At 38.2% G+C, this 115,343-nt stretch carries 111 protein-coding genes and 1 pseudogene (2 of these 112 cut by a window edge); 50 read left to right on the forward strand and 62 right to left on the reverse strand.

From position 1 onward, the window contains the following. The 8 genes from QQK09_RS12235 to QQK09_RS12270 form a co-directional block, all read right to left on the reverse strand. A protein-coding gene (locus tag QQK09_RS12235; protein WP_284204434.1) for an ABC transporter permease subunit crosses the window boundary here: on the reverse strand, window positions 1-521 show its beginning. The gene continues 1,705 nt to the left of window position 1, outside the view; the window shows 521 of its 2,226 coding nt (coding positions 1-521); its start codon is at window positions 519-521; its stop codon lies off the left edge, out of view. A gap of 93 nt (window positions 522-614) precedes the next feature. Continuing rightward, a complete protein-coding gene (locus QQK09_RS12240; protein ID WP_284204435.1) occupies window positions 615-1,547 on the reverse strand; it encodes a dihydroorotate oxidase in 933 nt (310 codons plus the stop codon). Between the two features lie 122 nt (window positions 1,548-1,669). Then, window positions 1,670-2,851 carry an aminotransferase-like domain-containing protein gene (locus QQK09_RS12245; protein WP_284204436.1) on the reverse strand — a complete coding sequence of 394 codons (1,182 nt, stop codon included), beginning with the start codon at window positions 2,849-2,851 and terminating at the stop codon, window positions 1,670-1,672. Window positions 2,852-2,987: 136 nt separating this feature from the next. Next, a complete protein-coding gene (gene rplT, locus QQK09_RS12250) occupies window positions 2,988-3,344 on the reverse strand; it encodes a 50S ribosomal protein L20 (protein WP_101108964.1) in 357 nt (118 codons plus the stop codon). A 17-nt stretch (window positions 3,345-3,361) separates the two neighbouring features. Continuing rightward, entirely contained in the window at window positions 3,362-3,559 is a 198-nt protein-coding gene (rpmI, locus tag QQK09_RS12255) for a 50S ribosomal protein L35 (protein ID WP_284204437.1), read from the reverse strand. Window positions 3,560-3,629: 70 nt separating this feature from the next. Beyond that, entirely contained in the window at window positions 3,630-4,172 is a 543-nt protein-coding gene (infC, locus tag QQK09_RS12260) for a translation initiation factor IF-3 (RefSeq protein ID WP_431312594.1), read from the reverse strand. Window positions 4,173-4,192: 20 nt separating this feature from the next. Further along, window positions 4,193-6,100: a threonine--tRNA ligase gene (gene thrS / locus QQK09_RS12265; RefSeq protein WP_284204438.1), complete on the reverse strand. Its 1,908-nt coding sequence runs from the start codon at window positions 6,098-6,100 to the stop codon at window positions 4,193-4,195. 225 nt (window positions 6,101-6,325) lie between these two features. Next, window positions 6,326-6,595, reverse strand: a complete 270-nt coding sequence (locus QQK09_RS12270) for a YebG family protein (protein WP_284204439.1) — start codon at window positions 6,593-6,595, stop codon at window positions 6,326-6,328. Window positions 6,596-6,730: 135 nt separating this feature from the next. Here QQK09_RS12270 and QQK09_RS12275 point away from each other — a divergent pair, with 135 nt between their 5' ends. The 4 genes from QQK09_RS12275 to rsmF all read left to right on the forward strand — a co-directional run bounded on the left by QQK09_RS12275 (window position 6,731) and on the right by rsmF (window position 12,199). Beyond that, the gene (locus tag QQK09_RS12275; RefSeq protein ID WP_284204440.1) at window positions 6,731-7,324 is read left to right on the forward strand and encodes a paraquat-inducible protein A; all 594 of its coding nucleotides are present in this window, start codon (window positions 6,731-6,733) and stop codon (window positions 7,322-7,324) included. Continuing rightward, entirely contained in the window at window positions 7,321-7,980 is a 660-nt protein-coding gene (locus QQK09_RS12280) for a paraquat-inducible protein A (protein ID WP_284204441.1), read from the forward strand. Before QQK09_RS12275 ends, QQK09_RS12280 begins: the two co-directional genes overlap by 4 nt. 4 nt (window positions 7,981-7,984) lie before the next feature. After that, window positions 7,985-10,654 (forward strand): PqiB family protein, encoded by a 2,670-nt coding sequence (locus tag QQK09_RS12285; protein ID WP_284204442.1) that lies wholly within the window; start codon window positions 7,985-7,987, stop codon window positions 10,652-10,654. A gap of 87 nt (window positions 10,655-10,741) precedes the next feature. Continuing rightward, a complete protein-coding gene (rsmF, locus tag QQK09_RS12290; RefSeq protein WP_284204443.1) occupies window positions 10,742-12,199 on the forward strand; it encodes a 16S rRNA (cytosine(1407)-C(5))-methyltransferase RsmF in 1,458 nt (485 codons plus the stop codon). A 256-nt stretch (window positions 12,200-12,455) separates the two neighbouring features. On the opposite strand, the gene cysS is transcribed toward rsmF, so the two are convergent. Beyond that, complete coding sequence (gene cysS, locus QQK09_RS12295) at window positions 12,456-13,844, reverse strand: cysteine--tRNA ligase (protein ID WP_284204444.1); 1,389 nt, start codon at window positions 13,842-13,844, stop codon at window positions 12,456-12,458. Between the two features lie 127 nt (window positions 13,845-13,971). Here cysS and QQK09_RS12300 point away from each other — a divergent pair, with 127 nt between their 5' ends. Then, window positions 13,972-14,466 (forward strand): peptidylprolyl isomerase, encoded by a 495-nt coding sequence (locus tag QQK09_RS12300; RefSeq protein WP_284204445.1) that lies wholly within the window; start codon window positions 13,972-13,974, stop codon window positions 14,464-14,466. Further along, window positions 14,466-15,197, forward strand: a complete 732-nt coding sequence (locus QQK09_RS12305; RefSeq protein WP_284204446.1) for a UDP-2,3-diacylglucosamine diphosphatase — start codon at window positions 14,466-14,468, stop codon at window positions 15,195-15,197. Before QQK09_RS12300 ends, QQK09_RS12305 begins: the two co-directional genes overlap by 1 nt. A 359-nt stretch (window positions 15,198-15,556) precedes the next feature. Here the strand turns inward: QQK09_RS12305 and prc are convergent, their stop codons facing one another. Further along, the gene (gene prc / locus QQK09_RS12310) at window positions 15,557-17,551 is read right to left on the reverse strand and encodes a carboxy terminal-processing peptidase (RefSeq protein WP_284204447.1); all 1,995 of its coding nucleotides are present in this window, start codon (window positions 17,549-17,551) and stop codon (window positions 15,557-15,559) included. A 37-nt stretch (window positions 17,552-17,588) separates the two neighbouring features. Then, window positions 17,589-18,224 (reverse strand): RNA chaperone ProQ, encoded by a 636-nt coding sequence (gene proQ / locus QQK09_RS12315; protein ID WP_284204448.1) that lies wholly within the window; start codon window positions 18,222-18,224, stop codon window positions 17,589-17,591. A gap of 292 nt (window positions 18,225-18,516) precedes the next feature. On the opposite strand from proQ, the gene trhP reads away from it, so the two are divergent. The 9 genes from trhP to QQK09_RS12360 all read left to right on the forward strand — a co-directional run bounded on the left by trhP (window position 18,517) and on the right by QQK09_RS12360 (window position 28,798). Beyond that, on the forward strand, window positions 18,517-19,860 hold the full coding sequence (trhP, locus tag QQK09_RS12320) for a prephenate-dependent tRNA uridine(34) hydroxylase TrhP (RefSeq protein ID WP_284204815.1): 1,344 nt from the start codon (window positions 18,517-18,519) through the stop codon (window positions 19,858-19,860). Next, window positions 19,860-20,108: a YfhL family 4Fe-4S dicluster ferredoxin gene (locus QQK09_RS12325; RefSeq protein ID WP_284204449.1), complete on the forward strand. Its 249-nt coding sequence runs from the start codon at window positions 19,860-19,862 to the stop codon at window positions 20,106-20,108. Before trhP ends, QQK09_RS12325 begins: the two co-directional genes overlap by 1 nt. A gap of 8 nt (window positions 20,109-20,116) precedes the next feature. After that, complete coding sequence (locus QQK09_RS12330; protein ID WP_284204450.1) at window positions 20,117-21,493, forward strand: MATE family efflux transporter; 1,377 nt, start codon at window positions 20,117-20,119, stop codon at window positions 21,491-21,493. 71 nt (window positions 21,494-21,564) lie between these two features. Next, window positions 21,565-23,187: an ABC transporter substrate-binding protein gene (locus QQK09_RS12335; protein WP_284204451.1), complete on the forward strand. Its 1,623-nt coding sequence runs from the start codon at window positions 21,565-21,567 to the stop codon at window positions 23,185-23,187. Window position 23,188: 1 nt separating this feature from the next. Further along, window positions 23,189-24,151: an ABC transporter permease subunit gene (locus QQK09_RS12340; protein ID WP_284204452.1), complete on the forward strand. Its 963-nt coding sequence runs from the start codon at window positions 23,189-23,191 to the stop codon at window positions 24,149-24,151. Next, entirely contained in the window at window positions 24,138-25,028 is an 891-nt protein-coding gene (locus QQK09_RS12345) for an ABC transporter permease subunit (RefSeq protein ID WP_284204453.1), read from the forward strand. The genes QQK09_RS12340 and QQK09_RS12345 overlap by 14 nt, the downstream gene beginning before the upstream one ends. After that, entirely contained in the window at window positions 25,028-26,026 is a 999-nt protein-coding gene (locus tag QQK09_RS12350) for an oligopeptide/dipeptide ABC transporter ATP-binding protein (protein WP_284204454.1), read from the forward strand. The genes QQK09_RS12345 and QQK09_RS12350 overlap by 1 nt, the downstream gene beginning before the upstream one ends. Beyond that, entirely contained in the window at window positions 26,027-26,806 is a 780-nt protein-coding gene (locus QQK09_RS12355) for an ATP-binding cassette domain-containing protein (protein WP_284204455.1), read from the forward strand. Window positions 26,807-26,953: 147 nt separating this feature from the next. Further along, entirely contained in the window at window positions 26,954-28,798 is a 1,845-nt protein-coding gene (locus tag QQK09_RS12360; RefSeq protein WP_284204456.1) for an EAL domain-containing protein, read from the forward strand. Window positions 28,799-28,864: 66 nt separating this feature from the next. On the opposite strand, the gene ttcA is transcribed toward QQK09_RS12360, so the two are convergent. Further along, window positions 28,865-29,761: a tRNA 2-thiocytidine(32) synthetase TtcA gene (gene ttcA / locus QQK09_RS12365; protein ID WP_284204457.1), complete on the reverse strand. Its 897-nt coding sequence runs from the start codon at window positions 29,759-29,761 to the stop codon at window positions 28,865-28,867. Between the two features lie 459 nt (window positions 29,762-30,220). On the opposite strand from ttcA, the gene tpiA reads away from it, so the two are divergent. After that, window positions 30,221-30,973 (forward strand): triose-phosphate isomerase, encoded by a 753-nt coding sequence (gene tpiA / locus QQK09_RS12370; RefSeq protein WP_284204458.1) that lies wholly within the window; start codon window positions 30,221-30,223, stop codon window positions 30,971-30,973. A gap of 144 nt (window positions 30,974-31,117) precedes the next feature. Here tpiA and QQK09_RS12375 read toward each other — a convergent pair whose 3' ends face one another. Beyond that, window positions 31,118-31,999, reverse strand: a complete 882-nt coding sequence (locus QQK09_RS12375; RefSeq protein WP_284204459.1) for a hypothetical protein — start codon at window positions 31,997-31,999, stop codon at window positions 31,118-31,120. Between the two features lie 220 nt (window positions 32,000-32,219). On the opposite strand from QQK09_RS12375, the gene QQK09_RS12380 reads away from it, so the two are divergent. Both QQK09_RS12380 and QQK09_RS12385 read left to right on the forward strand, forming a co-directional pair. After that, complete coding sequence (locus QQK09_RS12380) at window positions 32,220-32,879, forward strand: Bax inhibitor-1/YccA family protein (protein ID WP_284204460.1); 660 nt, start codon at window positions 32,220-32,222, stop codon at window positions 32,877-32,879. Between the two features lie 98 nt (window positions 32,880-32,977). Further along, entirely contained in the window at window positions 32,978-33,577 is a 600-nt protein-coding gene (locus QQK09_RS12385; protein WP_284204461.1) for a GDSL-type esterase/lipase family protein, read from the forward strand. A gap of 41 nt (window positions 33,578-33,618) precedes the next feature. Here QQK09_RS12385 and lolE read toward each other — a convergent pair whose 3' ends face one another. Genes lolE through QQK09_RS12400 form a run of 3 tightly spaced genes read right to left on the reverse strand, consistent with a single transcriptional unit; the run spans window position 33,619 to window position 36,786 of the window. Continuing rightward, window positions 33,619-34,863 (reverse strand): lipoprotein-releasing ABC transporter permease subunit LolE, encoded by a 1,245-nt coding sequence (lolE, locus tag QQK09_RS12390; RefSeq protein WP_284204462.1) that lies wholly within the window; start codon window positions 34,861-34,863, stop codon window positions 33,619-33,621. Continuing rightward, the gene (gene lolD / locus QQK09_RS12395; RefSeq protein ID WP_284204463.1) at window positions 34,863-35,558 is read right to left on the reverse strand and encodes a lipoprotein-releasing ABC transporter ATP-binding protein LolD; all 696 of its coding nucleotides are present in this window, start codon (window positions 35,556-35,558) and stop codon (window positions 34,863-34,865) included. Before lolD ends, lolE begins: the two co-directional genes overlap by 1 nt. Before the next feature lies 1 nt (window position 35,559). Further along, a complete protein-coding gene (locus QQK09_RS12400; protein ID WP_284204464.1) occupies window positions 35,560-36,786 on the reverse strand; it encodes a lipoprotein-releasing ABC transporter permease subunit in 1,227 nt (408 codons plus the stop codon). A gap of 97 nt (window positions 36,787-36,883) precedes the next feature. On the opposite strand from QQK09_RS12400, the gene QQK09_RS12405 reads away from it, so the two are divergent. The 3 genes from QQK09_RS12405 to QQK09_RS12415 are packed head-to-tail and all read left to right on the forward strand — an operon-like array spanning window position 36,884 to window position 41,866. Continuing rightward, window positions 36,884-37,441, forward strand: a complete 558-nt coding sequence (locus QQK09_RS12405) for a PilZ domain-containing protein (protein ID WP_284204465.1) — start codon at window positions 36,884-36,886, stop codon at window positions 37,439-37,441. A 23-nt stretch (window positions 37,442-37,464) separates the two neighbouring features. Beyond that, complete coding sequence (gene mfd / locus QQK09_RS12410) at window positions 37,465-40,959, forward strand: transcription-repair coupling factor (protein WP_284204466.1); 3,495 nt, start codon at window positions 37,465-37,467, stop codon at window positions 40,957-40,959. 4 nt (window positions 40,960-40,963) lie between these two features. After that, window positions 40,964-41,866, forward strand: a complete 903-nt coding sequence (locus tag QQK09_RS12415; protein ID WP_284204467.1) for a peptidoglycan binding protein CsiV — start codon at window positions 40,964-40,966, stop codon at window positions 41,864-41,866. A 63-nt stretch (window positions 41,867-41,929) separates the two neighbouring features. Here the strand turns inward: QQK09_RS12415 and QQK09_RS12420 are convergent, their stop codons facing one another. Together QQK09_RS12420 and QQK09_RS12425 are read right to left on the reverse strand one after the other, a co-directional pair. Next, window positions 41,930-42,907, reverse strand: coding sequence for a glycosyl transferase family protein (locus tag QQK09_RS12420; protein WP_284204468.1), 978 nt, complete (start codon window positions 42,905-42,907; stop codon window positions 41,930-41,932). Then, window positions 42,897-43,544: an HAD-IIIA family hydrolase gene (locus tag QQK09_RS12425; protein WP_284204469.1), complete on the reverse strand. Its 648-nt coding sequence runs from the start codon at window positions 43,542-43,544 to the stop codon at window positions 42,897-42,899. The genes QQK09_RS12420 and QQK09_RS12425 overlap by 11 nt, the downstream gene beginning before the upstream one ends. A gap of 869 nt (window positions 43,545-44,413) precedes the next feature. On the opposite strand from QQK09_RS12425, the gene QQK09_RS12430 reads away from it, so the two are divergent. Beyond that, on the forward strand, window positions 44,414-45,421 hold the full coding sequence (locus QQK09_RS12430; RefSeq protein WP_284204470.1) for a porin: 1,008 nt from the start codon (window positions 44,414-44,416) through the stop codon (window positions 45,419-45,421). A gap of 376 nt (window positions 45,422-45,797) precedes the next feature. On the opposite strand, the gene rluC is transcribed toward QQK09_RS12430, so the two are convergent. Beyond that, a complete protein-coding gene (rluC, locus tag QQK09_RS12435) occupies window positions 45,798-46,736 on the reverse strand; it encodes a 23S rRNA pseudouridine(955/2504/2580) synthase RluC (protein ID WP_284204471.1) in 939 nt (312 codons plus the stop codon). A 349-nt stretch (window positions 46,737-47,085) separates the two neighbouring features. Between rluC and rne the strand changes: the two genes are divergently transcribed. The 4 genes from rne to QQK09_RS12455 all read left to right on the forward strand — a co-directional run bounded on the left by rne (window position 47,086) and on the right by QQK09_RS12455 (window position 53,473). Then, the gene (gene rne / locus QQK09_RS12440; protein WP_284204472.1) at window positions 47,086-50,190 is read left to right on the forward strand and encodes a ribonuclease E; all 3,105 of its coding nucleotides are present in this window, start codon (window positions 47,086-47,088) and stop codon (window positions 50,188-50,190) included. Between the two features lie 130 nt (window positions 50,191-50,320). Beyond that, window positions 50,321-51,268, forward strand: a complete 948-nt coding sequence (trxB, locus tag QQK09_RS12445) for a thioredoxin-disulfide reductase (RefSeq protein WP_284204473.1) — start codon at window positions 50,321-50,323, stop codon at window positions 51,266-51,268. A 215-nt stretch (window positions 51,269-51,483) separates the two neighbouring features. Then, window positions 51,484-52,110 (forward strand): MarC family protein, encoded by a 627-nt coding sequence (locus tag QQK09_RS12450; RefSeq protein ID WP_284204474.1) that lies wholly within the window; start codon window positions 51,484-51,486, stop codon window positions 52,108-52,110. Between the two features lie 1,162 nt (window positions 52,111-53,272). Then, complete coding sequence (locus QQK09_RS12455; RefSeq protein WP_284204475.1) at window positions 53,273-53,473, forward strand: hypothetical protein; 201 nt, start codon at window positions 53,273-53,275, stop codon at window positions 53,471-53,473. A gap of 363 nt (window positions 53,474-53,836) precedes the next feature. On the opposite strand, the gene QQK09_RS12460 is transcribed toward QQK09_RS12455, so the two are convergent. The 3 genes from QQK09_RS12460 to QQK09_RS12470 all read right to left on the reverse strand — a co-directional run bounded on the left by QQK09_RS12460 (window position 53,837) and on the right by QQK09_RS12470 (window position 57,670). Then, the gene (locus QQK09_RS12460) at window positions 53,837-55,741 is read right to left on the reverse strand and encodes a TRAP transporter permease (RefSeq protein ID WP_284204476.1); all 1,905 of its coding nucleotides are present in this window, start codon (window positions 55,739-55,741) and stop codon (window positions 53,837-53,839) included. Between the two features lie 21 nt (window positions 55,742-55,762). Beyond that, window positions 55,763-56,689, reverse strand: coding sequence for a TAXI family TRAP transporter solute-binding subunit (locus QQK09_RS12465; protein WP_284204477.1), 927 nt, complete (start codon window positions 56,687-56,689; stop codon window positions 55,763-55,765). 354 nt (window positions 56,690-57,043) lie between these two features. Further along, window positions 57,044-57,670, reverse strand: a complete 627-nt coding sequence (locus tag QQK09_RS12470) for a LysE family translocator (protein ID WP_284204478.1) — start codon at window positions 57,668-57,670, stop codon at window positions 57,044-57,046. A 391-nt stretch (window positions 57,671-58,061) separates the two neighbouring features. Between QQK09_RS12470 and QQK09_RS12475 the strand changes: the two genes are divergently transcribed. From QQK09_RS12475 to QQK09_RS12510, 8 genes are all read left to right on the forward strand, one after another. Beyond that, entirely contained in the window at window positions 58,062-59,813 is a 1,752-nt protein-coding gene (locus tag QQK09_RS12475; RefSeq protein WP_284204479.1) for a methyl-accepting chemotaxis protein, read from the forward strand. Between the two features lie 449 nt (window positions 59,814-60,262). Further along, on the forward strand, window positions 60,263-61,030 hold the full coding sequence (locus QQK09_RS12480) for a DUF3800 domain-containing protein (protein WP_284204480.1): 768 nt from the start codon (window positions 60,263-60,265) through the stop codon (window positions 61,028-61,030). Between the two features lie 106 nt (window positions 61,031-61,136). Beyond that, window positions 61,137-61,616, forward strand: coding sequence for a GNAT family N-acetyltransferase (locus tag QQK09_RS12485; RefSeq protein ID WP_284204481.1), 480 nt, complete (start codon window positions 61,137-61,139; stop codon window positions 61,614-61,616). A gap of 108 nt (window positions 61,617-61,724) precedes the next feature. Next, window positions 61,725-62,159 carry a GNAT family N-acetyltransferase gene (locus QQK09_RS12490; protein ID WP_284204482.1) on the forward strand — a complete coding sequence of 145 codons (435 nt, stop codon included), beginning with the start codon at window positions 61,725-61,727 and terminating at the stop codon, window positions 62,157-62,159. Between the two features lie 60 nt (window positions 62,160-62,219). Continuing rightward, window positions 62,220-62,612 (forward strand): SMU1112c/YaeR family gloxylase I-like metalloprotein, encoded by a 393-nt coding sequence (gloA2, locus tag QQK09_RS12495; protein WP_284204483.1) that lies wholly within the window; start codon window positions 62,220-62,222, stop codon window positions 62,610-62,612. A 24-nt stretch (window positions 62,613-62,636) separates the two neighbouring features. Continuing rightward, entirely contained in the window at window positions 62,637-63,194 is a 558-nt protein-coding gene (locus QQK09_RS12500) for a nucleotidyltransferase family protein (RefSeq protein WP_284204484.1), read from the forward strand. Between the two features lie 64 nt (window positions 63,195-63,258). After that, window positions 63,259-63,861 carry a class I SAM-dependent methyltransferase gene (locus tag QQK09_RS12505; RefSeq protein WP_284204485.1) on the forward strand — a complete coding sequence of 201 codons (603 nt, stop codon included), beginning with the start codon at window positions 63,259-63,261 and terminating at the stop codon, window positions 63,859-63,861. 34 nt (window positions 63,862-63,895) lie between these two features. Then, window positions 63,896-64,357 (forward strand): GNAT family N-acetyltransferase, encoded by a 462-nt coding sequence (locus tag QQK09_RS12510; protein WP_284204486.1) that lies wholly within the window; start codon window positions 63,896-63,898, stop codon window positions 64,355-64,357. A gap of 23 nt (window positions 64,358-64,380) precedes the next feature. On the opposite strand, the gene QQK09_RS12515 is transcribed toward QQK09_RS12510, so the two are convergent. The 6 genes from QQK09_RS12515 to QQK09_RS12540 all read right to left on the reverse strand — a co-directional run bounded on the left by QQK09_RS12515 (window position 64,381) and on the right by QQK09_RS12540 (window position 69,881). After that, a complete protein-coding gene (locus QQK09_RS12515) occupies window positions 64,381-64,692 on the reverse strand; it encodes a putative signal transducing protein (RefSeq protein ID WP_284204487.1) in 312 nt (103 codons plus the stop codon). Window positions 64,693-64,727: 35 nt separating this feature from the next. Further along, the gene (locus QQK09_RS12520; protein ID WP_284204488.1) at window positions 64,728-64,925 is read right to left on the reverse strand and encodes a CPXCG motif-containing cysteine-rich protein; all 198 of its coding nucleotides are present in this window, start codon (window positions 64,923-64,925) and stop codon (window positions 64,728-64,730) included. 94 nt (window positions 64,926-65,019) lie between these two features. Then, window positions 65,020-65,400, reverse strand: coding sequence for a hypothetical protein (locus tag QQK09_RS12525; RefSeq protein WP_284204489.1), 381 nt, complete (start codon window positions 65,398-65,400; stop codon window positions 65,020-65,022). A 465-nt stretch (window positions 65,401-65,865) separates the two neighbouring features. Next, window positions 65,866-67,320: a peptide MFS transporter gene (locus QQK09_RS12530; protein ID WP_284204490.1), complete on the reverse strand. Its 1,455-nt coding sequence runs from the start codon at window positions 67,318-67,320 to the stop codon at window positions 65,866-65,868. Window positions 67,321-67,867: 547 nt separating this feature from the next. Further along, window positions 67,868-68,431 carry a sugar O-acetyltransferase gene (locus QQK09_RS12535; protein WP_284204816.1) on the reverse strand — a complete coding sequence of 188 codons (564 nt, stop codon included), beginning with the start codon at window positions 68,429-68,431 and terminating at the stop codon, window positions 67,868-67,870. Window positions 68,432-68,726: 295 nt separating this feature from the next. Next, window positions 68,727-69,881 carry an iron-containing alcohol dehydrogenase gene (locus tag QQK09_RS12540; protein ID WP_284204491.1) on the reverse strand — a complete coding sequence of 385 codons (1,155 nt, stop codon included), beginning with the start codon at window positions 69,879-69,881 and terminating at the stop codon, window positions 68,727-68,729. 146 nt (window positions 69,882-70,027) lie between these two features. Here QQK09_RS12540 and QQK09_RS12545 point away from each other — a divergent pair, with 146 nt between their 5' ends. Then, entirely contained in the window at window positions 70,028-70,903 is an 876-nt protein-coding gene (locus tag QQK09_RS12545) for a LysR family transcriptional regulator (RefSeq protein ID WP_284204492.1), read from the forward strand. Window positions 70,904-70,976: 73 nt separating this feature from the next. Here the strand turns inward: QQK09_RS12545 and QQK09_RS12550 are convergent, their stop codons facing one another. From QQK09_RS12550 to QQK09_RS12585, 8 genes are all read right to left on the reverse strand, one after another. Next, on the reverse strand, window positions 70,977-71,459 hold the full coding sequence (locus QQK09_RS12550; protein ID WP_284204493.1) for a GNAT family N-acetyltransferase: 483 nt from the start codon (window positions 71,457-71,459) through the stop codon (window positions 70,977-70,979). Beyond that, the gene (locus QQK09_RS12555; RefSeq protein ID WP_284204494.1) at window positions 71,456-72,499 is read right to left on the reverse strand and encodes an aminotransferase class I/II-fold pyridoxal phosphate-dependent enzyme; all 1,044 of its coding nucleotides are present in this window, start codon (window positions 72,497-72,499) and stop codon (window positions 71,456-71,458) included. The genes QQK09_RS12550 and QQK09_RS12555 overlap by 4 nt, the downstream gene beginning before the upstream one ends. A gap of 8 nt (window positions 72,500-72,507) precedes the next feature. Beyond that, a complete protein-coding gene (cbiB, locus tag QQK09_RS12560; protein ID WP_284204495.1) occupies window positions 72,508-73,443 on the reverse strand; it encodes an adenosylcobinamide-phosphate synthase CbiB in 936 nt (311 codons plus the stop codon). After that, window positions 73,440-74,024 (reverse strand): histidine phosphatase family protein, encoded by a 585-nt coding sequence (locus QQK09_RS12565; protein WP_284204496.1) that lies wholly within the window; start codon window positions 74,022-74,024, stop codon window positions 73,440-73,442. Before QQK09_RS12565 ends, cbiB begins: the two co-directional genes overlap by 4 nt. A 132-nt stretch (window positions 74,025-74,156) precedes the next feature. Beyond that, window positions 74,157-74,810: a 5,6-dimethylbenzimidazole synthase gene (gene bluB / locus QQK09_RS12570; RefSeq protein ID WP_284204497.1), complete on the reverse strand. Its 654-nt coding sequence runs from the start codon at window positions 74,808-74,810 to the stop codon at window positions 74,157-74,159. Between the two features lie 23 nt (window positions 74,811-74,833). Then, window positions 74,834-75,586, reverse strand: a complete 753-nt coding sequence (locus tag QQK09_RS12575; protein ID WP_284204498.1) for a precorrin-6A/cobalt-precorrin-6A reductase — start codon at window positions 75,584-75,586, stop codon at window positions 74,834-74,836. 624 nt (window positions 75,587-76,210) lie between these two features. Further along, a complete protein-coding gene (locus tag QQK09_RS12580; protein WP_284204499.1) occupies window positions 76,211-77,230 on the reverse strand; it encodes a Preprotein translocase subunit SecY in 1,020 nt (339 codons plus the stop codon). A 274-nt stretch (window positions 77,231-77,504) separates the two neighbouring features. Continuing rightward, a complete protein-coding gene (locus QQK09_RS12585; protein ID WP_284204500.1) occupies window positions 77,505-79,439 on the reverse strand; it encodes a DNA topoisomerase III in 1,935 nt (644 codons plus the stop codon). A 161-nt stretch (window positions 79,440-79,600) separates the two neighbouring features. On the opposite strand from QQK09_RS12585, the gene QQK09_RS12590 reads away from it, so the two are divergent. Together QQK09_RS12590 and QQK09_RS12595 are read left to right on the forward strand one after the other, a co-directional pair. Further along, entirely contained in the window at window positions 79,601-80,578 is a 978-nt protein-coding gene (locus QQK09_RS12590) for a Solitary outer membrane autotransporter beta-barrel domain (protein WP_284204501.1), read from the forward strand. A 281-nt stretch (window positions 80,579-80,859) separates the two neighbouring features. After that, window positions 80,860-81,312 (forward strand): hypothetical protein, encoded by a 453-nt coding sequence (locus tag QQK09_RS12595; protein ID WP_284204502.1) that lies wholly within the window; start codon window positions 80,860-80,862, stop codon window positions 81,310-81,312. 20 nt (window positions 81,313-81,332) lie between these two features. Here QQK09_RS12595 and QQK09_RS12600 read toward each other — a convergent pair whose 3' ends face one another. From QQK09_RS12600 to QQK09_RS12605, 3 genes and pseudogenes are all read right to left on the reverse strand, one after another. Next, window positions 81,333-81,902 carry a DnaJ C-terminal domain-containing protein gene (locus QQK09_RS12600; RefSeq protein WP_431312595.1) on the reverse strand — a complete coding sequence of 190 codons (570 nt, stop codon included), beginning with the start codon at window positions 81,900-81,902 and terminating at the stop codon, window positions 81,333-81,335. A 45-nt stretch (window positions 81,903-81,947) separates the two neighbouring features. After that, a pseudogene (locus QQK09_RS19385) lies at window positions 81,948-82,199 on the reverse strand (DnaJ domain-containing protein); the annotation flags it as partial. A gap of 6 nt (window positions 82,200-82,205) precedes the next feature. Continuing rightward, the gene (locus QQK09_RS12605; protein ID WP_284204504.1) at window positions 82,206-82,688 is read right to left on the reverse strand and encodes a YajQ family cyclic di-GMP-binding protein; all 483 of its coding nucleotides are present in this window, start codon (window positions 82,686-82,688) and stop codon (window positions 82,206-82,208) included. A 115-nt stretch (window positions 82,689-82,803) separates the two neighbouring features. Here QQK09_RS12605 and QQK09_RS12610 point away from each other — a divergent pair, with 115 nt between their 5' ends. Then, window positions 82,804-83,700 carry a ketopantoate reductase family protein gene (locus tag QQK09_RS12610; RefSeq protein ID WP_284204505.1) on the forward strand — a complete coding sequence of 299 codons (897 nt, stop codon included), beginning with the start codon at window positions 82,804-82,806 and terminating at the stop codon, window positions 83,698-83,700. Here QQK09_RS12610 and QQK09_RS12615 read toward each other — a convergent pair. The 6 genes from QQK09_RS12615 to yejK form a co-directional block, all read right to left on the reverse strand. Continuing rightward, window positions 83,666-84,655 (reverse strand): LPP20 family lipoprotein, encoded by a 990-nt coding sequence (locus tag QQK09_RS12615; RefSeq protein WP_284204506.1) that lies wholly within the window; start codon window positions 84,653-84,655, stop codon window positions 83,666-83,668. The two genes, QQK09_RS12610 and QQK09_RS12615, sit on opposite strands and share 35 nt — an antisense overlap. Window positions 84,656-84,688: 33 nt before the next feature. Further along, window positions 84,689-85,933 (reverse strand): COG3014 family protein, encoded by a 1,245-nt coding sequence (locus QQK09_RS12620; protein ID WP_284204507.1) that lies wholly within the window; start codon window positions 85,931-85,933, stop codon window positions 84,689-84,691. A gap of 107 nt (window positions 85,934-86,040) precedes the next feature. Next, the gene (locus QQK09_RS12625) at window positions 86,041-86,640 is read right to left on the reverse strand and encodes a penicillin-binding protein activator LpoB (protein WP_284204508.1); all 600 of its coding nucleotides are present in this window, start codon (window positions 86,638-86,640) and stop codon (window positions 86,041-86,043) included. 22 nt (window positions 86,641-86,662) lie between these two features. Beyond that, window positions 86,663-87,013, reverse strand: coding sequence for an HIT domain-containing protein (locus tag QQK09_RS12630; protein ID WP_284204509.1), 351 nt, complete (start codon window positions 87,011-87,013; stop codon window positions 86,663-86,665). Between the two features lie 91 nt (window positions 87,014-87,104). Beyond that, entirely contained in the window at window positions 87,105-87,971 is an 867-nt protein-coding gene (locus QQK09_RS12635) for a 6-carboxytetrahydropterin synthase (protein ID WP_284204510.1), read from the reverse strand. Between the two features lie 24 nt (window positions 87,972-87,995). Beyond that, window positions 87,996-89,057 carry a nucleoid-associated protein YejK gene (gene yejK, locus QQK09_RS12640; protein ID WP_284204511.1) on the reverse strand — a complete coding sequence of 354 codons (1,062 nt, stop codon included), beginning with the start codon at window positions 89,055-89,057 and terminating at the stop codon, window positions 87,996-87,998. Between the two features lie 155 nt (window positions 89,058-89,212). Between yejK and QQK09_RS12645 the strand changes: the two genes are divergently transcribed. The 5 genes from QQK09_RS12645 (at window position 89,213) to QQK09_RS12665 (ending at window position 94,504) form a co-directional block, all read left to right on the forward strand. Next, window positions 89,213-89,437: a YejL family protein gene (locus QQK09_RS12645; protein WP_284204512.1), complete on the forward strand. Its 225-nt coding sequence runs from the start codon at window positions 89,213-89,215 to the stop codon at window positions 89,435-89,437. Between the two features lie 5 nt (window positions 89,438-89,442). Beyond that, entirely contained in the window at window positions 89,443-91,242 is a 1,800-nt protein-coding gene (locus QQK09_RS12650; protein WP_284204513.1) for a DUF3413 domain-containing protein, read from the forward strand. A 179-nt stretch (window positions 91,243-91,421) separates the two neighbouring features. Then, the gene (locus QQK09_RS12655) at window positions 91,422-91,631 is read left to right on the forward strand and encodes a hypothetical protein (RefSeq protein WP_284204514.1); all 210 of its coding nucleotides are present in this window, start codon (window positions 91,422-91,424) and stop codon (window positions 91,629-91,631) included. Between the two features lie 452 nt (window positions 91,632-92,083). After that, window positions 92,084-93,022: a glucosaminidase domain-containing protein gene (locus QQK09_RS12660; protein ID WP_284204515.1), complete on the forward strand. Its 939-nt coding sequence runs from the start codon at window positions 92,084-92,086 to the stop codon at window positions 93,020-93,022. 822 nt (window positions 93,023-93,844) lie between these two features. Next, entirely contained in the window at window positions 93,845-94,504 is a 660-nt protein-coding gene (locus QQK09_RS12665; protein WP_284204516.1) for a glutathione S-transferase, read from the forward strand. A 22-nt stretch (window positions 94,505-94,526) separates the two neighbouring features. Here the strand turns inward: QQK09_RS12665 and QQK09_RS12670 are convergent, their stop codons facing one another. Then, the gene (locus QQK09_RS12670; protein WP_284204517.1) at window positions 94,527-95,399 is read right to left on the reverse strand and encodes a LysR family transcriptional regulator; all 873 of its coding nucleotides are present in this window, start codon (window positions 95,397-95,399) and stop codon (window positions 94,527-94,529) included. Window positions 95,400-95,511: 112 nt separating this feature from the next. Between QQK09_RS12670 and trxA the strand changes: the two genes are divergently transcribed. Beyond that, window positions 95,512-95,835, forward strand: coding sequence for a thioredoxin (gene trxA / locus QQK09_RS12675; RefSeq protein WP_431312596.1), 324 nt, complete (start codon window positions 95,512-95,514; stop codon window positions 95,833-95,835). Between the two features lie 158 nt (window positions 95,836-95,993). After that, window positions 95,994-96,941, forward strand: a complete 948-nt coding sequence (locus QQK09_RS12680) for a YeiH family protein (protein WP_284204519.1) — start codon at window positions 95,994-95,996, stop codon at window positions 96,939-96,941. A gap of 30 nt (window positions 96,942-96,971) precedes the next feature. On the opposite strand, the gene QQK09_RS12685 is transcribed toward QQK09_RS12680, so the two are convergent. After that, the gene (locus tag QQK09_RS12685) at window positions 96,972-97,124 is read right to left on the reverse strand and encodes a hypothetical protein (protein ID WP_284204520.1); all 153 of its coding nucleotides are present in this window, start codon (window positions 97,122-97,124) and stop codon (window positions 96,972-96,974) included. Between the two features lie 215 nt (window positions 97,125-97,339). Between QQK09_RS12685 and QQK09_RS12690 the strand changes: the two genes are divergently transcribed. Then, window positions 97,340-98,329, forward strand: coding sequence for a 2-hydroxyacid dehydrogenase (locus QQK09_RS12690; RefSeq protein WP_284204521.1), 990 nt, complete (start codon window positions 97,340-97,342; stop codon window positions 98,327-98,329). Window positions 98,330-98,382: 53 nt separating this feature from the next. Here QQK09_RS12690 and QQK09_RS12695 read toward each other — a convergent pair whose 3' ends face one another. Together QQK09_RS12695 and QQK09_RS12700 are read right to left on the reverse strand one after the other, a co-directional pair. After that, window positions 98,383-99,210 carry a Cof-type HAD-IIB family hydrolase gene (locus tag QQK09_RS12695; protein WP_284204522.1) on the reverse strand — a complete coding sequence of 276 codons (828 nt, stop codon included), beginning with the start codon at window positions 99,208-99,210 and terminating at the stop codon, window positions 98,383-98,385. Between the two features lie 207 nt (window positions 99,211-99,417). After that, window positions 99,418-100,689: an NRAMP family divalent metal transporter gene (locus QQK09_RS12700; RefSeq protein WP_284204523.1), complete on the reverse strand. Its 1,272-nt coding sequence runs from the start codon at window positions 100,687-100,689 to the stop codon at window positions 99,418-99,420. Window positions 100,690-100,991: 302 nt separating this feature from the next. Between QQK09_RS12700 and mrcB the strand changes: the two genes are divergently transcribed. Both mrcB and QQK09_RS12710 read left to right on the forward strand, forming a co-directional pair. Further along, entirely contained in the window at window positions 100,992-103,271 is a 2,280-nt protein-coding gene (gene mrcB, locus QQK09_RS12705; protein ID WP_284204524.1) for a penicillin-binding protein 1B, read from the forward strand. A gap of 36 nt (window positions 103,272-103,307) precedes the next feature. Next, entirely contained in the window at window positions 103,308-103,757 is a 450-nt protein-coding gene (locus QQK09_RS12710; protein WP_284204525.1) for a tetratricopeptide repeat protein, read from the forward strand. Between the two features lie 68 nt (window positions 103,758-103,825). Here QQK09_RS12710 and yegD read toward each other — a convergent pair whose 3' ends face one another. The 8 genes from yegD to QQK09_RS12750 form a co-directional block, all read right to left on the reverse strand. Then, window positions 103,826-105,139, reverse strand: coding sequence for a molecular chaperone (gene yegD, locus QQK09_RS12715; RefSeq protein WP_284204526.1), 1,314 nt, complete (start codon window positions 105,137-105,139; stop codon window positions 103,826-103,828). A gap of 372 nt (window positions 105,140-105,511) precedes the next feature. Beyond that, on the reverse strand, window positions 105,512-105,832 hold the full coding sequence (locus tag QQK09_RS12720; protein WP_284204527.1) for a hypothetical protein: 321 nt from the start codon (window positions 105,830-105,832) through the stop codon (window positions 105,512-105,514). Window positions 105,833-105,970: 138 nt separating this feature from the next. Next, a complete protein-coding gene (locus tag QQK09_RS12725; RefSeq protein ID WP_284204528.1) occupies window positions 105,971-106,360 on the reverse strand; it encodes a hypothetical protein in 390 nt (129 codons plus the stop codon). A 68-nt stretch (window positions 106,361-106,428) separates the two neighbouring features. Then, window positions 106,429-106,989: a hypothetical protein gene (locus QQK09_RS12730; protein WP_284204529.1), complete on the reverse strand. Its 561-nt coding sequence runs from the start codon at window positions 106,987-106,989 to the stop codon at window positions 106,429-106,431. 38 nt (window positions 106,990-107,027) lie between these two features. Continuing rightward, window positions 107,028-107,618 (reverse strand): 3'-5' exonuclease, encoded by a 591-nt coding sequence (locus QQK09_RS12735; RefSeq protein WP_284204530.1) that lies wholly within the window; start codon window positions 107,616-107,618, stop codon window positions 107,028-107,030. A gap of 20 nt (window positions 107,619-107,638) precedes the next feature. Next, window positions 107,639-108,442, reverse strand: a complete 804-nt coding sequence (locus QQK09_RS12740; RefSeq protein WP_284204531.1) for a sulfite exporter TauE/SafE family protein — start codon at window positions 108,440-108,442, stop codon at window positions 107,639-107,641. 512 nt (window positions 108,443-108,954) lie between these two features. Further along, window positions 108,955-109,398, reverse strand: a complete 444-nt coding sequence (locus QQK09_RS12745) for a GNAT family N-acetyltransferase (RefSeq protein WP_284204532.1) — start codon at window positions 109,396-109,398, stop codon at window positions 108,955-108,957. Between the two features lie 11 nt (window positions 109,399-109,409). Further along, a complete protein-coding gene (locus QQK09_RS12750; protein ID WP_284204533.1) occupies window positions 109,410-109,649 on the reverse strand; it encodes a CDGSH iron-sulfur domain-containing protein in 240 nt (79 codons plus the stop codon). A 378-nt stretch (window positions 109,650-110,027) separates the two neighbouring features. On the opposite strand from QQK09_RS12750, the gene QQK09_RS12755 reads away from it, so the two are divergent. After that, window positions 110,028-110,480, forward strand: a complete 453-nt coding sequence (locus QQK09_RS12755; RefSeq protein ID WP_284204534.1) for a DUF302 domain-containing protein — start codon at window positions 110,028-110,030, stop codon at window positions 110,478-110,480. Window positions 110,481-110,522: 42 nt separating this feature from the next. Here QQK09_RS12755 and QQK09_RS12760 read toward each other — a convergent pair whose 3' ends face one another. Together QQK09_RS12760 and QQK09_RS12765 are read right to left on the reverse strand one after the other, a co-directional pair. Beyond that, entirely contained in the window at window positions 110,523-110,927 is a 405-nt protein-coding gene (locus tag QQK09_RS12760) for an NUDIX hydrolase (RefSeq protein WP_284204817.1), read from the reverse strand. Further along, a complete protein-coding gene (locus QQK09_RS12765; protein ID WP_284204535.1) occupies window positions 110,920-111,513 on the reverse strand; it encodes an HD domain-containing protein in 594 nt (197 codons plus the stop codon). The genes QQK09_RS12760 and QQK09_RS12765 overlap by 8 nt, the downstream gene beginning before the upstream one ends. 146 nt (window positions 111,514-111,659) lie before the next feature. Here QQK09_RS12765 and QQK09_RS12770 point away from each other — a divergent pair, with 146 nt between their 5' ends. Then, window positions 111,660-111,842, forward strand: coding sequence for a DUF6435 family protein (locus tag QQK09_RS12770; RefSeq protein WP_284204536.1), 183 nt, complete (start codon window positions 111,660-111,662; stop codon window positions 111,840-111,842). 89 nt (window positions 111,843-111,931) lie between these two features. Here QQK09_RS12770 and QQK09_RS12775 read toward each other — a convergent pair whose 3' ends face one another. The 3 genes from QQK09_RS12775 to QQK09_RS12785 all read right to left on the reverse strand — a co-directional run. Next, window positions 111,932-112,864: a GGDEF domain-containing protein gene (locus QQK09_RS12775; protein ID WP_284204537.1), complete on the reverse strand. Its 933-nt coding sequence runs from the start codon at window positions 112,862-112,864 to the stop codon at window positions 111,932-111,934. Then, window positions 112,861-113,934: a cobalamin B12-binding domain-containing protein gene (locus tag QQK09_RS12780; RefSeq protein ID WP_284204538.1), complete on the reverse strand. Its 1,074-nt coding sequence runs from the start codon at window positions 113,932-113,934 to the stop codon at window positions 112,861-112,863. The genes QQK09_RS12775 and QQK09_RS12780 overlap by 4 nt, the downstream gene beginning before the upstream one ends. Window positions 113,935-114,087: 153 nt before the next feature. Beyond that, on the reverse strand, window positions 114,088-115,343 hold the 3' portion of the coding sequence (locus tag QQK09_RS12785; protein ID WP_284204539.1) for a bacteriohemerythrin. It continues 1,372 nt past the right edge of the window; the window shows 1,256 of its 2,628 coding nt (coding positions 1,373-2,628); its start codon lies beyond the right edge, outside the window; it ends in the stop codon at window positions 114,088-114,090.

Here is a 115,343-nt window from a genome sequence, read left to right on the forward strand (position 1 = left end):
CCCTGTGGGTCAATATCAATCAACTGATCACCAAATGGATAACTAATACGAGGTGAAATAAGACGTTGATCATTGGGGTAACTGGTATCAAACTCCGGCTTGAAAATAATCGCTTGCCCTGTTTGATTGGTTAACAGGTGGGTATTATGTCGCGGAGAGGTTTGTGCAAAAGCAACGGGAGAAGACAGCATCTTTTTCTGCAGTAACATATCCCCAAGATCGTGCTCTCGTAATGAAATAAATGAGATAGTTCCCTGCTCATCAATCTGAAAGCTAATATCGTTTTGCTCATCAAGACCAAGTGCATAAATTTTTTCATTCTTCGTTTGGGTAAACTGCTTTTCGACCTCGATTGAAACCGGTGCAAAAATGGGTAAAACGACATAAAGAAGGTAGCCAAATATAAGCAGTAAGGTGACTAAAACAAGCGCACCTCCACTACTGATACTGTATTTCACCAGTTTATCTTTAATTACGCGCTTTTGGTTGGCGCGTAATTGGTTTGACAAATCACTTTGCATTAAAACTCTCCAGTATTATTGATGCTGGGCAGTATATTACGCTTTTGTGACAGTTATATTACAGTCATATCTTTAAATGATTTATCTGTTATTTTATAAAGGTTTTAATTTACCTTTAGCATCAATTAACTTGGTATAACCTTTTTGGGCCATGAATGCTTTTAATTCATTTTCGATACGTTCGAAACAAACAGCGCCCTCTTTTTCGAAGCAAGTCGCAATTTGTACTGCATCTGCACCAGCAAGCAGGTATTCAAAGGCATCAACACCATTTTTAATGCCACCCACACCAATAATTTGTACTGATTCAGGTAATAATTCACGAAAAGCTCGTACATTAGCAAGACCAATAGGTTTAATATAATCTCCACATAAACCACCAAAACCACCTTTAGGTTTAATGATTGGTGATTCAGTTTCTGGATCAATAATTAATGTATTACCAATAGAATTTACACAAGTAATAAATTTAACAGGGAATTTTTTTAAGATCTCAGCCATTGCGATAAAATGAGACATATCAAAATAAGGTGCTAATTTAATTCCGATAGGTTTATCACCTAAAACCGTTAAAGCGGCTAATGCAGTTTCAACCTGTTCAAAATCGTAAGCAACTTGTGCTTTACCAGGGATGTTTGGACAAGAGAAATTAACTTCTATTAAATCTACGTCACTGTTTTGAAATGCACTCACCATCTCGATATTATCTTCAATACTAAAACCAGATATACTGACAACAACCGCTTTACCTAATGCCTTTAATTGCGGCACCATTTCAAGATATGCTTTGTAACCTAAGTTTGGTAAGCCCATTGATTGAATTGAGCCTAGTGGTAAATCACTATAACGAGGCTCAGGGTTACCCTCTCTAAATGCCATCGTACAAGACTTAGTGACAATGGCACTAGATGCTGATTGTCCGATAACTTCAAGCTCTTCCCATGTGGTACATTTTGGGCCTGATGCGTTCATAAGGTAGCTGCTTAAGTTAACGCCAGCGATATTTGTTGATAAATCTACACTCATTTCACTCTCCGATGATTAATTTCGGCACAAGTGTATTACAGATCACATTTTCAAATTTGATTAGAAACAAAAAAGCCAATCAAATGATTGGCTTTTAATAACTTGTTGAAAAAATAGATTATTTATTTATCTAACAGGTCATGTAAAACTTTACCTAAACGTGTAATTCCCTCTTCGATCACCTCAGGGTCAACACTAGAAAAATTTAAACGTAGTGTATTCATCCCCCGTTTAGTCACATAAAATGGGTCGCCAGGTACAAACGCTACCTTTTGTTCAATCGCTTTATCAAACACATCCATTGCAGCTAATGAATCAGGTAATGTCACCCAAAGGAACATACCACCTTCAGGGTTTAAATAAGTTACTTGTTCAGGAAAACAGCGTTTAATTGCATTTTCCATCACTAATTTTTGTTTTCCGTAAACGTGAATAATCTTTTTAATGTGTGCTTGTAAATCATTATCAAGTAAAAAGCGGTGTAATACACGCTGACAGAAATAATTCGAGTGTAAGTCACCCGCCTGTTTAGCAATTACTAATTTTTCCATTAAGACTTTAGGCGCAACGATCCAACCTAATCGAAATGATGGCACAACAATTTTAGAGAATGAACCTAATAAAATAGTTTGCTCTGGTAATAATGATTTAAATGACGTTTTCTCCTCACCTGCAAATCGTAAATCACCGTAAGGGTTATCTTCAATCAGCAATGTGGTGGTTTCACGCAAGCAATCAGCAACAGCTTGACGGTTCTCATTAGTATATGAGATGCCCGATGGATTTTGAAAATTAGGGACGGTGTACATCAACTTGGCTTTGCTACCTATCAGCGCTTCTTTAAGTGCAGGGATATCCATCCCCTCTTGCCCGACAGCAACTGAGTTGAATTTAGCAAGGTAGACCTCAAATGCTTGAATTGCACCTAAATAACCAGGCTCTTCTATTAAGACTTCATCACCTTCATTGATTAATACCTTGCCTAATAGATCCAGTCCTTGCTGAGAGCCATTAGTAATAAGAATTTCATCAACCTGTACATCGATTCCTTTGCGTTTGTAGTCCGCAGCAATCATTTCACGTAACGGTAAATAACCTTCAGTGCCGGTATATTGTAAAATATCTTTTCCATCATCGTTAAAAATATCGTTGGTTGCTTTTTGCAGTGCTTCGACAGGAAATAGATCACGGTTGGGTAAACCGCCAGCAAAAGAGATAATTTGAGGATCAACCGCGACTTTTAAAATCTCACGAATAAAGGAAGGAGGCACGCTTGAGATACGATTTGAGAAAAGTTCATTCATATAAATTATCCATAATTACGATTATTAAAACTAGATTGTTATTTTTATGTTATTTACCCTGAAATAACAAGCGTTAAAGGCAAAAAAAAAGGAGACATAATGTCTCCTTTATAAATCTTTTACTAATCAGAAAAGATTAAGCAAGTGCTTTTTTAGCTACTTCAACTAAATGAGCAAATGTTGCTTTATCAAATACTGCGATATCAGCAAGGATCTTACGATCGATTTCAACAGAAGCCTTTTTCAGACCATTGATGAAACGGCTGTAAGATAGACCGCTAACACGAGATGCAGCGTTGATACGCGCAATCCAAAGTTGACGGAAAACACGTTTACGTTGACGACGGTCACGGTAAGCGTATTGGCCTGCTTTAGTTACTGCTTGTACTGCTACGCGATAAACACGTGAACGAGCACCGTAATAACCTTTAGCTTGTTTTAAGACTTTTTTATGACGTGCACGAGCTTGTACACCACGTTTTACTCTTGGCATTTTTTATTCCTTACTTCTTAAGCGAATGGTAACATTCTGTTAACACTAGGTACATCTACTTTTGCTACCATGCTTTGTGCACGTAGGTGACGCTTACGCTTAGTAGATTTCTTAGTAAGGATGTGACGTAAATGTGATTGTTTACGTTTAAAGCCGCCAGAAGCAGTCTTTTTAAAGCGCTTTGCAGCACCTTTGTTCGTTTTCATTTTAGGCATTGCGAACTCCGCATTGTTCTAAGTTAATATAAACCAGTAAGGCGAGCCGAAAAATCGACTACTTTATGCCTTAGCTAGCACGTTTAGGGCCAAGTACCATCACCATTTGTCGACCTTCCATTTTCGGGAAAGATTCAACATTAGATATCTCTGCTAAATCCGCTTTGATACGGTTTAGTAGATCTAGTCCAAGTGATTGGTGTGCCATTTCACGACCACGATAACGTAGTGTTACTTTAGCCTTGTTACCCTCGGTTAAAAAGCGAGTCAGGTTGCGTAGTTTTACCTGATAATCGCCTTCGTCAGTTCCAGGACGGAATTTTATTTCCTTCAGCTGGACTTGAACCTGTTTCTTCCGCTGTTCTTTTGCGGACTTGCTCTTTTCATAAAGAAACTTGCCATAATTCATGATGCGACAAACTGGTGGCTCCGCATTTGGACTAATCTCAACTAGGTCAAGAGTCTGTTCAAATGCCATGTTTTTAGCTTCTTCTAAAGAAACAACACCAACTGGCTTGCCTTCTGAGTCTGATAAACGAACGTCTGTTCCAGTGATCTCTTCATTCAAGCGATGTTTATTGCCCTGTTGTGGGGCTTTTCTTGCACCTTTTATAACAATTCTCCTATAAGTAGTTATTTACGTGTAACGATCTCTTCTTTAATTTGGCTTACAAAGTCATCGACGTTGAATTTACCAAGATCATCACCCTTACGTGTTCTAACAGCAACTTCATTTGCTTCTACTTCTTTATCACCAACGACAAGTAAGTAAGGAACACGTTTTAATGTATGCTCGCGGATTTTAAAGCCTATCTTCTCATTTCTCAAGTCCGAAATGACTCTAATTCCAGATTTTTTCAATTTTTTTACAACTTCTTCAACAAAATCCGACTGTTTATCAGTTATATTCATCACAACAACCTGTTGTGGTGATAACCATGTAGGATAAATGCCTGCGTACTCTTCAGTTAAAATACCGATAAAACGCTCTAACGAACCAAGAATAGCACGATGAATCATAACCGGTGTTTGGCGTGAATTATCTTCAGCAACATAAGTTGCGTCTAAACGACCTGGCATTGAGAAGTCGAGTTGTATTGTACCACATTGCCACGCACGACCTAGACAATCATACAAAGTAAATTCAATTTTAGGTCCATAAAAGGCACCTTCACCTGGTAAATACTCAAATTTGATATCGTTTTCATCTAAAGCGTTAGCAAGTGCTGCTTCTGACTTGTCCCAAGTTGCATCATCACCGACACGTTTTTCTGGACGTGTTGATAATTTAACCACGATATCTTCAAAACCAAAGGTTTTATAACATTCGAAGACCATGTTAATACATGAAGATACTTCAGCAAGGATCTGCTCTTCTGTACAGAAGATATGTGCATCATCTTGAGTAAAACCACGTACACGCATTAAACCATGTAAAGAGCCCGATGGTTCGTTACGATGGCATGAGCCAAACTCAGACAAACGTAATGGAAGATCACGGTATGATTTTAGACCTTGATTGAAGATCTGTACATGACCTGGACAGTTCATCGGTTTAATTGCGTAATCACGGTTTTCACTACAAGTACAGAACATGCCGTCTTTGTATTTATCCCAATGACCCGATTTCTCCCATAATGAGCGATCTAAAATCTGTGGCGCTTTAACTTCTTGGTAGTCATAAGCAACAGTTTGTTCACGAATGTAGTTTTCAAGCTCGCGGTAGATAGTCCAACCGTTTGCATGCCAGAAAACCATACCCGGTGCTTCTTCTTGCATGTGGTAAAGATCTAACTGCTTACCAATTTTACGATGATCACGTTTTGATGCTTCTTCTAAGCGCTTTAAATAAGCTTTAAGTTGTTTTTTATCAGCCCATGCTGTGCCGTAAATACGCTGTAACATTTTGTTATCAGAATCACCACGCCAGTATGCACCTGCTACTTTCATTAATTTAAAGTATTGGCTGAACTTCATCATTGGAACATGGGGTCCACGACACATATCAATATATTCTTCGTGGTGGTATAAACCAGGACGATCGTCTTTATCGATGCCTTCCAAGATTTCTAATTTATATGGTTCATCGCGTTCTTTGAATACCGCAATCGCTTCTTCAACGGAAACTTTCTTTTTGATAACAGAATAATTAGTTTTCACTAATTTATTCATCAGTTTTTCAATTTTAGCTAATTCTTCGTCATTGATCGTCACATCAACATCGATATCGTAATAGAATCCGTTATCAATGGTTGGACCAATCGCCATTTTAGCTTGAGGATAAAGCTGCTTTACAGCATGACCTAATAGATGCGCACATGAGTGACGTAATATTTCTAAACCTTCATCATCTTTTAAAGTGATGATTGAGATAGTTGCATCATTTTCAATCGGGTCACAAGCGTCGACAAGTTTTCCATCCACACGACCTGCAATACATGCTTTCGCAAGACCAGGACCGATATCGGCAGCAATTTCCATGATAGAAGTTGTATTTTCGAATTGACGTTGATTACCGTCGGGAAGTGTAATAATTGGCATCTTATTTTATCCTCACAGTGATGCTTCAAACCAAGAAGCATTTGTATATAGTTATTAATTAATCCATAAACAGGGAGCGCATTTTAAAGCAATCAAGTTCACTTTTAAAGTCTAATTAAATACTGGATATAAATTAATTTGTCACTGAGAATAAAGGTCCATTATAAAGGCACATATATATAAGCATTTATAATGTGTTTAATGGACCTTAATAGGGCAGGAGAACTACTCTGATTGATCTGTCGCTTGCTCTTTTAATTCAGCAAAGTCATTACCTTTAAACAAACCTTGCACAATATCTTTATTACTCGCTAAGTAGAGACCGAGCTCTTCGAGTTGTTGATCATCTAACGTTACTGAGCTTTCACTTAAAAATTCAGCGAGTTGATCCGCACTATCCAACATTTTATCGTACGCATCTGCTTCTTTTTTACTGGTAAAGGTCATTTTCTCAACACCCTTTCGTTCTACTATATATTTAATGATGACTGCCACGGTAGCCTCTTCTATATCTGGTTAATCATGTTTTTATATACAGTAAATGTTTTTTGTGTAAAAAGCAACGTTTGTTAGTATAATGAAGACCTATTAAGGATAATTATAAGTAGCCAATTTGCAGAACTTTACCGAATGAAAACAATCATCTGCCGACACTGTGACATGACATCAGAGATCCCAGATATAAAAACTGGACACACAGCTAAATGTATACGCTGCGAACGCGTGATCTATAATAATAGTGCCTGCCATCCTTCTGCTATGTTAGCGTTATGCTTATCGGCACTTATCATCAGTGTTCCTGCATTTAACCAACCATTAATCTCATTGCATCTATTAAGTATTACTGAAGATACCAACTTAATACAGGGTGCATTAATGATGATCGACATCGCCCCGATTGTCTCTTTTGTGGTGCTATTTTGTGCGGTCATTGCCCCAACAATGCTCATTATCAGTATCGCCATTAGTAGTGCTTGTTTAACTTTCCAGTATAAACCTTCGTTTTTACCCAAAATATTTAAGATAACACGGCACTTGATACACTGGTCTATGCTAGAGGTGTACATGGTTAGCCTGATGGTCGCGATGTTTAAGTTAATGAATTATGCAGACCTTTATATAGGCTTTGGCTTCTATTTCTTTATCGCCCTACTGCTATTAAATATGATGATCATCAGTAACTACAGTAATCATCAATACTGGGAAAAGTATAATAACCTATGAAAAAAGTGGCTATTCCAGGGGTATCAGGAAAAAAACAAGGCTTACATGTTTGTTCTACTTGTGGAAATTACAGTGAGCATCAAACGCATATTTCACTTTGTCCTATTTGTGATAATCAAATCTACCTGCGCAAAAAAAATAGTCTTCAAAAAACATGGGCACTATTAATTACAGCCATTATATTTATCATTCCGGCTAATGTTTATCCAATCACTTATCTATTGAAGAACAATATACTATACCCGGACACCATATTTAGTGGCATCATATCTCTCGTGGATAGCGATATGATAGGTATTGCAATTATTGTATTTGTTGCCTCAATATTGGTGCCCATTTTAAAAATCTTTGCACTCATTTTTATTCTGCTTGCAGTACAATTACGCTGGCGCTTATCAGCAACGAAACAATTATTAATTTTCACCTTTGTCGATTGGATTGGGCGATGGTCTATTCTAGATCTATTTGTTATTTCCATCATGGTCGCGGTATTTGATAAAGGGAACCTACTGTCTGTTTACCCTGGTATTGCAGCTACCTCATTCACCATCGTAGTAATAACAACTCTATTTGCAGCTCACAGTTTCGATACCCGTTTAATATGGGATGCACAAACTCTCACTGATACACAGAATAATAATATTCAGGAACGATAATATAATGACTGATGATCAAACTCAAAATCAAGCAACCATTGCCAAGAAAAGCTTAATTTCTCCTATTTGGTTTTTGCCTATTGTTGCAGCACTACTTGGACTTTGGATCTTATTCCAAAATATAACCCACGCCAATACGGTCATAAAAATTCATTTCGAAAATGCAGATAGTATCATCGTCGATAAAACACGGATTCGTTATAAAGGTGTCATTGTAGGCACGGTAAAGAAGATTGAATTAGACACCAGCAGTGGTGTTAATATCATTGCTGAAGTCGAGTCTCATGCAAAATTTATGTTACGTGAAAAAACACAATTTTGGTTAGTGTCGCCGAAAGCTTCACTTACTTCGATCACTGGTTTAGACACCCTTTTTTCTGGTAGTTATATCAACCTACACCCTGGTGATGGTGATGATGCGACAAATTTCAGTGCAGTGACTGAACAACCAATTACCATACCAGATAACTCCCTGTTGGTTAATTTACAGAGTGAAAATGCCGGTTCTATCCGTGTTGGGACACCTCTTTTTTATAAAAATATAGAAGTCGGTGAAGTCGTTAGAGTACGTTTAGATAAGAGTGATCAATTCGTTAATATTAAAGCGTTCATTAATAAGAAATATAGCCACCTAATAAAGCAAGATAGTAAGTTTTGGAATATTAGTGGTTTAAGAGCCAACGTATCCACGGCAGGGGTCGATTTTCAACTGGATAGCCTTACCTCTTTGATAGCAGGTGGTATTACATTCAATTCCCCCCATGATAGTAAAACATTAATAGATAATAAATCTTTTACCCTTTACGATAATATTGATGCTAGTAATGCAGGCATTACTGTTGAGCTAAGTTTAAACAACATCACCAACCTTCCGAAGGGGGCAGGTATTATTTTTAAAGGCCATGGTATTGGTCGCATTACTGATATTAGTTATTCTCCCGAACAACAAAAGTTCATTGCAACGGCTTCGATCAACCCACAGTTTAGCGATATGATGACCGATGGTGCACAATTTTGGCTAGAGAAAACAGCCCTTTCTTTTGCTAAAATTGAAAACCTCGGCAATATTATAACCGGCGACTTTATTGGCTTCTCACCAGCAGCAAAGTCCACAGAATCACGTTCACCGCAAAGCAGCTTTATTGTGCGCCAATCAAAAGCGCCTATCGCACCAGTATTATCTCTGCTTTTATTAGCAGATGATGCCTCTGGCCTCAGCGTAGGTAATCCAATCTCTTATCAAGGTTTACAAATTGGTCAAATAGCAGAACTTGATTTCTCTAAAAATGGACAATTTATAGAAGCGATAATAGAAATAGATCATCAGTACCAATATTTAATAAATAGTAGTAGTCAGTTTTATCTTCTCAGTGGTATCAACGTAAAAGCATCATTAAAGGGGGTAGAAGTACAATCATCGCCTTTACAGAATCTAATATCTGGTGGAATTGGTTTACATAATAAATTTCCTGTTAAGAAAACAGCGACACCCGTTGCCTTGAATGACAACATACGTTTTAGGTTATATCCCTCGAAGTCGATGGCAAAACTAGGAAAAAATGTATTTAGTAAACCAATGCATATATCACTACTGAGCGAGAAACTGCCTTCCGTCAGCGAAGGCTCTCCGGTCTATTATCAGAAATTTCCGATCGGTGAAGTGAGTGGTTTTGAAATAGATGATTCAGGCTTAATGCGCACCAAACTGGCGATTCAAGGTCAATATAAACACCTTATCCAGAAGCAAAGTGTATTTTGGAATATCAGTGGTTTTAAAGTCAACGCAGGCCTTTCTGGTGTGAATATTGAAGCAGATTCTCTATTGGCGATTGCAACTGGTGGTATTGCCGTTGATATAGCTCCAAAAGGTATCAATACGAAATTCAAAAATGGTGCCTACAAATTATTTACAAGCTACCAAGCAGCTACACAACCGACGAAAAAAATTACCATCACCTTCAACGAAGGTTATGAGTTACAAGTTGGTACTAAGTTACGTCTTAAAGGTTTAGTTGTTGGCGAAATAAACGAGCTCGTTTTAAACAGTAATAACCGAGTTGAAGCGATCATTGATATTGATCCGGCGTTTGTGAATAAGGTGACACGACAAGGTACTCGATTCTGGATAATTCGTAGTGACATTTCACTAGCTGGCGCAAAAAATCTATCAACTTTAGTTTCTGGGGTTTACCTGAATGTATTACCAGGTAAAGGAAAGTTAGCAACAAGCTTTAAAGGGGAAGGTAGTGCTCCCGTATTGGCTAATAAAAATGTGGGTCTACCGATCGCGCTATTAACGGATAACGGTGGGTCGACAGATATTGGTAGTCCCTTATATTATCGACAAATTCAGATTGGTGAAGTGATTGATAAACAGTTAACAGAGGATGCGTCAGGTGTTGAAATAACCCTTAATGTCTATCCACAATATTCACATCTTATTCGTGATAATTCTATCTTCTGGCCAGCTTCTGGTTTTAATTTAAATATTGGCATTACTGGCGCAAGCTTAAAATCCACGTCACTTGCTTCATTGATTAAAGGCGGAATCAATATGAGTACGGATGATTCGGTGGGACTCAAACCGGCTGCCAATGCATTTACACGTTTTGAACTTAAAAAAGAGTTTAATGAAAAATGGTTAACCTGGAAATTAGCGATTCCAAAACCTTAAGTTAAACCATTAGTCATGATATATTACGCACACTGCTACCATGACGTCTCATGGCTAGCTTAGTGTGCGTTTTTGTAAGGATTAACCGTGACTAACCAAGTAGAAAATAACAAACTACTGCCACAAGCTTTTATCGATAAAATGGCAAGCATTCTCCCAGAGCAACTCTCTTTACAAGATTTTGTAGATAGCTGCCACCAACCTTTACGACGCGCAATACGTGTTAATACCTTAAAGATATCTGTCGATGATTTTAAGCGTCGTGCCATAGAGCATAAATGGCAATTAACCCCTATTCCTTGGTGTGCAGAAGGATTTTGGATTTTTATTGAAGAAGAATTAACACCACTAGGCAACAGTTTTGAGCATTTAGCGGGACTGTGTTATATCCAAGAAGCAAGTTCAATGATGCCAGTTGCAGCATTGTTTCATTTTTTTGAAGCTGGTAGTGACAAATCATTGTTAGATGCCGCGGCTGCACCGGGCTCTAAAACCACACAAATAGCCGCTAAAATGGACAACAAAGGGCTGATTGTGGCCAATGAATTTTCCGCTAGCCGTATTAAAATGCTACACGCAAATATCCAACGCTGTGGTATTAAAAATGTAGCACTGACACATTTTGATGCGAAGATATTTGGTAATTGGTTACCCGATACCTTTGATGCCATTTTATTAGACGCGCCCTGCTCTGGTGAAGGTACAATCCGCAAAGATAAACTTGCGATGAAAAATTGGAATCAAGCTGCAATTGATGATATCGCTACTATGCAGCAAGGGTTAATCGAGAGTGCTTTTCATGCACTAAAAAAAGATGGCGTACTCATCTACTCAACCTGCACGCTTAGTCTGGAAGAAAACCAACAGGTATGCCATTCATTACAACAAGCATATCCTGACAGTATCGAATTCTTAAACCTTGATTCACTTTTTGAAGGTGCAGATAAAACCGTTACTGAAGAAGGTTTTTTACATATTTGGCCTCAGGTTTACGACAGTGAAGGTTTCTTTGTTGCCGCACTACGTAAAACAGAAAAGAGCAACCCAGAACGCGCTAAAAAAAGATTGGGCAAATTCCCTTTCATCCGCCCTACCCGCCAAAAAGAAGCAGAACTTTATAGTTACTTCGAAACACAATTTGGCATCACTGACATAGATGGCATGTTATATCTACGTGATAAAGAGTTTTGGTTATTCCCAGACAATATTAAACCAATTATTAATAAGATGCGTTTTTCTCGATTGGGTATAAAAATTGCAGAAGAATTTGGCAATGTTCGTAAAACAGGATTTAAAACTCAACACGAATTTATTATTGCTTTTGCAAATCAAGCCACTAAAAACATTGTTGAATTAGATTCACTACAAGCTAAAACTTATTATCAAGGTGTTGATGTTCGTGGTGTAGAAACAAAAGGGGTATCAGGTGAAGCGTTAGCAAGTTACCGTGGTCAGATTATCGGTATGGGTAAAGCCTTAAATAATCGCTTTAAAAACAATTTACCAAGAGAATTAATTCGCGATAAAAACTTGTTTGATAAGTAAATGAAATTATCTGCGCTTATTTTATTTACTTGGTTAACTGTGCTGATGTTATTGGAGTTGATGCTCACACTCTATTTGATGAAGTCTTCCCTAAACATAAACTTATTTGATCATCATTCATTAGGGTTATGGGGATGGTTTCAGCAGAATATAATCGTACTGTTTCAGTAATATATTGTTAGTGGGCTCTATTAAATAAACTCACTATTGCACCTCAAAAACAGATGCGATAGTGAATTTTTATAACTGATTAAATTTACTGCTTACGCCACGTTGTACCGTTTGCACCATCCTCTAAAACAATCTTTAGCGCAGCTAATTTATCACGAGCATCATCCGCACTTGGCCAATCTTTATTTGCACGCGCATCATTACGCTGCTTGATTAACGCTTCAATCATCGCAACTTCATCATCAGATTCATCACCTTGCATGAATTGATCAGCATCTTGGTATAACAAACCTAATACGTTCGCTAATGACACCAATAACTGCGCTAACTCTGCGGCTTGTTGCTTGTCTGTTGCTTTAACACGGTTTAGCTCTTTCGTTAGATCAAACAATACCGCTAATGCTTCTGGTGTATTAAAGTCATCATCCATTGCCGCACAGAATTTTTCATAGAACGGGCTATTTTTATCAAGCTCATTGCCAATCAATTCAACGTCTCGAATTGCAGTGTATAAACGTTCTAAACTTGCACGAGCTTGCTTTAAATTATCTTCTGAGTAGTTTAACTGGCTACGGTAGTGACCAGAGATCAAGAAGTAACGTACTGATTCGCTATCATAAACGTCTAATACATCTTTAATAGTAAAGAAGTTATTTAACGATTTAGACATTTTCACTTTATCAACTTGTACCATACCTGAGTGCATCCAAGTATTTACGTATTCACCATGGTGTGCACAACAAGATTGCGCAATCTCATTTTCATGATGTGGGAATGAAAGATCAGAACCACCGCCATGAATATCAAATACTTCACCTAAATGTTTATTGTTCATTGCTGAACATTCAATATGCCAACCTGGACGACCGTTGCCCCAAGGAGATACCCAATATGGTTCATCAACTTTAGCCATTTTCCACAACACAAAATCCATCGGATTATTCTTGCTTTGTTTTTCTTCTTCATCAACACGAGAGCCCGCTTGAAGCATCTCTAGATTTTGCCCACTTAATTGGCCGTATTCTTTAAAGCTTTCTACAGAGAAAAGTACATCACCATTGCTGGCTACATAAGCATGATTTTTGCTGATCAGTTTTTCAATCATCTCAATAACTTCAGGCATATGTTCGGTAACACGAGGCTCTAAATCAGGACGCAGCATATTTAAAGCATCAAAATCTTTATGCATCGCATCAGTAAAACGACTTGTTAACTGATCACAGGTCTCACCGTTCTCATTAGCTCGCTTGATAATTTTATCGTCAACATCAGTAATGTTACGAATAAAAGTAAGGTCGTATCCGCTAAAACGTAAGTAACGCGCAACAGTGTCGAAAGCAACAAAAGTACGTCCATGGCCAATATGGCAATAATCATAGATAGTAACACCACACACGTACATGCCGACTTTGCCAGCGATAAGGGGTTTAAATTGTTCTTTTTGTCTAGTTAGTGTGTTGTAAATCTTTAACATCTGTTTTCCATCTATGCGAAATAAAAAGGGTATTCTAACCTGCTCGAGTAACAAATTCACCCTTTGTATTTATTGAATTAAGTAGATCGGGTATGATAACGTTTTTTATTATAGACAGGATCTGATTATGATTACTTTACACACAAACTTCGGCGATATTAAGATTGAGTTAAACCATGAGAAAGCACCAAAAACGGCTGCTAACTTTATTAAATACGCTGAATCAGGTCATTACGATAATACTATCTTCCATCGTGTTATTGATGGTTTCATGGTTCAAGGTGGTGGTTTCGCTCCAGGTATGGAAGAGAAAGAGACTAACAAGCCAGTAAAAAATGAAGCAAACAATGGTCTTTCTAATAAGAAATACTCAATAGCAATGGCACGTACGATGGAACCGCATTCAGCATCTGCGCAATTCTTCATTAACGTTAACGACAATAAATTCTTAGACTTTAAATCAGAAACATCTGATGGTTGGGGTTACTGTGTGTTTGCTGAAGTTGTTGATGGTTTCCTTATCGTTGATAAGATTAAAGATGTTGCTACAGGTAACTTTGGTTTTGTACACCAAGATGTGCCACTTGAAGATGTTGTTATTAACAGCGTAACAGTTGCTTAATGATGAAAACGCTCTTTATTGCTGACCTACACCTAAGCGAACAACACCCTAAAATCACGCAGGCGTTATATACTTTTTTAGAAAAAAATAAAACAGATATCGATGCATTGTATATTTTAGGCGACTTGTTTGAAGTTTGGATCGGCGATGATGAGCATACGCCATTAATGGATGAAGTCGCTGAACAATTATCTCAGTATTCATCAATTAATGGTGTGCCAATTTATTATATTCACGGAAACCGTGATTTTATGATTGGCAAAAGATATGCAAAACAATCTTCCATGCAACTTTTACCTGAGCATTATGAACTTGACCTATACGGAACGAGTACGCTGTTAATGCATGGTGATACGCTATGTTTAGCGGATAAGAACTACCAAAAGATGCGTAAGGTAATTCATAACCCTGTTCTGCAATTTATTTTTAACCTTTTACCATTACACTTTCGTAAAAAAATTGGTTGGAAAATTAGAACGGCAAGCCAATCTAAGAAAGTTCATAAGAACAACAATATGATGGGCGTGACACAGAGTGAAGTTGAACGACTATTAGTAAAACACAATTGCACTACCCTCATTCACGGCCATACACACCAAGTTGCAAAACATCAATTTGATATTAACGGTCACTCACATCAACGTATTGATGTCGGCGATTGGTATCATAAATTTAGTTACCTTGAAGTAACTAAAGAGAGTGTTGAATTACATATAGAGAAGGTTGAGTGAGTGACAGTTAATAGTTTTTAGCTGTTAGTTATTAGTAAAATCAAAACCTTCCCCCCTACCATTCCTGCGCATCGCAGATTAAATCCCCCTTTCGGACAATTGTCGGTCTAAAGCCACGACCTACAAAGCAAGTATTGTAGTTACCACTCGGTCTATTTGGGTATTGCTTGTCGGTCTAAAGGTGCAACCAATGAGGTAAAGAGTGAGGGTTGGTGTTCACGCTAATCACGTAATCGAAGATTCACCACATTTACAGGCTCCAACTTCAGGCAATTCTCGCGTTAAAACTGACCTTTAATTCTATTTTTCAGCCATAAAAAAACCGACTAAGAGTCGGTTTTTTTAAAGCTAAGTTAATATTACATTTTTGAATAATCTAATGTAATTGCAGCAGCTTCTAACAAGAAAGCATCAATCGGTTCAAAATCATCTGGTAGATCATCAATCGATTCAACTTCAGGTAATCCTGCACGTTTTAAACGTTCATTACTGCGTACTAAAGCCTTTGCTTCTTTCTCTTTGCGTTGCTTAATACGTTCACTTTCAACTAATGTAATCGATGTTTCATCTTTTTCTTGTTGATACTCTTTGATATCAGCATCAAGATAAGTGAATTCGACTTCACTTTTTATCCGCTGTTGATGCGATTTAGTGAGTTTAATAACATCATCGTTGAGATCAGTAAATTGTTTGTATTGCGCAGATTTAATATTATCCCATGGCAATGCATTTTTTTCTAAACTTTCACCCGTCTCTTCATGCTCGATAGCGGTAGGGAAAAGAATGTCTGGAATAACACCTTTATGTTGGGTACTACCACCATCAATTCGGTAGAATTTTGCAATCGTATATTGAACAGATCCAATAACATCTGCATCTTCATCATAAAAACGAGAAATACGACGATGCTGTTGCACGGTACCTTTACCAAATGTTTGTTCACCAATAATAATCGCACGCCCATAATCTTGTAGAGCAGCTGCAAATATTTCCGATGCGGAAGCACTATAGCGATTAACAAGCACGGTTAACGGACCATCGTAACTAACGTTTTTATTAACATCAGATTGAACTTCAATTTTATTACGACTATCACGTACTTGTACAACAGGGCCTTCACCAATAAATAAACCCGTTGATAATGTCGCTTCAGAAAGTGAACCGCCACCATTATTACGCAGGTCAATAATAACCCCTTCAACATTTTGTTTTTTTAGCTTGGTAAGCTCTTGATCAATATCAGTACTGAGATTTACATAAAAGCTTGGGATCGTAATAACACCAATTTTTTTACCGTCAATCTCTTCAACAGAGGATTTTGCTTCCCTATCTTCAAGGTGTATTTTCTCTCTTACAATTTGAATAATACGATTTTCATCACCCGCTTTACCCGATTGGATTTGTAACTGAACGGTAGTGCCTTTCGGCCCTTTAATAAGGTCAACGATATCATCTAAACGCCATCCGATAATATCGACAATTTTTTCACCATCTTGACCAACACCGATGATTTTATCGTCTTTCGAAATCTGTTTTGAACGTTCAGCCGGGCCGCCGGGTACAAGGCTTCGTACAACAGTATAGTCATCTTCAAGCTGTAACACTGCTCCAATGCCTTCTAAGGATAGATTCATCTCCATCTTGAAACGTTTAGCATTGCGTGGTGATAAGTAGCTAGTATGGGGTTCAATAGTATGTGAATAAGCGTTCATGAATGATTGAAAAACATCTTCACTTTCAGTTTGTGTTAACTGTTTAATTGCACTGTTATAACGTTTTGTTAAACGTTCTTGAATATCAGGCCACGCTTTACCCGTTAATTTTAGCGATAAAGCATCAGATTTCACTTTCTGCTGCCAAATTTTATCTAGCTCTGAGGATGTGTTGGCCCACTCAGCGTCACTGCGATCAAATTGATAGCTTTCATCGACATCAAATTTAATTTCGGTCTCTAATAAAGAAATAGCATAAGCATAACGTTCATAACGACGAGTTAAATTTAATTGAAAGATATCATAAGCAGGCTGAACTCGACCCGTTTTTAAACTATCGTCTAAAGCGAACTGATAAACACTAAGTTTATCAATATCGCTTTGTAAAAAGATTTGTTTATTAAAATCTAACTGTTCGATATAACGTTCAAATATCTTTTTTGATAATCCATCATCAAGGGGAGTAAATTTATAATGTGAGCGACTATATAGGTCGCTCACTCTTTTCACCACTTTTGCATGTTGTTCTTGTTGCGCTAATTGCGGAATATCTTTGACATCGAGTGTTGCGGATGCAGAAAAAACAGCGCCAGCATAAAGCGTACTAACAATAATAAGGGAGTGGCGAAAAAATTTATTCATTAAAATACCTTTTATATGATTAAACGTTAAGTAATCGCTATACGATTAAATGTTTAGCTTTTACTTTTACAGTCATGCCAGAGTTTAACTGAACTTGTACATCATCTTTCATGATTTCTACAACGACACCAGAAACTGGTGATTTGCCCAATAAAACTTTAACATCTTGTTTAATTGATAATTCAGAATGTGTTGCTTCTTTATAGTTACTTAAATCTTCAACAACTTCTTTCTTAGGCGTAACTTTTTTATTGCGAGCAGGTACGTTTACTTTTTTAGGAGCACGTTTTGGCTTTTCTTCACTGTTATTAGCGGCTGCAGCTTTTTTCTTGTGAGCAAACGCTTTATCTTTGCTTTCTTTTAATGTTTTTAAAGCATGTTCTGCATGCTCTTCAGAGACTTCATCACCTTCTACACCATCAAGGTCAACACGCTTTATTGCTTGCTTTACGCAATGCAGGTAACGCCAGCTCAAAGTATATTGACGTAATGCGCCACGTAATTGTGTTTTGCTTACACGTGGCTCTTCAGCCAAACGAATTGCAAGCTCTTGAAACAAACCGATCTTTAAAGGTTTTGCTTCAGCACTACCTAAAGTGAAACATAAAGGGTATTGCTCAGTTAAAAAAGCAATGATCTGTTTGTTATTTGTAAATTTTTCTGTGTTTTCCATGTAACGCCTAAATGATTGATGCCAGTACGCTGGCGAAAAGTAATTTTTAATACCGAAATATTGCCACATTATAGTGATGCTCAGCCTAAATGTGAAACTTAATTTAACTTTCCCTGATTTTTTAATTAGTTAAGCTTTCAATATATACAATTCTTAGCATAAAGGTTAGTTGTTTCATGTTGATAACGATCACAACCCTTTCTCTTTGTTGTAAAAAAGCGTAAACTTTGCGACCTACAAGAGCCCTTGCAATACAGATTATTATTGCCCTGACTTGAACTCAGAAGAGAAAATTATGAAACCAGAACTACTTTCCCCTGCAGGTACCCTAAAAAACATGCGTTATGCATTTGCTTATGGTGCAGATGCCGTTTATGCCGGGCAGCCTCGTTACTCATTGCGCGTAAGAAATAATGAATTTAATTTAGAAAAATTAAAAATCGGCATTGATGAAGCGCATGCACAGGGAAAACAACTTTTTGTTGTGTGCAATATCCAACCACACAATTCTAAGCTAAAAACATTTATCCGTGATATGAAACCTGTTGTGGATCTCAAGCCTGATGCATTAATCATGTCTGATCCGGGTCTTATCATGATGGTACGTGAAGCGTTTCCTGAAATGATTATTCACTTAAGTGTTCAAGCAAATGCTGTTAACTGGGCAAGCGTTAAATTCTGGGAAGCACAAGGCATTAAACGTGTCATCTTATCTCGTGAGCTTTCTTTAGATGAGATTGAAGATATACGCCAACACTGTCCTGACATCGAAATTGAAGTATTTGTACATGGTGCGCTGTGTATGGCGTATTCTGGACGTTGTTTATTGTCTGGTTACATCAATAAGCGTGACCCTAACCAAGGTACTTGTACTAACTCATGTCGTTGGAAGTACGATGCACATGAAGCAAAAGAGAATGAAACAGGCGACATCGTAGCTATCCATAAGCCTGAACCTACTTTAGGAACAGGTCAAACTACAGATCAGATATTCCTATTACAGGAAGAAGGTCGTCCAGATGAATATATGCCTGCGTTTGAAGATGAGCACGGCACCTATATCATGAACTCTAAAGACTTACGTGCAATACAACATGTTGAACGTCTATTAGAAATAGGTGTTAATTCATTTAAAATCGAAGGTCGTACTAAGAGTTTCTACTATTGTGCACGTACCGCGCAGGTTTATCGTAAAGCGATGGATGATGCGATTGCTGGACGCCCTTTTGATCCTAAGCTGATGGGAACACTTGAGAATCTTGCACACCGTGGTTACACAGAGGGTTTCTTAAGCCGTCATACACATGATAAATACCAAAATTACGATTACGGTTACTCGATCAGCGATACACAGCAATTTGTGGGTGAAATGACTGGCCGTAATGAAAATGGTCTGGCTGAAGTAACCGTTAAAAATAAATTTTTAGTGGGTGATGCACTTGAGCTGATGACACCGCAAGGCAACATTAACTTTAAACTCGAACAGTTACAAAACCGCAAGGGTGAATTAGTCGACGTGGCGCCAGGTTCTGGTCATGTTTTATACATGCCAGTACCAAAAGAGATTGATTTAAGCCATGGTCTCTTAATGCGTAACTTGACCAATGGTGCAGATACACGTAATCCGCATAAATAATGGCATTATTAATTAAAGATAACTGCATCAACTGTGATATGTGCGATCCGGAATGCCCGAATGAAGCAATCAGTTTTGGTGCAGAAATATATGAAATTGATCCCAATCTTTGTACTGAATGTGTGGGTCACTATGACAAACCTACTTGTCAGGCTGTATGCCCTATCAATAACTGCATAATCGTTGATCCAGATAATGTAGAAACTGAACAGCAATTAATAGATAAATTTGCCACTATTCATGCTTAAGACTCGCGATGCAAACGCCTGCTAAATTTTTATCAGGTTCAATTCTTAAACATGTTATCTCCATGTCCACTACCAATGCGGTTGGTTTAATCGCTATTTTTATGGTGGACTTGGCAGATATATACTTCATCAGTTTATTACACGACACGACCTATACAGCTGCAATCGGATATGCCAGTGCAATTCTATTTTTTATCACGGCTATCGGAATTGGATTAACCATTGCAAATAGTGCAATTACATCGAAATATATTGGCCAACAACAACACTATGCTGGACGTCGATACATAAGCCACATATCCCTTTTCACAACGCTCTTTAGCGTATTAATTACATTTATTATCTGGTTATTAGCACCGCGATTATTATCCTATCTTGGTGCTGAAAATGAAGTGCTGACCGAAGCAACAAACTATTTGCGTATTATCATTCTGTCACTACCTATTCTTGCATTATCTATGCAGATGAGTGCAAGCCTACGCTGTTTTGGGCATGCTAAACATGCTATGTATGTCACCTTACTTGCTGCGATTGTAAATGCATTATTAGACCCTTTATTTATATTTGTAGTAGGTTTAGATCTACAAGGTGCAGCCATTGCTTCACTAATAGCTCGCATCATCGCATTCGGACTAAGCGTTTTTTATGTAGCTTTTAGATACAAATTGATAGCCTTTCCAACGTTGTCGGGCTTTCTAATGGACACAAAAATAATTATCAATGTAGCATTTCCCGCAATACTCACACAAATTGCAACCCCATTAGGCAACCTTTATGTCACTTATGAAGTAGCAAAATTTGGCACCGAATATATAGCAGGTTGGGCAATTATAGGACGCCTTATACCCGTTGCGTTTGCATTAATGTTTGCTGTTTCTGGCGCAATAGCCCCAATCATAGGACAAAATTATGGAGCAAATAATTTCAAACGCTTACGTCAAATACTCACCGAAAGCATAAAATTTATGACCACTTATTGTTTAGTCATCTCATTATTTTTATCGTTGGGGCAAGAAATTATCGTCAACATTTTTAATGCACAAAATGAAACGGCTCAAATTATCCGTATTTTTTGTCAACATATTTCTATCACTTTTATATTTACAGGTATTACCTTGGTCTGCATGGCATTTTTGAACAATCTTGGTTACGCTAAATATGCAACACTGCTCAATTTAGGAAAGGTAAGTTTTGGCACAGTGCCTTTTGTTAGCATTGGCGCGATTTATTTTTCCGCACCAGGTATTCTGTATGGTCAAGCATTAGGCACCATTGTATTTGCAGCTGTTGCACTAATGCTAATGTTTCATATTCTGAACATGATAGAAACTAACGAGAAAGCAGATAATAAACTAGAAAAGGCAGATCAATCTTCAACTAATTGATCAACTTCATTATTTTTTTCAACAAAACTTGTTCTAATACACAATCATACAAACGGAATACTCACTTTATAATGCGATTTTTACCTATATATTTCAGCTTAGCGTTTATATCCGCTTGCTATCAAACAGAATCGACAATCACGGATACTTTGCTTTATTGTAGTGATAAAGCACCGCACTCATTTAATCCACAAATTAGTCATGATGTAGCAACACTCGATGCAACCACACATCAGCTATATAACCGTTTGGTAAAAATTGACCCTATTAGCCAACGTTTTGTGAGTGATATTGCACTTCGATGGGAAGTGAACAGTAAAAAAACTGAATATACATTTTATCTACGTAGAGATGTTAACTTTCATCACAATGATTATTTCACGCCAAGCCGACAATTAAATGCAGAAGATGTTATTTTTAGTTTTGATAGAATGCTCGCTAAAGAACATCCTTTCCATTTAACCAACGTTGTGGCGGAGACCTATTTATATAACCACCCTTTCTCCAACTTAGTTGCTGATATTGTTAAGGTCGATGATTACACGATTCGATTTATGTTGAATAAGTCAGATGCGACATTACTTGCTAACCTTGCAGCTCATTACGCTGTAATTCATTCTAAGGAATATGCACAACTTTTATTGGAAAATGACAATAAAGCACAAATTGATTACCTCCCCATTGGTACTGGTCCTTATCAATTCAAACAAAATAGTACGAAACGTCTTATTCGCTTCCAAGCACATACAAAGCCGTGGGAAAAGCCATCAAATATCAAGCAATTGATCTTTGATGTCACACCAAACAGTACCAAACGTTATGCAAAACTACTTTCTGGTGAATGCGATATCATCACTAACCCAGCTCCGAGTCAGGTAAAACAAATAAGTAAAAATGAACTATTTTCGTTAAGCAGCCAGCCAACGGGAAATGTTGCATTAATTGCCTTTAATACGAAAAGTAAATCATTGCAGAATAGCGATGTTCGCCACGCCCTGAGCAGTGCAATTGATCGTCAAACAATACTCGATGCCGTTTATTTTGAAAATGCAACTGCCGCAAATAATTTATTACCAAGTAACTCATGGGCATATAATCCACGCGCGCCACTCGTCTATTACACACCGGAACACAGTAGAGAGAAATTACAGAATGGTGAATTTGATTTTTCACAAACGTTACGTATTGTGGCACCAATAAAGAGTTCAATTTTCAACCCCAACTTTTATAAAACAGCAGAGTTAATTCAATCCAACCTAGCCACAATTGGCGTCAACACTGAGATAATTCAATTACGCAATGAAGAGTTAAATGCTACCCTTATGGCTGGTGAGTACGATCTTTATTTAACCGGCATTAGCCCTTATATAAAAGATCCTGATAATCTATTTAGACCACTTTTCAGCTGTAGTTCGAATCAAATAGAAGGTAATACAGGACAATGGTGCGATACTAAAGTACAAGCTTTGCTCGATAATACATTATTAGAAACGAATTTCGTGCAACGAGTAAAAAACTATTATCAACTTCAGGAATATACACAAGATCAACTTATCTATCTTCCTATTGCTCACCTGTTGAGATTTGACGTGTTTAATAACAATATTTCTGGTTTACAGATGAACCCTTTAACCGGAATCGATCTTCATTCAGTAAATAAAGTTCCCCCTTTGACTAAGGAACAAATTAAATAATATGTTTAATTATCTGATTCGACGCTTATACCTACTCTGTATTACGTCAATTATTCTCACTATCATTGCATTTTCAATTCAACATCTGACGGTTGGAAATACGCTTGATAGTAATGTTTTTAGTCAATACCTTGATTACCTAATTTCAATATCTCAGGGTGAATTGGGTGTGTCAGCACTTGACAATCAACCCATACTTAAAACAGCATTAATCGCTTTTATCTCTACCTTAGAGCTGTGTTTCTTCGCCTTCATATTTGCCAGCATTATTGGTGTACCGTTAGGTATTTTAGCGGGGTTAGAGCGGAATAGAGGGATTGACTACAGTATTATGTCAATCGCTTTAATTGGCTTAGCATTGCCTGTTTTTTGGGTTGCGATTATCTTTACTATGCTACCTAATTTAACAGGTTGGGTAATGCCTATTGATGGTAATATTAGCGTTATTTACGAAGTGCCTATGGTCACTGGGATTATGCTAATTGATTCATTACTGGTTTCTGAACAATATCAATTGTCAGCATTTTATAATCATCTGGTGCACATTGTTTTGCCAGCGACAGTGTTAGCTATATTTCTTATTTCTGAGATTATTCGCTTAACACGTCATTCGATCACGATGATTATGCGCAGTAATTATATAAAAGCGGCACATACAAAAGGCTTCTCTCGGCCACAAATTGTTTATCGACATGTTTTAAAAAATGCAATCCCCCCTATTATTCATCAATTACGGTTACAAATAAGCACCATCATCTCTTTCGCAATGGCCATCGAGATTGTATTTTCATATCAAGGTGCAGGCATGTGGCTATTCGTAAGCATCCAGCAAGGAGATTACCTTGCACTCTCTACGGCGATACTAATTATTTCAGGGTTTATACTTATTTTGAGTATTATCGTTGACCTACTTTTAGTGCTTATCTCTCCAACTAAAAGGAAGGTTTTATATGCTGATCAATAATGAATTTAACGAAGAAAAAATTCAATCACCACAGCAGTATATTTGGTCCATATTTAAATCTAAAAACATAGCAGTGGTCTCTATGTGGGCAGTCGTTGCGTTGATATTAATAGCGATATTCTGTCAATATATAATGCCTTACCCGCCAGCACTTCAGCACCCTGATATGCTGCTATTACCGCCCTATTGGGTGGATGGTTCGAATCCTGCACATCTATTAGGCACTGATGACCTTGGCCGAGACACTTTTTCACGGCTATTAAAAGGGATTCAATTAACACTGACCGGTGCACTACTCATTACTGTTGCAATATCCTTGTTAGGACTCATTATTGGGTCTACTGCGGCTTTATTAAAAGGTGTCAAAGCTAGTATCGTGCATCATCTGCTTGATGCGTTATTAACCATTCCAACGCTATTAACGGCACTAATATTAATTGTGCTCTTTGGCATGAGCTTTGAGAATAGTTTACTTGCTGTCTCGCTGTCATTATTACCACAATTCATCCGTGGTATTTATAACTGCATTGAAACAGAGTTGAATAAACAATACGTTGTTGCTCTGCGTCTTGATGGTTCAACTAATTTAAGGTTACTAAGATACGGGATTTTACCTAATATTATTGAACCTATTGTTACCCTTTTAAATCGTATTTTTACAATGGCGGTATTAGAGATAACCACCCTTGGATTTCTTGGTTTTGGTGCGAATTTGGAAGAGATTGAGCTAGGAGCTTTGATTGCTAAAAATCTTGACCTTATCTATATCTCACCCTACCTAGTGCTTTTTCCTGGGCTCGCTATTTTTATGATTATCATTATTTTTAATATTTTTGCAGAAGGTATTCGCCATGCAGTTATTGAAGGAGAAGACTAATGGCACTGCTTGATGTCCGTAACCTCAGTATCGATATTTTAACCGCACAGGGCAAGATACGTGTTATTGATAAAGCGACACTTAATATTGTTGATGGTTCAATACACGGCCTTGTAGGTGAATCAGGATCAGGAAAAAGTTTAATCGCAAAAGCTATTTTGGGAGTGCACAACGAAAATTGGATTGTCACTGCAGACCGCATGTTTTTGGGTAATATCGATTTATTAAAATTATCTTCAAAAGAACGAAGAAAAGTAATGGGCAAAGAGATAGCCATTATTTTTCAAAATCCACGCTCTTACCTCGACCCCAGTAAAAAAATATTCGATCAAATGCGCGAAGTACTGCCGGAAGGGAAATCTAAAATACATTTTTTGAATAAAATCGTTTCTAAATCGACACATAAACAAATAATTAAAGAGTTATTACATAAAGTGGGTGTGCAGAATGATCAAGAAGTAGTTCGCAATTATCCACATGAATTATCTGAGGGTATCTGCCAAAAAGTAATGATAGCAATGGCAATTGCAAATAACCCGCGCTTATTAATTGCAGATGAACCAACAACTTCAATGGAAGCCGTCACTCAAGCACAAATTTTTAGATTGCTGTATAAATTAAATCAGCTGCATAACACCACGATTTTATTGTTGAGTAATAACTTTGGTAGCATTAGCAATTTATCCGATTATATTTCACTCATTTATTGTGGGCAAACGGTTGAGTCTGGAAGTTATAAGCAGGTTCTCAATAGCCCAATGCACCCTTATACACAGGCGATGATTAAGACCATTTTAAATTATGATGAAAACCTAGACCATAAAAGTCAACTATATACACTGCCAGGTAGTATCCCTCCCGCCAATCAGCTACCAATTGGTTGCCGATTGGGACCAAGATGCCCTAAAGCACAGAGAACCTGTGTAACAAACCCAACTGCAGTTAACTACAAAGGTCATGTTATTCGGTGCCACTTTCCAACATTAGATGAAAAATAGATGCAAACACTACTTAACATAAATAATCTTTGCAAAACATATCGCCGCAGTAACGGAATATTTTCTTCAACGTTACAATATGCTTATCGAGATGTTAACTTTTCTTTAGATAAGGGCAAGACAGTCTCTATTATTGGAGAAAGTGGTTCAGGTAAGAGTACATTAGTACAAACTATTGCGGGGCTACGCACACAAAGTAGCGGCGACATATATCTGCAAGGACAATCACTTCGAAACATCAGCGTTCAAGATCGTTGTAAATCAATTCGTATGTTATTCCATGCGCCAAGTGAATCACTCAACCCTAAAGCAACGATTGGTCGTATTTTAACTGCGCCATTAAAATTAAACAGTAATATGACAGCCATACAGCAACAGCAGCAAATTAAAAACACCCTAAGTCTTGTTGGTTTACTGCCCGATTATCTGTCATTTTATCCAAACATGCTCTCTAGCGTTCAACAACACCAAGTAGCACTTGCAAGAGCGATGATTCTTGATCCAGATATAATTATTGCAGATGAGATATTGGCAGGCCTCGATATTTCTTTACGTTTTAAGTTGATTAACCTACTTTTAAAGATACAGGAGCAAAAAGGGGTAAGTTTTATCGTAGTTGCCCACAATATGAGTCTAGTAAGACATATCAGTGATCATATCATTGTGATGAATGATGGTGAAATTGTAGAAAATGACATTACTGAAAATGTATATAATTCACCAAAATCTAGTAAAACAAAACATCTACTACAAAGCCATAAACCTGATTACAGAAAATAAGAAAGTTTGATCTAAAATGTTCTTATTATTTTTTAGTTTTTAAAAGTAATAAACAACATACAGTTAAAAGATATTTGTTATTACAAGTGTATTCATGTACAACTAGCAATATATAAAAAAAATATCACATCACGGAGTAGATTTTGTATGAACGAGTATAAAAAAAGTCTCTGGGTAAGTAATCTTATTGTGTTGCTATTCGCTATATTAGCAACCGTTATATGTAAATTAACGTTTAATGAGATGCTTATTCAGCAACAAACAGTAACCGCAACCAAAGTTAATGAACAGATCATTAACAGGCAATTAAATGGCGAATTACTAGCTCAACTTGTTGACTATAATGTATTTAATTATATAAAAATCAGCCCAAATAAATTAAGCAATCCGTTAATATTCGAAAATACAAACTTAAGTACTATTGATGCTTTATTAGGTGACATTAAGGCAACCGCTTTTCTGTCAAATAATGGATCAACTTTATTTGAATATAAAACCAAAAATAGTCAGCTACTCGCTTTGATGAAGCAGGTACTATTGGTTATTTACTTTACCTTGATTTTAATTTCACTATCAATAACCTTTCTTTATTATCGTTTGTTCAAAAAAATTGAAAAAACATTAATCAGTGAGATCTCAGAAGATAGTAATACTGTTGGTTCATTCACTAAGGTTTCTGAGCAGTTACACGAACAAAAAAAGCAATTTCATCGCGCATTGCAGAATCAAGAAAAACAGATTTTACAACTTGCACATCAAGTTAATATGGATAACTTAACCGGGCTCAATAATCGCCACGCATTTCGTAAAGCATTAACAGATATACTCAGCAGTGAAGAAAACCAACAACATGCTATTTTATCAATCATTCGTGCTAGTGAATTAAATACCATCAATTCACAACGTGGTTTTCAACATGGTGACGAATATATCGTCAGTATTGCAAATTTAATCAGCAAAGTAACAGAACGTCATTCAAGCTCATCACTTTACCGTATCAGTGGTTCTGATTTCGCCGTTATTACTCAGGATATGAGTATCAGTGACGCACAGATAATGGCTAAGAATTTAAAAGTTCAATTTGACCAATACCAAGCATTAAATAAACTCGATAGTGTCGCATATAATGGTATTTCATCTATCATATCAGGACAACTACCCGAGCAAGTGCTCGCTCGCACTGACCTAGCATTAGCAAAAGCACAAACTGAAGGCGTTAATAATTGGGCATTTGAACAATTGGATAGTGATGAAACTCAGTTTGGTCAGCAACATTGGCGCAATATTATCGAAGAAATTATTGCTAAAAGAGCACTGATGTTATTACATCAACCTATCCAAGCGATACACCGTAACATGAAAGGCTACCAAGAAATATTCACCCGTTTTATTGGTGAAAACAATAGTATGATCCCAACTGATACGGTTTTTGCTATGGCACAACGTGTCGACCTTAGTGTGAAACTTGAAAAACTAATACTTGAAACAGTAATCAGCCAATGTCGTCATAAAACCGATGGCAGTGTGCGTTGGGGTGTAAATATTACTAGTGCTGCGATTCAGAACAGTAGCTTTATTGTTTGGTTAGAACGCTTACTATTACGCGAATCTAATATTGCAGCTTCATTGATATTTGAGATGCAAGAGGTGGTACTTGATAGTAACCTCGTTGCAAGTAAACGCGTATTTGATATGTTAAAACGTACCGGTTCACGTTCAGCTATCTGTAATTTTGGTAAAGGTATTGGCTCATTTCGCTTATTTAAAGAATTGAAACCCGATTTCGTGAAGGTTGATGCGAGCTTAATTAGTAACATCGAAAGAGACAGCGCTAATCAGCAATTTGTACGCATGATTATTGATGTAGCACATCGAATGGATTGTCGTGTTATCGCGGAGGGGATTGAACACCTAGAGCAGAAGCAGATATTAGAAAATATGTACATTGATGGTGTACAAGGCTTCTTGATAGCACGCCCTAGCCCACTTTAAACTATTATTTAGTAAAACCCTTAAAACTTGAGCCCTGTTTATGACAGGGCTTTTTGTTTACTTATATTAATACACATTACTCACGTCAATATACATTGACTCATCAATGTTAGTCGATGAAACCACTGCTTCATCAAAAGCATATTGTGCCTTCTCCCCTTCACGATCCAGTGGTAGGTTTTCAAAATCAAATAAATTTTTATCTGCTAATTGACTAGGGCTAATATTTTGCATTGATTTAAAAACACTCATGACACGACCAGGTGTTTGGTTATCCCAATCAATTAACATCGCTTTAATATTTTGACGCTGTAAGTTTTCTTGTGAACCACATAGGTTACAAGGAATAATTGGAAACTGTTCATGATTAGCATACTCAATCAGATCCTTCTCTCGACAATATGCTAGTGGTCTGATCACAACATTTCGTCCATCGTCTGATCTTAGCTTTGGTGGCATCGCTTTTAAACGAGAACCATAAAACATATTTAGGAACATCGTTTCAACGATATCATCTAAATGATGGCCTAATGCAATTTTAGTGGCGTTAATCTTCTCTGCGAAGGAATACAATGTGCCACGACGTAAACGAGAACAAAGCCCACAAGTTGTTTTACCCTCTTCTATTTTCTCTGTTACCACTGAATACGTATCTTTATCAACGATGTAATAAGGTATACCTAATTTTTCAAAGTAGTCCGGCAATATATGCTCAGGGAATCCTGGTTGCTTTTGATCAAGGTTCACAGCAATAACTTCAAAATTGATCGGTGCTGATTTTCGTAATTGCAACAGAATATCTAACATGGCAAATGAGTCTTTTCCCCCACTAATACAAGCCATCACAACATCACCGTCTTCGATCATATTGTAATCAACAATCGCATTACCAACATTTTTCTTTAGTCGTTTTTGAAGTTTTCTAAATTCAACCGGGGTTTCAATCTTTTCTTTGTTATTCATGACTACTTCTCATTTTGAGCTAATGTTCTATTTGGCATTATAAAAGGGGAAGTATACTAATTTTAAGATCAGGTTGGAATATTTAGCGTGAGATAGTTACTGAGTTGGTTTTGTATTTTGTAACAGATAAATATAAATTTTAATCTCCAAAACAGCGCCTTGTCATTAAATAATACTATTATAAAAAACAGTAATTTATGCTTTTTTTTTCGTTTTTATGCAATTTAGATGTTAATTTATTATTCTAAATCAAAGTATCTTAAAAATAATAAAACACCAAAAATAACCAACCAAAGCCATTGATATTAAAGAACTTCATGCATTTTGCTTTAGATCATTTTATTGGCTCTTTTAACTTATTTCATGTGCGATATAACAAATAATGATAGTTTTCATTTGATAGTCATTTATAATCAATTCAGCTAACAACATTATTTAAATTAAACATGGAGAACATCAATGAGAACACCTCTTGTAATGGGTAACTGGAAATTAAACGGTACTAAAGAATCTGTTTCTACACTTATCAAAGGTCTTGAAGCGGCATCTGATGCTGCAACAAATGTAGAAGTAGCAGTATGTCCGCCAGCTATCTTTATTGAGCAAGTTGCAACATTAACTGAAAACAACAGCATTGAATTTGGTGCACAAGATGTAAGCACAAACGTTGAAGGTGCTTACACTGGCGAAACTTCTCCAGTAATGGTTAAAGAATTCGGTGCTAAATACAGCTTAGTGGGTCACTCTGAGCGTCGTCAGTACCATAACGAAACAGATGCTGTTGTAGCAGCTAAATTCGTTGCAATTCAAGCACACGGCTTAGTACCAGTTCTTTGTATTGGTGAAACTCTTGAAGAGCGTGAAACAAACGTTACAACAACCGTTGTTGAAACTCAGCTTAAAGCTGTTATCGACCTTGCTGGTATTGAAGCACTTGAAAACTGTGTAATTGCATACGAACCTGTATGGGCAATCGGCACTGGTAAAGTTGCAACTTCTGAGCAAGCTCAAGAAGTACATGCACATATCCGTAACTGGTTAAAAGCACAAAGTGAAGTAGTAGCAGAAAAAGTACAAATTCTTTACGGTGGTAGTGTTAAAGCTGCATCTGCTAAAGAGTTATTTGCACAACCTGATATCGACGGTGGTTTAGTTGGTGGTGCTGCACTTATTATTGAAGAATTTGTAGGTATCATTGAAGGCGCTAAATAAGCCTCCCCTACTCATACTATAAAAGGCGCATTAAGCGCCTTTTTTTATGTCTAAAATATGTAACCATGGTACAAATCATCTTGAATGATATTTTATTATTACTCTATTCGTAGTTAGAATATCAAATGTAACATCACCGCTCATTTATATTATGTTTTCCCAATTTTTCACTTTCGCATTGAAAAATCCAGAGTCTATATAGGCTTGGTTCACTACCCCTTGCTCTTTAAGTATTTTTATACCTTTATTTAATGCCTGAATAACATCTTTACCTCTTGCGTGCTGTTTCGATACAGCAAAATGACGCGTTCCTTTTAAACCCACTTTAATACCGGGTACAGGCACCAAATGTACACCATCAACAATAAATGACATGTCATCGGTTGGCTGAAATGGCGCTAACAAAAAATCTGCACGCCCTCTTGCAACCATCTTTACCATTGATGACCATTTGACTGTATTGATCAATGAACTCATTTCCATGCTATTTAAAGTTTGCCAATCCACTAACCAAGCTTTGCTGGAAACAGCTGTTAACCTCTGAATATCTGAAAGTGTCTTCGCTTGTAATGTGTTTTGATTTGTTGGGGTGGTATATATACCCGCTTCAAACATCCCATCCTCAATAATGGCATCCGATACATACGCAAAATCTGATTTGTTGAATGCATCATGCCAAATAGAATTGCCACTCATGACAACAGCACCGGAACGAACCTGCTTAATCATACGTGCATGTGAAGGTGAAACAGTTAGCTGAATTGGGTCTAACATGCCACCAAGGTATAAAGCTTGTTGCGTTAACAATACTTCAACTACATCTCTACGAGAGTACTGTCCACCAAAATCCTTTATTTTTAATGGATCGCGTCCATTCACAAATAAATCATAATCATCTTTAACATCAGCAGGAATAATAATGAGTAATTCATTACGCTCAGCCCCCTTTTCATGGTTTACAGTGTGTGCTGCAAATGATGATAAGGTAATGGAGATTAGCACAAGCAAGGTGCTTAATTTTTTCATTTATAATTCCATTTAAAATTTTAATAGCAATGAGAAATATACAAATTTATACAATAACTTATAAAAATTCACAACTCATACTAAGTAATGTAGGTAAGCTTAAATATTATCTTAAATGCCTTTTTGTTGCGAATAAAAACCCTACTAAAAAAGCCATTGTTTTTCCAGTTAAAGGGCGTATTATGTCAAAAGTAATATTACTTACTTTTTAGGAGATATAATGAATTCACCTTTTATACAAACTCAAACAGGTAGTGCTTCTGTTTCGATTAACAAAGTACTTAAAAACACTTATATTCTATTAGGCATGACACTGGCTTTCTCTGCATTGACAGCGACACTTGCTACAATGATGAATATTGGTGGCGGCATGTCACTTGTTTTAATGCTAGTTGGTTTTGGTCTTTTATTCGTTGTATCTAAAACAGCAGATACAGGCAAAGGTCTATTCTGGGTATTTATGTTCACTGGTGTGATGGGTGCATCACTCGGTAATATGCTTAACCATTATCTAGCAATGGAAAATGGTGCATCACTGATTATGCAGGCATTAGGCTCAACAGCCCTGATCTTCTTCGCACTATCAGCATACGCATTAACCTCTAAGAAAGACTTCTCATTTATGGGCGGTTTCTTAATGACAGGTATGATCGTTGTGCTTATCGCAATGGTTGCAAATATCTTCCTACAGATTCCAATCATGCAAGTGGTTATTAGCAGTGTTGTCGTTTTAATTATGTCGGGCTTTATTTTGTTTGATACAAGCCGCATCATCAATGGTGGTGAAACAAACTACATCCGTGCAACAGTCTCTCTATACATGAATCTATTTAACCTATTTATTCATCTATTAGCGCTATTAAACATTATCGATGACTAACATTGAATCAATAGCCTTTTAAAACGCACCTTGAGTGCGTTTTTTTTTATCTTTTTTCTTCCTAAATATTAATAAGCTTCCCCGGAGAAAAATAAAAAATGAAAATAGTACTGTTGTTCATGATCTGTGTCTCTCTACTCGCTTGCTCGGAATCCCCTATGTTAAAAAAACTCAATACAACACAACCTATACTTGCCTTTGGTGATAGCCTCACCTTTGGTTATGGCGCGTCACCTAATCAAAGCTACCCTGCAGTATTAAGTGAATTAAGCGGATTAACGGTTGTTAATGAAGGTATCAATGGGGAGCTTAGTAAAGAAGGGTTAAAACGCTTAGCAGGCTTACTCGATCAGCATCAACCACAAATGTTATTACTTTGTCATGGTGCAAACGATATGCTGCAAAAACGTAGTTTAGAAAAGATGCAAAGTAACCTTGAAGCGATGATAACCCTTGCTAATGAACGCGATATTACGGTGCTATTAATTGCAGTACCTAATACGAATCTACTGTTAACACCCTTAAAACAGTACCAGCAAGTCGCTGATAAAATGAGTGTGCCTGTTGATAATGAGCTGATGTCAGATATTCTCAGACAACCTGCCTTACATAGCGATATCATTCACCCTAATGCATTGGGTTATCAGAAAATGGCAGAAGGAATCTACCAAAATCTAATCACACTTGGGGCACTATGATTGTTCACAGTAGGATATTGGTTGATTTAAGGTTAATTACTTTAGTGAGAATATCCTAACTCCTGGGCGGGTTGTATTTTACTTGCTCGCCATGCAGGATATAACGTGGCTAAGACACTCATTAAGAATGCCAAAGAAGAAACCACTACGACCTGATCAACATTAAGCTCTGAGGGAAGAAAGTCAATAAAGTAGATATCACCAGACAAGATTTTATGGCCAATGACTGCCTCTAAGGTTTTTATTATTGCCGTTAGATTAAGCGCAATATAACTGCCTGCTATCGCGCCAATGACACTGCCAACCAAACCATTGAAAGCCCCCTGGACAATAAAAATAAAGCGCAAACTCCACGTTGACGCCCCCATTGTTTTCAAGATAGCGATATCACCACGTTTTTCATTAACCGCCATCACCAGTGTTGAAACGATATTAAAACAGGCGACTGCAACTACCAGTAATAAGATCACATACATTAATGATTTTACCATCTGAATATCTTGATATAGATAACCTTGGCTAGTGATCCAACTTTTAATGTACATGTAATCAGGGAGACTGTATCCGACCTCACGTGAAATTTTCTGGGCATCCAAAATATCATCAACTTTGAAAGCGATGGCGTTGGCACTACTCAGGCCGAGCATTTTTTGTGCATCATCAATATGAATAAAGCCTAATGTACTATCTACTTGCCCCCCCATCTCAAAGATACCCGCCAAGGTTAACGGTATAACTCTAGGTGGTTTCAATTTATTGCCACGGCTAGGCTGAGGTAATAGCAAAATTAACGACTGGCCAACAGTTAATCCAAGTTGTTTGGCAACATTTTTGCCAAGAATAATTTGCTGTTCACCTGCAGTTAACAGTTCCCATCCGCCCTGCTCAATATATTGCCCAATCTCAGTAACACGATCCTCTGTTTCAGGGGTAATCGCACGGATCTGCAACGCTTTCATTTTTGTATCTTTTTGTAATAGACCACTGAGGTTAATATAGGGGCTAGCACCTAACACATGGGGATTACTTTCAACGGTACGTAAACTTGATTCTAAATCGTTAAACGAACCATTAACCACTTCAAGTTCGACATGCGGGATAACCGAGAGCAATTGGTCACGCAACGCTTTCTCAAAGCCATTCATCGCGGATAACCCAACAATGAGCACCATTACACCCAACGATATGCCTAAAATAGAGGCAATAGAGATGAAAGAAACAAACTTATTTTTATGTTTTGCGCGACTATAACGAAGACCGACAAATAATGATAACGGACGAAACATTATTGTGCGTCCTGTAAAATGCCACTGACCATCAATAATTGCCTATCTAGTTTATTCGCTAAGTGTTGATCATGGGTGACCACAACAAACGCGGTACCAAGCTCGCTGTTTAAGGTCTTAATAAGCTGGTAGATACTCTCTGCACTCGTTGCATCTAGGTTACCGGTTGGTTCATCTGCGAGGACTAATTTAGGCTCATTAATTAATGCACGGGCAATAGCGACACGTTGACGTTCACCACCTGAAAGCTCGGAAGGTCGATGTTCGATACGATGTTCGAGACCAACCCGCTGTAACATTTGGGTTGCTTTTTGTTGCGCAGTTTTAATCTTAACACCTGCAATTAACAGTGGCATTGCCACATTTTCAAGTGCACTAAATTCTGATAATAAGTGGTGAAATTGATAAACAAAACCCAAATGTTGATTACGCCAGTTAGCCTGTTTTTTATCATTTAATAGATGGATATTTTTGTTTTGATAAGAGACTTCACCACAAGAGGGTTTATCCAACGCACCCAGCAGATGTAACAAGGTACTTTTACCTGAGCCAGAGCTCCCCACAATGGCTAATAACTCTCCTTCATGGACGGCTAGGTTAACGTTTTCTAAAACGCTATTACTGAGATTTCCATCTTGGTATGTTTTACCAAGATCAGAACAAGTAATTAATACAGATTGTTCATTTTTTTGCATACTATTCATACCTTAATGCCTCAACAGGACTCACTTTTCCGGCGCGATAAGCGGGATAGAGTGTGGCTAATAAACTTAATAACATCGCGCCAAACATAATCACTAAAATTTGTGTAGGTTCATGCAGTACAGGCAGTAACCTCGCACCACCTGAGGCATTTTCAAGTAAATGCAAACCTAAAAAACGTAACACTTCATTGATATAGGTACTTAATAACAGACCTAAGCCCGTACCAATTAATGCACCAATAATGCCGCTCCATGCACCTTGAATAATAAAAACAAGATTTAAGGTTTTACCGGTAATACCGAGGGTTTTTAAAATAGCGACTTCGGCACTTTTATCACTAACGACCATCACCGATGAAGAAAGAATATTAAAAGCAGCAACCGCAATAATGAGACAAAGCAGAAGCCAAATCATATTTTTTTCCATCTTAACTGCTGCAAATAACTCTCCATGAGTACTTCGCCAATCAGTAATCGTCTCCCCCTGTTGTAAATGTGGGGGTGTCCAACTCATCACATCAAAGGGATCATCAAATGAGAAACGCAACCCAGTGACTTGATCTTCATTAATGCGAATCAATCTAGCGGCATCTTTAGCATGCATTAACACTAAATATTTATCGACATCGGAGCCCACATCAAAGAATCCTTTTACGGTAAAATTACGTTGGCTAGGGAGTTGTCCAAGGGGAGTAAAACGGGTACCACGAGCAGAGATGATACGTACTTTATCACCCACACTGACACTTAAGTCGCGTGCAAGTGACCGGCCAATAATTATATTGTAAGAACGAGAGGTCAGATCTTCTAATCGTCCCGCATAAATGTGCGATTTCACCACCTCACTGGCATAGTATTCAGGATAAATTCCTTCAAAGGTAACCCCTTGCAAATGTTTAGCGCTTTGGATAATCGCCTCATTATTAATAACAGGCTCCACACTTTTGACATTTTCTATTTCAAGTAGCGGGACTCTTTTTTGTTGCCAATCATCAACGGTTTGAGTTTGATTACTTAATACTGCCTGCGGCACGGCACCTAAAATACGCGTTTTTAACTCGGATTCAAAACCATTCATGACCGATAAAACCGTGATCAGGGCTAAAACACCTAGGGTAATGCCACCCGTTGAAAATAGAGAGACAAAAGAGACAAATTTGTTATTTCGCTTAGACTTGGTATAACGCAAGCCGATGAAGAGACTTAAAGGGTAAAACATAACCGCCCTGTTTTTATTACATTTATTTTTATTAATTGGCATTCTAATGTATCTTTAGGGTGCAAGGAACCTTCAATATTAGGAATCAGGACAAATAATGACAAACAACCAATATTTTATCGTTGAGCACCCACTAAGCCTTAATGTCGAAACACTTAAAAACGATGAAAAAATACCTGATGAAAATGAGTTTGAAGTTGAAATTCCAGCGCCTTTTCGTATGGCAAGTGATCTGGCTAATATTGACTCACATAGCTTACAGCCTTTAAAGCTAAATAATGAAACCACTCAAGTTCTGTGGGGATACCTGCAAGCACAGAACCTTAAAATCAATACCCTATTAAGTTATGTATTAAGCCAACAAGATGATAAACAGTTTCATTATGTGAGCACTGCATTTAGTGCCGGGAAATGTTTATTTGACGCGAAAAATCAATGTTTCGAAATTGCTCAAAATGTGCGTTTGAAAATTTTCATTCCTGAAGAATCCGCTGCTATTTACTGTTATGCCCAGGTAACGAATATCGATAATAATATTATTGAACTCAATTACCAAATGATTCGCGAAGAGGACAGAGAGTTACTGATCCGCACCACGTTGCATATACAGTCAAAACAATTAAAAGCTCGCGCTCAACAACGCGCTTCTATTTAACCTCTCTGGTAAAAGATAATAAGATGAAAACAGCTCCATTGATAAATATACCCACGCTAAAAAGCGAGACTGATCGACTAACGTTTGCGAACCTTCAAGGGGGGAGCTTAGCGTTAACCATCAGTGAATGTGCTAAACAACAAAAGTCACCACTCATTTTAATTACCAGTGATACCCCCACGGCACTGAAATTACGTCAAGAGCTTAGCTATTTTGTTGATGATAAATTAGAGCTTATCAGTTTTCCTGACTGGGAAACCTTGCCCTATGACCACTTTTCTCCGCATCAGGACATTATATCAACCCGTATCGAAACCCTGTTTAAACTGCCTTCGATTAAAAAAGGGATTTTAATCGTCCCGATTAGTACCCTGTTATTACGATTAGCACCAAAGAGTTATTTAAAGCAACACACCCTGATCATTAAAAGTGGCCAAATTATTGAGCTACAGAATCTACGAGCAGACTTAGAAGAAGCCGGATACTACGCCGTAGAACAAGTGATGGATCATGGTGAGTTTTGTGCGCGAGGGTCAATTCTAGATATCTTCCCGATGGGTAGTGACACGCCATTTCGCATTGATTTCTTTGATGATGAAATCGATTCAATTCGCCCTTTTGATAGTGAAAGTCAGCGTTCATTAACACCGATTAACGAAATAAAACTGCTTCCCGCACATGAATTTTCAACCGATAGCGAAGCGATAAAACGCTTTAAAACTAAATTTGCTGATAAATTTACGTCACCACTCTCAACCAGTAAAGAATCAATTTTTAGCGAAATTACGCAGCATAATCTACCTGCGGGTATTGAGTATTATCTGCCACTATTTTTTGAACAAACAACGACACTTTTTGATTACCTGCCTAACAATGCAAAACTAGCGATTGTTGGTGATATCAATCAAGCAACGTTAGACTTTTGGCAAACACTTGAGAGCCGTTATGAAGATCGCAGCGTCGATCTTCTACGTCCACTATTAACACCAAACGAATTATACCTTCGTCATGAACAATGTTTTGAACAGATTAATCAATGGCCAAGATTTTATCTGCAATCGGCTCCCTTAAGTGCTGAAAAACCAGGACGGTTTAATTTCGATACCTCACTCGTTGAAGATATTCAAGTTGAACATAAAAAGAAAATTCCGTTAGCGGGTATCTCAACCTTCATTGAAAACTTTTCAGGAAAAATACTGTTCAGTGTTCAATCTTCTGGACGCAAAGAATCATTACTGGAGTTACTTGCGCCGCTCAAGCTATCGTTATCTGAATTTAAATGCGTAGACGATTTCCATAAAGCAAAATCTAAACTTGGTATCACCATTAGCCAAGTTGAAGACAGTTTTATTTTAAGTAACAGTGACGCAACGACAAACCTTGCGTTCATCACCGAAAATGAATTACTCGGTTTTAAAGTCACGCAAAGTCGCCGACGTGCGGGCAGCACAGATGAAAATTACAGTACCGATAATGCGGTGGCTAACCTTGCTGAATTAAAAGTTGGGCAACCAGTTGTACATATCGATTATGGTGTTGGCCGTTACCTAGGCTTACAAACAATTGAGACAGCAGGTAACTTAACTGAATTTGTTACCCTAGAATATTTACGTGGTGACAAACTGTATGTCCCTGTCAGCGCATTACACCTGATAAGTCGCTATAGTGGTCATGACGTAGATAATGCGCCACTTAATAAACTGGGTACAGAAACTTGGCAAAAAGCAAAAAAACGTGCTGCTGAAAAAGTACGTGATGTCGCCGCTGAATTACTCGAAGTCTATGCACAACGCGCAGCTAAAGTTGGTCACAGTTATAAGCTTGATAAGAACAATTATGCACTGTTTAAGAATGACTTTCCTTTTGAAGAAACATACGACCAAGCACTTTCAATCAACGCAGTAATAAGCGACATGTGCTCAACGCAACCAATGGACCGATTAGTCTGTGGTGACGTAGGTTTTGGTAAAACCGAAGTCGCAATGCGTGCCGCCTTTCTCGCCACCGATAATACTCGTCAAGTTGCATTACTAGTCCCAACCACATTACTTGCACAACAACATTATGAAAACTTTAAAGATAGATTTTCAAATTGGCCAGTGCGGATCGAGGTATTATCCCGTTTTAAAACCGCGAAAGAGCAAAAACAAATTTTAGCCGATACCGTATCTGGGAAAGTAGATATTTTAATTGGTACGCATAAACTACTCAGTAGTGATCTTAAGTTTTCAGATTTAGGCTTATTGGTTATCGATGAAGAGCATCGCTTTGGTGTCCGTCAAAAGGAAAAAATCAAAGCTCTACGCGCACAAATAGATATTTTAACCCTTACCGCAACGCCAATCCCGCGTACTTTGAATATGTCGATGAATGGTATGCGTGATCTATCCATTATTGCTACACCACCGGCAAAACGCCTTGCGGTTAAAACCTTTGTACAACAGAAAACAGATCAAATAGTGAGTGATGCAATCACTCGTGAAGTGATGCGTGGTGGGCAAGTCTATTTCTTACATAATAATGTTCAGACCATCGATAAAGCCGCTGAAGATATTCAAGCATTGCTACCACAGACTAAAGTTTCCGTTGCACATGGTCAGATGAATGAACACCAGTTAGAAAAAGTGATGAGCGACTTTTATCATCAACGTCAAAATGTATTGGTTTGTACCACTATTATTGAAACCGGTATCGATATTCCCAGTGCCAATACCATTATCATCAACCGAGCAGATCATTTAGGACTCGCACAGTTACACCAATTACGTGGACGTGTTGGTCGATCTCATCACCAAGCCTATGCTTATCTGCTTACGCCACCAAAAAAACTGATGACTAAAGACGCTCAAAAACGTCTGCAAGCGATTGAGTCACTCGATACCTTAGGCGCAGGTTTCACACTAGCAACGCACGATCTAGAAATTCGTGGTGCTGGTGAACTGTTAGGTGATGATCAGTCGGGACAAATTTCCACCGTTGGTTATAACCTCTATATGGAGATGTTAAATCAAGCTGTCACTGCATTACAAAACGGGCAAGAACCTAGCCTCGATCATCTACTTGCCAGTCAGGCAGATGTTGAACTGCGTATCCCAGCATTAATTCCTAGCGATTACATTCATGATGTTAACTTACGCTTATCACTGTATAAACGTATCGCGAATAGTAAAGACAGACATGCGCTAAAAGAGATTCAAGTAGAGCTGATTGACCGTTTTGGTTTATTGCCTGCAGCGGCAAAGAATTTAATACAAGTAACTGAAATAAAACAACTGTGTACACCACTAGGGATTAAACGCTTAGAAGCACATGCAAACGGTGGCAATCTACAATTTACGGAAAATACACCTGTTGACCCAATGTTCCTTGTTTCTTTACTGCAAAAACAGGGAAATACCTTTAAACTAGAGGGACCAACGAAACTAAAATTTAGTGCTAACTTAGAAGACTCTCGAGCGCGAATGAATTGGATCACGCAACTACTTAATAGCTTTAAAGATCATTTAATAAAAGGATAATACTTTGAATTACAAAACATTAGCGGTGCTACTTTTAACCGTGACTTCATTTTCAGCACACGCTGAACAACGTTGGTTTGAAGTTGAGCTGCTTTTATTTCAACGCAATGTGGATATGCAAGATATTACTGAGCATTTATCATCAAACGAAATTACTGTTGATACAAGTAACAGCATTAGCCTGTTAAAAACAAAAAAAGCGAACCTCTGTTCACAATCTGAGGTTTGTGTTTCAAAGTCGAACCCTGTGGTAATTCAAAAGTCACAGTTTGATTATGCAGGCAACAATTTTAAACGTGTTGGTAGCTCACATCTGCAACTTGTTGCACAACGTGAGCGTTTAGAAAAACACGCGGGATTTAAACCGCTATTGCACATGGCTTGGCAGATGCCAATGAAAAGTACGCGTTCCGCTAAACCAATTAATATTTTTGCAGGTGAAAATTTAGCATCAAAAATGCTAACACCAATTGCTGATGAAACAGCTATTACCACAGAAAATATTGAGACAGCTGACAATATTGCCGATGAAACGACACAGCTTATTGAGGTGAAATCATCTAAACACGCCGATGATATATGGGCGATTGATGGTAATTTCAAAATCTACCTAGATCATTATCTGTACATTGATAGTCAATTGATTATCAGTAAAGCAATGACATCTGAAACAGCAAAAACAGAACAGACTGTTGAATTGATTGATGATGAAAATGGCGTTCAAATTGCGAAAGAGATCGATGATAACGGGGCAATCCAGCAACATAATCAACAAACCATTATAAAAGAAAGTTTGTTTGACCAGAACCGACGATTACGCAGTGAAGAGATACATTATCTCGACCACCCGTTAATGGGTATCATTGTCCAGATCCGCAAACTTCCGGATGAAAAACCAACAAAATAAAGATAAAAAAAACGATGCATTGAGCATCGTTTTTTTATTTCGATAGATTACCTAACCACTTTATTAATGTTGGCGTGCCTGCCAATACTGCTCAGCAATTAATAAACACTCATCCTGTGTTTTTTGTGGTTCAAATTGCTTCAATATAACTGCAATGGTACATATCACAGCAGCATCACCATAACTATCTTGCACTTCACCACGCCATACTTTTAGCAAATAGCTAGCTGATACTTCTGTATGTGCACCACTTGCTTCACTTAAGTAGGTTGGCCACTCTTGTTCAATATAGGTTAATTCACCATCAACTAATCGTACTCCACAGATATCAGTACTAACACGCGGGTTTATCTCACTTTCACCACCTTCGCCTTTAAAAGCAATCATACTACTCTCAGCGGTTAATAATGCAGCTTTAGCATGTAATCTTTCATAGCTTTTATGGAAAACACCATGAATAGCAAAAGGCGCTTGCGTCGGATTTAAACTGCGTGCAACGGTATTGAGTGGCGTACGTAAGCCCACTTTTTCTCTTAGGTTTAACAGAGGAATCATTTCTGGGCAGTAACTTTCAAGAGGAAGATAACAGATGTTAAATTGATCTAAGTATTGTTTAGCTTCTTCGGGAGAATAGGCAATATTAATACCTAATTCAGAACAAGCACTTTCAACTTGATATTTAACCGCATCAACCGCGTTATAACCGTGTAATACAATACGTGTGCCCTGCTCGGCTAATACTTTTGCAGCTAACATTAACCAAGGTGGCTGACGTTTTTTACCTGCAAAACATGGCCAATCTAAATCAGCATCTAGGGATGCCCACTGCGGATCAATTCTTTCACGTAATGCCTGAATATAACCAGCGGCTTCCTCCGGCGTTTCACAACGCACACGCTGTAACATTAATAGCACCGCTAATTGTAACAGCTCCGCTTCTCCATTTAGATAGGAGGATAAGGCATCATAAGCTTCTTTTTGTGTTAAAGCACGACGTCCTTTTTCACCACGTCCTGTTAATTTAATATATTCACTGAACATATAATGCAAACTCCTTTGGAAGATCGTCAACAATGGCGATCGGATTAAATTGGTTTAAAACATCTTTACTGTGTACACCGTAAGACACACCTAAACAATCGATGTTAGCATTATTGGCCATCTCTAAATCGTAACTGGTATCACCAATCATTAATGCATCAGATGGATCAACACCAAGATCGTTTAAGATAAGGTTAAGCATTAACGGATCTGGCTTTGAGGCAGTTTCATCAGAACAATAGGTAACAGCAAAAAGATCCTTAACGGCAAATTTATCCAAAATTCGATTAAGACTCTCTCGTCCTTTACCTGTTGCTACTGCAAGTAGATACCCCTGTTTTTTGAGCTCGTTTAACCATAACTTAATGCCCGGATAAAAAGGGGTGTCATGCGAATCACGTTTTCGATATTGAAAATGATAAGCTTGTATCATTTCACTTTGTTGCTCTGATGTGGCTCCAGGAAAAAGTTGTACCATTATTTTATCTAAGCGTAAGCCTATAATATGGCGAATTTCATCTTCTGTGGGTTCTTTCAGCTGACAATCTATTGCTGCAGCTTGCATACAGGCTACGATTTTATCTATCGAATCCATCAAGGTTCCATCCCAATCAAATATGATCACTTTATAATTCATATATTTACTCGAGCTATTAACTATAATAACTCGCTACTCCTTTGTTGTGTTGGAATCAATAATGTAACAGTTTTTTACCGTACATTACTACCACTTTGCCGCTAAGGGTTTGTAGTAAATGCATTAACCATGCTGACTCATATTCTTTCGATTTGATTTTCTATTCCTAACCGCAGGATTTGTATTTAACCTATTTTTTTTAAGGATATCCAACTTGACTTTTATTGACGTACATCACAAATATAACTGTTAAATAACTTTTGTGAGAATAACGTCATCTAATGACGAACATCTTTACAACATAAAGTACATCGCTATTTAATTAAAAATTGTAAGTTATTTGTTTTTTGACAAACTTACCGTACTAGTCAAAAAAACACACCTGCAAAAGTGCATAATTATTTCAAACAGTTATAAAAACACATCACGAAAAATCAACACTTTATAAACAACACAGGATCAAGGTAAGAGATCAACTCCGCACGTGAGCAGGAAAGCCATATCACACCGTAAAAAACCACTCCATAAAGACAAACAAAAGTCATTCAAAGTGAATATAATTCATACAACCCGGCAAATACACCTTAGATATAAATGCACTTAAGATGCATAACAAACCACCAGAATTGTGACGCAGCTCAAGCCATGAAACAGCTGGTTTTTGTAGTAAACAGGACAAAAACTACAAAGATGACAAAATAAATGAGCCGTAATTGCTTAAAAAACAGACAGATAGGTCAACACCAAAAAGTTCAACTTTATATTGCATAAATGTGAATGCTGCGATAATGTTTGTTTCGTAAAGTGTAAATTCACTGTTACAAGGTGTTATGGAAAACTATTTATTTTATTAAAAAGGTATATGGAAAATGAAAAAAACTCTTCTAGCAATTGCGATCCCAGCTGCATTATTAGCAACTTCAGCTCAAGCCGTGGAACTTTATAAGACTGACGTAGCAAGTGTTGATTTTTACGGTCAGATGAGAACTGAAGTTAAAGTACTTACGGATAAAGATGTAACATTAGGTGCAGGTTCATCACGTTCAGGTGTTAAAGCATCTTATGCTGTGAATGATAGCGTCAATGTATTTGGTACTTTTGAGTTTGGTCTTTCTGGTAACGGTGGTTCATTAGAAAGTCGTCTACATTACGCAGGTGTTGAAGGTGACTTCGGTAAGCTTTCTTTCGGTAAGCAATGGACTGTATCAGATGATATATACGGTGCAGAGTACTCATACTTCTTTGGTGGTTCTGCTCTATTCTACTCGATCTTAAGTGGCGCTGAACATGATTCTCTTATTAAGTACAATTTTGAAACAGATGATTTTTGGATTGCTGCCAATGTAGGCTTAGCTGAAGATGATTCAAGCCAAGAATTATACGAAGCATTTATTGGTACCTCTGTAGGTGATTTAAACCTACACGCTGGTTACGGTTTAAATAAAGATAAAGTTGAAGACTCTGAAACTAAAGACTGGAAAAATGAGTACTTCCAAGTAACTGCTGAATATAGCGTTGGTGATGGTGTAATCGGTTTCACTTATTACAACGCAGAGTTAAGCTCTTTAAATAATGATAGTAAAGTTAAAGAGAATGGTTACTCTCTAGGTGGTATGTATAGCGTAAGTGATGCGATAGGGCTTTATGCCGGTCTAGAACTTACAGACCACGATGTAGACGCTTTAGATGATAGCACTAACTTTTTCATCGGCGCTGATTACCAAATTAATGACTGGTCTAAAGTCTATGCAGAATACGCATACTCTGACGGTCAGACTCTTGGTTTCAGCAATAAAGCATCAGGTAATGAAGTAGAATTAGCATCTTCTGCTGATAAAGACAGCAACTTCGCTGTAGGTTACCGCGTTTACTGGTAATCCCAGAAAACATTATAACTAATTTCTATACTCTCCATAGAGATTTATAATAGCGCGGTTGAACAGCGCTATTTAGTTATCAATCGTTATTCAAAAGAACGTTTTTACGTTCTTTTTTTATGCCTGTAACATTCTAATCACATTACCCCCACCCCACTCTTTCATCCGCATGAACATCACTTACAATATTGTTCACAGAATATAGTGTTCAACTGAATAGATTAAGAAAATGAGCGCAGAACAATAAGACTTAGAACGTCGGTTAAATAGTGCAGAAACGTTGATTATTTAATAGCAGATTTTGTAGAGATGAAGCCTCACGGAAAAAACCAACTTTATAATGGCTTTTTCACATGAGGGTAAAACTGATTGGAGGCTAGCTTTTCTGTAACTTTTCCAATAGATCAGATAACGGTTTGCACAAAGGAGCGCTAACGGTCATCTTCTCTTCTAATACAGGGTGGAAGAAGGTAATGTGTGCGGCATGTAAAAATAGGCGATTTAGACCTAACTTTTCCATTTCAGCACTAAACTCATTATCGCCATAGCGATCATCTCCTGCAATATTATGACCTTTACAGGCTGTATGCACACGAATTTGATGTGTACGCCCTGTCACAGGAGAGGCTTCAACCAAGGTTGCACCTTGATAACGCTGCATAATTTTAAAACGCGTTTCGGACGCTTTGCCATCTGCGCTTACTTTTACCACTGAATTTTGTGAATCTTTAAGCAATGGCTCTTTGACTGCACGGTCTTTTTTATCCCACTTGCCCTTTACTAAAGCGAGATATTGCTTATTCATGGTTTTATTACGAAGTTGTTCATGTAAAGCGCGAAGCATGCTGCGCTTTTTAGCGATTAATAGACATCCCGACGTCGCTTTATCAAGTCGATGTGCTAGTTCTAAAAATCGTGCATCCGGACGTAGGGCACGTAACCCTTCAATCGCACCAAAATCTAATCCACTTCCGCCATGTACCGCTAAGCCAGAAGGTTTATTTAGAATAAGTAATGCATCGTCCTCATAAACTATTCGTGATTCGAGTTGTGCAATCGAATTTAATTTAGGTGAAGGTAAGGCATTTTCTGCGGCCACTCGAACAGGTGGGATACGCACAATATCCCCCTCTTTGAGCTTATAATCAGGTTTGATACGTTTTTTATTTACACGTACTTCACCTTTACGCACGATCCTATAGACCATACTTTTAGGCACACCTTTTAAATGTAGACGAAGAAAATTATCGATTCGTTGCTGTGCATTTTCTTGAGTTACCTCAAGCATGCGTACTGAGTGATTTATCTGTTCCATTCGTTAAGTTTATCACGTGTTGCAACGATAATATGTAAAAATTTATATTGGCGTAACACGCTATTAATGAGAGAATTAACAAGTTAACGACTCGTTAAAATATAATTGCTTATAAAGCATACTAACTAGTAGTCGTTACATTAAAAACAATGAAAATAGAATGTTGCGCCCTTTTACTCATTAACTTATTTAGGCTTATTTGAGCTTACATTAATGAGAGCTGCTATCACTTTTTAATGCACCTCTGCATATTTCCAGTCGGGAGACTGCAAAACCAGACCCGAGGTCAAGTGAAGCAATTTATTGCCAACAACCAAAAAAACATAAAAATATTTATAAAGAGCTAATAATGAAAAGAATGTTAATTAATGCAACTCAAGCAGAAGAGTTGCGTGTTGCCCTCGTTGATGGACAACAACTGTACGATTTAGATATAGAAAGCCCAGGCCACGAACAGAAAAAAGCAAACATCTATAAAGGTAAAATAACCCGTGTTGAACCAAGCTTAGAAGCTGCATTTGTTGACTATGGTGCTGATCGCCATGGTTTCCTTCCACTAAAAGAGATTGCTCGCACTTATTTCCCTGCTGGTTACTCTTTTAAAGGTCGTCCTAATATTAAAGAGGTAATTAAAGAAGGCCAAGAAGTTATCGTTCAGATTGAAAAAGAAGAACGTGGTAATAAAGGTGCAGCTTTAACTACCTTTATAAGCCTTGCAGGTAGCTACTTAGTATTAATGCCAAACAACCCTCGTGCTGGCGGTATTTCACGTCGTATCGAAGGTGACGAACGTACACAATTAAAAGAAGCATTAAGCCACCTTAAATTACCAAACGGCATGGGCTTAATCGTTCGTACTGCGGGTGTTGGTAAAACATCTGAAGAGCTAGAGTGGGATCTAAATGTTTTAGTTAACCATTGGCAAGCAATTTCAGAAGCATCTGAATCGAAATCAGCACCGTTTTTAATTCACCGTGAAAGTAACGTTATTGTGCGTTCTATCCGTGATTACCTACGTCGCGATATTGGTGAGATCGTTATCGATCACCCAAAAACATTTGAACAAGCTAAAAGTCATATCGAAATGGTACGCCCAGACTATGTAAACCGTCTGAAATTATACCAAGGTGAAATCCCACTATTTACACATTACCAAGTAGAAAGCCAAATTGAATCAGCTTTCCAACGTGAAGTGCGTTTACCATCTGGTGGTTCAATTGTCATCGACCCGACTGAAGCATTAACTTCAATCGATATCAACTCGGCACGTGCAACACGTGGTGGCGATATTGAAGAAACAGCGTTTAATACTAACCTTGAAGCAGCAGAAGAGATTGCACGTCAATTACGTTTACGTGATTTAGGTGGATTAGTCGTTATCGATTTCATCGATATGACCCCTGCTCGCCATCAACGTGAAGTTGAAAACCGTATGCGTGAATCAGTACGCCAAGATAGAGCGCGTATCCAATTAGGTCGTATTTCTCGCTTTGGCTTGATGGAAATGTCACGTCAACGTATTCGTCCTTCTTTAGGTGAATCAGCATCACGTGTTTGTCCTCGCTGTCATGGTCAAGGTACTATTCGTGATAATGAATCGCTTGCACTCGCTATTCTTCGCCTGATTGAAGAAGAGGGTTTAAAAGAAAATACCGTTCAAATTCAAGCAACAGTGCCTGTTGCCGTTGCAGCATACCTACTTAATGAAAAACGTAGTGCAGTAGCGAAAATTGAAAAACGCCATACTTGTGAAGTATTCATTATTCCAAATGCAAATCTTTTAACACCGCATTTTGAAATCAAGCGTACACGTAAAGATGGTAAAGAAGACATCAACTACGACGCACTTGAAAAGCAACATACGGTATATGTACCAAATGTTGTTAAAGATGAATTCAAAAAAGAAGCTGATCCTGTATTAAGTGGTTTCTCTAGCCCGAAAGCAAACAAGGCTAAAGCTGCACCAGTAGCTAAAGAAGAAACTAAAGTGGTCGCAGCAGAAGTTAAACCTTCTTTCTTTAGCCGCATATTCTCAGCAATTGCTTCATTCTTTAATGATGAAGAAGAACAAAAAGTTGAAGAGAAAAAAGTTGAAGAGGTTAAAGAGCGCCCTCGTAATAACAATAACCGCAATCGTAACAATAATCGTAATCGCAATAATCGTAACCGTAATCAGAATAAAACTGATAACCGTAATGAAGAGCGCACGGATACCAATAACGACAGCCGTACTGAAACAGTAGAAAGCAAGAAGCCTGCTGAGCGTCGTCCACGTAATCCACGTAAAGATACGCCACGCCCAGTTAAGCAAGAACGTGAGCAAGCTGTTACAGAAAAAGAAGAAGTGATTGCAGTACGTCGTAAACGTAGAAACATGCGTAAAAAAGTACGTATTAATAACAAACCTGCTGCTGTTGAAAATACAGTTGAAGAAGTGACGACGGCTAAAAATGTACCTATCAAAGAAACTGCAGTACAAGAGAAGAAACCAACTCGACGTAAAGCAGCGCCTAAGAAAGTAAATAAACCAGCGAAAGTTGAAGTTGAAGCAAAAGAGACAGTAACTGCCACTGAAAATGAAGGCGCTTCTACAGAAGAGTATTCACCAGTTGCAATTCCTGGTCGTCGTTCACGCTACCTTCGTGGTAATGGACAGCGCAAAAATAAAGTAAACAACGAACAGAACGATGCTGAACAAGCTACTGATCCTGTTGCTAGTCGTTACCCAGAAGCAGAAAAAGCAGTCAATGAAACAGTTAATGTTACAGCGCCTGTTGCAAATGAAATCTCTAGCATCACAACAGAGAAAGATACGCATAAAGCAGCTGAGCAACTTCAAGAAACTGTAAATAACGAAAAGATCAAACAAGCTGAGCAGATTCTTCCTGAAGTAACAGCGACTGTTGAAGCAGCACCAGTTGTTGAAACAGCACCTGTTGTTGAAACAGCACCTGTTGTTGAACAAGCACCTGTTGTTGAACAAGCGCCTGTTGTTGAAACAGCACCTGTTGTTGAACAAGCGCCTGTTGTTGAACAAGCACCTGTTGTTGAACAAGCACCTGTTGTTGAAGTAACACCTGTTGCTGAACAAGCACCCGTTGTCGTTGAAGCCGCACCTGTTGAAACTGTAGCAATTGTGACAGAAACACCTGTTGTTGAAGTTACGCCAGCTGTTGAAGAAGCACCGGTGGTTATAGAAGCGCCAGTAGTTGAGCAAGCACCTGTTGCTAAAGCAACAACCGCTCAACCTTCATCAAATGTTGGTACAGTGACTAAAGCACGTGTTGCACGCTCTGCAATGGTACGCACTGTAAGTGAACCTCTTGATTTAACACGAGATATCACAATTGTTCCTGCTACATCACGTGAAGCTATCACTAAATCTTCACAGCAAGCTGGTAGTAGTTTTGCAACTAGCACAGCTAAAAGTGAAATGGTAAGAACATCGCTATAAAGTATTGATAGGTTATAGCTATTAAATCAAACGGATATTTCATTGGAATATCCGTTTTTTTATACTGTTTTATTCTTCTAAGCCGTTTATCATAACGCGATTATCTAGTATCAATTTGAAAGGAAATTCTATGAGCGAAGTACAACATCACAAACTATTAATTATAGGCTCAGGCCCTGCTGGTTATACAGCCGCTGTTTATGCTGCACGTGCAAACTTAAACCCAGTGATCTTAACCGGTATTCAACCTGGCGGTCAGCTAACAACAACGACTGAAGTTGAAAACTGGCCAGGTGGCGCTGCTGATATGACAGGCCCAGGTTTAATGGAAAGCATGAAAGCGCACGTTGAGCGTTTCGATGCAGAAATTATTGTTGATCATATTAACGAAGTTGAATTAACTAAACGCCCTTTCACACTCAAAGGCGATAAAACTTATACTTGTGATGCATTGATCATCGCAACAGGTGCTTCTGCGCAATACCTTGGTTTACCTTCAGAAGAAGCGTTTAAAGGCCGTGGCGTATCCGCTTGTGCTACCTGTGATGGATTCTTTTACCGTAACCAAGAAGTTGCTGTAGTTGGTGGTGGTAATACTGCTGTTGAAGAAGCGCTTTACCTTTCTAACATCGCATCTAAAGTACATCTAATTCATCGACGTACTGGCTTCCGTTCAGAAAAAATTCTGCTTGACCGCTTAAACGACAAAGTGGCAAACGGTAATATCGTATTACACACAGATCGCACACTTGATGAAGTATTAGGTGATGAGATGGGCGTAACGGGTTTACGTTTAAAAGATACATTATCTGATAAAACTGAAGAGCTAGCAGTGATGGGTGTATTTATCGCGATCGGTCATAAACCAAACACAGACTTGTTTGAAGGCCAATTAGAGATGAATCATGGTTACTTGAAAGTACAAACAGGCAGTGTCGGTAACGCAACACAAACAACCATTGAAGGTGTATTTGCGGCAGGTGATGTGAGCGATCATATCTACCGTCAAGCAATCACATCGGCTGGAACAGGTTGTATGGCAGCACTTGATGCTGAGCGTTATTTAGATAACCAATAATTTGTAATAACTTTTAGCTTTCTGTACAAACTAAAAAGGAGCCATTGGCTCCTTTTTTATTTTCCACAACTAATTGTTATCACATACAATTCAAGTCCATAATTATATCAAAGTGAGGGTTTGACCCTACAACGATGATTATTCCTTTTTCCTGCCCTACTATATAGTTGCCGTTATAGAAACTTCAGCGCAACATTTTTTACTAGGGAATAATAATGAATGAATTATACACGCAAATAATTACTGTCTTTTTAGGCTTTTTAGCGATTATGAACCCAATAGCAAACACCGCAGCTTTTGCAGGACTAGCAGGACACAAAAGCCACATGGAACAAGTTAAAATTGCGACGAAAGCATTATTAGTCACTTTTTTTATAATCTGTTCTTTTGCCTTTTTAGGTAAAGCTATTTTCCATCTGTTTGGCATCACATTACCCGCGCTACGAATTACAGGGGGTGTTTTAGTCTTTATCATTGGTTATCACATGCTTAATGGTAGCGGTTCTGAACTGCACTCATCTGAGCAAAGCAACGATGCTGACATCGCGATTTCACCATTAGCAGTACCATTACTGGCAGGACCAGGAACGATTGCAACGGCGATGAACTATTCTGCTTCAGGAAATACGAGTGATATTGTTGTGGTTATCTCTGTGTTCGCATTATTATGTTTAATCACATTCCTATGTTTCATCTATAGCTCAAAAGTACTTAATTTACTCGGTGAAGGTGGACTCAATATCATGACACGTTTGATGGGGTTAATACTTGCAGTAATAGGTACACAGATGTTAATTGTTGGCATCAGTAGCTTATTACCGGTTCCATTAAATATTGGCTAAAAATCACGGACTTTGACAAGTTGCTTTGTCTCAACTGTCAATGATGTCAATCCCATCTAGGTATTCAATAGGTGGCTTATTATTAAAACAATAAGCCACCAGCCCCAAAAATAATAATGAGCATGAATTCTGTTTCACTTCGGTGTGTTTAAGCTCAATTTTAATTATTGTTAGCTGCTCATTAACTCCTTCTTCAGCCTACAGCAAACTAATTTAATGATTGATGAGTATTTGAGTAGGAAAAATAGTTACGACTAACGCTTTGTTTACAGCCTTGTAAAAACAACTCTCCAGCGCAACATTTGAACACAGCTTGATCACCGTATGAATGGAATTGGAATAATTCCCCCCTCATTATCGTTAATTAATAAGTGAAGTTTGGCCCCCCAAAACAACACACTATCCCCTTCTTCTTTAATTGATGACCTCTATTTTAATACGATCCCTAATAACACTATTTTAGAACGCTTCCCAAAGCGAGTAGATATCCAATTAACTGCCAGTGAAAGTGTTAATACTGATCCGATTAGAGTTTTTTTGTAAGCAGGTTATATTCAGGAACCAAACCTAGTATCGAATGAATAGCTAGTGAATAACTACATTATAAAAATGACTATTAATTAGAATGGTAGCGAGTGACATACTGAGCCGTTTTATGAAAATTAAAACGGAAATATACAGCGAGATTTCACAGCCTCTTTAGCAACTGATCATTACGACAAAACAGCTCCGATCCTGTAATAAACCAGCCATCAATTGGTAGCTTTTGCTGAGCATATCTGTCTAGCCATAATCATCAATAAAGGACCTACATTAATTTGCGCTATATTCGGCTTATTTTAATGAATTTTTTTCATTTATTGATTCTAACCAAGCTTTCAAAATAGCACTACAAAAGGTGTAATTTCCCTGATCAAACCTGTGTGATTTCTTGAGGGGAACAAGTCCATAATCAACAAAAAAGAAATCGTTTACATAGATAAATATTTTCACAAAGATTACGCTTATAAAACCAATAGTATCAATTAGATACCTTACCAACCGCCACTAACCTCCATATCACCTTCAAAAACATATAAATGAGACCTTGCTCACACTTTATTGATGATGTATTATTCAGCCATACAAAATTGAAATTAAATTACACAAAAAGGTTATTATTATGTTAACAATTGTTAAAAACTTATTCCGTTCAGATAAAGATGCTTCAGGTCGTAAAGTTGATCGTGTTATCACTACTTTAGCAGCACAAAACAAAACAAGCATCTACTCATGGTCTTACATCCGAGAAGAAGGTTACTACGAAAACACAACAAATGGCCGACGTGTTTACACTTACGATCTACCAAAAAACGCAGCATAAACAAAGAGTCAACAAGAAACTACAACTCTGATGATAGGTGTTCTTATTTTTAAATGGACGTAAACACCGTTAATCACCCAAACACTCTCAAAGTACTTACCACCTCCCCACTGCGTAAAAAATAAAACCACACAATCCAGTAAAACCACACAATTAAGTGTTCATTTACAGCGGTATAATTTAATGAGACACATTATCAAAACACGTATCTATACAACATTACTGTAATTTTATTACAAAAATAACTGTGAGTTTTAATAAAACGTTAATAGATATGAAGTGTAATGATTGGTAATGTAATAAGTAGATACACATTAAACCATCTCACGATAAATTTAATGTGCATTGGTGATCAATACTCGCTTAGCCGGGGCTGACTGATAGCGGTTTATTTTTAGAAGATAATTTTAGGTTGAATAACACGATCATAACAATGACAATCAACCCCGCCATATTTAACCAGTAATAAGGTAGCAGCATCGTAAAACCTGATACCAATAACAGCAAACGGCTTAACGACGATAAACTGGTCACTAACCTGCCTTCAATACACCCCGCAAACGCAACAATCAAACCAATAGTTAATACAATCGAGATAGCAAAATCAGCACTGTTTCCTTCAACCCAAATAAGACCTGAGAATGCCATCATAATAGGAATGATAAAGAATCCTTGCGCCAATTTAAACGCCTGTACGGCGGCTTTCATCGGTGAGGTATTCGCAATACCCGCTGCAGCAAAGGCTGCTAATGCAATCGGTGGCGTCACATTAGAGGTTTGTGATAACCAAAATACGATCATATGCGCCGCAAGCAGACCCACACCAAGCTCCGTTAAGCTCGGTACTGCCATAATAGATAAAACGATATAAGCCGCTGTCACAGGTAGCCCCATGCCTAAAATAACCGCTGCAATCGCAATTAAGCCTAACACCGACCATAAATAACCACCTGACAGTGCCATTAAGAATTGCGTAAACTGCAGGCCAATACCCGTTTGCCCGACGACACCAACAACAATACCCGCTGTACCACAAGCGATTGAGATAGGTAACGCCAGTAATGCGCCCTCCTTCATGCCTTCAAAGACTAATGCAAAACTGATCCTGCTATGTTTACGACACATTGCCGCCACTAAAATAGCAACACAACCTGCAATCCCCACCAAAATTGGAGAATAACTCATCAATAATAAGCTAGTAATTAACAATAATGGAACTAAAAAATGCCAACCATTTTTTAACACCACCGATATTTTCTCAGTGATCTCCATTCCTTTTAGACCTAACTTGCAGGCCATCAAATGCACATACAATAAAGTACAACCAAAATAGAGTATCGCAGGCGCAATCGAGACCAATAAAATTTCACTGTAGGGAATACCCGTAAATTGCGCCATCACAAAGGCACCCGCGCCCATAACTGGTGGCATTATTTGACCACCGGTCGATGCAGCAGCCTCAATACCCGCAGCTTGCTCGGGTTTATAACCCAACTTTTTCATCATCGGAATAGTTAACGAACCTGTGGTTACTGTGTTTGCAATCGCAGAACCTGAAATAGAGCCTAATGCTGCCGATGCAAGTACACTTGCTTTAGCAGGACCACCACGGTATTTCCCGGCAATAGAGAACGAAGCATCAATAAAGAACTTACCCGCGCCCGATACCTGTAAAAACGCACCAAATAATACAAAGATAAACACCACACCCGCCGCAATCGCGAGTGGCGCACCATAAATACCATTGGTGGAATAGATATGAAATCGTATGATCTCTTCAATAGAGAAACCTTTGCTAGCAACGCTTGATGGTAAAACATCACCAAAAATTGCATAAGCTAAAAACAACATCGCAATGCCTACCATCACAAAACCGACGGTACGGCGTGTCGCTTCAAGTAACAGTACAACTATGATCAAACCAGACAGTTGATCCAGTGTGGTTAAGCCATCAAGTAAGAAACTGATATCGTCATAATCAAATGAAACAATATGGTAGGAAGCCCATGCAATCGCGGCGATACAAAGTAAGTCGACAAATCGTCCGCATAGGTATAACAATGCAGATTGTTCGGACTTTATAAGTGGTAACGTTAGATACGCTAAAATTAAAACCCAACTAAGATGGATGGGTCTAAATACAGGGGCAGAAAGATCAGCAGTGATGCCTTGCCAGATTTGAAATACAGATAATAAAATAGCCGCAATTGCGGCTATTAATAACACTTTATCCGTAATCAATTTGCACATATTAGTTGATGTGTTCATGATTTTCTCCACGGAGTTTGGTTACATATTCTCTTTTAGATATTTTAATGAACCTGGGTGTAAATCGATACCATTCAATTTGTTCATATTCTCAAGCGTTGTAAACTTAGTCACACTGATCACTTGATTAATCTCACTCATATTTTCAAAGGCAATTTTAGTCATTTGATAAGCAAGTTCAGTATCTAGATTTTTGTTCACAATTAAAATGTTCCATACCGCAGGTGCGCTAAAGGCATTCACACCCTTATAACTCTCTGCAGGGACATCAATCGCTTGGTAAGAAGGATTACTGTCTGAAACAATTTTAAGCTCTTCAGGCGTGAACGTTAAAATACGAATGTTATGAGTAAACGCAAGTTCAGTGATTGCACCAACACCTACACTACCAACAATCGCACCAGCATCAATCTGCCCTGCTGAAATTGCATTAGTTGTCGCTGTATAATTTAATGACTGCGCGTCAATATCTGACTCATTAATACCTAATGCAGCAAGAATATTAGTTGAACTTACGCGTGTACCGGAGCCCGGCGCACCTAACGAGATACGCTTGCCTTTGAGATCTTTAATCGATTTGATATCAGAATCAGCAGGGACAATAAATTGCACTACATTGGGGTATAACGCAAATAGCACGGAGACATCCATTTTACGTGGGAAAGGCTTTACCCCTTCGTGCGCTTGCAGCACCACATTACCCATCGCAATGCCCGCTAACTGTTTCTTAGTCGATACTTTAATGGTGTTTTCTACCGATGCAGCGGTGACTTCCGCACGCATATCAAAATCGTCAATATTTTCGCTCCAAATTTTGGCAAGTATGCCACCTAATGGATAATAGGTACCACTTTGACTACCTGTACCGATGGTATGGTTTTCAGCAATAACATTGAATGAAAATAGACAAGCTAATCCTAGTATTCCGTTTTTCAAGATCTTCTGCATTATCGTAATCCTATTAAGTTTATTAGTGATATGTTAGCGACTTGTTGATGACTTATTAATGACAAGTTACTTAAGATTAGCACTTAACTTATTGCTTTCAATTGCGTGGCTTCACAAAGTTACATTAACCCTGAGTGGTAATATTTATCATTCAGCAACTGTTTTAATTAAAAACTTTTATTAAATAGGTGTTTAAACAACAATCGATAAGTAATTGTTTACATGACATTACACATAAAATTTAGGCAGTCATGTGAGAGGATAAAGAGAAGAAATATTATGCAGTTTTAAGAGAGCGATTAAAAAATCGCCCTCTTAATTGATGTTAAAAAATAAGCGTTCTGTCACCCTGAATCATCGACTGGTAACAGCAAGTTTAATCGCCAAACCCACAAATACCGTACCCGCCATTTTATTAATAATTGACTGTGATTTTTCAGAACTCTTCAGCCATTCACCTAAAAATCCTGCTGACCAAGCCACACTCGAAAAGATAACCAGCGTTGTAATAATAAATAAGCAGCCAAACAGTATCATCTGCAGGGTAATCGAACCGACACTTGGGTCTGCAAATTGCGGTAAAAAGGCTAAGAAGAAGATAGCCACTTTAGGGTTAGTGATATTCATAATAATGCCACGCAGATAAAGTGCTTTCCAATCCAATAGATCATCATTAACCGTCTCAAAATTCGCCGCGCTGGATCTAAAAGCTTGCCATGCGAGGTAGAGAAGATACAAAGCACCAATGATTTTTAGCGTATTAAAGGCGAGTTCTGAAGTCTGAAAAATGGCAGCAATGCCCAGTGATACCATTGCGGTATGAAACATTAACCCAGTACATAAACCTAAAGTAACAAATATACCCGCTTTTCTGCCTTTCATCGCAGACTGCGTTAATACAAAGATGTTATCAGGGCCCGGTGATAGAGACAGCGCAGCAGAGGCTACGATGAACATAGCGATGGTTTCGATGGGGATCATAGGGTTTCCTATTTGCTTTTATTAACTGACGAATTGGCGATATAGTGGCGGCATAAAAGTAGCTGGAACATTATACAAAAGCGCTAACCAACAAAACACCCCTGAACAATAAACTAAAGTCAAAACTCCATCTATATGTGTAAACATAAGTCAGAATAATATTTTTGTAACATTAAATACTTATCGTAAGCATGACTATTAGTGTTCAAGGGAAAACTAATTTTTAATCTCACTGAAGACTCACAAAAAAACTAACCCTCTGCAAGATCATTATATTTGTATATGAACACAATGACTCAGCAGCAATAGTGATTAAGCTTTATTGCTGCTCTTCTGTATTTTTGAGTTCACAATTTTTAAACCTTGCATATATCATATTAAAAGGACTAGCATGACCAACCAAGTAGGATTTCAAACTAAAATATATTTTACGGTAGCAGCCGTTTTATTCGTGACTATGCTTACCTCCTATTTTAGTGTGAATTATTCAGTGGGTAATTATATCTATGAAAGTGACGCATCACATATCAGCAATAATAGTACCCTTTTAGAAAGTAATATTACCTCTCAAATTCAAGCAAAAATAGATCTCGCGAACAACTTATCCGTCGGCATTATTGATATAGATTTAATTGAAGAAAGATCTGGATTTTTGCACATCTATAAAGTCCTCAATGGCATTATTTTTGGCGCAGAGGGAGCCGTTGATGATCAGCATAAATCACAACGTCTGTTTAAGATTGCGCAATTGGTACAAGATACAGAACAAGGTTTACTGATCAGTAATATCAAACAAATTGAAAGCAAAGATGTTATTTACATCGCAGTAGCACAACCAGATAACTCTGTTAATGTCTTTTATGTCGATTTAGATTTCATTCCAATATTAATAGAAAAAGCCAACACACAAGGCAGTTATCTTGAGATTTTCGATGCTAAAAACACCTTGCTTTATTCAAATAAAATAACTGGTAACCTCAATATTTTTAACAATACACTTACGCTACCGGGGATGAGTTGGACGATTAAAAACTATATCGATACGGATTTTATCGAAACTAATACCGATATGATAAACAAACAGATCACCTTCGCCCTGTTGTTCGTGGGCCTGATTATCATTCCTCTGAGTTTACTGGCTATTGGTATTATCACTAAACCCATTAGCACACTGCGCAAAGTCACCGAACAATTAGCACAAGGACATGGAGATTTAACACATCGAATTATCGTAACAAGTAACGATGATTTAGGAAAAATAGCAAATAATATCAATATATTTATCGCACAATTACAAGATATGATGCAAAAAATAAGTGATTCATCTCAACTCATCGAAACCGGCGTTAATACACTTAATCAACGTGCTGATTCTAACCAATCGCTGATTAACCATCATGTATCAGAAGCGGAACTGGTCGCAACAGCAATCACGGAGATGTCTACTGCTGCACAATCTGTTTCAACTAGCACCTCATTAGCGACAACTTTAACGCAAAAAGCAGAGCAAGGTGTTTGTGAATCACGCGAAATAGTCAACGAAGCTGTAAGTAGTGTGACTTCATTAGCCCAAGAGGTAAACACCATGTCTACTGCGATTGCAGACATGAGCAATCATACCGACCGCATTAGTGTTGTATTAGGTGTCATTGGCGGTATTGCAGATCAAACAAATTTACTCGCATTAAATGCAGCGATTGAAGCTGCACGCGCAGGTGAACAAGGGCGCGGTTTTTCAGTCGTTGCCGATGAAGTACGTGCACTTGCTGCTCGCACTCAAAATAGCACTTCAGAAATAAATCAAATGCTACAGGAGCTGCAGCATGGCACGAAATCGGTTGTTGATGCGATGGAGTTAACAACAACAAGTTGCCAGAGTAGCGCAGAAAAAACCGCTAAGGTTACCGCGTCACTAGATCTAATGTCGGTGGAAATATCAGAAATACATTCTCATAGTATTCAAATAGCCACATCCGCCGAGGAGCAATGCCTTGTGACCGATGATGTTGCGCGTAATATGGCGGTGATTAAAAAAGTGATCGGCAACATCAGCGACAACGGCAACGCGACCACTTGTACCACCACCCAACTTACCGATGCGAATAGATCGCTCAGCAAAATGGTGGCACAATTCAAAATATAAAGCCTGAACTGAAACAATGCCTGATAAGAGATAACCCGCTTATTAACAAGGAGTGTTATCTCACTCAACAGGCACTATTAGATTATTAAATAGAACCGTAACAAACACTCATCTTCTTCGTGGCAAAACAGTTGTTTTGATGGAATAGTCAAAACCTATGAACATGAAGCCGCTACACAGAGGAAACACTAAATGATCAAGGGTTAGTTGTTCTGCCCTGTCATTTTTATATTAGGTTTTATTACAACATTTCGCTTTGATATTTCACAAGCAGATAATAGATCCGTAAGTAAATTGATTTATATTTAAATTTTGAATGTAATTAATTGTTTAAAATAGCATTAAAGAAGAAATTATGGTCAACTATTAGTCATAAAATAAATCCATTTTTCAAAGAACGAATGGATTATTTCCAGCTGAAAAAGCTGTTACATTTCAACGGAGGCTACATGGACTACTTAGTTTTTGGCGATGAAAGTGGTACAACTGGCAGTGACTGTTGTTATTCCATCGGTTTGTTGTGCGTACCAATGGATAAAATTGAAGAGTTTGAAAGCCATGTCCAAAAGTTAAAATCTCAAAGAGGCATTGTAGGTGAGCTGAAGTGGAAGAAAATCAAAAATAGTTCTGGTCAGGCGAATATTTGCGTAGATATTTTATCTATGGTTTTAAAAACGGCTTGTTGTTTTCATTCAATTATTGTTGAAAAGTCTATATATAATAATTGGCGTATTAATAGAGAGCGTGCTTTTTATCAAACATATACGTACCTATTAAAAAATACAGCTAAACAGGTAAATTCACCTTTGAAAGTGATGATAGATTATAAATGCGACAAGTATAAGAAGAACGATGAAGTTATCGGAATCGTTGCCAATAATATGCTTTCTCAAATTGGTAAAGATAAAACAATATCTGATGTAAAAATGCATGACTCAAAAGCTCATGCTGGTTTACAGGTTGTAGATATTTTAACCGGTGCTGTGAACTCTGGTTACATGAAATATTTAAATAAAAATATAACTCTTTCAAAAGCAAAAGAAGCTTCATTTATTAAAATGGCTGAAATGCTCGGTTGGGATAAGCTTCACTATGATACGTACCCGAATAAAGACTTTAATATTTGGCATTTTCCAATTGAAAATAAAGCTAATCCAGCAACGAAAACAATTGTACCAAATTTTTCTATAAGCCCAGTTCAAGATAATGAAATATAAAAATAAATCAAAGTCGGAACAAAAACAGTGAGTTTCGCTTCACTACACATTCTAACCAACTATTTTAGTCCGCTTAGTGCGGCGTTAGTTTCTATACGGAGTATTAATGTCAATTGTAATACGCAAAGCAAAGAGAGAAGATTCAACTCTAATTCTTAGGTTTGTTAAAGAGCTAGCAAGGTATGAAAAAGCTGAACATGAGGTTTTCGCTACAGAATCTTCAATTGAAAACTCTATTTTTGGCAAAGATTCGTCTACTAAAGCCATCATTTGTGAAAAAGGTGGTGAGCCAATTGGCTTTGCCGTCTACTTTTTCAATTATTCTACTTGGCTAGGTAAAAATGGTCTTTATCTTGAAGATCTGTATGTAAGTCACTCTGAACGAAGTAGTGGTGCTGGTAAACTGCTTTTGAAATATTTAGCAAAGGTTGCAGTAAAAAAAGACTGCGGAAGATTTGAATGGAGTGTACTTGATTGGAATGAACCAGCAATTAAATTTTACGAATCTTTGGGCGCTAAACCTAAAAGCGAATGGCTAGGTTATCAATTAACAGGAGAAAATCTGCACTCTTTTGCAGAGTCCTAAAACTAACAAGGCGCTTAAAACGAAACTAAAACAGAGGGTTAGGTTCCGCTTGCTCCATATTATAACCAACAATTTTTGTCCAATTAAGCGGGCGTTAGGAAATTTTCAGTGATTACATATCAACCAACAGCCGATCTTCATGTATCGGCAGAGATTACATATAAAAATATGCGTTCATACTATGAACACTATTCTGTGAATTGGGAACAATCTAAGATACAAGCGCAAATTGTAGACTTAGAAAATTGGGATATTCTTTATAATAGTTCGATAGTAGGTGCAATTCGTTTAGCCTTTGATAATAATGAATGTTATATCCGAGATATACAGGTTAGTGACAAATTTCAAAATAAGGGTATTGGGGCATCCGCTCTGGCAGAGTGTGAACGCTTAGCAATTAAAACTGGTGTAAATTTACTTAGACTACGTGTTTTTAAAATTAGCCCTGCGTATCAACTCTATACGAGAAATGGTTTCGTAATAGATAAAGAAGAAGACCGATTTTTCTATCTGTCCCGACAAATCTCCAACCAAGAAATTTAAACATAACAAAAACAGTGGCTATATCGCTTAAGTGAGCGTTCTACACGCGAGGAGAATACCTTGTTTAACTCAATACACCATGTTGCCATCATCTGTTCCGATTACGAGAAATCTAAGCATTTTTATACCGCTATTCTTGGTTTTACCGTGATTGCGGAAAATTATCGTGAAGCGCGACAATCTTATAAACTGGATCTTAAACTGCCCGATGGTGGTCAATTAGAGCTATTCTCTTTCCCTAATCCGCCCAAGCGCCCTAGTTCTCCTGAGGCGTTAGGGTTGAGACACTTAGCCTTTGATGTGGCTTCCCTAGAGGAAACCTGTGATTATCTGCTGTCAAAAGGCGTTGCTGTCGAGGCTATTCGTATTGATGAGTTTACGGGTAGAAAATTCACCTTTTTCAAAGATCCTGATGGCCTACCATTAGAGTTATATCAACAAGTGACGCTGTAAGCCCCACTTTCAACGGTAAACAGTATGACTAATACGCAGAGCAACATGATTAAAATTATCCAGTTGCTTAAACAAGATAGATTAAGAATTGAAGCACTGGACTGCTTACATCAGTTGCACTTACCGCAATGTTATTTGGCGGCTGGATTTGTAAGAAATTTGGTGTGGGATCATTTGCATCAAAAACCGATGCCAACACCTTTGAACGATATGGATGTTATTTATTACGACGCAAATGAGGTTGATGATCAAGCTTATCTCAAATATGAAACACAGCTGACGCAACGTATGCCACAGGTTAACTGGCAAGTGCGTAATCAAGCCAATATGCATATTAGAAATGGTGATCAACCCTACCAAAGTAGCATTGATGCAATGAGTTATTGGCCTGAGAAAGAGACAGCGCTGGCGATACGTAAAACAGATAATGGTGGTTATGAGTGCGTGTCGGCCTTTGGTTTTGAGTCATTGTTTGCTTTGCAAATCACCTATAATCCTAAACGTCAACGTTCACTTTTTGAACATCGTGTAAAATCAAAACAGTGGCTAATAAAGTGGTCTAGTTTAACTGTTATATCATGATCAATTAACCCATTGTGCTTATTGCCCTATTACTGCAATACACAATTACTTTTACGAGCTAACGATGAACCCTACACAAATTGGCAACGCTTATGATCAGATCACTCACTTATGGCTGAGTGAAAAGTTTAATCGTAACAACGGCATCGACGCGCATCGTAAAGCGCTGCAATTTGTCAAAAACCGAGGTGCTGCAATCGATGTTGGCTGTGGTTGTACGGGCCGATTTATTGACTTGCTGTTAGAAAATGAGTTTCTTCCTGAGGGTATTGATATATCAGAAAAGATGATCACGCTTGCGCAAGCAAGGCACCCTGCTATTAGCTTTTATCACGCTGATATTTGTGAATGGCTTGTGCCTAAACACTATGATTTTATTACTGCTTGGGATAGTATTTGGCATATTCCGCTTGATCAGCAAGTGAATGTAATAACAAAATTAATTAATAGTTTGAATGCCAATGGTGTACTGATTTTTTCTTGTGGGGGAACCGACGAGCAAGGGGATCAACTGGATGATTTTATGGGTCCAGAAGTTTACTATTCAACACTGGGGGTAAACGGATTTTTACAGCTCATTATGAGTTTAGGTTGTAGTTGTAAACACTTTGAATATGACCAACACCCGGAACTACACAGTTACTTTATCGTACAAAAAACACAATAAGTACAACGACAAGTACAATAACAAGGAGTTAGTTATGTATACCATAAAATTAGATGATTTATGTGGTGAGCAAATCATCACACTGTTAGAGGAACATTTAGCAGATATGCAGGCTACCTCGCCGCCTGAAAGTAAACATGCTTTAGACTTAAGTGGTTTAAAATCAGCATCGGTAAAGTTTTGGACAATTTGGGATAGTGAAATATTGGCAGGTTGCGGCGCTTATCAGCAGTTAGACGCGGCCCATGCCGAGATTAAGTCCATGCGTACTGCAACGGCTTATAAAGGCAAAGGGGTGGCTTCACGGTTACTTAAGCATTTAATTGAAGATGCTAAATTAAGCGGCTACCAAAAAATAAGTTTAGAGACGGGGTCAATGGATTATTTCAAACCCGCACACGCGCTGTATAAAAAACATGGCTTTGTGTTTTGCTCACCCTTTGCAGATTATGTTGAAGATGTGAACAGTCAGTTTATGACCTTAAATTTGCCATAACCAATAGCCTAAAATTGAAGTCGTTAACGTTGAGGGTGTTCACCTTGGCAATGCCAGCATATTTCGAAAGAGGCATTATTGGTTTCTTCACAATCAGCGCAAACCCAATCAGACCCTTTATGTGCTTGTTGTGATGAATGAACTATCTTCATCGCTTGATAAAAATCGGTGTTATTTACTATCCAAACTTCGGGCCATGCGTCTGTGGCAGAAACTTCCCCTACCGCACCCTGAGAAAATTCATTTTTAAGAAAGGTGTTTATCTGCTCAGCTTCAAGCAGGTTTCTGACATTATTAACCAAGAAACTGTTTTCGTTGCAATATACCATCTTCATATTTAAATACTCTGAGTTATAAACACACGACGAGATCAGAAAGCATCGTCTTCGCTATAAGCATTAACGAGCAATTCTCCCTGCATATCTTCAACAATCATAAAAATAATGGGCTTACAACAGACCTGACAATCTTCTGTATATTGCTGCCCCAAATCAGCATAGTCGATTAAAATATCAATCATCTCTCCACAATAAGGGCAACCAACAGTTGCTTCAATTAAATGATTCAAATAACCTCCTGTTTATTGCAGCAGCATTGCGTTTATTTTTAAGGCACCAAGGCGCCATTATTTAATTATAAATGCTTAATTATAAATTCTTGAATTATAAACCGTTATCTTTTAGCCAGTTTCTCGCTTCTATCAAATTATCACAGAAGACGATTTCAACATTAGTTAACACTTGATGCGCCCTAGCGAGTAACTGCTTTTGAATGGATAGTGGACAGATCACAACATCATACTGTTGGTTATTAGCATTTGCCCACTGGTTCACCTGATCGACAAGCTCCCATACATCAGGTGTTGTTAACTCCCACAGGGTGAGATCCATCAGTCTAGCCCAAGGCTTATCTTTGATCGCATCAATGTGATCTTTATATTCATGACACCAACGTGAGGTTGTTTCAAAATTCCATGCACCATAGACTTTTAAAACAATAACTTGCTCCTCAACCTGCATATCGAAACGACCATGTTCTCGCATTTTTTCCTCACAAATAAATAAGCCAAGATTACGGCTAGTCAGAGAGATAACAATAGTCGATATGAGATAAGAATTATAGCGTTATTATATTATATGTAATAACGTGATTGTATTTAACGTAGATATTGGATTGCAGGTAGGTTTAATGCCGCACAACTGAGTAAGTGTCATAACAAACTCAGTTGCGGGCAGGAATTACTTTATATCAACAAATGCGACGACATAAAAGCTGTGCGGTTACTTATACCAAAGGAATTAATAAAGTGATCATTCTTGCTAGTTAAAATTATCCCTAACTGCGTTGTGAGTTTTGAAGTGAGAACAACTATTAAAGAATTAAAGTCTTTAATTTAATTCTCCGATAGAGGATTAACGAAGTTAATCTCTCGAAAGGCTGCAACTCACGCCTTCTTAGTAATAATTTTTCCTACGCAAACTCTGATCACCTATTAAATTCCATTGGTATTAGTGTTGGCTTGTTAATTCTAGCTCTTCAGCGATAACGTGTTCTTCACTTTCGCTTTTACTTTCAGCGCCATGCATCCAATCAACCAGTTTGTCTGACATGAAGTATAAAATAATACCCGACACTGCGGCTGTAATCGCGATGCCTGCAAAGATAGACATCGCATTAGCAAGTTGGTCTTCAATTGCTGAACTATGACCGATTAACGAACCTATCAAGCCCCCTACTTTATTTGCAATCGCAACAAACAGGAACCATGCGCCCATCATTAATGAAGCGATACGCACAGGTGCTAATTTAGTCACCATTGATAGGCCAATCGGTGATAAACATAGCTCACCCATGGTATGGAAGAAATACGCCCCCACTAACCACCACATGCTTGATTTAGCCGTATGATCGCCACCCATCTGTAATACCGCACCAATCATGAATAAAAAGCCAACAGCAAGGAAGAAGAGACCCAGTGCAAATTTGACCGGTGAATTTGGCTCATTTTTACCTAATTTCACCCAAATAGCGGCAATAACAGGGGCACAAATAACGATAAACATCGCATTTAAAGACTGGAACCACGTGGTAGGCACTTCCCAACTGCCTATCATTCGATCAGTGAAATTGTTAGTGAACAGGTTCATCAAGCCACCCGCTTGTTCGAAACCAGCCCAAAAGATAATAGTGAATAAACCCATTAGCATGATTACTTTAATGCGATCGCGTTCAACTTTCGTTAATGGCTCTTTTTTAACTTGACCATTCTTAAGATTCTTTTCTCTTTCAAGTTTTGCAGCAGGATATTTACCAAGATCACCGAGTAACTTTTGTGCGAATAAATATTGAGTAATTAACGAGATAATCATACCAATACCAGCACATACAAAGCCCGCTTGGTAACTACCATCATAAGCTGCAACCACAAAACCAACCACGATACCGGATAAGAAAGCACCTAAGTTGATGCCCATATAAAAGATGGTAAAGGCACCATCACGACGAGTATCACCCTCTTCGTATAGGTCACCCACCATTGTAGAAACATTTGGCTTAAACAGTCCGTTACCAAGGATTAACGCGCCTAATCCAAGATAGAACATTTCGATTTCCATGCCTGGTATCCAAGCATGTGGAGTCCCAAGCATAAACTGCCCTGCGGCCATCAATGCACCACCAATATAGATCGCTTTACGTTGTCCTAAATAGGAATCCGCTAACCATCCACCAATCAGTGGGGTTAAAAATACCAAGCCTGTAAAGGTGCCGTATAATGACAGTGCATCAGCTTGTGACCAACCCAAACCATGACCACCTTGACCTTCGACTTGATCGACTAAATAGAGTACTAAAATCGCTCGCATTGCGTAGTAACTGAATCGTTCCCACAGTTCAGTTGAAAATAATAAGAACAACCCCTTTGGGTGTCCTAATATTGTGCCGGGTAATTTTTGTGTACTCATTGAGCATCCACCTTAAGCTTGTATTTTGCTGCAATAAAAAAGATATCGCAGGCTAGATTTTTGCAATTTAGAGTATGAAACAACATTAAAGCTCACAAAGTGATTTGAAAGAAGTAAAAATGTGTTACCTAGATCTACTTATTGAACATTGAAGATGTTACTGATGCCCTATAAATGATATTGCAGATGTAAACGTAACGCTTATATAGCCCTACAGGGCTTTCGAAGTCAATGAATACGGGAAAATAAAGCATACTTTAACAAAAGTAGAAACAAAGTCGCTTACTTCAGCAACACCAATTCAACATAAGCCCCATTACACACACAAAAATATAACACTTCTCTGAGATAACCAATTAAGCTAACTAATTGATTTAATCAACACCTAAAAACAGCAGAAATGAGCAAGTTTGAGCTTTATAAGTTATACCAAAGGAAAGCATCTATCTGACGTTTTACGGGTCGCATAAAAAAGTCCCAGATTAACGGGACTCAAAGGTTTGTGATCACCAGTATATTGATGGTCACCGTGTTTGCTTGCTAGTATTTACATCGAGAGTGGGATTTTTTTGATCACTTTGGCAGGATTACCGCCAATAACCACGTTATCAGCAAAGCTTTTGGTGACCACTGCACCAGAGGCAACCACCACATTGTTACCTAATGTCACACCAGGATTAATAGTTGCATGTCCCCCTATCCAACAATTATCACCAATCGTTATCGCTTTACCATACTCTATGCCATTAACTCGCTGTATCGGGTCTAAGGGGTGTGTGGCGGTGTAAATACCGACTTGTGGTGCGATAAAGCAATTGTCTCCGATGCGCACCTCTGCGACATCTAATATCACGCAGTTGAAATTGGCGTAAAAGTTTTCACCTACATGGATATTTCCACCATAATCACAGTTGAACGTGGATTCAATATGCAGACTATTCCCAGTAGAACCAAACAAAGACTTGATGATCTCAGCTCTTTCCTCGCGTTGATGCGCACTAGTGCGGTTAAATTTTTCAGTCGCCAGCCGTGCTTGATAGCGTAACTCAGTCAGTTCTGCATCACTCGGGTCATAATACTGCCCTGCCAGCATCTTTTGCTTTTCTGTTATCACTTACTTATCCTCAATTTACCAATGCCCAATTTACCTATTCTCAATTTACAAATGCTAAGAGAAGAATCATGTTAAAACAATCAACGCATTAAACGTCTCTATTTTTACATTTTGTATGAATATGATCTCAGATTGCAGGCCAACACTATCGATTTATGATTCATTGTCAGTATAAAGATAATCGCGATCACAGCGTATTAAGATTTATAAGCAATGGCATTTGGTTTATAAGAGGCAAAAAAAAGCCCCATTAACAAGTTAATGGGGCTTTATACTGATAGTGATGATTACATTATAAACTAGCAGCTAGGATGTTACGGCTATGCTCAAGTGTTACTAGCTGTTTTTCACCAAGGTGCGTCATACCATGACGTTCTAGATGACCAACAATCACATCAACGACTTCTTCACCCAGTTGATAATCAGAGAAACGTGTTTTCATCTGAACTGAATGGAAGAACTGCTCTGTTTTTTCAATCGCCGCCTTGATACGCGTTTCTGTATCACCTTCATTGATTCCCCACACACGTGATGCGTATTGGAGTAATTTACCTTCTTTAGTTTCGCGCATTTCCCACATCATACGAGGTAATACGATAGCTAATGTCTGTGCATGGTCTAACTTGTAAGTAGCCGTAATTTCATGGCCAATCATATGTGTTGCCCAATCTTGCGGAACACCAGAGCCAATTAGACCATTCAACGCCTGTGTTGCGCTCCACATCACATTACCATTCACATCATCGGTTTTTTGATCGGTGAATAGTTTTGGTCCCTCTTCAATCAATGTCAGTAAAATACCTTCTGCAAAACGATCTTGAAGTTTACCGTTCACATCATAAGTTAAGTATTGCTCAATGGTGTGAATGAAGGCATCCACGATACCGTTACTAAGTTGACGTGGTGGCAAGCTATTCATTACGCTTGGGTCAAGCACTGCAAACTGTGGCAATACATGTGCACTCATAAATGCTAATTTATCTTGAGTCGCAAGTTTAGAGACAACCGCGCCGCCATTAGATTCAGAACCGGTCGCTGGTAGTGTTAATACCGCGCCTAATGGAATTGCTGCTTCAACCGTTGCTTTTTTTGCTAAAATATCCCAAGGTTCGCCGTCAAACAGCGCCGCTGCAGCAATAAATTTACTCGCATCAATCACTGAACCACCACCAACCGCTAAAATGTAATCAATATTTTCCTGCTTGATTAATGCAACAGCTTTCATCGAGGTTTCATAACTTGGGTTTGGCTCAATGCCTGAAAATTCAAATACCGTATGTTCGCTTAACGCACTGATCACTTGATCATAAACACCATTACTCTTAATGCTACCACCACCGTAAGTGATCAACACTTTTGCGTCGAGTGGAATTTCGTTACTTACTTGTGCGATTTGCTGTGTACCAAAATGGATACGAGTTTTATTTGAAAAAGAGAAATTTAGCATGATATGCGTACCTGTTAATTTATAAGATGCACTCAGTATAGAGCTTAAAATAAAAACGATAATAGTTATTTTAGCCAATCACTTTTGCACAGCTGCAACAATAAACATGATAACATCCAATTAGAACTTCAATAATGGTGATTTTTATGCTGGTATGGCAAGGGTTAGAAGAGTTTTTTCAGGTTGTAGAGCAAGGCAGTTTCACTAAAGCAGCGAAAGAATTAGATGTATCCACCTCACATATTAGTCGCCAACTGACGCAATTAGAAAGTCGTTTAGGCACACGCTTGATTAACCGTACAACACGTAAAATCAGTCTAACCGATGCTGGGCACCAATACATTATCAGCCTTAAAAATATACGCCAGGCGCTGAGTGATGCGACGGATCATCTGCAGGGAACGCAACAAGCCCCACAAGGGTTAATTCGTATTACAGGTGCGGGTGATTTTGTGTCGAAGCAGGTCGCACCTGTACTAGCGCAATTTATGAAACGCTACCCGCAAGTCAGTATTGAGATGAATTTCAGTGCACGTAATGTCAATTTGATTGAAGAAGGCGTTGACCTTGCGATCCGTTTTGGGCGTATGCAAGACTCAAATCTTATTGCACGCCCTCTTTGTGCCCGCCATATGAGTTTAGTTGCGACACCAACTTACCTAAATGATCATGGTATTCCTACAACGCCAGAAGACCTGATTAAATATAACTGCTTAGTCGCGATCACTAATCGTTGGCGATTTAATATTGACGGAAAAATCAAAGAGATAAAAGTACAAGGTAATTGGCGCAGCAACAACCCCGATGCGATAAAACAAGCCTGCATGACTGATTTAGGTATTGCTTATTTGGCGAAAGATTTAGTACAACCACAAGTTGATAGCGGGCAACTGGTGTACCTATTAGATGATTACCAAGTCAACGATAATGCCAATTGGTTGGTCTATCCAAAGAAAGACCTTATACCGCATCGCGTAAGATTGTTAATCGATTTCTTGCTGGTACATTTTAGCGAAAACTAACTAGATGTATTTGTTTTCTGATCAGTGGAATATTGACTATATATGCCAATATTCCTTAGTTAAGCATTATTTATCAAAGCGACTTTAACATCCATATATCACAACCGCCATGTATTGTACCTTGCAACGGTTTATCGAGATGCTCAAAACCCATCTTTTCATACAAGGCGATTGCTGCTTTCATATTACTTAACGTGTCTAAATAGCATTCTGAATAACCACTGTCCTTTGCGTAATCAAGACAGGTTTGCGTGAGCTTTTTACCGAGGCCTAAACCGCGGGTCGTGGATAATAAAAACAGTTTACGCAGTTCACATACCTGCTTGCTGTCATTAAAGGCAGCAATGCCCGCGCCACCAACTATTTGTTCGTTGACCATCACAACAAAATATTGGCTGTTATTTTGAGCATTATAAAAATCACTCATTGCTTCTACTTCAGGATCAGAAGGACCAAACCCATCACCGACTGCACCATACTCAGCGCCGACAGATTTTATTATCTCGCAAATCTTATTATTATGTTGTGCTTGAATAGGTTGAATGCTGATCTTCATATTTTATTCTCCTGAAATAATTCACTTAATAGATATTGCAAGCGCTCAAGTTGTAACTGATCAGCGATACCAAAACGTAGTGCATCATTTTCATCAGTCAAACGAACATAAATAGCTTGCTGACAAAGCCTGCGATGAATGCTCGCTGCATCGGTGCTGTAAACAGTATTAAACAGCGCGTTAGTTTCAATTCTACAATGGGGAAAATACTGCTTAAGTATTTGATATTGACTGTGGCTCTGTTGTTGTAGCCTTATAATTTGTGTCTGTTGCCACTGCGTATCGTTGAGTGCTTGCTCTGTGATATAGAGGGCTGCGCCATTAATTGACCATGGTCCAATACGTTGCTTAATGATTTCACACCATGATTGACTACTGCATACAAAGCCTATTCGCAGTCCCGCTAAGCCAAAAAACTTGCCAATCGAGCGTAATATAATCACATCTTCATTATTACCTTGACCATCATTGAGCTGTTGTACAAAACTAAAATCTGTAGGAAATATATCTGCAAATGCCTCGTCTATCACTAACAATGCCTGTTGTTTCTTGCACTGTTGTTGTAAAACACATAATTGCTGAATACTAAATCGATCGTTATTTGGGTTATTCGGGTTAATCACCACCACTACACTGTTTTCGATAATATCAGAAGGTAGTTGTTGCTGATAAAAATGCAATTCAAAGCCCGCTTGCTGCCAAGCCTGTTGGTGCTCTTTATAACCAACCTTAGGCAGATAAACATGCTTAGCTATGATCTTATTATCAGCACTGATTTTATTTAGCCATAGTTGAGGCAACTGTTCGATTAACTGCTGACTGCCCGCTAAAGGCCAACAATGCTCTGCTTGGTAATACTGTTTTGCCACCTCAATTAAGGTGGTCGAGATAGTAGGTAACTGTTGCCACACGGGCAAAGGAATATCGATGACCGGGTAACTAAATGGCGCAATACCTGTTGAAAGGTCTAACCAATCACTTTCTGGAATTTGATACTGTTGTGCAATAACGGCTAATTGACCACCGTGTAATAGTGCCATGACGACTCCTAAATAACCTTCAACACTGACGTATAAACGAATACCAACAATAACCACATTAACACCGCTTGTTTGACAAGGGTTAAGCTCGCTTTGATATGATCACTGTGTACCGATTCACCCTGCCCTAATTGTGGTGAGTGAACTTGTTTTCCGAAATAAATCGCTTTGCCACCTAAACAGACATTTAATACCGTTGCACCAGATGCCATTACCCAACCACCGTTATGGCTTTTATACTGTCTGCCCTGTTGATAGGCATTAATCAATGCCGCTTTTGCTCGGCCAGTAAAAACGCCCATGGTTACAAATAGCAGTGTGGTGATCTTACCGCTTACAAAACCGAGTAGGTCATCCATACGCGCACTGCATTTACCGAAGTAATTATACTGCTCATTGCGATAACCCCACATCGCATCCAAGGTATTACTCAAACGATGCATGATGACTAAGGGGGCACCGCCAATTACAAAATAGATAAGGGTAGCAGTGACACCATCATGTCCATTTTCAAGCATTGATTCAGTGGTTGCGCGGCTAATTTCTGCTTGATCTAACGCGCTAGTATCACGGCTAACAATATAACCGCAATAATGTTGGGCTTGTAACAGGTTATTGGCTTTTAACGGACGGTAAATCTGCATTCCATGACGTTGTAAACTGTTCAGTGCAACAGCCCAATAGACAATATAAATATTGCATAACAGCAGAACATAACTTGGTAAAATAACAATTAGCCAACAATATATTAACGGAATAGGCAAAACCAATACACACCAAGCACAAATACCGCCGATAAATTGTCTGCTCTTTGAACCTTGGTTTAATTTTCGTTCAACCGCTTTAGCTAAATTTCCAAATAAAACTAACGGATGGTAACGGGTTGGCTCTCCGAAAATGGCGTCAATAATTAACGCAGCCAATAGGGTGAAAAAGGTGATCATAAAGGTAAGAAACAGCGCTTGGCATGATCATAACTAAGCGGGATGAGTTGGCAATTTTTATAATCATAACCCGTTGTTAATTGATCGCAGGCTAAAAATTGGCTCATAAAGCAACGTAATACATCGCCGTGAGTAATAATCAAGTAACAACCATCGGGTTTAGTGTCAAATTGCGCTTTTAAAGCCGTCTCAAAGCGTGATAGCAATTGTTTTGAGCTCTCACCCTGCTGTGGTTTACAATCGGTCACCTGTGCTGTTATTTCGGCATAATCCGGATGTGTGCGCATCTCTTCTGTTTGTTTACCCTGCCATAAACCAAAGTCACGCTCTTCAATACCGGCAAAGATATTAATGGGTAATTGTAACTGTTGCCCACAAACGTCAGCGGTCTGTTTTGCACGGCCCAAGTGTGAGGTTAAAATTTGCGTGATGTTTAAAGGCTCGCACAAACGCGCAAGCTGTAACGCCTGTTGTTGCCCTTTTTCAGTTAACGCGCTATCTAATTGTCCTTGAATACGTTGTTCGATATTCCATTGTGTTTCACCATGGCGGGCAAGGTAGAAAATTGTTTTTTTATTCACATTGACTCTTCTTCATATGGCGACTTTAGCGGCGAATGTATTACCGTTAAATTTTAATCTAAGCTGTTGGATATTATATGCTTTTACTAACTAATAATAAACTGACTCGCATTCACATGTGCTAATACGTTATTAATTTGTCGATTCCCAACTATTTTCAAAGATTAATTGTTCACTCGGTGTCGGTTCAATCCAATTTTGCTCTACCAACATCGGCTTTTCATAGAACTTTTCTACATGGCCGATACATAAAATAGCAATCGGTCGACTTTGCTTAGGCATATTTAATAGCTCGGCAAGTAAAGTGGGGTCGAATAATGATACCCAGCCTAAACCAATACCTTCAGCGCGTGCGGTTAACCACATATTCTGAATAGCACAGGAAACAGAAGCGAGGTCCATATCTGGCATTGTGCGGCGGCCAAAGATGTGCTTTTCGCGGCCATCAGGCAGTGCCACGACAATCAATTCTGCACACTCTAAAATACCTTCTACTTTGAGCTTTAGAAATTCATTTTTACGTGTATCTAATAGATCCACGGTGCTATTACGCTCTATTTCAACTAAAGATTTAATGGAGTGCTTTAGGGCGATATCGGTAATACGGATAAAACGCCAAGGTTGCATCAATCCCACACTCGGAGCTTGATTCGCCACCATTAATAAACGGCTTAATAGCCCATTTTCTAAGGGTTCAGGTGTAAAATGTCGCATATCTCGACGCTCTGCTATCGTACGATACAATGCGTCTACCTCTGTCTGTGAATAGCGGTGCTTACTTTTCATTTTTCTCTTTCATCTAAAGAAGGTTAACCAGCATAGTATGTATTTCGCCATTGAGAAAGCAGCTCAACACACTCGGCTAGGGTATCAAATTGATTGTCTATAGCTAATAACTTAGGCCGTTCAAACTGAAACACAGGCAGCGATAGAGAGGCCGCGGCTTGAATTTTGGCATAAGTAGAGTGTCCGCCATTATTTTTACTGATAACAGCGTCAATGTTATGCTCTTCAAGAAGCGCTATCTCATTCGCTAATTGGAATGGCCCTACCGCTTTTAACCAACTCACGTTATTAGGTAAATTAATTTTTACAGGCATCGCGGTACGTAAGAACAGTTGTTTTGAAGATACAGCAAGCTGATCCAGAACAGATTGAGAGACCTGCCCGGCACTGACTAACAAGCGATCATATTTAGCAACAGCCGCTATCACTTGAGACCAATCATTCACATCAATCCATAAATCTGCGCTCGTTGCCCGCCATTGCGGTTGTTGAAATCGAATCGCAGCTAGCGACAGCGCTTCACACACTTGTGCTATTTTATTACTCATCTTCTGTGCAAAAGGATCCGTTGCATCAACAATATGGGTTATTTTCTGATCGACCAAATACTGCTGCAAACCACCAAATTGAGTAAAACCACCAGTAATAACAGGGCAAGGTAATGTCGCTTTACGTACAACCCCTGCAATACTATAGCGTACATCAAAACCGAGGTGATAAAGCTGCGTAGCTAAATGGCGCCCATCCGCGGTGCCGCCAACGACTAATACTTTCATTTTTACTTCCTATAAATAACGAGGGCATTGTTTGCGGTTGTTTAAAAAATGTTAGATTATCTAAAACGTGGCTATATTATGACAGTTGCAGCAGCCAATCCACATAACTATTTGATCTATCTTCCCTGTTAATACGAATTACAGTAAATAGCTGATCTATTTTACTGGTTAAAATAACTTACTTCTGCGTTGTAAGTTTCGCAAAGGGAACAACCATTTGCGTCAACTTACGCCTTGAATTAAGCTGTTTTTCCTGCGCAAAATTTAGATCACATAATTAATGTGATCGGTATAACATGATAGTGCGCGATTATTCATCACGTACTATTTGCTCAATAAGACCTAAGTTGTAATGGATGCGAGTAACGAATATTTGGCGAGGTTGAATGTAGGGGGAGGAATAGCATCATTGACCTATTTCAGTTAAACAGGCCAATGATGTAGATAAGAGCAAAAGAGTTAAGAAAGTGAGCATGCTTGCTAGTTAAAATTATCCCTAACGGCGTTGTGAGTTTTATGCCGAACATCCTGTTCTCCAACACTGCGTGGACAGCTAAAGTTGATCATAATTTTTCCTGCGCAATCTCTAACCCCCCATTAAACGCCATAGGGATAATAAAAGGATTACGCCGCTTCACCTTGCCACACAAAATGGCGGTTAGGTTTTTGGATCACTAATCCCTTTTCTAATAGTTGTGAAAATAACTGATTCGTGTCCTCTGCATTAAGGGCGAGTTTATCCGCTAATGCCTTTTTAGAACAACGTAATTCATCGCGACTAAAGAGGTTTATCGCCTGTGCAATCAAGTCTTCACTGCGGGATAATGGACTAATTGTACTGTTCATTTCAGATTCAATCGTCTCTGAACTCCCCTGTTCGTCATTATTATCGTTAACACCTTGTTTGTTTTTGTGTTGCAACTTCAACGTACGGCTAAAGCGAAGCTCTTCACCAATCAAGCCAACAAAAAATGCAGCAAAGAGATCTAACAATACCGATAAAAATACCACTAAGCCTAGTTGTGCCGTTTTAGTTTCAATACTTAATGCCGTCGCAACACTGCCAATTAATCCTAATACAGAGCCTTGACTGCTAACAGGTTGTTGATCACGCTCAATGGCTAACTCAAGTTGTTGCTGACGTAGTTTAGTATTCTCATTCTGAATGCGGGTAACACCTACCGCAATACGATTCAGGTCGATATATTTTTGTGCCGCAATATTATTAAGATCGATCTGTTTTTCAATCGCATCGATCTGCAGGTCATAAGCAGCACTTCGATTATGTTGCACGTTAGCAACACTTTGCGCCGTATTAGTCGCACTATTAATACCACCGATACTGCCGCCAATCGAAATAGCAGCCAGAATAGTGTAAAAAGAAAATGCAGATAGCGCAGCGGTGATGTGACGTCGTGCAAGGCGCTCTCCAAATTCATACCAAGCAAAGAATTTACCCAGCTCAAAAATCACTGCTAATGAACCAAATAGGAACTGCATCCAAGGGTCTTCATCAATGGATAAAAACAGTAATAAGGAAAAGATGATTGAAGCGAGAATAGAAGCGCCAGTAAAGCTGTATACCACGCTCATGGCAAAAGGACCTTTAGGGTGGCGAATACGTTTGTTATGTGAATCAATCATAATTAATCTGCTTAATAGGGTTACATACTATTGAACTTTTCGTGCCTTAATGTTGGCGTATACCGTGGTTCAGTCAATAATGGAAAATGTTAAATTTGCGCCGCATTGTAGTGGCTAGCTCATTTAAAAGCTAGCAATGGCGGGTGGTTAGGGTTAAATAGAGCTAACTTTGACCTGACTGATTATAATTCCCCCATGTTTGGTCAGCTAATATTCATGTGCAGCTCATTTACTCAATAAAGTGTAAATTGTGATAGCGATTAATAATCCCTATTTACTTGGTTGTTTTCTTCGCTTTGCTATAACTGCTTTTTTTAGTGGTTGATTTTTTACGGTAGCTTTTTTTAAATGGACTTGCTGTAATCGGTAGATCTCTTAATGCTTGCGGTCCATCGATGATTGCCTGTTCAATTACCTTGGTTAATTGTGCCTGTAACGGTAAAACAAAACCGTTGTAACTCTGCTGCTTTTCACTAATCGCATTAAGCTGCATCTCCCATTGCGCGGTCATATCGGGCAAGGTTAGCGTTTCCGGTAAGCTCTGAATCAGTTTACGTCCTACTTCGGTCGCTTGAATGACTTTTCCTGTTCGCTTTAGAAATTGGCGCTTAAACAATAACTCAATAATACCTGCTCGTGTTGCCTCAGTGCCCAATCCATCGGTCTCTTTTAATACGGTTTTTAAGCTAGGGTCTTTTACAAAACGCGCAATATTACTCATTGCCGCGAGCAGTGTGGCATCGGTAAAATAAGCAGGAGGCTGGGTATTTTTCTCAACAACTTCCCCTTTTTCGCAGGCTAATTGTTGCCCTTTTTTAAGAGTTGGTAAGTAAGTATCTTTTTCCTGTTTATCAATTAACTGCTTCCAACCATCACTGATTTTGCTTTTTGCCTTGGCGATAAACAAACCACCATTTATCTCTATCTCCGCAATACACTCGGCATAACGATAGTCTGGATAAAACTGCATCAAGTACTGGTTAGCAACCAAACGATAAATATTCTGCGACATAGCATCTAAACCCGCCAATGATTTCGAACTATCTGTTGGAATAATGGCATGATGAGCATCAACTTTCTGATCATTCCAAGCACGCCCTTTTATAGACAAATCAGCATTACTGACCGCAGATTGTAAGTTGTTATCATTGTTTGCTATCGCCTGTGTCACTGCTTTTGCTTGTCCATGATGATTGCGCGGTAAATAGCGAGAATCGGAACGTGGATAGGTGATCAGTTTATGACGCTCATACAGTGCTTGGCAACTGTCTAATACTTGCTGTGCACTGTAATGAAAACGTTTTGCAGCATCGATTTGCAGCGCTGATAAATTATAGGGCAATGGCGCGATCTGTTTTTTATCTTTCGCGTTAAAGGCACTGACCACACCAGGTTCTCCGGTGATACGTTGTGCTACATTTTCAGCTAAACCTTTAACAACAACTCGCCCTTCTTCATCTTGGTATTTTTCACACGCGGGACTAGGTTTCCATTTTGCAGTGAACGGCTCGTTAGTCTCTGTTTTTAGATGTGCTAATACCTCATAAAATGGCTTGCTGACAAAGGCTTCAATCTGCTCATCACGACGAGCGACTAATCCTAATAAAGGTGTTTGTACTCGCCCTACCGATATAACGCCTTTATAACCCGATTTTTGAGCTTGTAGTGTATAAACGCGTGTGAGATTCAAACCGTATAACCAATCGGCACGTGTCCTTGCTAATGCCGACGTAGAAAGTGCCACAAAATCTTGGTTGGAACGCAGTTGTTGTAATGAGCGTTTTACCGCATTAGTGGTTAAATCGCTCACTAAGCAACGCTCAGTCTGTTGTAATTTTTTACCTTTAACACCACTGAAGTGAATGACTTCATCAACGAGTAACTGCCCTTCGCGATCTGGGTCACCAACGTGTACCAATTGGTCGGCCTGTTTTATCAGTTTTTTAAGTATCGCAAGCTGTTTACTGGTACGTGGTGTCGATTTAAGTTTCCATTTCTCTGGAATAATAGGCAGATGTTCAAACTGCCATTTTTTATAGATAGGATCGTAAGCTTCGGGGTCAACCTGCGTCAATAGATGACCGATACACCAACTTACGACATCACCATTACCGACATGAATACAGCCATCTGCTTTACGATGTGGCCTAGGTAGTGATTCAGCAATTGCACGTGCAAGGCTCGGTTTTTCGGCAATATATAATTTCATCTATCTCAAACTCTCAACTGTTTTTTTACACAGTAGTTAATATCCCCCTGTATTTCAAGAAAATATTTGCAAAAATCAAAAATTACGCCGTAAAAATATTAGTAATATTGAAACTAAGCTAAACTATTTTTACTCTTATGAATCAGTAAAATGGATCTTTTATGTCGATTGCAGCACATGTCAGCCTGTTTTTTATATTCATTGCTTTGCCCTCTTTTATACTGGCTTCGCCAGCGAGTAAAATGTTTGAACAAACATTCGCAACCGCGGTTGTGCTATCTGATAATGACGCTATCAGTTTTGGTATTGCTAATTTTAATCCTGATGCGCTATTAAACCCTAATGATAATAACCTGTCAGACGGTGATTCCGTTCGATTACGCAATGAGCTGAATATCTATAACCTGCCTTATACCTTTGTATTAGATAAACAAAACCAACAATGGTCAGATAAAGTTATGTTGCGTTTAACTTATATTAAACAGGAGAATAATAACGATTTTTTGGGTGATAAAAGTGAGCGACCTGATAACAATATCGATAAAATATACGCGTTGTATAGTGCCTATAGCCGCTACCTTCCCCTTGGAAATAGGCTCAAACTAAGGTTGAGGCTCGGTGCATATATAATGCACTATAAAAATAAACACACCTATAAGAGTGATTTTACTAATAACCTCAAACCATTAGTTGATGGTGTCTTTTTCAATACCACCGCAAATGCTGCGATTATCGAACCCAATGCAAAGCTGACTTATACCCAAGAAACGGATTGGGGTAAATGGCAACTCGCCTCAGATTTAAACTATTTTGTCGGTAAAGTTTACTCTGGCTCTGCATCTAGTGTGGGGGCAATCCCCGATGGGTGGCGAATTAACAACGGTGTAAAGCTACACTTTGATTTAAACAGCAGTGCATTGCATGCTGAATCTATTTATCTAAATTTTAAACGCATCGATATGCATGGTGATATGACCACGCCTTTACAAACGAATCATTATTATGAGATGGGCATAGGAATTTTGTTAGATATTCATAAATTAACAAATCTGGCTGACAATATTGGTATTGGTTTAAATATTAATAAAGGTACCTCTTTATCTGGAGGCAGCATTGTGATCTATTTTAACGAATTTTAATTCATTAATAATAAAGAGAAACAGACTATTCCCAGCAAAGATCACTTTTTATGCCCCATATTGTTAGATACACCTCAAGATCAAAATTATGCTAAGAAGTGACGCTATTATTTCAATGTTATAGATGTTCAAATTGCCATTCTCATCCCTTGACTATAAACTTAACAATCGCTTATGGTTTACCTCACTAATTGCCTGAAATACCTTCTAATGAGATGATTTATTGTCACTTTAAGTTTTATCAATACAAACAATGCAACACTGCTTTATGAGGATATAAAATGAAAAATGTATTTATGCTACTCACTTTGGTTAGCTTGTCTGCTTGTAGCGAAGAACAATCAACGCTTTCAGAACAGCAGCAACAAACAATCCCCCCTATTCAAACAGAACTAGCAACGCCCAGCAATGAAAGTGAAAGCGACAGCGACAAAACAGATTGGGATAACGCTAAACTTTCAACGCAGCAAGCACTGCAAGATATCTGGAATGCGAGTAAGGAATCGACACAGGATTTCGTCGAAGAGGGTTCAACCGGCTCAAAAGAGTTATGGCAATCAAGTAAACAAAAAAGCAGTGAGTTATGGGAGCAAGGAAAAGAAAGTAGTGCTGATATTTGGAATGAGATTGAATCAGGTAGTAAATCGACTTGGTCAGAGGGAAAAGAGAAAGTACAACAATTTTTTCCAGAACAATCAGAGCCCAACAACAGTGTTACTGTTGATGAGATCTGATGATCATAGCGCAGCTTAAGTTAAGCTAATTCAGCTAATTGCTCTAACAACGCACGTTGCTCATAAGACAAAGCGGTTGGTGTAGGGATAACCACTTCGTAGATAAGATCACCAATTAGGTCACCTTTCATCGATTTGATCCCTTTACCTTTAATACGGAATTTTCTTCCCGCTTGCGTACCTTCAGGAATCTTAATATTAATATACCCTGCAAAGGTCGGTACTTTTAAACTACCGCCCAACGCAGCAGTTGTATATGGCGTATCGATTAAACAGTATAGATCGCGTCCTTCTCGACGAAATACCTCATGCTCAGCCAAACTAACTTCAACTAACAAGTCTCCATATCCGCCCCCTAATGAACCAGGGTTACCTTTACCAGGTACACGCACACGTTGACCTTTATCAATGCCCGCCGGGATTGTCACTTTAAGTAGTACAGGATTATTAGGTAATTTGACTTCTTGTACACAACCCTCTACTGCTTCTTCTAAAGTTATCTCAATGGTTGCAATGATATCAGAGCCTATTTCCGGCTGTGGTTGATATTGTTGCTGCTGCTGACGTTGTCCAAACATGCCGCCAAACATATCATCAAAACCACCGCCCTGATGACCAAAGCCCCCATGACCAAAACCGCCCTGTCGACCCTGTCCATTTTCATCAAAGGCACCATGACCAAAATCATCATACTGTTGACGTTTCTCTTCATCACCAACAATTTCATAAGCCGATTTAACTTCACGGAAGTTATTTTCAGCAACAGGATTATCAGGATTACGATCGGGATGGTATTTCATCGCCAATTTTTTATAGGCTTTTTTTATCTCTTTATCAGATGCACTTTTGCTTACACCTAATACTTCATAACAATCACGTTTTGACATTTAGCTTTAATCTCGGAAATTATTAAATTGGAACGGTTGACCTAGTTCAGCACCACGAATCAAGTTCATTACAGCTTGTAGATCATCACGCTTTTTACCTGTAACGCGTAACTCTTCACCTTGAATTTGAGTCTGAACTTTCATTTTATTATCTTTAATTAACTTAACGATTTTTTTCGCCATTGGCTGGTCAATGCCTTCTTTAAACTTAACCGTTTGTGACCATGATTGACCATGGTGTGATGCTTTATCTGTATCCATTGAGCTTGCATCAATGCCACGCTTAATAACGTGTACACGTAAAATATCTAATAGCTGACGCAGTTGCTTATCATGCTCTGACTCTAATTTTGCGACACCTTTATCAAAGGTGAAACTCGCTTTTACACCACGAAAATCAAAGCGCGTTTTTAATTCACGATTAGCGTTATCTACTGCGTTTCTTAATTCCGTAACATCTACTTCGGAAACAACGTCAAATGAAGGCATTTTATACTCCTACTGAATAAATCAAAATAAGCGATAAGTTACCAGAAATTCTCGGTTTCGGCTATGTTATGATGCGCTTAAAGGTTAATTTATCGTACAAATTTAAGGTGGGACTATGTGGCAAATTATTGGTTCGGGTGCAATTGGCTGTTTATGGGCGGCTAATTTATTAAAAACCGGCCAACAGGTACATCTGGTAAGCAGAACAAAAATGCTGACAACCGCATTACAATACCAAAATTTGCAGGGTCACAAGGAAGTATATGCTTGCTCAAACTCAACCACATTAGTTAAACAAAATGGTCCGATTTTAGTTTGTGTTAAAGCACCACAAGTAAAACAAGCCTTACTGCAACAGCGTAAAAACATTTCTGATGATCACGTTATTATTCTGATGCATAACGGTATGGGCAGTGCAGAGCAGGTGGCAGAGGTTTTTCCTAACAACCCTATTATTTGTGCAACAACGGCAAATGCCAGTTTGGTTAACGGCCCCTTAAACATTACTCAAACGGGGTTAGGTATAACCTACTTAGGCGCGTTTAATCGACCAGCACAGCGTTATTCAGATTTAGCAATGACACTCAACAATGCCTTAGGTAACAGTCATTGGTGTGAAGATATACAACAAAAACTGTGGTTAAAGCTGATCATCAACATCGCTATAAACCCACTTACCGCAATCCACCAAGTTAATAATGGCAAATTGATTCATGCCCCATTTCAAGAGCAGATAAAAACAATCATTGATGAAGCGATGCCCGTTTTAGATGAACTGAAACTCGAGTTTGGTCGTGATGAATTATTACAGACCATTAATAAAGTGATTAATGCAACAGCAGTAAATTATTCTTCAATGAATCGTGACATCCATTTTCAACGTGCAACTGAAAACGACTACATTAGTGGCTACCTAATAAAAAAGGCGTCACAATATAATATTGAAACGCCTTTCATAACATCACTATATGAGCAGGTTAAAGTGTTGGAGAGTCGCTCACTAATTCAGTGAGGTAAAGCGTGATTTTAGCATTGATACTGTCTTGCAAGCGCAAGGTAAGTAGCTCTTTTTGTTTTGCTGAGACTTTTACTGGCCAGCGCTTACGGCTAATCACTTGCCCATTTTCTGAAATTGAAAGTTCATAACTACCACGTAACCAATACCAATCTTGTAGTAAAGTGGGTTCAGTAATATCGACATCTGCGCTCACTTCGATGTTTGCATTGTCAACGACCGTCACCCCTAATTGTGCCAAACCCGATTGCACTGTTTTAGTATGTTTTTCGCTATCTACTTTGACAGCAACCTGCATTGACGCCAATTTTTTTGCTATCAGCTGCTCTATTTTTCTACTAGAGATATCAGTAGGTACCCCCGACGCACTAACTTGTTTAAGCTGTAAGTTTGCCATTTGACGTGTTAATTGCTCATCTCGTGCTGAACGCAGCGCATTGAGTGAAGCAATGCTATTAGGTGCAGTATTTAAGCTGTAATCAATATATTCTGCAGTTGAATTATCTAGATCAATAATAGACTCATTGATGCTTAGTGCAGCTGTTCGCTTTCCTAATACAGCTAATGCGTAATATTCACCTGACGGGCTTAACCAACTCTCTTTAATTTTAACGCCGCTGACCGCTTGATCGGTTTCAGTTTGAATACTGCGCTGCAGCAATGTCGAACTTTCCATCGTAACACCTAACGCACTTTGTGCTTTTGTCGCTTCGGTAATGGTGTTGGTTTCAGAGCGAACATCCACATAAAAAATCTCGGCAAGGTTAGCTGTAGCATTTTTACCCGCACGGTCACGTTTCGAAGCTTGACCTACAGCAGTTAAATAATCACTTTCTGGATACATAGATTTTGCATCATCTATCCACAAGGGGCGTTCATCTTGAGACGTTGATGCACAAGACATAATAAAAAAACAGCTAAATAAGTAACATAATAAACGGTAATTCTTCATATAGACCTCTATCCTTGTCATTATAAATGACGATTATTGCTGATAATGGAAAACGGGTGTTTGTAAACTAGATATTAACAGTAAGTTAGTTGAGCCGATGTTTAAGGCTATTTTTTCCTGAGCGGCACTCACGCGATCAACCGTCACCTCGTTATCCGTCGTTTCTAAATAAGCGAACTGAATAGTCGCCGGTAACATATTCCAACTACGCAGATCTGCAATTTCAGATAAGGCCGTTGCTAAGTTAACTAATGCGCCCAATAACGAATCCTGTTCATTTGCTTGCGCCACTAACTCATATTTTGCGATCGCACGAGTGGTGGTTAAAAGCAGTATTGAAGGATACTCCTTTGATAAATCTTCACGTACAGCAACCTCTAAATTTTCAATCAGCTCAGTGCTGACTTGATTGCTAGCATCGGTGACTTTAGCTCGTGCCATACGGTACTTAGGATTAGGGTAAGCAGGCATTGAAATACGGATAAGTTGCTCACCATTACCACTAGGCACCAAAATTGATTTTTCAATTTTATTGCTTACCACACTATCAAAGTATAGGCTAAACACTTGACTTGCATTGTTACTCACCGGCGTAGGATAACCACTGTAGCGTTGTTTATAACTAACATACTGGCCATTGCGATCAACCCTGTAGCTAAGGCGCAATAGCGCTTGTTGTAAACTAACCGGAACTGATAATTTTCTTTTCTGAATAATCTCTTCGCTATGTTTATAGCTAATTAAGGCGTTGGACTGTTCATCTAGCATTTCATAAATAATACCAGAAAGCAGATGCGTACTCGCTAACTGACCATTATATGAGCCTTTACTGTATAGTTTTTTCATTGAGACATCAGCTTGTAACATCTCAACACGTGCACCATCAATATCGTCATTAAACAGATAACTTAATGCAAGAATATTATGCACCATCACACGATCTGTCGGATAACCACTGTAACTTCTTAAGGTTTCATTAACCGTCCCTGCTGCTGCATTTTCAGTAATTGAGATCGCCTCTAAGGCCGCCATCTCTTTTTTAGCTTGTGTTAATGACGCGATGGCAGCGGGAAAATCGCTGGATAATAACTGTAGTAATCCCACGTTTAAATGAAATTGTGCATAATCTCGCTCAGGAGGCTCTGTCGACTGAAGCTGAGCTAGTACTTGTGTTGGCGGCTGTTGATGTAAAAGGTTAGCAAGTTGATTACTCTCACGCTGATGCCCCGCGCAGGCCGTAAGTAGAGTAAAAATAGAAGCAAGTATGATTTTTTTCATGGAAGTCCATTGATAGAAATACAAGTTTATAATGCTTGATCCAAAATCAGATAATAAAAAAGGCGCTAATTATATTCATAAATAGCGCCTTTTAAAAATAACAGAACTTACTCTCGTAGTTTACTGTTTTTTATTAACTTTTTAATTTTCTTCTGACCAACCCAAACTTTACGGTTATCTTTGATGCTAATTAGCTCAAGGTTAACTTGGTAAAATCTGACCTGTGTTGTTCCATCTACATCGATAATAGTATTAATTTGCCCTTGCATCATGTAATCAGCGCCATACTCTTGGCCCATCTCTTTACGAGTATCTTCTGATGCATTAAGATCTTGATCGCCACGCTCTGCACGAATTTCATCACGTGCACCAGAAGCAGCAACAAATTGTACTTCACCTGAATTAATCAGTTCACGTTCCATATCTGCAATAAACGTATTGGTATTAATATGCTCATGGCTTAAATTGCGCACTTTACCCACGATAACAGCTGGATCTTTACCCTCTGCTTTTACGAAGTTTGAAATCCAAGCGCGTGATAACGAATCTTCAATCATTTCACGGGCAACAAGTTGCGAATCGGTATCATTCCAAGCACCGCTTAAATCAACCGTTTCTTGTGAATCGAGACGTTCAACAGAGGTTGAACAAGCGGTCATAAACAGTGTGGTAAATGCAACTAATAAAAAGTGTTGTTTGATCTTCATGTAGCTCTCCAGGGGTTGAATATTAAATAGAAACTAACTTTCCTAGACGTTGTCCGCCTAGCAGGTGTAAATGAATGTGATAAACCTCTTGGCCACCGTCACTATTACAATTCATAATGAGTCGATAACCAGATTCAGCAATACCCTCTTGCTTAGCAAGTTGTTTAGCAACGGTATATAATTTACCAACTAACAACTCATCTTCTACTTCAATATCGTTTGCAGTCGCAATTAATTTATTAGGAATGATCAGGATATGTGTTTTAGCTTGTGGTGAAATATCACGAAACGCAGTCACATAATCATCTTGATAAAGCATATCCGAGGGGATCTCTTTATTGATAATCTTCCTAAATATTGTCTCTTCCGGCATCTTACTTCCTTACAGTTAGCTGTTTATTTACAGCATATTCATATTTTAAGTTCATTTAAAAATATACCGTAAATCACTAAAAGTAAACTAGTTATAGTTCAACGATAGCACCTTTGCCAACACCTTCGTAAGCAAAAACCGTCACATTATCGTTACCAACACGCTTTTTGGTTTCTACGCAGATAAAATCAGCGAGCTCTTCAACTGTTGTATCCTTTGGTAACACTTCTACGCGATGAGCAGGCATCAGCAACTCGAAATAACCTTGCGGAGCATGGTAAGCAGTACACAGTTTTTCAACATCATTGCTTTTGACAATAAAAGAAAGGTCTCGTTTATCGACAATATCTTCTTGGCTCACCAAGTAGATATCTTGCCAACGGTTAGCCCAGTCCTGTACTAACGAATGGTTAAACTCACCATTTACCAATATATCAAGTTTAGAACGGTGTCCATGCGCAATACGTTGACAATTTCCATCATGCTTTTTAAGGCCATGGGTGTAGTGATAAAAAGGTGTATCTATCTTTTCACTGCGTAATTTAATCTCAAGTTCACCGACGTTTTTAGGTAACTGTAGTAAAACAATATGTTCAAGGTATGTTTCTAACACCTCAATTGAGATAGTTTCACTTTCTAATAAACAATATGCTTCCGTTGGGCATTTAAGTTGGATATAGCTATTATCAGCAAGTTTATAATTAACCTGTGTGCGTTGTGGTTCAATTTCAACAGCACATCTCGATGATGCATGCGGCACGATCAATTTATGATCGACCTCTGTATCTATGATCGCTTTAATCTGTTTTTTAACCAATGAGAAATCTAAAATCATCGACATCTCATTTAAGCCACCAGTGAGTATGACATCGACGATATAACTTTCACCAACAAACCCACGTTGTGCATCTAAGTAGGTTGCATCAATGACAGTAAGGTCACGTACAAATAATTTCATCTATTTTTCCTATAAAAGTGTGCTTTAAAATGGTGCACTTTCATCATCACTTGCCGTAGATGAAGACTCATCCGTTGTATCACGTTTTAGTTGTTCTCGTAAATTAGGTGGAATACCGGTAATTGTTAGGGTATCGCTCGCTGCATCATACTGAATACGATCACCAAGATGTTTTTGATCAAAGCTGATGCTTACGCCACCGCCTTGTCCTACATATTTAGTTAGCTTACGCATCACACTTCGATCCGCAGGGAAATTTTGCTCTAATTGATAATCTTCACTCACAAAGTCATAAAAGCTACCTTCCAATTTAGGCGCTTCTTGCATTTGCTCAGAAAGTGTTGCTAACTCAATATCTTCGCCTTGCTTGAGCTGTTCTTTACAATATTCGAAAGCCACTTCACGTACTTCCTGCTTTTTCTCTACCGGCAACGCTTCTTTTTCGCAAAACTCTTCAACCGCTTTCATTAATACTTGGTTCTGTACTTTAGCGTCGAACCCTTCTTGAGCTCCCATGAAGTCCAAGAAGAAATCAGAAACTTGACGCCCTACACGCCCTTTTATAAACGATAGGTAGCGGTTTGATTCAGGTGAGCGAGATAATAATGTCAGATCAATACGTGTCACTAACTGTATTTTACTGGTTTCAAGATGCTGACTATTGGTTAACTCAAGGTTTTCATTGACGCTAATCGATTCATTGTTTTGTAATAATGCAATCAACAGGTAATCACTTGCAGTCCAACTGTATTTACTGATCAGTAAAATGCCCTGTTCTGCGAAGTCTTGTTTTTGTAACTCTTCAACCAGACAATCAACGGCGGTTTGCGAGAAACTCACAAAATCCAACTCACCTTTCATCTCTTGTTGTAAAGCCTGTTGAAAAACCTGCGGTTGACCCGTTTCTTCGCGAAAAGAGGCAAACGCTTTATTGGTTTTACTTTGGTAAGTGCTATGAATTTTTGTAAGAAATTGTTCAATAGAAGGAGAAATAGGGAGCTCACCTTCACGTTTTGTACACTCAAGTACGCCTTCCGTGTTGTAATTTAATGAGTGTAAAATAATATTAGTTGCAGATATATTCATAAGTAGCGCACCAGATTTTTAAGAGAAGAGCGATTATGCCACCAAAGCACGACACAGAAAATCAGTTTTAGAAATAAAAACTCACTACCTAAGATTGGTATCTCTGGATGACTAATGTATTATAGCTTTTTATTAATAACTACAGACCAAAACTAATGCCAATTATCTCTAAATATTCAAACGAAAAAATAGAAAACATCCTTGATGAAGTAATGGAAGTTCTCCATAAAAATGATGTCTCTGTTGACTTAAGCCTGATGGTATTAGGTAACAGCTTAACGCATATCATCAATAGTCAGGTACCAACAAATAAACGCCAACAAATTGGTGACAAATTTGTAAAGGCATTTACCGCTTCTATTAATTTAAAAGACAAATAACTCTTATGGTTGAAACTGGTAATAAATTCCACGATAACGTATCGCGCTTGGTTAACTGGGCGCACTGGTTTACTTTTTTCAACCTGATAATCGTCTCGTTGATCAGCCTGCGCTATATAAAATACGCAGGTTTATCAGACTCAGGTGTTGGTATCGCTTACCAATTTACGAGTTTGATTGGGCATTATAGTTTTGTTTGCGCAATGGTTTTTGGTGTGTTGCTTTTCCCACTTGCCTTTGTTGTTCCTTACCAACGCTTATATCGCTTTGTTGCGATACTCATCAGTACGGCCGCCGTCACTTTTTTAATCGTAGATACACAGATATTTAAACTCTATGAGTTTCACTTAACACCGCTGATTTGGCAGTTTTTACAGCGCCCTGAACAAGTTGAACAAATTTACTCTATCAATCTACATTATATTTCGATCCCGATTATCTTTACCCTTGAGTTTGTGATCTCCTTTTTTGTATGGCGAAAATGTCGCCAACTTCAGGCAAAAAGAATCGGTAAGCCAATCGCTATTTTTCTATTTTCTGTTTTTGTTATCACCCACTTAACGTATATTTGGGCGGATGCAAAACAATATCGTCCAATCACACAACAGAAATCACTTTACCCACTTTCATACCCAATGACAGCGCGTACTTTTTTAACTAAACAAGGCTGGTTAAGTGAAGATAAACTACAGCATCGAATTGTTCGCCAACAGGGTGAAAGTAGTAGTTCTCTTAATTATCCTAAACAACCTTTAAGTTACTTTAACGAGCAGCTTGGTTCTCGCACGGATAAAAACATTGTTGTTATCACCGTGGATGCGCTACGCGCAGATCTACTTAATGACAAAAACATGCCATTAACCAATAAGCTAAGCCAACAAGGCCTTAACTTTACTGAACATTATAGTGGTGCGAGTAATCGTGCGCAGGGAATATTCAGTCTTTTTTATGGATTGCCGAATCGCTACTGGTCAGATATAACACTCAATTATATCCCACCTGTATTAATGACACGTTTACAAGATAAACATTATCAATTTGGTCTATTTTCAAGTAACGGTTTTATGTCTGAAGAGTTTATTCAAAGTAGTTTCAGTCACCTTAACCTACCTGAGTTACAGCATTCTTCAATCGACAGTAACAATGAGATCATTACTGAACAATGGCAACAGTGGTTTAAAGAAACCAAGGCTGTTCAAAACCGTTTTAGTTTTTTATATTATCAACAATCTGGTGATGCGCTAGCACTTGATGACAGTAACTTTAGTCTTGCACAACGAAGTGAGAAGATGGAACGCTATCAAAGACAAGTGCGTGATATTGATGTACAGATTAACCAGATCGTAGAAACACTTAAGGTGAATAAACAGTTAGAAAACACCATTGTCATCATTACGGGGACACACGGTGCTTCCTTTGAAAAGGCGAACTCTGCGCAGGCAGCCATTAATAACGCGCATGTACCATTAGTGGTATTATGGCCAGGGCAAACAAGCCGTACGATAACGCGAATGACAAGCCATGTTGATATTGTGCCGACACTGATGGAAGAAGCATTAGGTATACAAAGTAGCGCTGACCAATATAGTATTGGGCAAAGCCTATTAGACAATTCAGCACGTCCATACTTACTATCTGGCGACCTTAAAAAGTACGTGATCTATGAAAAAGATAAAATAACGCAGTTTGAAAATAATGGGGATATTTCTAGTATTAACTGGCAAGGTATTACCCTTAATGAAGAAGATTTTGATATTACTTTATTGATTGATGTGTTGTCACAGTTACGTCGTTTTCAAAACTAATTAATAAAAGTGTTACCTGCATACTGTTTTGAGATCAAAGGTTTGCACAGTCCTATTATCCTGTCATTTAAGCAGATGCTAATATGATTTCTATTATGCATCTGCTCAAGTAGTTGCATAAATAGAAGTATTATTTAGCATAATGAAAGTATGGATAACTTTATCAAAGGACTGTGTCGATGCAAAAATTTTTATTAAATTCAGAATCTGAATTAGAAAATAGATTATATACTGCCCATAAGCACCTCAATCAACAAAAGAAGGCCATCTCAGAAAAGATTAATCAATATGTAAAAAATGAAAATGCTAATAATGTTCGACTCGCTTTTTATTTACATGTCACCTTGAATCTATGTACAGCCGGCGCTTTATTTTACTTGCTTTATTAATCCCCTTCACACTTCAAAAGTGTAAACATTAACGAGTGCAATGTCACTTAACGTACAGCGAATCTAAATTTGATACTGTAAAAGCAAAACCTAATAAATTAATTATCATTTACACGAAAACAGATAACCTGAGTATGGACATTAATATCAACATTGTATTTAATGTCTGCACTAAATTTATATCAATGTGTTTCCCGTATGTAAAATACTGATAGAATACTGACGTTTAAAGGATTAGGCGCTAATGATACAAATTACATTAAATAGCACTTTAATCTTATTAGTAAAAAGATGACTTCTTAGTACGCACATTATAAATGATATAAGCGTTAACATTATTACTCACGCTAACTATCTGTTGCTTATATATTGAACTCTCTATTTTCACTGGATTATATCTGCTCATTGACACTGTAATAGGTATTGAACTTAATTTATTTAGGAACTAACCAGTGAATAAGTACCTCTTAAGATCCACTATTTTGCTTGTAATTGTTGCCAGTTTATTGCTGACCTCATGTACAGAAAGCTTTTATAGCAACTCATCATCAAGCTCTACAGAACAACAACCATTAATAGAAGAACCTACTGTCGTTACCATCAAGTCAATGGATGACTTAAATGCTTTGTTTAATCAACTACAGTATTTAGAAGATAACTGGAATAACAGTGGTCAAAGTATTCCTAGAATCACTTTTTCTAACATTAATGAGGCATGGGTTAAGGTCTCGCCACAACTACCTGTTGAAACAAAAAAATCTGTTTTTTTCCGCCTAATGACCCCATTAATATTAATCTCTAATGAACATATTTTACAGCAACGCGATGTCGTTAAAAATGAACCATTGGATTCTAGTCAATTATCAACGATTGCTTTGAAATACCGCGTCATTAAAAATAAAGAAACGCCCTTAACAGAAGCTGATCGCCAAACGCTCTTATCAAGAGTTGATATTATTCCAGCATCCCTTGCATTAGCGCAAGCAGCAGAAGAAAGTGGCTGGGCAACCTCGCGGTTTGCCTTAGAGGGCAATGCTTTATTTGGACAGTGGGATTTTTCTGGTAACGGAATGAAGCCACAACAACAACGAGCACACCTTGGAGAATATGGTGTAGCACAATTTGATAGTCCCCTTGATTCTGTAGAAGCTTATATGCTTAATTTGAATACTAATGCTGCTTATAATAATTTACGTGAACTACGTAAAGAAATGCGTATTAATGAGCGTCAAATAACCGGCTATGAACTAGCAGGTACACTCGACAAGTATTCTGAACGTGGCAAGGCTTATATTAGTGGGTTACGCTTAATGATTCGTTATAATAAGTTAGAGCCCGTCGATGAGATGCAGCTCTTAAATGATAAATTCATACATCTGCTGACTAATTAACCAATTGTGAAGTGAATTTCAGATTAGGCATTAAGTGATGTCTAATCTGAACATTCCATTCATTCAATGAAATAACTATAAATATAATTAGGTATTAATGTATTTATAAGATAGTATCAATTTATTCTGTCATTTAACGTTATTAATGAAACATAAAGTCCAAGTTATTATCTCTGTTACTCCCGCGTTTTCGTAGTTGTCCTTAGTTATCCCTTAGCTTCATCATCATATCAATAATTCAATTGTCAGTATTTAGTTCTTATTTGTAAGTAAAGCAATGAAAATTTTTCTGCAAGCTACAAATAATAACCAAATCGTCCTAATAAAAAGTGACGATAAACTAGATGTAAGTAATACCAATCTAGATAAGTAATTGGTATACAAACATCACTATTTCATTGAATCATTACAATGCGTTTTATCGCTATAAATATGCACTCCTTAACACCGCATTTGCTTGTGTCATGTCGTTTTATATTTTTATCATCAGCGTCGAAAAAGTAACTTGTACTGATTTGTTTTATACAATTCTAAAAAGGATATTTGTTATGGCTCGTACAACGGGAAGAAAGCGTTTTTGGTTTCAACAAACACGTGATCAAAAATCAGAAACAAAAATTACCATTAAACAAACACAACAATTAATTAAGTAATACTTTACGCGATGTTATTTTTGAGGAGCCTCTATCCTCTTAAAATAACCGAGCGAATAGTGTTTTGTAGCTACAACCGCATTAGTTTTTCACTCTCCTAAAAACTCACAACACAATACTATGCTAAAATGTCATCCCATTAAGGAAATTAATAGGATGCACTATCATTTTGGCAACTCCCTCTCTCCCAATACTCTATTCATTACAAAATTGTCCTTATGCAATTCGTGCCCGTTTCACATTGTTTAAATCACAGCAACAGGTATTAATACGCGCCATTAAACTTAATAATAAACCTTCTGAAATGCTGGCAGTATCACCCAAAGGCAGTGTGCCAGTATTAGTCGTTGCTGATGATGAAGTCATAGAAGAGAGTTTAGAAATTATGCATTGGGCACTAACTAAAAATGATCCGGATGACTTGCTACATCATCAGACTATCGATGCATTGAATGCGATGGATAACCTAATTATTGATTTTGAAAGCACCTTTATTCCTGCACTCGAGCACTATTGCTGTGCTAAACGTTATCATGAAGATAACATCGAACAATGTAGATCACTTTGTGAAAGCGTGCTTATGCAATTAGAGAACAAATTATCGCGACATGCTTTTATCTTCTCTGAGAAAGAGAGTTTAGTCGATATTGCCCTCTTCCCCTTTATACGTAAGTTTGCTCGCGTAGAGCGACAATGGTACTTGCAAAGCCCTTATCCCAACCTGCGTAACTGGTTAAATAACTACCTACAAAGCCCAACCTTTACCAAAGTCATGACAAAACATGAGCTATGGTTAGAAAAGCGTAAAACGATCTATTTCCCTGGCTAATCAACACACCATATAACGAAAATTAAGTTAACCTGCCCAACTGGCTTTGGAAAAAGTCCAGAAACACTCTGGTTTTGATCGGGATAGAACGACTTTGATATAACACACTGAGTTGCAATGCAACCGGTGGTTTAGACAGGTTTAAGCGCTGCAAATTACACTCTTTTTGACAACTGTAATCTGGTAACTTTGTAATGCCTAAATTTTGCATCACCGCTTGTAAACGCATTGTAGGGCTTGAGAAGCTAGCGCACCCCTCTACTGCAACAGATTGCAATACCTCTCCATCTCGAAACAGCCACAGCTCTTGTTGCTCACTAACAATACAGGGGAAATTCATTAATTCAGTCGGCTCGAGTAAGCGTTTATTTTCAAATTCAGAACCCGCAAATATAGATTGTGGGAAACTCAATAATGTTTTTGCTATCCAGTTAGAGGCAGGTAAGTCTTTCTCATGCAAGACAAAAGTTAAATCGTAATGAAGATCATTTTCAGGTATTGCACCTGAATAATGGCTACAATTAAGTACTATTTTAGGGTATCGCTTAGCAAAATCCGTTAACAATTCACTGATGATTTGATTGAAAAACTCCAGCGGTAACAATATGTTCAACTGCCCTTTAGGTTCATTAATAAATGATCCAACTTCCTCTTCAACAGACCTCAGTGCATCAATATGCGCTTTACTTGCTTGATATAATAACTGTCCACTCTCGGTTAATTGCTGTTTTCGTGTAGTACGAATTAAAAGCTGACTACCAATCGCTTGTTCTAGTTGTACCAAATGACGGCTCAGTTTTGATTTTGGAATGTTGAGTTGCTTCGCAGCTAAAGTAAATGATCCCGCTTCAGCCAGTGAGACGAACATTGACAGATCATCCAAACGTGTTTTCATGTGACTGTTCCATTTATGCAACAAAGATTTCTATTAAACCTATCTAATCAAAAAAGATCAACTTGGGTATAGTCAACCTATCTAATAATTGTACAAACTAAATAGGGATAAAATAATGAGCAATGTAAATGAGATAAATGCAACAGATTTTAAAACACAAGTCATTGAGCATAATGGCCTTGTGTTAGTAGACTTTTTTGCCCAATGGTGTGGACCTTGTAAGATGATTGCACCGATTATCGATGAAATAGCAACAGAGTTCAGTACATTAAAAGTGGTTAAGGTGGATGCGGATAAAGCACAAGCACTAATGCTTCAATTTGGTATTCGTGGTATTCCAACATTACTACTGTTTAATGAAGGTAAAGTGGTTGCCACCAAAGTGGGTGCGTTATCATTGACCCAGCTTCGCGAGTTTATTAATGCTAATAGTTAAGGTACCTAATGAAAGGCAATAATGTAAATTTCATTATTGTCTTTTATTTCTTAACCTCATTAACGTTCAACTTTTATTAACCATTAGTTAAAAACTGTCGAATATACTTAACAGTACTTATCAAATACACTTCTCTCATCAATTAAGGGGAAGTAATAATGTTTACCACTATTCAAAGAATTCAATTTAACAAGCAGTTCTTCATATTCTCTGCGCTCGCTTGTTTATGTTTATTTCCAGTTATCTCATCACCGATTGCATTAGTTTTAGGCTTTACATTAGCAACCCTAGGCTTAGTGCCAAGTGATATAAATACGGCCCTTATCACTAAAAAATTATTAGCATACTCGATTGTTGGTTTAGGGTTTGGTATCAATTTACCGCAAGCTATCGAAGTCAGTTCAAATAATATTGGCATCATCGTTTGTTCAATATTTTCAACGTTGGCTTTAGGTATAGGATTAACTAAAGCATTAAAAATAAAACCTAAAATGGGTCACTTAATCGCTTCTGGTACCGCTATTTGTGGAGGTAGTGCTATTGCAGCCGTTGCACCTGCGATTGATGCAGATGCAGATGAGACCTCGCATGCATTAGCCACTATTTTTATATTAAATAGTGTCGCTTTATTTGTATTCCCATTAGTCGGACATTGGTTAATGATGAGTCAACACGATTTTGGTATTTGGAGTGCGATAGCGATTCATGATACCTCTTCAGTCGTTGGCGCGGCATCTGTATACGGTGACGAAGCATTACAGATAGCAACAACCCTTAAATTAGCACGAGCACTGTGGATTATTCCCGTTGCCTTCATCAGTGCTCTGATGTTTAAAGGGGATAATAAGAAGATTCCAGTACCGTTATTTATTCTGTTTTACTGTGTGGCGATTGCTGTTGCTTATCTGTTTCCACAGTTTGATCTGTTATACCAAGATATCTTTATGGTTTCAAAACGACTATTAGTGCTCTGTCTCTTTTTAATCGGTGCAGGATTAACCATTAAAAGTATCAAATCAGCAGGATTAAGACCGATGATATTAGGCGTTATTTTATGGGTTACTATCTCTGTATCATCACTTGCTTATATTCTACTTGCCATGTAATCAACTGAGCTAACAATCACTTAACAATAGTTAATCTATGCTGTTATCTGTTTTTTTGTCGATGACATAATAAACAAGTAACGAAAATGACAATAATGCCCATGCAGCACTAACGAGACCAACGCTATAGGTCGAAAGAATCGCTGCAAGCATGACTAGACTAATTATAAAATGTTGAAACATATCTATTCCGATTTAATGAACATGAGTGTCATTATTGCTTGCTCAAAATAATTATTGAAATAAATTAATCATCTAACTCATAACAAACTATAAACTAATGCAGTCAGCTATCCGCCTAACTTTTATAAAAGTAACTAGCAGCAACGATCTAACAGTGTTAGTTTAAACCTTGTTCATCCAGCTACAATTACCATTAATAAGAGGAAGGCTCCATTATGAAAATCGCTATGTTCAGTTCTCGTAGTTATGATATTCAACATTTCCAACCACTCATCTCAGATTCAATTAGTATTCATTTTTTTGATACCCAGCTAAACGCCAAAACCGTGGCATTAGCAAGTGGGTATGATGCAGTATGTGCCTTTGTAAACGATGATTTAAGTGCCCCGGTATTAACCCAACTTCACAAGGTAGGTATCAAGTTCATTGCCATGCGTTGTGCAGGTTTTAACAACATCGATTTAGCAAGTGCAAAATCAATGGGGATTACCATTGTCCGTGTTCCCGCTTATTCACCTGAAGCTGTTGCTGAACATGCGATTGCATTATTAATGACACTTAACCGTCGCATTCACAAAGCTTACCAACGTACACGTGATGCTAACTTTTCATTACAAGGGCTGGTTGGGTTTAACTTGCATGGGAAAACAGTTGGAATTATTGGTACCGGTAAAATAGGTGTTGCAACAATGGCTATTTTTAAAGGTTTTGGCTGTAAAATATTAGCCTCTGATCCCTACCCTTCTGATAAAGCAATCGCATTAGGTGCGGAATACGTTAGCTTAGAAACCTTGTTTGCAGCGAGTGATGTGATCAGTTTACATTGCCCACTAACCACTGAAAATAAGCATCTGTTAGATGAAAAAACATTTGCATTGATGAAAGATGGCGTGACCATCATAAATACCAGTCGTGGTGGTTTGTTGAATGCACATGATGCCATTCAAGCATTAAAAATTGGTCGTATTGGCGGGCTAGGTTTAGATGTTTACGAAGAGGAAGAGCAGCTTTTCTTTGGAGATCACTCTAGTGAAATTATTGCCGATGATATTTTCCGTCGACTATCTGCTTGCCATAATGTCATTTTTACCGGTCATCAAGCCTTTTTAACCAAAGAAGCTTTAACCAGTATTGCTCAAACGACACTCAGTAATTTAGCAGATCTTGACGCAGGTCGACCTTGTGTTAACGAAGTCAGTAACTAAATTAGCGGCTGTTATAAAAAGCCAGTTAACTACTGGCTTAATAATGACGCTTTCTAAATTGCAGTAGATAATAATGGCTGTAACGCCTTCTCTTCTATCGCAACAGCAACACCGTCTTCGAGGTTAGTTTTAGTAATAAAATGACACATCGCCTTCGTTTCGTCGTCAGCATTACCCATCGCAACAGCCATACCTGCAAACGCTAACATAGCATGATCATTTTCAGCATCACCTACACACATCACTTCTGCCGCAGTGATGTTTAACTCTTGGCAAAGTTTCTCAACCGCAACACCTTTATTACTGTCTTTATGTAATACTTCTAAGAAAATTGCAGCACTGCGTACCACTGTATATTTTTCTTTTAATGAAGCAGGTACCTGAGCAATAGCAGCTGTTAAATCATCTTCAGCAGCAACCATCATCACTTTAATGAACACTTCATTATCATCAATCAAATTGAAATCTACTTCTGTTGACTCAATATTATTCAATGTTGCTTCAATATCTGTCCATGGATTATTGCGGTGTGTAATTAAGCCCTGTGTAACCGAGAAAGCATGAATATCAACACCAAGCTTTTGGGAAATTTCAAATGTAGCCTTGATATCAGTCCCTTTAAGACTAGTTTGATGAAGTACTGCCCCACTTTCAACGCGCTCTACTAGCGAACCGTTAAAAGAGACAACAAAGTCATCTTCTGTGGTTAAACCAAGTTGTTCTAGATACTTTTGTAAGCCACTACGAGGGCGACCTGAAGCTAAAACAACTTTGATTCCTGCATCTTTGGCACGTTGAATAGCTTGGCAGTTACGTTCAGATACCAATTTTTCTTTGTTTAATAAAGTGCCATCCATGTCCAGCGCGATCAGTTTTATCATAATTTATAACCTATAAAGAGACTGTGTTAAGTGTTGGTATGTTGCGCAATTATATGGCACATCATCAAAGTAACGGCTAGTTTATAGATTTTTAAATTTTAGGATAGTATTCAGATCAAAACAGTATTGTTTTAAAGTTGAATTACTAGGCTTAATTCCTGAGTAGTTAAAGCAGTAACTATCAATACCCTGATCTACATAAATCAGTTACATCAGCCATTTCCACCAAATAAATACAACTAAGAATGATATGAGAGAGAACAAGCCAACCCATGAAAGTGCTTTCATACTACTGCTGAACCTTAGCTCTTTAGGCAGCAACGTTTGCGCGACTAGCTTGTAATTAAGGAATGCAAAAACGGGGGTCGTAGCGAATGCTAACATCATGGCAAAATTCAACATTGTCATCAATGAAGAAGCCCAAAATAGTATCACCAGCATGGCACAAGCGCAGATCCAAAACATATAACGTTGATGCTTCGCTTCATGATGAGAATTGATGTTTTCAATCTTAACTTTAGCTTCCGCTAATGCACGTGAATAACCATCAATAACCGTAATAGTACTGCCAAAGATACACAAGAAGCCAATACTCGCAATCAAGTACCGAGACCACTCACCTATCGTTGCCGCATAGACACGAATAAGCTGATCAGTAAACGCTGTACCAGCGGCTTCGACACTATCTACATAACCATGTAAGACTAAACGGCCCAATGCAAGAAATACAAGCGCCAGCAGTGCCGTCATAATATAACCGACATTAAAATCAAATAGTGCAGATTGATTGGTTACTTTTTGCTCGCGCTGTTGCCTTTTAAGCCACAATGAATTCAAAGTGGCAATCTCGATAGGCGCAGGCATCCACCCCATGGTGATAACAATCAGACCTATTGCCGCCACATTCCACGATGAGGGAGCGGTAAAATTAGTTGGCACGCTTTGAACTTGATTAGCAGCAATAATTACTGCGCTAACAGACGTTATGACCACAATCAGCATGATAATTTTTGATAAGTGATTCAATGCGGTGTATTGACCACGTAGTAAAACCGTTAAACAAGCAACAAAAACAATCCCTGAAAGTACTGGCAAGGGTAATGAAAATGGCAATAAATATGCCAACAAACTGGCGCTAAAAATACCTAGAGCCGCCGTATTAACGATCGCAGAAATAGCGCATAGGGCTGTAAACAGATATAGGTACAAATTTCCCATCTGCGCATAGCCATGTACCAAACTATTACTCGTGCCCATGGTGTACTGCACACCTGCACGAAAAAAAGGATATTTGAGCAGATTTATTAATAAGATTAAAGCGGCTAACTGCCAACCGTAAACTGCACCAGCTTTGGTTGAAGCAATAAGATGTGATCCTCCTACGGCGGCTGTCGCCATCATGATACCAGGTCCTAAAGAGTGAATAACCTGTTTGAATCGAACTGTAGTTGGCATTGCTGCCAAGGTATTGCTTTGCATAAACTTCCTAATAGACACCTTAAAATTGCGGCAGACATCATATAGGGTTGAGACTAAAAAACAGTTTAAATGTAATTTAATATGATTTATATCAAATAATTGGGCTCATGAATCACCAATAGAGGTAAGTAAAGTTTATTTTAAAGCGCCATGCTTAAGCCAACATCTATTTGAGACAGCCTTTACATAAACCTTTAAACAACATTGGATTGATAATCACGTGTTGATTATCAATTATGTTACCATGCCTAAAATCACCGCTTGATGCCGAAATTGGCAGATCACTTTGTTTGAGGTCCTCTTTGTCTAATATAAATAAAAACCGTTCTGCACTGTTTAATAAAAAATTCTTTTTAATCACATTATTCAGTCTGCTTGTTACCTTCATCGTATTTCTTGTGTACTTAGATTCACAAATTCGTACGACCTTTGATGGCAAAAAATGGTCTATTCCCTCCACCGTTTATGCACGCGCATTAGAGATATACCCAGGCGCTCAGTTATCTGTGAAGGATCTTCAATCAGAGCTCACTTTACTCGGCTATCAGTTTGTCGAAAAAGTATCAAAACCAGGGCAAGCAGCGATCCAGGGTTCAAAGGTCACACTCTATACTAGCGGATTTCAGTTTCCTGATGGTCATGAGCCTGCACGTAACATCACCTTACATTTTAAAAACGATCATATAGAGACTGTTAATAATGATGATGGGGTCTCTTTATTACGTTTAGCACCCGTCGTTATCGGTGGTATTTACCCCGCACATAATGAAGATAGATTATTAGTACAATTAGATGAAGTACCAGCAAGCTTGGTTGCAATGTTAGTCGCGGTCGAAGACAGTGAGTTTTATGATCATTATGGTGTTTCTCCTCGCGGTATTGCCCGTGCTTTGGTCGCTAATATTAAAGGAGGCAGTATCTCCCAAGGTGCATCGACTCTGACGCAACAATTGGTAAAAAATTACTTTCTTAGCTCTGAAAAAACATTATCTAGAAAAGTGCAAGAAGCATTAATGTCGCTTTTACTCGAACTACATTTCAGCAAAAATGAGATTTTAGAAGGTTATATAAATGAAATCTACCTCGGCCAAGATGGTCCCCGTGCTATTCATGGTTTTGGGTTAGCGAGCCAATATTACTTCCGTCAACCTCTACAAGATCTATCACTTGAGCAACAAGCTTTATTGGTCACTCTGGTGCGAGGGGCAAGTTATTATAACCCTTGGCGACATCCACAAAGAGCTCAAGATCGTCGTGACTTAGTATTAGATATCACAGTACGTGAAGGAATGTTGGATGCCGATCTCGCCGCTTCGGCAAAAAAAGTACAGTTAAATTTAGGAGATAAAAGTAGTGTGGCGCGTAAACGTTACCCCGCTTACTTAGATCTTGTCCGTCGTCAGTTGAAACGAGATTATGATACAGAAGATCTTTCTTCTAACGGTTTATCGGTATTTACTCACTTTGATCCATTAGTACAATCTAGTGCTGAAAATAGCTTGAGTAATATGGTTAGCAAACAGAAAAAAAGTGTCAATGGTAAAAATCTTGAGGGTGCTGTTGTTGTTACTCGCCCCAATACAGGTGCAGTGATTGCCGTGGTCGGTGGTAATGATGCTCGTTATGCTGGTTTTAATCGTGCAATCGATGCACAACGACAAGTCGGCTCATTAATCAAGCCTGCTATCTATCTCACTGCACTGCAAGATAGCGAACATTATAACCTTGCTTCGCGACTGAATGATGATCAATACAGCTTACCACTGGATAATGGTGATGTTTGGACACCACAAAATTACGATAAACAGTTTCACGGTGATGTGCTGCTCTATAAAGCCTTAGCAAATTCTTATAATGTTTCTACAGCACGTTTAGGAAATACACTAGGGTTGCCTGAAATAATTAACACTATGCATAAATTGGGCGTTGAACAAGATATTTCAGCATTGCCCTCTCTTACGTTAGGCGCTGTTGCATTATCTCCCTTTGAAATGGCACAAATGTATCAAACCATTGCCGCAGAGGGCTTTTATACCCCACTATTAGCCATAGATTCCGTGTCAGACGCCCAAGGAAATATGCTTACAAGGTATCCGTTACAAGTTGAACAACGTTTCGATAGTGCCACTATGTATATGCTACGACACGCAATGCAGGCGGTAACACATGAAGGCACCGGTAAAGCGCTAGAGTGGTTGCTTCCCGATTTTTCTGTTGCCGGAAAAACCGGGACAACCAATAACCTACGTGATAGTTGGTTTGCAGGTTTTTCGGGTGATATGATGTCAGTGGTTTGGTTAGGCAAAGATGATAATAGCAACACTGGGTTAACAGGTTCAAGTGGTGCACTGCGTGTCTGGTCAAATATTATCAAGCAACGTTCGCATCTTACGATCCAAAATATACCACCAGAAACGATTGATATAGGATGGGTAGACAAAGACACTGGCGTTGGCAGTCAAAAGTCGTGTCCTAACGCGATTCCATTACCCTTTTTAAAAGACACTGCGCCAGAGATTGAAATACATTGTAATCAAGGGGTAGAAAAAGTCCTCGGTTGGTTCAAAAATATATTAAATTAACGTAATACCACCCACAGATGTGATTAACAGAAGAATATGATGAAAAAAAACACCTTACAGCAAATGAAAAAGTTATCGATACTCTCAGCCGCTTTACTATTAACGGCATGTCAAAGTATCCCAACAACACAACAAAGCAGTGAAACAAATACGCCAGTGAATAACAAAGAGGTACAAGTACAAACAAGACAACAAGTGCTTGAAGTTGATGATGTCAATCAACTATCCCCTGCCGTTAGTGGGCTGATATCACAAGCTGATGCACAAAAAAAGGCTGACAATAATATTGCGGCAATGCGTACTTTAGAGCGCGCAATTCGAATTGCACCAAGACACCCTGAAAGTTATTACCTGTTAGGAGAGTTACATTTTGCTGAGGGGAACCAAACTCAAGCTCGATCTCTTGCACAAAAAGCAATTAGCCTGGGTGCTACAGGCAAGGTTCGAAAACAATCTTTGCAACTGATCAGTAAAACGGAAAAGTAGCTGTTTGTTAAATGACTATAACCTGAACGGGCCATCACCTCATTAGTGATGGCCAGCTTGTTTCGTATCTATGAAAATACGCGTTTAGCTTTTAATAAAGCACCAAACACAACAGAGCTAAAGGCATCTGCCACATTAATCTCTATTCTTGGGTAACGTGCCTTAAGGGCTTCTTGCACCAATGGTGAAAGCCCCATTCCACCTGTTAGGTAGATAATCTCAGGGTTTTGTTTTGCTTCTTCAATAGCTTCATCAATCATCACAAACATCTTTTCAAGCCATTTTTCCATGGTCTGTGCGACTTGATCGCGCTGGATATCAACACTTAAGGTTTTTTCAATAAACGGTAATGCTAAGTGACTTTGTGCTTGGTCGCTTAAATTTATTTTAGCTAACTCAACTGCGTGCATCAGCTGATGCGTTAAACGTTGCTTTTGTACACGCTGTAGACGCATTAAGGGTAACGGATCTTCGCTCTCAAAAAGGTACTCACTAATAGACTTAGCACGCGCTGGAGAATAAAAGTCTGTCATTTCAGGCATATTATCAATTGCATATACGCCAGAGAACAGCATGTTAGGAATCGCACGCCCTGTTGATGTGCGCCCTTCACGGCCAAATAGTGGAGAAACCACCCCGCTAGCTAAGTATTTATCACTGACGATACCGCCTTGGCGAATCCCTTTGGTTGAATAAATATCAGCATCACGATCAAGCTCATCGGCTTTCTCTTCACTCAATAGACAAAAAGTAACATCCGATGTACCACCACCTAAATCGACAACCATCGCTTTGGTGGCTTGCTTAATCTGTTGTTCAAAGTGATACGCAGCAGCCAGGGGCTCATGAATAAACTCAACCTCAGTAAAACCGGCCTTGGTAGCAGCACGTAACATTAATGCTTCCGCTTGTTGGTTACCTAGCTCACCCATCGTTGAATGATAGTTAACAGGGCGTGCGATAACCGCTTTGTTGATGGTTGTAGTAAGCTGTTTTTCTGCACATTGCTTGAGGTAGGAAAGAAAGCGAATAACCAACGTTTCAAAGTTATCTAATAAACGTTTAGGAATTTTAGCGCCAAGAAAGTTCTTTGGGCTATTAACATAACGCCCTTCATGCGGTGTTAATAAAAAAGCGTTAAATCCTTGTTCACCAAATAAAATTTCACCCGAATTTAGCATATCATTTAACGTTTGTTCGTTAGCCTGTGCATTGTTACTCATCGCTCCCGACTCATTATGTGCTAAATAGATGGCTGATCTTATTTTATAGGGGTTATCACTGTTTTCATCGACCACGACGAGTGTCGGTTCATTGTTAACCCAAGCGGCTACGGCACAATTACTTGTACCAAAATCAATACCAATAAAATCGGCTGTCATACTACTTCCTGATGCATAAAAATGGGGACGAGATTCTACCGCACCTGAAAATAAATGCCTAGTTTAGAGGCCTATTTATATCGATATTTAATGATAATTTACAATTGTGTTGAACGCATAGGATAAAAAAGCCCGAGTAAAAAACTCGGGCAAAGCAAACAGGGAGTGGGATACATAAACCTTTTTGCAAAAGACAGCATATTGGTAGTTTGAGGTGATTCTAAAGCTTAAAAAAACAAGGATTTAAAGCCTACCACTCTAGAAAGCTGCTTCATGTCACTATTATTAAAGATCTATCTCACAAGAACCAGTCTCTGTCGCTTATATCAATTATAAGCACAGCTTATGAGTAACAAACTAAGGTTAGACTGCTTATAACGTTTCTAAACAATCAGGTTCAGGCGCCAAACGTAAACGCGCCTCTTCTGAATCATAGAACTCTTTTTCTACCAACAATGTATTTAAGGTTTCAATATTAAATGTATCTGCTTGTAAGCCTTTTTCTAATCGTGTTAAACACGCTTTAATCGCAACATCTTCATCTGATGACAAGTACTCGCGGCATAAATAAAGTTGAGGAATAGCAAATGCAAACGCACATAACTGTGCAAGTTGCATCGCATCGTAAGGTTTGGTGAGTTGTAAAAGAGCAGCACTGGTAGTAATAGAAGACGCTTCAACACTTTTAGACATAAAAAATACTCTCTTAAAAAATAATTACTTTACAGTAAATGAGATCAATCCGCATAAGTATCTGCTTTAATTGTATTGGTTAAAAGAATAGCAAGCTACGTTAGCCTGGTATTTCAATGCGTAATCGACTCTTTAAAACTAGAGTACAAATGCACCAGCAAATGCAAAAAATGCGATGATAACAAAGAAAATCCATTGGAATAGCTTTAACAGGGGCTTCTTTATACCTGAATTAAGTGCGATAACAATTTGCCAGATTGCAAACAATAGATAGTTTAAAGCGATAAATAAACTTAATGATTTAGCACTTTCGACAGGGAGAACTCCCAGTCCAGCTATTAATAACCCGACCGATGAAAGGAGCAAAAAAATCGACACATAATGAAAAACACTGTGCATGACCTTTTTAGCCGATAATGAAAATTCAGCATTTAACATCGGCACGAGGAAGAGTTTTTGACCAATCAGCAAGTGACCAATCATCGTAAAAAAAGCAAATATCCCAGAAGAGAGCAGTAATATATTCATGTTAATTCCTTATAAGATGAATGGTTTGATTAATAGATCATTTACTTCCACTTCAATAGCTTAATTCCCTAAGCCTGAAATGACTCGATTAAGCCAAAAACAACAATCACCCACCCTAGCCCACCGAGTAATAAACAACTGTAATTTAAAAAGCTAAATTGGTTATTTGAATCTCCCTGCAGATCGCCACATATTCCGTTAACAACCAACTGCATATGGTATAAAACCCATGTGATGATTGGTAATGCGACAAAAGAGAAAAGATCACTGAACGGCCTGCCTATTTCATTAACCGATAATTGGTTAAAGAAATATGAACAAACACTGACGCCGACAAAAATTGTTGCGTAATGCGTAAAGTTGTAACGTGTCGTATTAAATTTTTCATTATATTCACGACTAAAAATAGAAAATAATGCATGTGCAAAGAAGATAGGAAATAATCCGCGCATCACCGGCCACTGCGTCCCACCACTGCGAAGGCGATATAGGTCCCAATGTTTATAAAACCAGTAAATACTATAAACACCCAAGGTACCAACAAATAACGTCACAAACTTAGTCGGTGAAACCACGTAAAACCGTTGCTGAATAGCGTTAGTTGATGCTTCAGGTCGTTCTTCAGTCATTGTAACTTCCTATTTAATTACTTTTTAATATTAACCTACTAGGTTCTGCTCAACTGCGCAATTGAGTTAGCGACACAGATAGCAGCATGCGCATCATTTGCGGCATATTGAATTTGGCTTTTTTTCAACGGATATGCACCCCAGTTTGACTTTTGTGCGCCTTTAGCAAGGCGCTTGTTAAGTATTAAAGCAACCGCGGCACGCGCACCCACCGTATTCTTTTCTCCAATCAAATGCTTTAACTGAACGGACAGATCCTCTGTATTAACCAAGGCGATTGAGAGCTTATTACGCAGCTCATTATTATCACCTTTAATACCAAAACCTACCTTTTTTATTTTAGCATTCTCCAGTAACATGCCAGCGACTTTTAGTGCAGCAGGAAATCGAGTTGGAAAAAGATAGCCCTTTGTTGCAGTCGCAAGTTGGATTAATGTAGGCCCAGGGCTAACCTGACCTTTACGAAAAATAGGTTTCGTCTCAGTATCAAAACCCAGACAGTATTCATTTTGTAAGGCATTTAATGCACGTTGTGCATCTTGCTCATTTTCAATGATGTTAATATCATCAAACGCTAAACCATCATACAAAGGATATGCGCGAATTTGTTCTTTTGTTGGACGTTGCATGAAAGCTCTCTTATTCAAAACTAAATAATTGTACTTAACATTTTAATACTTAATGTAATGAGCAATAACGAAAATATCTTTTTTAAGGTCTGTACAGGCAGTCGGTGGGCAAGTTTTGCCCCATAGGGCGCGGTCAAATAACTGCTAACAGCAATCAGAAACACAGCAGGAAGATAAATAAAGCCAAGCGTGTAATTATCTACTGAACTACTTGACCAACCGTTGACCAGATAACCCACACTACCCGCGATTGAAATTGGCAATCCAATGGCTGCGGATGTCCCCACTGCTTTTTTAATATCAATATTCCTCGATACTAAATAAGGGACGGTTAATGACCCGCCACCAATTGAAACTAAGGCCGACACAGCACCAATCCCAGAGCCAACAAAAAACACCTCTTTTTTTCCTGATATCTGCTTATTAGCTTGCGGCTTTTTACTGATGAACATCTGCACGGAAACAAACGCCATAAAACAGGAAAAAAACAACGCTAAATAAAGTGAGTTAATTTGTGATGCGATAAAGGTAGCAAAAAATGTCCCTATAATAACACCAGCAGTTATCCCCTTTACAATATCCCAGGCAACACTACCTCGAGCATGGTGTGATTTCATACTCGAAAATGAAGTAAAAATAATAGCCGCCATTGATGTTCCTAACGCTAGGTGTACCACCTGCTCTGTGGGTACTCCTTGCGAGACGAACAAGGTTGTCAGAACAGGCACCATTATTCCACCACCACCAACACCTAATAACCCTGCAACAACCCCGACAAAGGATCCAAGCAGTAAAAGAGATAAAACCATTTCGATATCTAACACACTAACCTCATTCTGACGTTTACTTATAACAATTAGTATTTAATCCTATTGTCTGCTCACCTACACCTATTTAATTGGCAGTGAATTCATACAAACAGATAATTTTTGTAACGTGACTTGCAAATAAAGCACCTTAACAAATAAACGTATTTTTTATAAGTCACTAATTCTAATCAACAAATGTTTATTTGATTTATACGTATGCTTTTCGTTTCAAATCCAAACTTATAGAGGTTACTGGGTAATCTATTTGAGGTTCTTTGTCAGCGGTTTCCGTGTGATGTTTATTGCAACCCACCTTCGAGTTATCTAGGCGATAAATTCAATAAATGTTATAACTGTGCTTTATCTGGTTAGCTCATTAGTGATTGACGCATTTTACCTGTAACCGTTATACCGCAGTATATTTTGGTGCAGGCGTCAGGTTTTGTTGCTTAGGTAGCGTGCCATTGTTCTCTGGCTTAGTGCGTCATATAGGGTGGTCTACAATGATAGTTAACTATGTAGTTGCGTTATTTAATCAGTTTATTCACGCAAACCATCATCTCAATATTAAGCCCTTTTTTAATATACTTAGCCCGCCTTGCGATGAGAAAGTTGGGCACCGTTTTCGGGGTAGCAATCATGAATCCAGCATGCTGATAAAAACGAGTTAAATGCTGATGAGGTAAACAAAACACGGCAGGATGCTGTGCTGGTAGATTTTCAATCATATAACTGAGCAGTTGCCGTCCTAGGTTATTCCCCCTTAAGCAAGGCAAAACTTGCATCCCACGCAGGATACAAACACCTTCTTCCAAAGCGAGCCTAAGCACTGCAACGAGTTTATTTTCATCCATAACGTAGAAGACTTCATCGGCTGGACTAACGTCCCCTCCGTAACCACACTGCAGATAAAAATCGGATAACTCATTCAGTGCATTTGCTTTCGCTTTTAAAAAAGTAAGAGAGGCCAACTTAATACTCGTTACGTTTTATTATGGCTGCCATCACAATTGGGTTGTGAAAGCGTTTGTTTACAGCCACAAAGAAATATCTTTTTCGACTCGGTTGCGGTAAATCTAACCGGTGAGAACTCGGTTCCTCGATGAGCACCATCACAAAAAGGTTGCTTTGCACTTTTACCACAAGAGCACCAAGCATAATTTTTACCCGCTTCAACGTCAACTGCAAAAGGGGTATCCGATGCGCGTACTGGTTCTGCCATAATATTTCTCCATCAATAAAAGTTGTCATCACAGCTTAACGAAATCATTAAGCAAACAGTCCTGTTAGTTACTGAATCGGTTATTAGCCTGAAAGTAACCTCAATTCCGGGTAAGTAAACCGATCCAACAACTGACCCAGATATGAAATGAAGTATATAACTACATTAACTTTTTAAAATAACAAATTGTTGAGTTTGAAAGGCACTAGCGTATCTGTATCACAAAAAAATATGCAGGCGACTATCCGCCCTATACCACATAAACATTCCATTATTCCAATTCATCTCACTATAAATTTCGATGATTCGCAAAATACTCATCTCAAACTATGCTAGTTATTGGAAAATAATTTCGTTTATAAACAAGGAATCACTGCTATGAAATTCAAAGTGTTTATGCTGGTACTGTTATTTACTACCCCGCTACTCGTGCATGCTGAAAATGGGCTTATTAAAAGACAGAGTCACTTCAATGTTGATACCACAACAGATCGGCTAGAAAAGGTATTAAAAGAGAAAGGGATGACTATTTTTGCCCGTATTAATCATACTGATGCCGCAAATAAAGTGGGTATAGTGATACGACCAACTGAACTGCTTATTTTTGGTAACCCCAAAGTTGGATCCCCTTTAATGGCTTGCCAGCAGAGTATTGCAATTGATTTACCGCAGAAAGCCTTGATTAGCCAAGATGAAAATAATGTCGTTTGGCTAACCTATAATGATCCACATTATCTTGCTGATAGGCATCAACTTCAAGGTTGTGAAAAAGGATTACAAAAAGTTGAAAAAGCGCTCACCAACTTTAGTAAATATGCAACCCAGCCTTAAATAATCAAAAATATGATGTCACAATGGTCTGCACTAGGGCCATTATGTGATTAAGTTTTGTTGTTGTAACCAGTCCATTACGTAAATAGAGCCAACAGAGCAACGTGCACGCTGCGAATATTCAATAAAGTCAATCTCCTCTATTTCAGCATCGGCACAAAGCACACCTTCAAACTGTGCGAAGTAACAGGTCAATTTAACGATAGTATCGCTACTTTTACCATCAGCTTGTGCTTTAAACGTACCAGCATAACGAATTGAATCGGGCAACAAATCGACTGATACCTCCTCTTTAATTTCACGAACTAGTGCTTGCTGATCAGACTCTCCACTCTCTCTTTTACCTCCGGGTAGGTAAAAAAGTTGCTTGTTTTTAGAGCGTGTACTCAATAGTTTGCCATCTTTAATATACAACCAAGCTAATTTATCAATCTCTTTATTACTCATCAATTAACCAACCTTTAGAAACGGCAATATCAACCTGCTCACAAGCATAAAGCCAGAGTCCTGGTGCTAAACCTTGTAAATAGTTATTACGTTGGAGTACTTGTGATTTTTTAACTTTATGTCTTACCCAACTTCCGCCCTCATTTCTCATATTTTGTAATAGCGGTAATATTCGATCCATCGCTTTAGCAAAACGAGCATCAATGGTTTGTGCATTTTCAAACTCAACCCATAAGCTTTTAAATTGTTGGCATTGCTTTTCGGGTAATAAGCCAAATATACGTTCCGCTGCCGCCATCTCTTTCTCTTCTTGTGCGGCATGATCTTGTTCAGCAGAAAAAGCAAACAGATCACCAGCATCGATTTCGACGATATCATGAATTAATAGCATATTCATAACACGAGTAATATTTACATCTTCCACTGCATATTTTTGCAAAACATGTGCTGCCAATGATATTTGCCAGCTATGCTCCGCACTATTTTCATACCTATCGTTATCCGATTTTACCGTTGTTTGTCGATAAATCCCCTTAAGGCGATCTAACTCCATAATAAAGTCTAATTGTTGATTAAGTTCTTCCATTAATTTCTCTTAATTTATGTTTATGAATCATCATTGCTCTGTATCGTTTTAAGTGAACAGCAAATTATTTTACTTTTTTTCAAAATAACTAAACCGATTGTGTCATTGAATCGTATCTATCACCATATCAACTAACGGAGTTTTTTATGTTTTCAATATTTAAGTCAAATCCAACCAAAAGATTAAATAAGCTGCTTTCTATCAAGTTAGAGCAAGCCATGCAGGCACAGAGAAATGGCGATATAAGAACCTATTCACAGCTTAGTTTTGAGGCCGATGAAATAGATAAACAGATCACTAAAATAGAGATGCAAAATAGACAAACATAAATTTATATTTAAGGGTTTGTAAAAGTAATTACGTTGCACTTATAAGCCCTTAGCATCGATATATGAGAGACGACTATTATATTGATGGTTTATGACACAACGTTCATATTCGCGACTACAAAGCAATCCCTTCCATTCTCTTTTGCCCTGTAACAAGCAGTATCCGCACGCGTAATAAGTTCATGAATAGTTTCACGTTTGTCCCACTGTGCAATCCCTATCGAAAGTGTATTGGTGCGTTCAATTGAGTTCAACCGGATGTTTTTACACAATGTTCGTATTCTTTCAGCTACCTCTAAAGAACTATCTAGTGAAACACCAACAAGAACAATAATAAACTCTTCTCCACCAAAACGAACCGCCATATCTTCTAGACGAATAGTTTCCTTAAACATTGCAGAGATAGCTATCAGTAATGCATCACCTGCATCGTGCCCCCATTTATCGTTAACAGACTTAAAATGGTCAAGATCAAGAAAGAAAAGGCTAATATCTATATTTTGGCGCTTTGCAAGTGAAAGCTTCTCTTCGATAGTATTAAAAAATGCTCTGCGATTTAATAAGCCCGTCAGCGGATCTTTTAGCGCGAGTTTTTCTAGCTCTTTCGTTGCTTTTAAAAGATGCTGCTTCTCTCGACGAAGTTGTGAATTAAGCTGCGCCATCACATTAGTCAGTTCACTTATCTCTTCAAGCAACCTTTTATTATCTATTTCATGTATTTCAGCAATGCAATAATAAGATAACTGGTCATAACAAAACCAACAATTTAGTTCATTACCTGTTGTTGTTTTTAACCTCGAGGTTTCTTCAGTGATTTGTTGATATGTAGATTGCGAACCAGTCATTGGCATTTCACTGACAAAAAAGTCATGCCAGTGATTTTTTTCAAAGGCAAGACCGTGGAAAAAAAGGTTGAAGCCTTTATTAACATTTAATAATTTACCTTCACGACTAAATTCAGCAATGGCTAAATAAAAGGAACTCTGGCAAATATGATTTGCTATTTCAGCGCGAATATTCAATCGCTTAACCAAACATTTAGCTGCACAATCACCTCTTGATAATTACTCGAAATTAAGTCGGCACAAAGCGTTGTTTCTGGTTTATCAAAAAATGATAACGCTTGGCCACCAACAACGGTTTTAATGTCGGGATAAGAGGTTTGTATTTCCTTTAACACTTGCTGCGTATTTTTAATGCTATGCGGCATGGTCAAACTAATAATGACCGCCTTAGGGGACTCATTTTTAATGTAATCCATCAACGCGACTCTAGGTGTGTCTGCTCCAAGAAAAGCAACGTCCCATTCGTCGGCCTCCAATGCTGTCGCGACCATCCAAGAGCCAATTTGATGCTGCTCGGATTCAACACACGCGACCAATACTTTTTGTTTAGTTATCTCAGGCGGTGGGATTTTCATGATAAGACCAATTAATACGCGGTTGGTAATCGCAGTTGCTAAATGCTCAATTGAAACGGACACCGTACCATTTTGCCAAAGTAATCCAACCTGATACAGGCAAGGTTGTGCTTCCTCATTAAAAAATGTTTCAAACTCGGCCCATGAGTTTACTTTTTGAGTAGCGTATTGGAAAGCGAGGTGTTGCTCTCCGTTAATAATATGTTGAAAAAATGGGTTATTTGAATCAATGAATGATTCCTCCATTTCACTATTTATTACCGTGCAACACTCTTCATGTACACTCAGCATCCAATCATATAGCTGCGCTAATTGTTGCGCTTCATTAATAGGAATTGTTTTTAAAATTAACTCTTTCCACTTTCTAAGTTCCTCTTCAAAATAGATAAATGGTACACCTTGATTGTGATAGGTATGATAAACCCAAGGCAGTGCTTTGATTAAGGCATCAGCATCTCGAGATGCAATGACCTGCGTGATAAAACCAAGATGATTACGATGGTTATTGAGCAACAGATCAACCGAGCTGATCGTTGAAAAACGACATGTTTGCTGCTCTTCAGTTATCCAATGGTTAAGGCTAAGCAACATTTTTTCACCGTACTCAGCGTACATATCTATGGCTGTATTCGACAGAGATGTCAGTATCATGTTTAGTTTTAAGTTATCCATTGCTTCCCCAAACCAAATTCATAAATTATTGTTAAACATTAGATGAAAAGTATAGTCCGCTATTAATTCTCATTGTGAGTTAACCAAGGAAAAAGCGTGAAGAAAATCACGTTAAGATAAAAAGCAAAGGTATTTATAATCAACGTCTGCATGCTACAAAACAGTTAAAAAACGTTGTTCAAACAACTGGACCGGTAACGGTTTTGAAAAATAAAATCCTTGCCCATAATCACAGCCCATTTCAAACAACAACTGTTTATTTTCTACTGTTTCAATACCTTCCGCGACAACGACTAGGCCTAATTTATGTGCCATATCTATCATCGCTTCACACAGTAATGACTCTTGAGAATGAGCGCTCATATGTAAAACAAATGACTGATCTATTTTTATATAGTCAATATCAAAATCTTTAATGTAAGAGAGTGATGAGTAGCCAGTACCAAAATCATCTAAGGATATTTCAATACCCGCATCTCGTAAAAAGGATAATTGAGCAATTATTTTTTGCTCGGTTTCCATCATTAATCCCTCGGTTATTTCTAACACCACATTTTCACAGGGTAGCCCTATCTGTTGCAGATAATCGAGCCACATTTCACTGCTTTGAGGCGCCAATAGCTGTAGCGGTGATATATTAATGCTGATTTTAAAGACCTCTCCAAACTTCGCTTGCCAAATCAATGCTTGTTTGGCTGCTTGTTTAAATATCCAGTCACCAATTTCTAAGATCAAACCATACTCTTCAGCTAAAGGAATAAAATCAAGTGGACTGATCACCCCTCTTTCAGGGTGGTTCCATCGCACTAGCGCTTCCGCTTTTAAAATCTTATTGGTTTTGAAATTAACGATCGGTTGATAAACAACCTCCAGCTGATCGTTAACAATGACATTTCTCAATTCCCGAAGCAGTGCTTGTTTTTGCTGTGCAGCAATTTGCATATAAGGGGTAAAATAACTGTAACCATTGCGCCCTAGACTTTTAGATAAATACATCGCTTGATCTGCATTTTTTAACAGGTCAACGACCGTCGTTGCATCGTCAGGAAACAGCGTTATGCCAATGCTAGCGGAAATATGAACTTGTTCTTCATTAATTTGAAAAGGGTTAATAAACGCGGTAATTATTTGTTGGGCAATATAATCAATCTCTTTATTTTCGGTGACATCACTGATAATCACAGAAAATTCATCTCCACCAAATCGTGACACGGTATCAGACTTACGGACACACTTTAAAATACGTTGTGCAACTTGTACTAAAAGTTGATCGCCAATCAAATAACCTAAGGTTTCATTAATCTCTTTAAATTGATCTAAGTCGATAAATAAAACCGCTATTTTGGAAGTGCTGTGAGCGAGCCTTTTAATATCTTGTGTTAATAACTCTGCAAAAAAACCGCGATTGG

Source organism: Psychromonas marina (assembly GCF_030161115.1).
Classification (GTDB): Bacteria; Pseudomonadota; Gammaproteobacteria; order Enterobacterales; family Psychromonadaceae; genus Psychromonas; species Psychromonas marina.

Excerpts from the sequence above, each read along its gene's own strand:
- QQK09_RS12240 (WP_284204435.1), bottom strand. The coding sequence starts at position 1,547 with ATGAGTGTAGATTTATCAACAAATATCGCTGGCGTTAACTTAAGCAGC.
- QQK09_RS12245 (WP_284204436.1), bottom strand. The coding sequence starts at position 2,851 with ATGAATGAACTTTTCTCAAATCGTATCTCAAGCGTGCCTCCTTCCTTT.
- rplT (WP_101108964.1), bottom strand. The coding sequence starts at position 3,344 with ATGCCAAGAGTAAAACGTGGTGTACAAGCTCGTGCACGTCATAAAAAA.
- rpmI (WP_284204437.1), bottom strand. The coding sequence starts at position 3,559 with ATGCCTAAAATGAAAACGAACAAAGGTGCTGCAAAGCGCTTTAAAAAG.
- thrS (WP_284204438.1), bottom strand. The coding sequence starts at position 6,100 with ATGCCAATTATTACACTTCCCGACGGTAATCAACGTCAATTCGAAAAT.
- QQK09_RS12275 (WP_284204440.1), top strand. The coding sequence starts at position 6,731 with ATGAAAACAATCATCTGCCGACACTGTGACATGACATCAGAGATCCCA.
- QQK09_RS12280 (WP_284204441.1), top strand. The coding sequence starts at position 7,321 with ATGAAAAAAGTGGCTATTCCAGGGGTATCAGGAAAAAAACAAGGCTTA.
- QQK09_RS12285 (WP_284204442.1), top strand. The coding sequence starts at position 7,985 with ATGACTGATGATCAAACTCAAAATCAAGCAACCATTGCCAAGAAAAGC.
- cysS (WP_284204444.1), bottom strand. The coding sequence starts at position 13,844 with ATGTTAAAGATTTACAACACACTAACTAGACAAAAAGAACAATTTAAA.
- QQK09_RS12300 (WP_284204445.1), top strand. The coding sequence starts at position 13,972 with ATGATTACTTTACACACAAACTTCGGCGATATTAAGATTGAGTTAAAC.
- QQK09_RS12305 (WP_284204446.1), top strand. The coding sequence starts at position 14,466 with ATGATGAAAACGCTCTTTATTGCTGACCTACACCTAAGCGAACAACAC.
- prc (WP_284204447.1), bottom strand. The coding sequence starts at position 17,551 with ATGAATAAATTTTTTCGCCACTCCCTTATTATTGTTAGTACGCTTTAT.
- proQ (WP_284204448.1), bottom strand. The coding sequence starts at position 18,224 with ATGGAAAACACAGAAAAATTTACAAATAACAAACAGATCATTGCTTTT.
- QQK09_RS12325 (WP_284204449.1), top strand. The coding sequence starts at position 19,860 with ATGGCATTATTAATTAAAGATAACTGCATCAACTGTGATATGTGCGAT.
- QQK09_RS12330 (WP_284204450.1), top strand. The coding sequence starts at position 20,117 with ATGCAAACGCCTGCTAAATTTTTATCAGGTTCAATTCTTAAACATGTT.
- QQK09_RS12335 (WP_284204451.1), top strand. The coding sequence starts at position 21,565 with ATGCGATTTTTACCTATATATTTCAGCTTAGCGTTTATATCCGCTTGC.
- QQK09_RS12340 (WP_284204452.1), top strand. The coding sequence starts at position 23,189 with ATGTTTAATTATCTGATTCGACGCTTATACCTACTCTGTATTACGTCA.
- QQK09_RS12345 (WP_284204453.1), top strand. The coding sequence starts at position 24,138 with ATGCTGATCAATAATGAATTTAACGAAGAAAAAATTCAATCACCACAG.
- QQK09_RS12350 (WP_284204454.1), top strand. The coding sequence starts at position 25,028 with ATGGCACTGCTTGATGTCCGTAACCTCAGTATCGATATTTTAACCGCA.
- QQK09_RS12355 (WP_284204455.1), top strand. The coding sequence starts at position 26,027 with ATGCAAACACTACTTAACATAAATAATCTTTGCAAAACATATCGCCGC.
- QQK09_RS12360 (WP_284204456.1), top strand. The coding sequence starts at position 26,954 with ATGAACGAGTATAAAAAAAGTCTCTGGGTAAGTAATCTTATTGTGTTG.
- ttcA (WP_284204457.1), bottom strand. The coding sequence starts at position 29,761 with ATGAATAACAAAGAAAAGATTGAAACCCCGGTTGAATTTAGAAAACTT.
- tpiA (WP_284204458.1), top strand. The coding sequence starts at position 30,221 with ATGAGAACACCTCTTGTAATGGGTAACTGGAAATTAAACGGTACTAAA.
- QQK09_RS12375 (WP_284204459.1), bottom strand. The coding sequence starts at position 31,999 with ATGAAAAAATTAAGCACCTTGCTTGTGCTAATCTCCATTACCTTATCA.
- QQK09_RS12380 (WP_284204460.1), top strand. The coding sequence starts at position 32,220 with ATGAATTCACCTTTTATACAAACTCAAACAGGTAGTGCTTCTGTTTCG.
- QQK09_RS12385 (WP_284204461.1), top strand. The coding sequence starts at position 32,978 with ATGAAAATAGTACTGTTGTTCATGATCTGTGTCTCTCTACTCGCTTGC.
- lolE (WP_284204462.1), bottom strand. The coding sequence starts at position 34,863 with ATGTTTCGTCCGTTATCATTATTTGTCGGTCTTCGTTATAGTCGCGCA.
- lolD (WP_284204463.1), bottom strand. The coding sequence starts at position 35,558 with ATGCAAAAAAATGAACAATCTGTATTAATTACTTGTTCTGATCTTGGT.
- QQK09_RS12400 (WP_284204464.1), bottom strand. The coding sequence starts at position 36,786 with ATGTTTTACCCTTTAAGTCTCTTCATCGGCTTGCGTTATACCAAGTCT.
- QQK09_RS12405 (WP_284204465.1), top strand. The coding sequence starts at position 36,884 with ATGACAAACAACCAATATTTTATCGTTGAGCACCCACTAAGCCTTAAT.
- mfd (WP_284204466.1), top strand. The coding sequence starts at position 37,465 with ATGAAAACAGCTCCATTGATAAATATACCCACGCTAAAAAGCGAGACT.
- QQK09_RS12420 (WP_284204468.1), bottom strand. The coding sequence starts at position 42,907 with ATGTTCAGTGAATATATTAAATTAACAGGACGTGGTGAAAAAGGACGT.
- QQK09_RS12425 (WP_284204469.1), bottom strand. The coding sequence starts at position 43,544 with ATGAATTATAAAGTGATCATATTTGATTGGGATGGAACCTTGATGGAT.
- QQK09_RS12430 (WP_284204470.1), top strand. The coding sequence starts at position 44,414 with ATGAAAAAAACTCTTCTAGCAATTGCGATCCCAGCTGCATTATTAGCA.
- rluC (WP_284204471.1), bottom strand. The coding sequence starts at position 46,736 with ATGGAACAGATAAATCACTCAGTACGCATGCTTGAGGTAACTCAAGAA.
- rne (WP_284204472.1), top strand. The coding sequence starts at position 47,086 with ATGAAAAGAATGTTAATTAATGCAACTCAAGCAGAAGAGTTGCGTGTT.
- trxB (WP_284204473.1), top strand. The coding sequence starts at position 50,321 with ATGAGCGAAGTACAACATCACAAACTATTAATTATAGGCTCAGGCCCT.
- QQK09_RS12450 (WP_284204474.1), top strand. The coding sequence starts at position 51,484 with ATGAATGAATTATACACGCAAATAATTACTGTCTTTTTAGGCTTTTTA.
- QQK09_RS12455 (WP_284204475.1), top strand. The coding sequence starts at position 53,273 with ATGTTAACAATTGTTAAAAACTTATTCCGTTCAGATAAAGATGCTTCA.
- QQK09_RS12460 (WP_284204476.1), bottom strand. The coding sequence starts at position 55,741 with ATGAACACATCAACTAATATGTGCAAATTGATTACGGATAAAGTGTTA.
- QQK09_RS12465 (WP_284204477.1), bottom strand. The coding sequence starts at position 56,689 with ATGCAGAAGATCTTGAAAAACGGAATACTAGGATTAGCTTGTCTATTT.
- QQK09_RS12470 (WP_284204478.1), bottom strand. The coding sequence starts at position 57,670 with ATGATCCCCATCGAAACCATCGCTATGTTCATCGTAGCCTCTGCTGCG.
- QQK09_RS12475 (WP_284204479.1), top strand. The coding sequence starts at position 58,062 with ATGACCAACCAAGTAGGATTTCAAACTAAAATATATTTTACGGTAGCA.
- QQK09_RS12480 (WP_284204480.1), top strand. The coding sequence starts at position 60,263 with ATGGACTACTTAGTTTTTGGCGATGAAAGTGGTACAACTGGCAGTGAC.
- QQK09_RS12485 (WP_284204481.1), top strand. The coding sequence starts at position 61,137 with ATGTCAATTGTAATACGCAAAGCAAAGAGAGAAGATTCAACTCTAATT.
- QQK09_RS12500 (WP_284204484.1), top strand. The coding sequence starts at position 62,637 with ATGACTAATACGCAGAGCAACATGATTAAAATTATCCAGTTGCTTAAA.
- QQK09_RS12505 (WP_284204485.1), top strand. The coding sequence starts at position 63,259 with ATGAACCCTACACAAATTGGCAACGCTTATGATCAGATCACTCACTTA.
- QQK09_RS12510 (WP_284204486.1), top strand. The coding sequence starts at position 63,896 with ATGTATACCATAAAATTAGATGATTTATGTGGTGAGCAAATCATCACA.
- QQK09_RS12515 (WP_284204487.1), bottom strand. The coding sequence starts at position 64,692 with ATGAAGATGGTATATTGCAACGAAAACAGTTTCTTGGTTAATAATGTC.
- QQK09_RS12525 (WP_284204489.1), bottom strand. The coding sequence starts at position 65,400 with ATGCGAGAACATGGTCGTTTCGATATGCAGGTTGAGGAGCAAGTTATT.
- QQK09_RS12530 (WP_284204490.1), bottom strand. The coding sequence starts at position 67,320 with ATGAGTACACAAAAATTACCCGGCACAATATTAGGACACCCAAAGGGG.
- QQK09_RS12540 (WP_284204491.1), bottom strand. The coding sequence starts at position 69,881 with ATGCTAAATTTCTCTTTTTCAAATAAAACTCGTATCCATTTTGGTACA.
- QQK09_RS12545 (WP_284204492.1), top strand. The coding sequence starts at position 70,028 with ATGCTGGTATGGCAAGGGTTAGAAGAGTTTTTTCAGGTTGTAGAGCAA.
- QQK09_RS12550 (WP_284204493.1), bottom strand. The coding sequence starts at position 71,459 with ATGAAGATCAGCATTCAACCTATTCAAGCACAACATAATAATAAGATT.
- QQK09_RS12555 (WP_284204494.1), bottom strand. The coding sequence starts at position 72,499 with ATGGCACTATTACACGGTGGTCAATTAGCCGTTATTGCACAACAGTAT.
- cbiB (WP_284204495.1), bottom strand. The coding sequence starts at position 73,443 with ATGATCACCTTTTTCACCCTATTGGCTGCGTTAATTATTGACGCCATT.
- bluB (WP_284204497.1), bottom strand. The coding sequence starts at position 74,810 with ATGAAAAGTAAGCACCGCTATTCACAGACAGAGGTAGACGCATTGTAT.
- QQK09_RS12575 (WP_284204498.1), bottom strand. The coding sequence starts at position 75,586 with ATGAAAGTATTAGTCGTTGGCGGCACCGCGGATGGGCGCCATTTAGCT.
- QQK09_RS12580 (WP_284204499.1), bottom strand. The coding sequence starts at position 77,230 with ATGATTGATTCACATAACAAACGTATTCGCCACCCTAAAGGTCCTTTT.
- QQK09_RS12585 (WP_284204500.1), bottom strand. The coding sequence starts at position 79,439 with ATGAAATTATATATTGCCGAAAAACCGAGCCTTGCACGTGCAATTGCT.
- QQK09_RS12590 (WP_284204501.1), top strand. The coding sequence starts at position 79,601 with ATGTCGATTGCAGCACATGTCAGCCTGTTTTTTATATTCATTGCTTTG.
- QQK09_RS12595 (WP_284204502.1), top strand. The coding sequence starts at position 80,860 with ATGAAAAATGTATTTATGCTACTCACTTTGGTTAGCTTGTCTGCTTGT.
- QQK09_RS12600 (WP_431312595.1), bottom strand. The coding sequence starts at position 81,902 with ATGTTTGGCGGCATGTTTGGACAACGTCAGCAGCAGCAACAATATCAA.
- QQK09_RS12605 (WP_284204504.1), bottom strand. The coding sequence starts at position 82,688 with ATGCCTTCATTTGACGTTGTTTCCGAAGTAGATGTTACGGAATTAAGA.
- QQK09_RS12610 (WP_284204505.1), top strand. The coding sequence starts at position 82,804 with ATGTGGCAAATTATTGGTTCGGGTGCAATTGGCTGTTTATGGGCGGCT.
- QQK09_RS12615 (WP_284204506.1), bottom strand. The coding sequence starts at position 84,655 with ATGAAGAATTACCGTTTATTATGTTACTTATTTAGCTGTTTTTTTATT.
- QQK09_RS12620 (WP_284204507.1), bottom strand. The coding sequence starts at position 85,933 with ATGAAAAAAATCATACTTGCTTCTATTTTTACTCTACTTACGGCCTGC.
- QQK09_RS12625 (WP_284204508.1), bottom strand. The coding sequence starts at position 86,640 with ATGAAGATCAAACAACACTTTTTATTAGTTGCATTTACCACACTGTTT.
- QQK09_RS12630 (WP_284204509.1), bottom strand. The coding sequence starts at position 87,013 with ATGCCGGAAGAGACAATATTTAGGAAGATTATCAATAAAGAGATCCCC.
- QQK09_RS12635 (WP_284204510.1), bottom strand. The coding sequence starts at position 87,971 with ATGAAATTATTTGTACGTGACCTTACTGTCATTGATGCAACCTACTTA.
- yejK (WP_284204511.1), bottom strand. The coding sequence starts at position 89,057 with ATGAATATATCTGCAACTAATATTATTTTACACTCATTAAATTACAAC.
- QQK09_RS12645 (WP_284204512.1), top strand. The coding sequence starts at position 89,213 with ATGCCAATTATCTCTAAATATTCAAACGAAAAAATAGAAAACATCCTT.
- QQK09_RS12650 (WP_284204513.1), top strand. The coding sequence starts at position 89,443 with ATGGTTGAAACTGGTAATAAATTCCACGATAACGTATCGCGCTTGGTT.
- QQK09_RS12655 (WP_284204514.1), top strand. The coding sequence starts at position 91,422 with ATGCAAAAATTTTTATTAAATTCAGAATCTGAATTAGAAAATAGATTA.
- QQK09_RS12670 (WP_284204517.1), bottom strand. The coding sequence starts at position 95,399 with ATGAAAACACGTTTGGATGATCTGTCAATGTTCGTCTCACTGGCTGAA.
- QQK09_RS12680 (WP_284204519.1), top strand. The coding sequence starts at position 95,994 with ATGTTTACCACTATTCAAAGAATTCAATTTAACAAGCAGTTCTTCATA.
- QQK09_RS12685 (WP_284204520.1), bottom strand. The coding sequence starts at position 97,124 with ATGTTTCAACATTTTATAATTAGTCTAGTCATGCTTGCAGCGATTCTT.
- QQK09_RS12690 (WP_284204521.1), top strand. The coding sequence starts at position 97,340 with ATGAAAATCGCTATGTTCAGTTCTCGTAGTTATGATATTCAACATTTC.
- QQK09_RS12695 (WP_284204522.1), bottom strand. The coding sequence starts at position 99,210 with ATGATAAAACTGATCGCGCTGGACATGGATGGCACTTTATTAAACAAA.
- QQK09_RS12700 (WP_284204523.1), bottom strand. The coding sequence starts at position 100,689 with ATGCAAAGCAATACCTTGGCAGCAATGCCAACTACAGTTCGATTCAAA.
- QQK09_RS12710 (WP_284204525.1), top strand. The coding sequence starts at position 103,308 with ATGATGAAAAAAAACACCTTACAGCAAATGAAAAAGTTATCGATACTC.
- yegD (WP_284204526.1), bottom strand. The coding sequence starts at position 105,139 with ATGACAGCCGATTTTATTGGTATTGATTTTGGTACAAGTAATTGTGCC.
- QQK09_RS12720 (WP_284204527.1), bottom strand. The coding sequence starts at position 105,832 with ATGTCTAAAAGTGTTGAAGCGTCTTCTATTACTACCAGTGCTGCTCTT.
- QQK09_RS12725 (WP_284204528.1), bottom strand. The coding sequence starts at position 106,360 with ATGAATATATTACTGCTCTCTTCTGGGATATTTGCTTTTTTTACGATG.
- QQK09_RS12730 (WP_284204529.1), bottom strand. The coding sequence starts at position 106,989 with ATGACTGAAGAACGACCTGAAGCATCAACTAACGCTATTCAGCAACGG.
- QQK09_RS12735 (WP_284204530.1), bottom strand. The coding sequence starts at position 107,618 with ATGCAACGTCCAACAAAAGAACAAATTCGCGCATATCCTTTGTATGAT.
- QQK09_RS12750 (WP_284204533.1), bottom strand. The coding sequence starts at position 109,649 with ATGGCAGAACCAGTACGCGCATCGGATACCCCTTTTGCAGTTGACGTT.
- QQK09_RS12755 (WP_284204534.1), top strand. The coding sequence starts at position 110,028 with ATGAAATTCAAAGTGTTTATGCTGGTACTGTTATTTACTACCCCGCTA.
- QQK09_RS12760 (WP_284204817.1), bottom strand. The coding sequence starts at position 110,927 with ATGAGTAATAAAGAGATTGATAAATTAGCTTGGTTGTATATTAAAGAT.
- QQK09_RS12765 (WP_284204535.1), bottom strand. The coding sequence starts at position 111,513 with ATGGAAGAACTTAATCAACAATTAGACTTTATTATGGAGTTAGATCGC.
- QQK09_RS12770 (WP_284204536.1), top strand. The coding sequence starts at position 111,660 with ATGTTTTCAATATTTAAGTCAAATCCAACCAAAAGATTAAATAAGCTG.
- QQK09_RS12780 (WP_284204538.1), bottom strand. The coding sequence starts at position 113,934 with ATGGATAACTTAAAACTAAACATGATACTGACATCTCTGTCGAATACA.